The organism is Bowdeniella nasicola (genome assembly GCF_900107735.1).
In the GTDB taxonomy this organism is placed as follows: domain Bacteria; phylum Actinomycetota; class Actinomycetes; order Actinomycetales; family Actinomycetaceae; genus Bowdeniella; species Bowdeniella massiliensis.
On the sequence record NZ_FNQV01000002.1, the window covers coordinates 57,672 to 173,014 of the forward strand.

The window sequence follows — 115,343 nt, forward strand, 5'->3', positions numbered from 1 at the left end:
GGAATCGCCATCGGCGCGATCGCTTTGATCCTCGTGCTGATTATTGCTTTCCGCATCCACGCATTCGTCACATTGGTATTGGTCTCGCTCCTGACTGCGCTTGTTGCCGGAATCCCGGCGAGCGCCGTCGTGAAGGAAATGACGACTGGGTTTGGTGGCACGCTTGCTTCTGTTGCCCTCCTTGTGGCGTTAGGTGCCATGTTGGGGCGGCTCATTGAATCCTCGGGAGGCGCTCGGGTACTCGCTGAGGCAATGATCCGTACGTTTGGGGAGAAGCGAGCCCCCTTTGCGCTTGGTATCGCTTCTCTCATCATGGGCTTCCCGATCTTCTTTGATGCGGGTCTGATCGTCATGCTTCCGATCATCTTCGCGATCGCGCGACGGATGAATGAACCGGTCCTGCGCTACGGGTTCCCCGCGGCCGCCGCGTTCTCCGTGATGCACGTGTTCCTGCCCCCGCACCCGGGTCCGGTTGCGGCCTCGGAGTTCTTTAACGCCAACGTTGGCTACATCGTCATCGTCGGCCTGTTGATTGCCTTCCCACTGTGGTACGTCTCGGGTTACCTGTGGGGCCTTTACATCGGTAAGAAGTACCCCCTGCCGGTGCCGACACTGCTCGGTGAGCTCGACGAGGACCAGCCGAAGAATCCGCCGAGCGTTGGCACAATCATTGGGCTGCTGCTCGTTCCGCTGTTCTTGATCTTCCTCAACACCGGATTGTCCACCCTGGAGAAGACCGGCCACGTGGACGGCAGCCAGCTGTGGGTACAGGTCCTGAAGATGATCGGCGAAACCCCGATCGCGCTGCTCATCGCGCTACTGGTCGCGATGATCGTGCTGGGCTTCGCACGCGGCGAGGACAAGACGGCACTGGAAAAGCTGCTGGATTCGTCTCTCGGTCCGATCTGTTCGGTCGTTCTCATTACCGGTGCCGGTGGCATGTTCGGTGGCGTGCTGCGCGCCTCCGGCATCGGCGATGCGATGGCGGATTCCATGTCCGGCCTCGGATTGCCGCTGATCTTTGCGATCTACGTCGTTGCTGTCTTGTTGCGGCTCGCGCAGGGCTCGGCCACGGTCGCGCTCGTCACGACGGCGGGCCTGTTCGCCCCGGCGGTTGCGGCCGCAGCCGGCAACATGAACGAGATCCAGCTGGCGTGTTTGACCCTCGCTGCTGCGGCGGGTTCCGTCTTCTGCTCCCATGTCAACGACTCGGGCTTCTGGCTCGTCGGCCGACTTATGGGCATGGACGTCAAGACTACCCTGAAGACCTGGACCGTGCAGCAAGGCATCGAATCCGTTCTGGGATTCGTGCTCGTCTACGCGATCTACCTGGTCGCAGGAGCATTCTAGGAGTGAGCCATGGCTTCCTTTGACGTTTCCGAAAAGGACGCAGTCGTTCCGTTCATTGTGGCCCTGGACGTGGGCTCGTCAGGAACCCGCTGCTGTCTCTACGATGCGACCGGCACGCCGATTACCGGTCGGCGGCTCAAGGTTCCGCACGATTTCACGACCAAGTCAGACGGCGAAGTCTCGATCGATCCCGACCTTGTCGTAAGGGAAGTTGAAGAGCTTCTCGACACGGTTGTGGGCACTGATTTTGTTGGTCAGATTGGCGGCGTGGCGATCGATACTTTCGCCGCCAGCGTTCTCGGCGTCGATGAGGAGGATCGCGCGGTAACGACGTGCTTTACCTACGCCGACTCGCGCGGCGCGGAGTTCGTCGATCAGCTGCGCGGTGCGCTCGATGTCGACGCATCGCACGAACGGACCGGGGCCTTCCTGCACACCTCCTACGTTCCGGCGCGCCTTCGCTGGTGGCGAGATGCCACTGGGCAGGATCCGCGCCGAGTAGCGAAGTGGATGTCGCTGGGGGAGTACATCTATCTCCGGCTCCTTGGGAAAACCGTCGCAGGGACGGCGACCGCGTCGTGGACCGGAATGATCAACCGCCTCACCGGTCAGTGGGACGAATCGATGGTTCGCGCAGCTGGCATCGAGATCGAGCAGCTCAGCTCGATCGCCGATCCGGACGAACCATTAGTGGACGTCAACCCCGATACCGAGCGCTGGCCGGGGTTGCGCGATGTGGCGTGGTACCCCGTCATTGCCGATGGTCTCGCGTCCAATATTGGCCCGGTCCCACCCGGGGTCTCGGCCTGCGTCATGGGCGCCTCGACCTCGGGCGCGATGCGGGTGCTGTTGCCGAAACACCCGACCCAGGTTCCGGCTGGACTGTGGTGTTACCGGATTGATCGCAATCGCTCGCTGCTCGGTGGGGCAATTAACGACGCGGGCCGAGTACCGGCGTGGCTTGCGACGCTCCTGCAGCTGCCCGACCAAGAGGAAATCGATCGCTGGTGTCGCGCCGCTCCTGAGCCCGGCACCCCGCTCTTCCTGCCGTATCTGACGGGGGAGCGAGCAACCGGCTGGCGCGCGGACGCGCGTGGCGTGTTTGCTGGGCTTTTTGCTGGGCACACCGTGCGCGATATCTATCGCGGCAGCCTCGAGGGCCTCACCCAGGCCTATGGACGCGTTGCTCGCGAGCTCTTCGCGGTCGATCCCGCAATCGACCACGTCGTCGCAACTGGCGGCATGTCGCAAGGGCTGCCAGCGTGGCTGCACATGGTTGCCGATGCGTTTGGTAAGCCCGTCGTGCCTGCGACGTTCAAACGCTCGACACTTCGCGGCACTGCGCTCCTGGCGCTCGAGCATGCCGCTCCGGACGTGACTCCAGCAGAGCCACCCGTCGGTACCGCAATTCAACCCCGAGTGGAACATCGCGATTACTACCGGGCACAGGCGCTGGAATACGAACGGATCTATCGAGGAGTGATTGCGTAACGCGCGGCGAGGGCAGTTAGCCTGAAGCAAGGGAGAGGGGTAAGATCGGGGGACGGATTTTCACTTGCCCCTCCCGAGCGAAAGACGTCTTCCATGTCTCAAGCGACGCCACAGGCCTCAGCACGCCCGCTGCCTTCCAAAGCAGGAGTGTGGGTGTTCTGTGTTATCACCGCCCTCGCCGCAATCCTCGTCATCACCTCCGGACTGCTCTATCTCCAGGTCGTGAAAACCGACTTTGAACAGACCCGCTGGTTTACGCTGTGGGAATTTTTCAACGTCGACCTTGAATTTAACATCCCCACGTGGCTGGCATCGTCCATGTGGTTGGTGCTGGGAATTGTTGCGGCGGTTGTCGGAGTGGTGGCGCCGCGGCTGAAGTGGCTGTGGTTCATCTTTGCGGCGGTCGGCATCTACGCCTCCGCTGACGAGGCCGCGATGCTGCACGAACAGTTCTACCGGTTGGGTTCGATCCTCACGCCGTACCTGCCTTTCGACCCGTTCTACTACCGGTGGGTGATCGGCGGGATTGTCGTCGCAATCGGAGTGATTGCGGTGTTGCTGCCGCTCGTGTGGCGATTGCCGCTGCCCATCATGTTGATGCTCGTGGCGGCCGGAACGATCTTCCTCTTGGGTGCTGTCGTCATGGAGACCCTGGGTGGTCGAATGATCGAGTTTCATGGCAAGACGACGTGGCACACGATGCTGCTCATCCATATCGAAGAGTCCCTAGAGTTCCTAGGGGTCGCCCTTGCTATCTGGGCGGTCTTCGAGATGCTCATCGTCAAACGCACCGACGAAGGCCTCGCCATCGGGTTTCGCGGATATCGCTAGTGCCCCCGCCGGGGCTTGAACCCGGGACCGACGGATTATGAGTCCGCTGCTCTAACCGGCTGAGCTACAGGGGCCACGGACAACCTTACCGGCGCCGTGATGTTCTTAAAAACTACGCGCTGGTGATCACGAGCGCGACGTTGTGGCCGCCGAATCCGAACGCATTGTTGACGACCGCTCCCGCAGGAAGTTCGACTGGCTCGTTGCGCGTCACGTTGATCGGCAGATCCGGTTCGGGGTTGTCGAGGTTGATCGTTGGCGGGGCGACGCGGTGGTGGGCAGCCAGGACGGAGAACACCGCCTCCATGGCGCCGGCGCCACCCAGCAGGTGCCCAGTCATCGACTTCGTGCCGCTGACAATCGCATCCGGAGAGACCCGCGAGATTGCCGCAGCTTCGATGCCATCACCCAGGGGAGTCGAGGTCGCATGCGCATTGACATGCACAATGTCGCTGCCGCTGAGGTCGGCGTCAGCGAGGGCGAGGCGCATCGCGTGTTCTTGCCCGGCGCCCGTCGGGTCGGGCGGTGCGACGTCGAATGCGTCAGCACTCATCCCGGTTCCCGCGATGCTCGCATACACCTTCGCGCCGCGCGCTGCCGCATGCTCGGCAGATTCCAGGACAACGATGCCGGCACCTTCGCCCATGACGAAACCATCTCGGTCCACGTCGTAGGGACGAGACGCGGCCTGCGGATCGTCGTTTCGGGTGGAAAGTGCCATCATGCGGGCAAAGGCGGCGATCGGCATTGGATGGATGGCGGATTCGGTTCCGCCGGCGAGCACGATATCTGCGCGGCCATTACGAATCATCTCGACGCCCATCGCGATAGCCTCCGCGCCGGATGCACAGGCGGAGGTCGGAGCGTGTGCGCCAGCCTTGGCTCCAAGGCGCACGGAGATGATCGCGGCCGACGAGTTCGGCATGAGCATGGGCACGGTCATCGGCAGAACTCGCCGCGCGCCCTTGTCCTTCATCGTGTCCCAGGCATTGAGGGTTGTGTGGATGCCGCCAATGCCGGAGGCGACGGCGACACCAAATCGCTCGCCGTCGACCTCCGGGCTACCGGCATCTGCCCACGCCTCGTCGGCTGCCACAACGGCGAGTCGAGAAGACGGGTCCATCTTTCGAGCCTGGGGGCCAGGAAGCACCGTGGCTGGGTCGACGGCGGCGGTTCCGGCAAAACGCACGGGCAATTCGAACTGGTCAAGCCAGTCGGCCTCGAGGCTGCGGATTCCGGAGGTGCCTGCTAACAGAGCCTGCCAGGTTTCGGCGGTGGTGCCGGCTAGCGGGTTCGTCGTCCCAAGGCCGGTCACCACGACATCGCGTCGGGGTGTGGTCGTGTGGGCCATGATGCGTCCTATCCAGGTGGGGGTGCTTAGTTCTGGGCGCCTTCGATGAAGGACACCGCGTCGTTTACGGTCACGAGGTTTTGCAGTTCCTCGTCGGGAATGCGTACGTCGAACTTCTCTTCTGCGAAGGTGCAGATCGACATCATCGACAGCGAGTCGATGTCCAGGTCATCGGAGAAGGACTTGTCCAGCTGGACATCCTCCGTCGGAACACCCGTTTCTTCGTTGACGATTTCGGCGAGGCCAGCGAGGATCTCATCCTTGTTCAGTGCCATGGTTTCTCCTTGGTTTTTTCTAGATGGACCTGATGCCGTCAGGCGCGGTGCGGCAGGCGAATGACCTGCCCGGCGTAAACGAGCCCGGCTCCAAAACCAACCTGGAGGGCGAGCTCACCGCCACGTACTTCACTATCCCGGTACAGACGCTCGGTTGCCAGCGGGATTGAGGCCGCCGAGGTATTACCGGTATCGACGATGTCGCGCGCAATCACGACGTCGTCACGCAGACCAACGGACTTTGCCATTTGGTCGATGATTCGAATGTTTGCCTGGTGCGGAATGAAGACATCGATGTCCTCGGGAGCAAGACCCGCTGCCGTAACGATCTCCTTGGCCACTTCTGCCATCGAGAATGCGGCCCACTTAAAGACGGTGGGGCCTTCTTGCCGGAGAGTTGGCCACGACATATCCGAGCCATCACGGATGGTGAGCCACGAATGGGTCTGCCGAATGGCCTGGGCCTGGCCACCATCGGAGCCCCATACGGTGCGCGAGACGCCGGGGGAATCAGCGGGACCCAGGATAGCGGCACCCGCACCGTCACCGAGGATGAAGGAAATCGAGCGGTCGGTCGGATCGATGAAGTCCGAGAACTTCTCGGCGCCAATGACAAGGACGTGGGTGGCCTCGCCTGAGCGAATCAGGGAGTCGGCCATCGCGATTCCGTAGCAGTAGCCCGCGCAGGCCGCCGAGATATCGAAGGCAGCCGCAGGGGTCGCTCCAATGGCATCTGCAACGATCGCGGCGGCAGCCGGGGTCTGTTCGAAATGTGTCACAGTCGAGACGATGACGGTGTCGACATCGGAGCCCTGAAGGCCGGCTTTCGACAGCGCGTCCATCGCCGCAGCGGTTGCTAGGGAGACTGCCGTATCGGCTGCCGTCCCGTAGCGTCGCGTGACGATACCGGTGCGACGCCGAATCCATTCATCGGAGGAATCGATCGGCTCGACGATGTCATCATTTGGCACAATGCGTTCGCCGCGAACGGCTCCAAACGCGAGCACCTGCGAGCCGGCGCGGGTCTCAGCAATCGATAGTTGGCGGCTCATGCGTTGTCCTCCTGGCCTAAGAATCCGGGCAGATCGGCGACGTTGTCAGGCGCTAGGGCGAGCGTGGCGACCCCCTTGAGGTCACGGCGTGCTAGGCCCGCCAGCACACCCGCGGGAGCGAGTTCGATCGCGTGGGTGACGCCCTCGGAGATCAACTGCTCTTGGCACAGGTCCCAGCGCACCGGCGAGGTCATCTGCTGGACGATCCGCCACACGGCCTGGGAACCCGCGTGGAGTGCGGCGCCGTCATGGTTCGACAGGAGCGTGCAATTGGGATTGCTGACGACGAGATTCTCGACAGCATTGCGTACGGCCGGAACTGCGTCAGCCATGTAATGGGTGTGGAAGGCTCCAGCGACGGACAGGGGGATGAGTCGTGCACCACGCGGGAGGTTTTCACCAAGCGCGGTGATCGCTTCGGTGGAGCCGGCGGCGACGACCTGCGTTGAGCCATTGATGTTCGCGGGAGTGACGTCGTGGGCATCGAGAGCGGCCAGAACCTCGGGACGCTTGCCGCCGACAATGGCGGCCATCGTCGTCTCGTTCTCGGCGGCAGCCTGCGCCATCGCGCGGCCACGGATTGCTGCAAGTCGCACGGCATCGCCATCGGAGATGACGCCCGCGATGGCCAGCGCCGCGATCTCTCCAACGCTGTGGCCAGCCACAACCTGCGGGATCCGCGCCCCACGAGCCTGGGCGATCCGCCAGCTCAAAATAGACAGGGCGACAATCAGCGGCTGGGCGTTCTTTGTGTCGCGAAGGGTCTCGTCATCGGCATGCGAACCGAGCTCGACAAGGTCGAGGTCGGCAGCCTGCGACCATGCCTCGATGTGCGAGGCGGCGGTGAAATCCGACTCGTCGGCAAACTCTAGCCACTGGGTGAGCATGCCGGGTCGTTGCGAACCCTGGCCAGGACATAAAACTGCGAGCACTGCTCCACCTTCCCAGGTTTCGTTTCATCTGCCGCCTGTGTGGGCCACCAAGTCGACCCACCTCGTTTGTGGATGGTCTACAAAGCGGCAGTTCCTGGCAGCGTCCCGCCGCTCAGTCGGCCCACAGTGAGCGCAATCTGCAGAATCTGGCCCTCACGAGCCTCGGTCGGATCCCACCCGATGACCTGCGCAATGCGGCGCAGGCGATAGCGAACCGTGTTGGGGTGGACGTAGAGGTCACGCGCGGCCGCTTCCAGGGAGCGTCCCTGGCCGAGATATGAATCCAGGGTCTCAACGAGCACAGGGCCGGCGCTGACGAGCGGAATATAGATCTCGTCGATCAGTGTGTTGCGGGCGAGCTGATCGCCATCAAGGACTCGCTCCGGGAGCAGGTCGTCTGCCTGCATAATTCGAGCGGGCGCTGATAGTGCTCGAATCACTTGGTGAGCGGCGATGGCGGCACGTGCGGAGGTGCCAGCCTTGACGATGTCGTCGACGCTCGGGCCAATGATGATGGTGCCGTCACCGAAGTGGTGCTCGATGAGAGATGCAATCTTGCTTGGATTCTCATCCGCGCCGAGGACAGCAATGATCCGGTCACCCTGAATCCCGACGAGGGCATCCGAGGTCGCGCGCAGACACGCCTCCCGGAGTTCCGCCGTTGTCGATTCGGTGAGTTGATGCGGCGCCGGTCCGACGATGACGAACGTGCGGTTTCGGCCTTTCCACCCGACCGTAGCGACACGTGAGCGCATCACCGCCGGGGAAGTGCCGCGCACAATGGCATCGATCGCGGCAGCTTCCAACCGTGCATCCCATTGGCCCCTGGACTCAGCGGCGCGCGCATAGATACCGGCGGCAGAGAATGCCACTTCACGCGAATAGATGAGGGCAGCCTCGTACAGATCTCGCCGGTAATCCGGTGCGACGTGCTGCTGGCTGTGCTCCTCGACGACTTCGGCAATGAGTCGAACAACCTGCAAGGTGCGCTGCAGGGAGATCGTACGGGTGAGCTCTGGGGGAGCGACGCGGAAAATATCCTGTGGCCGCGCCGCATCGTCCTCGAGCTGCATCCAGGCCACGAATCGGTTGATGCCTTCATGAGCGACGAGTCCCAGCCACGACCTATCTTCACTCGACAGATCACGCCACCACTGCAGATCGCGTTCCATTCGCGCTACCGCCGTGAGCTTGAGTTCATCGGAGCCCTTGCGAAGCGCCGAAATGACGTGCTCGGGCAGATCCGTTGGCGCGCGAGAAGGAAGTGTCGTCATGGCGGGAAGCATACCGCCTCACGGGAACCTCAGGCAGACGTGCCATGCTCTGTGGCCCAGTGAATCCTACGGATTAACCTACTGGTGCGCTGATACCCTAGCGCGCGATAGTGTGAGAGCAGAACGCTGCTATGCCGGAGGAAGAAATGCACGACGAGGATGAAGCGATGGTTCACGAAGCCATCGAAACCAATCCCACACTCAAAGAGACGCTCGAATCTGATGTGCCAGTAGACGCTTCGAGCCCTGAGGACTCCGAACCGGCTGACCTTCCCGGCGCGGTCTCTCGCCCCGTTCAGGAAGCAGAAAACCCGCTTGAAGAGGGACTGCGCCAGGCGGAAGAGGCACTGCGCCAGCGGCTGCTCGATGATCCCAATGACCAGCAGGCCTTTGCCACCTTGGCGCGACTCGTCTCGGTGGGCGCGAGGTATGAGGAAATGCCCGATCCGTTGACGGCCGATGAACTTCCTGCCGACCAGCGCGAACGCATCAACACTGCCGTTTGGGCCCTTGCCGATGAATACGTCGGCAACTCGCGCGCGTGGTACCCGCTGATCCAGCTGGCTCGCCTCTCGCTGAATGAGGACCGAGAAAGCGCCATTCGGCGACTGAAGACCGCCTGCGAACGCGAGGACACCGGCGTAGCGCTCTTCGAATCGCTGCAAATGCTACGTCGCGCCAATCTGCCGGGCGAGGCAGTCCAGTTGGGTGTCGGAAACTGGGACCCGACCACGCACGTCACGGATGCCGGTCGCCAGCTGGTCCGCGCCGCCTGTGAGGCCGGTCGCCCTGCCGAGGCCGAACGGTTGCTGAAATCGCTGCGGGATGCCAGCGATGAGTCGGAGGACTTTACCGATCTCGATGTGGCGATTCAAGACGCCTACGCGGCGCGAGGTTAAGCGACTCATCACCGCCCTTGCTTGAGGGAGCCGAGTTCGTAATAACGAATGCTGAACTGGGGCGGTAACATCCTGCACATTCGTGCAAACAGGTAGACATCGGTCGAACACTCGTCGGTACTATGCAGCCCACTGCTGTGAGGTGTTAGCCTCGAAGTGGTTATCAAGGGAGATGCTGCATGAGTTCGTCTATGACATCGCACAAACGTGCGTTGCCTCGTCAGACTGATAGTTCGACAATCAAGGTCCGCGATGGACGAATCATGGTTGCGGCGCGCCCACAGACGGGACCGCAGTCATGGCTCCTGAAACTTGCCGCAGCGCTGACCGGAGCAATTCTTGCGGCCTTCGTGGCGATCCATATGGTCGGCAACATCAAAGCGTATTTTGGGCCCGCGCATTTCAATGACTATGCGCACTGGTTGCGCGTTGCGGGCGAGCCGCTACTGCCGGAGATGGGCTTGCTGTGGGCCTTTCGCGTGGTCCTGCTGATTTCGATCATCATCCATATCGCTGCGACACTAGCGCTGACGTTCCGTTCGAGGTCCGCTCGGGGACCACATCGCGCGCGCGGCCTCAGGGCTGAGTCATGGGTCTCGCGAACGATGCTTATCACCGGGATCGCACTGCTCGGTTTCATCATCATTCACATTCTGGATCTCACAACCGGGCACCTTAACGGTGCTTTCCAGGCGCCGACGCATACCAGTTCGTTTGCCTACGAAAACCTCATCGCGTCATTCTCCCGGCCACTGTTTTCGCTGCTCTATCTCATTGCGATGGGGGCGCTTGCCGTGCACCTTATTCACGGCCTGTGGCTGCTGGCGACCGACTTTGCTGTGACCGGTCCCCGGACGCGACGAGTGTGGAAGGTGATCGCATATGCGGCCGGAATCGTCATCGCGCTCGTCAATATTAGTGTGCCGATCGCGGTGCTGACGGGAGTGCTGTCATGAACGAGAAGACGGAATCATCACCCCTCGACATTGAGGTGGGAACGACCCTGTCAGCGCACAGTCCTGACGGGGATCCCGCAACTGCGTGGCAGCGGGCGAAGGACAGCTATCGGTTAGTCTCCGCGCTCAATCGCCGAAAGTTCTCGATCGTTGTCATCGGTACGGGGCTTGCCGGCGCGGGAGCCGCGGCAGCATTAGCCGATCTGGGATACCAGGTCACGGCAGTGACCTATCACGATGCGCCGCGGCGGGCGCACTCGGTTGCTGCTCAAGGCGGGATCAATGCCGCGCGAGGCCGCAAAGTCGACAATGACTCTCTTGGCCGCTTCGTCAAAGACACCGTTAAAGGTGGTGACTACCGCGGTCGCGAACGTGAGGTCTTTCGGCTAGCTGAAGAGTCGGCCCGAGTTATCGACCACATGAATGCGCTCGGGGCTCCTTTTGCCCGAGAATATGGCGGTTCGCTTGACACACGATCCTTTGGAGGCGTGCAGGTCTCACGGACGTACTACACCCGAGGGCAGACCGGTCAACAACTGCAAATAGCGGGTGCCGCAGCGCTCGGACAGCAGGTTGCTCGCGGTGCGCTCCGGTTACTTGTCCGTCACGAGATGGTAGATCTCATCGTGAAAGACGGTCGTGCCCAGGGAGTCATCGTTCGGAATCTTCTCACGGGTGAATTGCAGCCAATTACCGCCCACGCTGTCGTGCTGGCGACCGGCGGGTACGGCAATATTTATTACCATTCCACCCTGGCCAAGAACTCCAACGCCTCGGCGTCATGGCGCGCCCACCGCCGCGGCGCATACCTCGCGATGCCGTCATTCATCCAGTTCCATCCGACAGCCCTACCCATCTCGACGCACTGGCAATCGAAATCGATTCTCATGAGTGAATCGCTTCGAAACGATGGACGGATCTGGGTACCGAAAACTGCGGGCGATACCCGGGAGCCAAACGACATACCCGAAGATGAGCGCGACTATTACTTGGAGCGGAGATACCCCGCATTTGGGAACCTCACACCGCGAGATGTTGCCTCCCGTGCTGCGCGCGAACGAATTGATGCCGGCCATGGAGTGGGTCCGCTTAAGAACTCGGTCTACCTCGATTTCCGGGACGCACTGCAGCGTTACGGCAAGGAGACGATTAGCGCCCGATACGGGAACCTCTTCCACATGTATGAAGATGCCACCGGTGAAAACCCGTATGAGGTGCCGATGAGGATCGCTCCGGGAGCCCATTTCACCATGGGAGGACTCTGGGCCGACTACCAGCTCATGACTTCAATACCCGGACTGTTTGTCGCGGGTGAAGCCGGATCGAGCTATCACGGTGCCAACCGACTAGGTGCAAACTCCCTGCTGTCCGCCTGCGTGGATGGCTGGTTCACGATTCCATTTACCGTGCCGAACTACCTGGCCGACCACCTCGGGACGGAACCATTGCATGAGGATGACGAAGTCGTCCAGAAAACCCTGAACGACGCCTATGAACGCTTTGATCGTCTCCTCAATATCGGTGGGACCAAGCCCCCGCGGTCATTCCACCGAGCTTTGGGAGAGATCCTTTACCGCGGGTGCGGAGTGAGTCGAGACCGAGAGGGACTCACCGACGCAATCGCTCAGATTCGAACGCTGCGAGAGAACTTCTATCAGGACTTGAGGATCGCTGGATCAGCTAGCCGCATTAACCAGGAGCTCGAGTACGCCGGGCGGGTTGAAGACTACCTTCAACTTGCGGAAGTGATGTGTGTCGATGCGCTGGATCGAAAAGAGTCCTGCGGCGCCCATTTCCGCATGGAGTATCAGCATGACGATGGCGAAGCGAAGCGCGACGACGAAAACTGGGCTCTCATCTCGGCGTGGCAAACAGGGAATTGGGAGGGCACCGCGAGCTTCACTCGCCACGTGGAGCCGCTGGAATTTGCCGCCGTGCCACTGCAAGTGAGGGATTACCGATGAAACTCATCGTGAAAGTTTGGCGACAAGAGGGCCCCGAGGCCGCGGGTCAGTTCGAAAGCTACGAGGTCAATGACCTCGAACCGTCGATGTCGATCCTTGAGCTTCTCGACAAGATGAATGATGACATCGTCATGGCGGGAGGCGATCCTGTCGTGTTCGAATCGGACTGCCGTGAGGGGATTTGCGGAGCCTGCGGGATCACGATCGATCGCCGTGCCCATGGCCCCGTACCGCGGACCCCCGCCTGCCACCAACGCCTCGCATCGTTTGACGACGGCCAGACGATCACCCTGGAACCATTTCGCTCCGCTGCCTATCCCGTCATCGCCGATCTCATGGTTGAACGCGGCTACCTCACCGATGTTCTCAATGTCGGTGGCGCACCCAGTGTCGCTCCGGGAACTGCGCCAGACGCAGACAGCGACCGCATCACGCACGAAGATTCGGAACGCGCACTCGATTTTGCTGCGTGTATCGGGTGCGGTGCCTGCGTTGCCGCATGCCCCAACGGTTCCGCCAATCTTTACGTCGGCGCCAAACTTGCCCACCTGTCCCTACTACCGATTCCCGCGAGCGAGCGAGGACGCAGAGCTCGCGAGATGATCGCCGAAATGGATCAACATTTTGGCCCATGCTCCCTGCACGGGGAGTGTGCCGAAGTTTGCCCGGCGGATATTCCGCTTCTCGCGGTAAGTTACGTGAATCGCGAGCGGCTGCGTGCAGCAGTCCGGCAACACGATGATTAGAAGACACCTGTCAATGACGACACGAGAGAGTTCACCACACATGACCACACGGATCGAAGAAGATCTGCTCGGTACCCGCGAAGTTCCCAGCGACGCCTATTACGGGATCCACACCCTCAGGGCGATCGAGAACTTCCCTATCTCCGGACGCCTCGTCCAAAGCGTGCCAGAGTTCGTGCGCGCGATGGCACAGGTCAAGAAGGCCTCAGCGCTGGCAAACAAAGAGCTGGGCGCACTGCCCTATGACATCGCGGACGCGATCATCGCGGGCTGTGACCAGCTGCTTGAGCACGACCGCTGCCTCGACCAATTTCCCATCGACCTGTTCCAAGGTGGCGCTGGCACCAGCGTCAACATGAACACGAACGAAGTCATCGCCAACCTTGCCTTGGAACACCTCGGCTATGACAAAGGTCGTTACGACATCATCAACCCGAACGATCACGTCAACAAGTCGCAGTCGACGAACGATGCGTATCCAACCGGGCTGCGGCTCGCCATGTACGGCATGGTGCATGACCTCATGGGCCATATCCATGAGCTCGCCAACTCCTTCTTGGACAAATCGAAAGAGTTTGAGCGGGTGTTGAAGATGGGGCGCACCCAGCTCCAGGACGCTGTCCCTATGACCTTGGGGCAGGAGTTCAAGGGGTTTGCCACAAACCTGGAAGAAGAGCTCGTTACACTGGAGCGCTGCTCCAGCTACCTTCTCGGTGTCAACCTCGGAGCGACGGCGATCGGTACAGGGTTGAACACGCCCGATGGCTACGCGCACGTGGCAGCCGAGAAGCTATCGGAGGTTACGGGATTGCCGATCACCTCGGCGCCCGATCTTGTGGAGGCCACCAGCGATAACGGCGACTACGTCCTCGTCCATGCGTGCTTGAAGCGGCTAGCTCACAAGCTGTCGAAGATCTCTAACGACCTTCGCCTCCTGTCCTCCGGCCCTAGGGCGGGCCTAAACGAGATCAATCTCCCGGAGATGCAAGCCGGTTCCTCCATCATGCCGGCCAAGGTCAACCCGGTGATCCCGGAGGTCGTCAACCAGGTGTGCTTCAAGGTGATCGGCAACGACACGACGGTCACCATGGCGGCCGAGGCGGGCCAGCTCCAGCTCAACGTCATGGAACCCGCGATGGCAGAAGCGATGTTTGAGTCGCTTCGGCTCCTTTCCGCAGCGAGTGACACACTGCGGGAGCGCTGCGTCGACGGCATCACGGCCAATGAGGACAAGTGCCGTGCCTACGTCGAACAATCGATCGGTATCGTCACCTATCTCAACCCCATCATCGGACACCACAATGGTGACCGCGTTGGTCGAGAGTGCGCGAAGACCGGCAAGTCGGTGAAGGAGGTTGTCGTGGAGATGGGCCTGCTCACCGAGGAGCAAGTTGATGAGATTCTCACGACAGAGGCCTTCATGAAGCCGAAATACACCGGCAAGATCTACGCGCCTGACGAGCGCGGCTTGCCGACGACCTAACCACCACATCCGCGGTAGCGGGCCCCAGCCCCTGAGCAATGACGCTCAGCGGGCCGACCCGTCGCCGATTTCACCACTGACCACGTGAGGATTCACTGTCATGATTTGGGTACACCTACTCATTGTTTTGGCTGCCATTTTTCTGGGTGCCAGGTACGGCTCGATCGCGATCGGCGCTGCCGGTGGCCTGGGAGTCATCCTGCTTGGCGCCACGGGGGCGCCCGTTTCCCGAGAAGACATTCCCTTCGACGTCATCGGCATCATCATGTCGGTGATCGCCGCGATTGCCGCGATGCAAGCTGCCGGCGGCATGGACTGGCTCGTCGCGCTCACCGACCGCCTGTTGCGAAAGAAACCGAAGCGCATCACGCTGCTCGCGCCGATAGTCACCTATCTGTTGACGTTGTTCGCAGGAACGGGGCATACCGCATTTGCGGCGTTGCCCGTCATTACCGAGGTAGCGAAGGAGAACGACATTCGCCCCTCGCGGCCGTTATCGATTGCTGTCGTCGCCTCACAGATGGCCATTACCGCGAGCCCAATATCGGCGGCCGTCGTCTTCATGGCCTCGGTTGTCGAGCCATTGGGGGTGGGATACCTAACCCTGCTCGCCATCGCGATTCCGTCGACGTTCTTGGCTACGGTTGCCACAAGCTTTCTGGCGAATATGCTCGGCAAACCGTTGAGTTCGGATCCGGTCTACCTTGAGCGTAAGGAACAGGGTCTCATCGAGCTGCGGGGAGCACACGAGTACGAGGAACGCCCGGGGGCTAAGCGCTCGGTGCTCATCTTCCTCATCGCGATCATCGCTGTGGTGACCTATGCGGCGCTCATTTCGGAAAACCTCAACATCATTTCCGATCCGACGCTGCCTCGGACCGAGGCGATCATGTCGATCATGCTCGCAGCGGCGATGGCTATCACGGTCCTGTGCCGCATCGATCCGTCCGAGATCCTTGGAATGCAGACCTTCCGTTCCGGCATGTCAGCGTGCGTCTGTGTCCTTGGGGTGGCGTGGCTCGGAACGACGTTCGTCTCCACCCACATGGAGGCCATTACTGCCTTCGCCGGCTCGGCCCTAACGGCCTATCCCTGGTTGCTTGCCGTCGTGCTGTTCTTCGCAGCGGCGCTGCTCTACTCCCAGGCCGCGACCACCAAGGCGCTTATGCCAACGGCAATTGCACTCGGCGCGAGCCCGATCGCGGCGATCGCGGCCTTCCCTGCGGTCTCGGCGCTGTTCGTCCTACCGACGTATCCGACGTTGCTGGCTGCCGTCGAGATGGACGATACCGGCTCTACCCGCGTTGGACGCGCGATCTTCAATCACCCGTTCATGATTCCGGGCATCGTCAATATTGCCTTGGCCGTCGGACTCGGTTTCCTCTTCGGCTCGCTTATGCTCTGAGCGCGTGATCGGAAAGGATCTCAGCGGCTTCATCCACGGAATCCACTAGGAAGATGGAAGAGGCCGCTGGGCCTGACGATACGACGGCATACAGCAGCGGCCAGGCGGGCAGGACTCGGGTCCAGTAGTCACGGTCGATGAGGACCATCGGGGCTACGGCCTCGGGCGGCGAATAGTGGTTTTCGCACGCGTCCTGGAAGATCTCCTGGACAGTGCCGGCGTGGCCTGGCAGGAACGCGATTCCGGTGTCACAGATCTCGAGCAGGATTGACTCGCGCAGGGCATTGGTGAAGTACTTCGCGGTATGGGTAGCAAACAGGTTGGGCGGCTCATGGCCATAGAACCAGGTCGGAATGCCAAGACTTGGCGTGCCCTCATAGTCGCGAATGAGGTCGAACGCGACGCGCGCCCAGGCCGTGGCATCGGGCACGAAGCTTGGCACGCTCGCCAAGGACTCCAGCGCACTGTGCAGGCGGGTGCCGTCGGCGGTGAAGAATGCGCCGAGATTAACGGCCTCCATTGCGCCCGGACCGCCGCCGGTGGCGACAGTGAGGCCTTGCCGGGCGAGGACCTGGCCGAATCGGGCTGCTTTCGCGTACTGATCGGAGCCGCGCTGCAATGCATGGCCGCCCATGACCCCGGCGATATGGGGTGCAAAGACCCCGCGACTGCGGATATCGGCCAGGGCATCGGAGATACCGTGATCGTGCAGCGCTGTCGCGAGCGTGACTCGAACGTCTCCGCGGGTGTCTTGGCGCTTGGTCCACGCATAAACTTGCGCATCGAAAGTAGCCTCGTAGCCGCCCTCGTCTAGCCCGGCGTAGAGCTGTTGCGGGGTGTAGAGGCTCGCCCGGTACATGTTGAAAGGGATATCGCGGATCCGCGGGAAAACGAGGCCACCGCGAGCGCGCAGGGATTCTTCGTCCGCCTTAGTGAGTGCGCAGCCAAGGAAGAGCGCACCCGTCGGGTCAAGTGCGCGCAATTCTGCGGAGCGTTCGCGTAGATCGACTCCTTGGATGTGCCATCCCGACATTTTCTTGGCTCCTCGAGCAACGAGTTCATCGAACTTCTCGAGGATTTCGATATCGGTGGCGCGTGGCTGGCGGGAGTAGAGCGACTGGGACATGGTGGCCTTTCGATGCGGCAAGCGGCCTGCAGACCGTGAGGTCAGCAGGCCGCTGTGCGCTAGGGGCGCGCTTTACGCGTCGCCGCCAACGTTGCCGGATTCGCCGGCGTTGACGTTAAACAGGTCGTACTTCTCGATGGCCTGGCGGGCGGCATCACCGTCCACCTGACCGGACTTGCCCAGCGCCTGCAGGGCGCGCGCCACCATCGAGTGCGAGTCGATGAAGAAGTGACGACGTGCAGCGGCGCGGGTATCGGAGAAGCCGAAACCGTCGGCACCAAGGACGTAGTAGTCGCCCGGTACCCACGCACGAATCTGATCGGGCAGCATGTGGTCGTAATCGCTCGTGGCGATGAAGGGACCTTCACTGTCAGACAGCTTGGCGGTGACGTAGGGCGTCCAGGCGTCCTCCTCGGGGTGCAGGAAGTTGTGCTGCTCGGCTGCGATCGCGTCGCGGCGCAGCTCATTCCAGCTCGTGACGGACCATACAGCCGCGTCGACTCCCCAGTCCTCGGCGAGGATTTCCTTGGCATGCATCGCCCACGGCACACCAACGCCGGAAGCCAGCAGCTGGACCTTGGGGCCGTTGCCGGAATGGTCAGCGATGCGGTGGATGCCCTTGATGATGCCGTCGACGTCAACATCGTCCGGCTCGGCAGGCTGCTGGTACGGCTCGTTGTACACCGTGAGGTAGTACATGACGTTCGGGTCGCGATCGTCCTTGCCGTACATCCGCTGCAGACCGTCGCGCACAATGTGGCGGATCTCGTAGGCGTATGCCGGGTCGTAGTGGACCATGGCTTCGTTGGTCGCAGCGAGGATGGGGGAGTGCCCATCCATGTGCTGGGTGCCTTCACCGGCGAGGGTCGTCTTGCCGGCGGTCGCACCGATGATGAAGCCACGGGCAAGCTGGTCACCTGCCGCCCAGAACTGATCACCAGTGCGCTGGAAGCCGAACATCGAGTAGAAGATGTACACCGGGATGAGCGGTTCACCCTGCGTGGCATAGGAGGTTCCGACGACCTGGAACGCCGCGGCGGAACCGGCCTCGTTGATTCCAGTGTGCAGGATCTGGCCCTGCTCGGACTCCTTGTAGCTCAGCATGAGGTCGTGATCGACCGCGGTGTAGTTCTGTCCGTGAACGTTGAAAATCTTCGCTGTGGGGAAGATTGAATCCAGGCCGAACGTGCGTGCTTCGTCGGGGATGATCGGAACGATACGTCGTCCGATCTCCTTATCCTTCATGAGCTCCTTCAGGAGCCGGACAAATCCCATCGTCGTCGCCACATTCTGCTTGCCCGAGCCCTTGGCCAGGATCTCGAACGGCTTGTCACCCGGCAAGGTGAGCTCCGTAGACTTCGGGGCCTTGCGCTCCGGAATGAAGCCGCCGAGGGCGCGGCGCCGCTCCAGCATGTACTGCAGCGCCGGATCGTCATCCGATGGGCGGTAGTACGGGGGTGTGAAGGGGTTTTCCTCAATCTGCTCGTCAGTCACCGGGATGTTGAGAAGATCGCGCAGGGCCTTGAGGTCCTTAATCTTCATGTTCTTCATCTGGTGGGTGGCGTTACGACCGGCGAACGAGGGACCCAGACCGTAGCCCTTAATGGTGTGGGCGAGGATGACGGTCGGCTGGCCGGTGTGTTCAACGGCAGCCTTGTAGGCGGCGTAGACCTTCCGGTAGTCGTGGCCGCCACGCTTCAGCGCCCAAATCTGCTCATCGGTCCAGTTCGCGACCAGGGCCTTGGTCCGCGGGTCGCGGCCGAAGAAGTGCTCGCGCACATAAGCGCCGTCGTTGGCCTTGAAGGTCTGGTAATCGCCGTCGACTGTGTTGTTCATGAGGTGGACAAGCGCGCGATCCTTATCAGCGTTAAGCAGGGTGTCCCACTCGCGGCCCCAAATGACCTTGATGACGTTCCAGCCGGCGCCGCGGAAGAAGGATTCAAGTTCCTGGATGATCTTGCCGTTGCCACGCACCGGGCCATCGAGGCGCTGCAGGTTGCAGTTGACGACGAATGTGAGGTTGTCGAGCTGCTGTTGGCCGGCAAGCTGCAGCATGCCGCGCGATTCTGGCTCGTCCATTTCGCCGTCGCCAAGGAACGCCCACACGTGCTGTTCGCTCGTGTCCTTGATGCCTCGCTCGTGCATGTAGCGATTGACCCAGGCGTTGTAAATCGCCTGCGCGGGTCCAAGACCCATGGAGACCGTCGGGAATTCCCAGAAATCTTCCATCCGGCGCGGGTGCGGGTAACTTGGCAGGCCTCGCCCACCAGCTGGCCGGGAGTATTCCTGGCGGAACCCGTCCATGTCTGCTTCGGACAGTCGACCTTCGACAAAAGCACGTGCGTAATTGCCGGGAGCCGCGTGGCCCTGGAAGTAGACCTGGTCGCCGCCTCCGGGGTGGTTCTTGCCACGGAAGAAGTGGTTAAAGCCCACCTCATAAAGTGTCGCGATCGAGGCGTAGGTGGAGATATGGCCACCGACTCCAACGCCCTCGCGCTGTGCGCGGGTCACCATCACGGCGGCATTCCATCGTAGCCACCGGCGATAGGTGCGCTCCATGGCTTCATCGCCGGGGAAGTAGGGCTCTTCGTGAACACCAATGGTGTTGACGTAAGGGGTGTTGAGCGACGAGGGGATGGTGACGTTGCGCTCGCGAGCGCGCTTCAGCATCGATAGCAGAACATAGCGTGCGCGAGGACCACCCCGATCGTCGATGAGTGCGTCGAGCGAATCAAGCCATTCTTCGGTTTCTTCCGAATCGATGTCACCGATTTGGCTCAGTAGCCCGTTAATTAGCGGTTGGGACTCATCACGTAGCGGCACGGAGAACCTCGCTCTCGTCTTCGTTTGTCGTCGTTTCGCGCGTCTGCGCGCGTTGACCGGATGTCACTCCATTGTCCGACAGAACCGGGACTTTTGTCATGTTTGCTCGATCACCGTGGCGAACGCCACCGAGTCTCGCTACTGTAGGGGCATGCTCAACGCAACATCCGCGGCGAGCCTCGAAAATGATAGGAGTGCATCAGTGCCTACCAGCACTGAATCCGAGGCAGCGCGTAAGTTCGGATTCACCCACGGTCAAGTCATCCAGGAGTTTTACTACGACGAGGACGTCGATATGGCGCTCCGCGAATCGATAGAGGCTCTTACGGGCGAAGAACTCGCCGATGAAGAATTCTCAGACACTACCGATGCCGCCATGATTTGGTGGCGCTCGGAGGACGCCGACGAAGACGATCTCGTCGACCTCCTCATGGATGCATCGGCCAACCTCGATGATGGCGGCGATATTTGGGTCATGACCCCGAAGGCAGGCCGGTCCGGTCACGTCGCGGTGGCAGACGTTGAAGATGCCGCGACGACAGCTGGCATGCATGCGTCGGCAAGTGTCGACGCCGCTAAGGACTGGATCGCGATGCGATTAGTCGTGCGAGCCCCAGGCGTGTAAAGTTTCCCTTCGTAGCCGGCACGGTTGTGTCGGTCCGGGCCTGTAGCTCAGTTGGTTAGAGTAGCTGGTTTACACCCAGTTGGTCGGGGGTTCGAGTCCCTCCGGGCCCACTTTTCGGAACACAGTTCCATGTCTGCCTCGCGTCGCGTTTGTATCTTCGGTGAGTCTCGGTCTTGGATCGTGCTTGCCTTTTCCACGTGCTTGAAGTTCCCACGAGCCAAACCCACGACCATGTTCGTGGTGCCGCCGATGACCGAACTGAAACAGATGCAGCCTCTGCTTGTTTTCATTGGGGCCAATGTTTAGCCGTAACGTGAAGACGGTGAATACTTAGTCAAGTGGTCATCGTTACCGGCTACACGTGATCGTCCGATACGATGACCGCGACGAATTGACCGTCCACGGAAGGACCCTCGTGCATCGATTGATACGCGTGCTGTTCGCAGCCTTGTGCGCCTTGGCTCTGACGTCTGGCATCGCTGCTGGGGCGACAGCGCAGCCATTACGCACGTACGAGACGTCCGTAAGGGGCCTCCCAGCTGCCAATGGCAACCCCGGTGACGATGTCATTGATCACCTCGACGTCGAAATCCAGCTCAACAGTAGTGGTGATGCCAATATCCGGGAGACGTACCGGTGGGATTTCGGCCAGCGCCGGGGACTTGGGTTCTACCGAACCCTTGTCACGAAAATGGGTTACTCGCCAGATCCGGACAAGATCCGCGTCTATGAGGTCAGTGGCGAGCACGTGAGCTCAGCGTCGGGAGCGCCGGCTGGCGTCTGGCGTGAAAGCGAGTCTCGAGGTCTGCTGAAGCTCTCGATCGGAGCCCCCGATGGGTCCGACGATCGAGTTACCGGAATTCAAACCTACACTTTGACATACCAGGTCAAAGGAGCGATCAACGCGATCAAAGAAGGAGATAACGCGGGTCTGGAGGAGTTCTACTGGAACATCTTCGACAATCTTGACGTGCCGGCACGTTCGATCGACGTCACGGTGTCGGGTCCCGCGGAAGTCAAGGATATCTCCTGTTTTGTCGGTCCTTCAGGATCTGATACCCCCTGTAACTCCTACAATTCCTCGTTGAATCGGTCGACCTACAGTTTTTCTGACGTTCAGAAGCGCGATGCTGTAACCATCATGGCCGCATTCCCCTCCGGCACTTTTGCCTCAACGGCTCCAATCCTGGTCGACGCTCCACCTGATCGATCGCGGCAGTTTACGAGCATGTTGTCCATGATTGCTGGAGTGCTTGCCGCTGTCGTGGGTGTCGTCGTTGCGGGCAGCTTTGGGCTGCGGAGGATTCATCGCCGCCGAGAGCGCGATGAGGCGTGGATGGGAGTAACCCCCGGTGTCATCTCTCCAGGAGCGCCGGTTGGGCCTGCAGAGGAAACTCCAATCGCCGTTCGTTTCACACCGCCCGAGAATTTAACTCCAGCCGAAACTGTCGTTCTCATGAATAAAGCCCGGACCGATAAGAGTCTCGGTGTCATGTTGGTCGATCTCGCGATCAAGGGATACCTGTGGGTCTCTGAGGTTTCGTGGACTACCCTCTCAGGGAAGAAACCCAACGATTGGGCGCTCACGCTCACCGACCAGGTGCCGGAAGGACTCGCAAGCTACGAAAACCGAACGCTGTCAGCGCTGCGCGTATTCGCAAACCCTAGCGAGCACGGTCCGCAAGTCTATATATCCCGTCTGAAACGAAAGTTTCATACCTCAGCCGCAATGATTGACCACGATCTTATGAGAGAGGTCGAGCGCAAACAGCTGTTCAAGTCTCAACCGAAGAAGCGCTCAAAATCGTCAGCGGGAATGATTTTTTTCCTCATTGTTTTGGGTTTCTTCATGCTGAATATGCTCGGGACCGGCGTGTCAATCACCGCGGCTACGCAGAGGTTCAGCGTGATGTCGTGGCTGCCCTTCGCCGTGGTCTTGGTCATCTTCTGCTCGATCATGATCTCCGCCTTTGGTTCAGGGAAGAAGACAGCTCGTACGGCCTACGGCCACGCATTGTTCAAGCAAGCTGAAGGGTTCAAAGAATACCTCGAGACGGCAGAGGCCGACCAGATCATTCACGAATCGAAGCAGGCCGAGTTTTCCCGCTGGCTACCCTGGGCGATGGCTTTCGGAATCGAAGACCGCTGGGGCGTTGTCATGGACCAGATTGTCCAACGTAGCGGGAATACCGGGTACAGCAGCTGGTACCAAGGCCGAAACATCACGTCGTATACTGACTTCTCGAGTTCCGTCTCCCAGTTTGGATCATCGTCTTCGACGTCGATGGTTTCTCAGCCATCGTCGTCTGGATCATCGGGAGGATCAGGTGGATTCAGCGGTGGCGGATCCTCCGGTGGAGGCGGCGGTGGGGGTAGTGCCGGCGGGCGCTGACATTCGCATTGGACGCCAAAAGGTGTCTACGATGGCCAGGTTGCCTCCAGACAGGCGATCGTGGAAGGAAGACTCGTGTCTCGCTCAACCCGGACTATCAGCGCACTATTTGCCGCCGCAGCATTAGCTCTAAGCGCGTGTACATCGAGCGGTAACAATGCCGATGCAGGCGCCTCGACAGAAGAGGAATCCGCCAACGTCACGTATCTCGAAGTAGCAAAACCAGTTACTTTCAAAGGAGATGCTCAGGCGCAGTCGATTGCTGCATCCTCCGCGCTTTTCGGGTCATCGAGCCTCGCTGTCCTCGCCCCTGAAGGATCACCGAAGGAAACGATTCGCGCCGCATCTATTGGACGAGCCCTGGGTATTCCCACCCTTGCTGTCTCAACTGATACCGCAGGCGTTGTTGAGGAGCTCAAGCGACTCGGAGCCGAAGCGGTCATTGTCGCCGGTGACGTTAGCCTTCCCGATGATTCGGGGGTTGACCTTTATCGAGCTCCCGCGAATGCGGCAGACCTCACAGCTGCTACCGGAGTTGAGGTTAAGGGGAGTCCGCTGCCTGAATCCGATGATGCTCAGGCATTGCGCGAACTTCCGGAACGTACCATTTTCGAAACAACTGACACGACCTCGCCGGACGACACCGTCGAGGTACCCAAAAAGGGCTCACTAACCCTGCGAGCCGACAAAGTGCCCGGCGGCACCTTAGCTCTCGTGAGCAAGGATCCAGCGACAGTCGCTGCCGAGGCTACGGCTGCCGCCGCCGGAGTGAAGACGAGTCCGAGCGAAGGCGATTTCAGGGGTTCGGGAGAACTGATCAAACAGGTAAAGGAAGCGGGGTCAGTCATCGGTATTGGCGATGCCTTCCCTGACGCAGAGGACTTTGCGTGGGAGGTCGAGGTTGCTAAATCCGGTCAGGAATTACCCGGCGGCGGACAGCTCGTCTTCTCCGGAAAAAGGTACGTGGCACTCTACGGAACTCCTGTCACCCACAGTCTTGGTGTTCTTGGTGAACAAGACGGACCTGCCACCATTGATCGAGCGGCGAAATTGGCAGCCGAGTATCAGGAGCTCACGGAGGACAAGGTCATTCCCGCTCTGGAGATCATTGTGACGGTGGCGTCTGGAAAGGCCGGCGATGACGGCAACTATTCCAACGAATGGGCGATCGAGCACTTCACCCCGCTGATTGAAGCAGCTGGTGAGGCTGGCCAGTACGTGGTGATTGACTTCCAGCCTGGCCGAGCGGATTTTCTCTCCCAAGTTAAGCAGTACGAGGAGCTCCTGAAGTACCCGCACGTAGGGATCGCTCTGGACCCAGAGTGGCGGCTTGGCCCAAACGAGCGCCCGTTGACGCGTATCGGGCATGTGGAAATCGATGAAGTTAACCAGGTGATTGACTACCTCGCGCAGCACACCAAGGAGAACAAGTTGCCGCAGAAAATGGTGATTCTGCACCAGTTCCAAATCCAGATGCTGCGCGATCGGGCACAGGTCAACACCTCACACCCGGAGGTTGCAGTTCTCATTCATGCCGATGGTCAAGGCACTCAGCCGCAGAAGAACGACACATGGCAAGCGCTTTTGAAGGACGCGCCCGAGGGTGTGCATTGGGGCTGGAAGAACTTCATTGATGAAGACCACCCCATGCTCACCCCCGAGCAGACCTATCGAATCGAACCGCAGCCAGACTTCGTGAGCTACCAGTAGCGGTTACTTACCGATGAGGCCCTTTTCGGTCAGCCAGTCCTTAGCAATGGTGGCCGCAGATGCCTTTTCGTCACCTGAGCTGCGGCCATTCATCTCGATGAGGGCATCGGTCGTTAACTCCGCCGAGACCTTATTGATGACGGCCTTTATGTCGTCGGTCATCGCCTCGGTTCGCACAAACGGGATGACGTGCTGAGCAGCGATGAGGTTCTCGGGGTCGTCCAGCGTGACGAGGTTGTTGTCCTTGATTGCTGGCGTGGTCGAGTAGATATCGGCCACGATCACGTCGCCATCAAGTAGTGCCTTGACGGTTGCGGGGCCACCGCCGTCGTTGATCGGCACGAACTTGACACCGGTGATGCCGTAGACGCGTTCCAATCCCGGAATACCGTAGGAACGTTCAGCGAATTCCGGATTCGCAGCAAGTGAAATTCCCTCGACGTTCTTCAGGTCAGCGATCGAGGCGAGGGAGTGCTCTTCGGCCGTCGCCTGCGTGACGTTCAGTGAGTCCTTGTTCTCAGCGGGAGAAGCCTCCAGCACTTCGGTGCCGTCGGGCAGCGCGTCAGGAAGCGCCGCCATGATGCCCGCAGGATCGGTCTTGTCTGTCTCCGGATCAAAATATGCCAGGAGGTTTCCGGTGTAGTCGGGCACGAGATCGATCTCGCCGTTTTCCAATGCCGGTGCATAGACTTCGCGAGCACCGATCTGCATCGAACGCTTGACCTGCACGCCGGCATCTTCGAGTGCCTGGGCATACAGCTCGCCGATGATTTCGGATTCCGGGAACTGCGCCGAACCGACGGCGATGGAGCTTGCTGAACCGCCGTCGCCTGTCGGAGACGTCGTCTTCTTGGCATCGTCCGCATTGGGGTCGGAACAGCCGGCGAGGGCCAGGGCGCTGGCAAGTAGTGCGGGGAGAATGAGATTACGTCGCTTCATGGGAAACCTCCACGTCAATATCGGGACTAAGCGAACGAGATGGTTGCGGCGTACGCGCCGCAGGATTGGCGACACGCGCGGCGTATCGCTGAACGAGAGCAAAAAGCATGTCGATGAGGAAGGCAAGCGCCACCACGATGAGGGAGCCGCCCATCACTCGCGGCAGATCGCGCACAGCCAGACCATCGATGATGTAGCGGCCAAGTCCTCCGAGGGGCACAAACGCAGCGACGGTCGCCGTCGCGATGACCTGCAGCACCGCTGAGCGAAGACCGCCGACGATGATGGGGGAGGCGAGCGGAAGCTCGACGCGCGAGAGGATCTGCCACTCTGTCATACCCTGCGCGCGCGAGGCATCGATGACCGCACGCGGCACGGCTTCGATTCCCGAGTAGATTCCGGCCAAGAGAGGCGGGATACACAGAATAGCGAGCGCAAGGATCGGTGGGGTGAGCCCGATTCCCGTCAAGAGAACGAGGAAGGTCAAGAGACCAAGTGTTGGGATGGCGCGAAGGGCGCCCGTGAACGTCACGGCAAGGGTATGGAAGCGGCCTGTGTGGCCGATGTAGAGGCCGAGCGGTACTGCCACCAGCGCGGCAATCCCAACCGCGAGGGCGGTATACCCCAGGTGCTCGCCGAGGCGCACGGGAATTCCTGCTGGTCCGCTCCATGACTCGGGACGGGAGAACCACTCAATGGTGTCGGAAAGAATGCTCATGCGCGGGCACCCGCCTTCGCCGTCCATGGCAGCAGCAGGCGACCAGCGAGCACGATAAGCCGATCAAAGATGAAGGCGACCGCGATAATGAGCACGATCCCGATGATGATCTCGTCGATGAAAGAGCGTTGGAAGCCGTCAGTAAAGAGCGAGCCGAGGTTGGAGATCCCGATGAGTGCCGCAATGGACAACAGTGAGACGGTCGAGACGGCAACGACGCGCAGGGAGGCGAGCATGACCGGACCGGCAAGCGGGAGCGTGACGCGAAGTGCGCGCTGGGTGCTGGAGTAGCCGCAAGCCTCGGCAGCGTTCAGGACATCCGAGGGGACGGAGTCCAGGGCGTCCGCCACGGAGCGAACCATAATCGCAAAGGCGTAGATCGTGAGCGCAACGACGGCATTGATGGCGGAGAGGTAACCCTGGCCGAGGAGCGTGGGGAGGATGACGAACAGCGGCAGGGAGGGAATTGTGTACAGGAGCGAGCCGGCACCCAAGATGAGGCCTCGCACCGGCTTGACGGAATAGGCGAGCCAGCCGGCCGGCAGCGCGAGGAGAAAACCCAATGCGATGGGGATCGCCGACAGGTAGACGTGCCGCCAGGTCAGAAGGGCCAGGTAATCTGCGTTCGCGAGTGCCCAGTTCATGAGTCCAACACACCCGCGACGCGGCCGTCGGCGGTCACCACGATCTGCTCGCCGTCGCGCTCTTCAATGCGAAGGTGCCGCCGCTTGGTATCAAGGCCCACGAACTGCTCAACGAAGTTGTCGGCGGGATTGGCCAGGATCTCGGCGGGTGAGCCGATCTGGGCGACCTGGCCACCGGATTTCATGATGACGACGATGTCGGCCAGGGCAAAGGCTTCGTCGATATCGTGCGTGACGAAGACGACCGTCTTGTTCAATTCCCGGTGGAGCCTGCGAGTTTCGGCCTGGAGTTCGGCGCGGACGATCGGGTCAACGGCGCCAAAGGGCTCGTCCATGAGCAAGATATTGGGATCGGCCGCGAGGGCGCGGGCAACACCCACGCGCTGGGCCTGACCGCCGGACAGCTGGCTGGGGTAGCGCTCAAACATCGAGTGGGCGATGCCCACTACATCGAGAACCTCCCGCGCCCGTGCGTGCGCTTCCTTCTTAGGTTGACCGTTCAGGCGGAGCACGGTGGCAACATTGTCGATGACCTTGCGGTGGGGAAGAAGGCCCGACTGTTGCATGACGTAGCCGATGGAACGGCGCAGCTGGACCGCGGGCCGGTCGGCGACGTTTTCTCCGTCGATGAGGATGGCGCCCGACGTCGGATCGACCATGCGGTTGATACAGCGCAACAGCGTCGTCTTACCAGATCCGGAGGATCCGACGAGCGCCGTCAGTGAGCCGGAGGGGATGTGTAACGAGAAATCGCGTACCGCTTCGGTGCCGTCGGGATACCTCTTGGTGACAGCTTCGAAGTCGATCATGTCTCTTCCCGCCGGTAGCTTCCCTAATGCTCCATCGTCTCAACGAGCCACGAGCGCGGCAACCGGAGGCTTTAGTCCACGAGCTCCTTGGGAAGCCGGTGGACCGTGACGGCACCGATGGCGGTGAAAGGGTGGAGCGGATCAGGCGTCTTTGAGCCCGTGGGGCCGCCGAGTTCCGAGTGCACCAGGGCAGACATGACGACGTAGGCGTCCTCTCGGCTGTAACCGGCCTCAAGGAGGAAATCGAAGCAGTCTTCGTAACCACGTTTGATCGAGTCTTGGACGGGATCGCCGATACCGATAAAACACCATTCGGACTCGGTCTCCACACGCGGGGCCCGCAGGTTGGCACCCTTGACCAGGTCGATGCTGATCACCGCGGTGCCCTCGGCTTCGATGGCGACGAAGGATGATTCAGCACGCGCCATGACGGCGTGGATATCGCCGAGAGACAACAGTCCGCCCGGCACCTCGACGGGCAGGTAGACGATCGAGCCCGGGCTAGCGTCGGTCAAGTCCATGTTGCCGCCGGAGCCGAAGGAGGGCATCACCGTCGAGCCGGGCTCGCCCGCCGGTGCGGTGCCGATACAGCCGATCATGGGACGCAGCTCCGCGGTGATGGACTCAGTGAGCAGGGCAGCGTCGTTCGTGAGCGTGATTTTGCGGGAGAAGAGCTCATCTCCCATGCGTTCGGTCAGGGCGCCCGCGCCGGGCAGGTAGACGGACCAGCCGTGATCGCCCAGGACGATGTCGTGGATCGTGACCCGCAGCGCGTCGCCGGGTTCGGCGCCGTCAACGTAGATGGGGCCTGTCACTGGGTTGATCGGCGCGGTCACGGCCTCGAGGCTGCCACGCTCATGCAGCTGCACAAACAGTTCGCCGTCGGTTTGCATCGCGATCGTCTCGCCCGTTCCGGGCGTGATCGTGAGGACCGGAGCGATAGAGCGATCGAAACTCGTTTGGCCATGGGACTTATCGAGGACGTGGTCGTAGCGAGTCATGCCTTAAGGACTATCAGGACTGGGCTCGCGCCGGGCAGCGTTAGGCGCGAATCTCACTACGCGAACTGATCGATGAGGAGTTTGACGCTCAACGCGACCACGATTGCCAGGAGCGCCACGCGCACGAGTGCCGTGCCTTTGGACAGCACGAGCCGAGAGCCCAGCAACGAGCCTGCGATATTCGCGACCGCGAGCACGAGGCCAAGGGACCACCAGATGTGTCCGCCGAGCCCGAAGACCAGGAGCGCTCCCGCGTTGGTCGCCACGTTGACAACTTTGGCGGCTGCGGCTGAATGCAGGAAGGAGGTGCCAAGGATTGAGGTGAACGCGATGATGAGGAACATGCCCGTGCCGGGCCCAAAAACCCCGTCGTAGTATCCGATGACGGCAACAGCGATGAGGGCGACGATGTACCACTTCTGGGTGGCGCGTGGCATCGACCGGCCTTCTTTACCAAAGTTTGGCCGCAGCGCGACGTAGGTTCCGACGGCGAGTACCGCGACGATAATGACGGGACGCATGATGTCGGGATTGACGAGGGTCGCGGTTAGCGCGCCGAGCGCTGCTAGCCCAAAGGCCGTCACGGCTGCGGCCACCAGCGGACGCTTTGGGAGGGGGATCGAACGCAGGTAGGAAACAGCCGCGGCGATCGTGCCGGATAGCGCCGCTACCTTGTTCGTGCCGAGCGCCGTGGCGGGGGCGAGGCCCGGGACCGCGACGAGCATCGCAGGGATAAGGATAAGGCCGCCCCCGCCGATAACGGCGTCGATAAAGCCCGCGAGGAGGGAGGCCCCCAGCAGCAGCGTGAGGGTCATCGGGTCGGGCAGAGCCATGGGTGGGCATCCTGTTCTGGTGGCGCAGGTAGGCTTGGTGTGTGGCAACTTTATCGCTTGCAGACGTCCTGAACCTCATGGAGCGTGCGTTTCCCTCGGGCCTTGCAGAGCCGTGGGATTCTGTCGGCCTAATCTGCGGAGACCCAGCCCAGAGTGTGCGGCACGTGCATTTTGCGCTCGACCCCGTCGCCGCGACGGTTGATGAAGCCATTGTGTCCGGCGCCGACCTGCTCATCACCCACCACCCGCTCTATCTCAAAGGGACCTCCACGGTTGCCGCCAATACTCCCAAGGGTGCGCTCATCCACCGGCTCATTAGCTCGAATACCGCGCTGTTTAATGCGCACACGAACGCGGATTCGGCAGCCGAGGGCACGGCCGTCGTGCTGGCAGAGCTGCTGGAGTTGACGGAGATCAAGCCCGTCGATCCTGCGCAGGACGATCCGTCACTTGGCCTTGGCCGCTATGGCCGACTGCCAACCGCGATTACGGCGAATGAGCTCGGGCAGCGCCTTGCCGAGCTCTTGCCCGCCACGGCGCGCGGCGTCGCGATCGGAGGCGATCGCAGTGCACGAATCGAGACGATCGCGCTGTGCCCGGGTGCGGGTGACAGCTACCTCGATCGCGTACGCGACCTGGGCGTCGATGCCATGCTGACCTCCGACCTGAGGCACCATCCCGCCTCTGAGGCACTCGAACACGACGATGCCCCCATCCTGTTCGATGCCGCCCACTTCGCAACGGAATCGCCCTGGATGACGCGCGCTGCACAGGTCCTATCGCGCGCCGCCAGCGACGAACTCACCGTGAGCGTCTCGCAGCTCAACACCGACCCCTGGACCACGATCTATGTGAAGAAGGATGCGCCATGACGACCGCTCAGCCCGCTGACCAGCAACTCCTGATCGCCCTGCAGGAGCAGGACCGGCTTCTCGCCCGCCTCGCGGCAGAACGCCGCAAGCTGCCGATCCTTGCCAAGCTCGATGAGCTGCGGGAGGCGGAGGGCCAGCTGGGACGTGAACGTATTGCAGCGGAGACGGCGCTCGCGGACGCCCGGCGAGAGGTGTCCTTCGCCGAAGGCGAGGTCCAGATCGTGCGCACGCGCCGCGAACGTCAGCAAAAGGTCTTGGACTCCGGCGCGCTGGCACCGAAGGACTTGGGAAACCTCCAATCCGAACTCGCGAACCTTGCTGCCCGTCAAAGCGAGCTGGAAGACGCGGAGCTTGCCGCAATGGAGAACCTCGAGGCGCGCCAATCCCAGCTCGACGCCGTAGGCGAGCGCGCCACCACGATCGAAACCGAGATCGCGGCCGCGAGCGAGCAGGCGGAGCGCGAAGGCGGCGAGGTCGAAAGCCGCATCGCCAAGGCTGAGGCCGACCGCGAGACGATTGCCGAGAAGATCCCGGACGACGTCCTATCGCTCTACGACGAGGTGCGCGCTCGCACGGGTGGACTTGCCGTCGTTGAACTACACGGCCAGGTCACCTCGCCGGTGACGCTCGATTTCTCGCTCGCTGAGCTCGATGCGATCCGCTCCACCCCGGCGGATGAGGTCTACGTGTCGGACGAGCACGAGTACATCATTGTGCGGATGTCGTGAGCTGGGTTATCCACACCGACGGGGGTTCGCGCGGTAACCCGGGGCCCGCGGCGCTCGGCTTCGTCATCCTTCGTGATGGCGTCGAGCGCCTGGCCTACGGCGAGTTTCTTGGCACTGCCACGAATAACGTCGCGGAATATACCGCGGTGTTGCGAGCCCTGCAGCGCTTTTCTGAGCTGGCAGCGCCCGGCGACCGGGTCGAGGTTCGAGCCGATTCGAAACTCGTCGTCGAACAGCTCAGCGGACGCTGGAAGATCAAACACGCGGACATGCGAGACCTCGCACTGAAGGTCAAGCGTGCCTACGATCCAGACCTCGTGACCTATACCTGGGTCGCGCGCGAGCACAATGCGCGCGCCGATGAGATGGCGAATAAGTCGATGGATCAGCGCGGCACAGTGGAATCCGGAATCGAAGCTCACGAGGTGACTGAGCCCGCGGCGCCTCCCAACGGACGGGTGCGCGTGGTCGTCGTTGCTGCACCGATGACCGATCAGACTCTCACCATGGTCGATCGGTTAAAGATCGGGGCCGACGCGCGGTTCTTGCCCGTCCGAATCGCGCACCGCTCGGATGCCCCGAGCCAAGACGGCGCGATTCGACTCGCGCGTCACCTGCGCTCGCTCGGCGCCGAGGTCCAGATCGAGGAGAGCCGGGAGACACTCACCCAGGCCGCCCACAGCACCGGCACGGTCGTCCTCGTTGCCTCCGATGCGGGCGCAATCCTGCAGCCCTTGAGTGGTTCGCGGTTTTCCATCGCGCCCGCGCCCGGCTCGGTGAGCGTCATCGATTCCGATGACGGCGCACTCACCGTGCGCGCGCTCGGCGTCTTCCTCTAGTCACGAACCACCAGCGTCAGCGTTGCGGCATCCGCGCTGCGTGACTCGACTTCAACCCCGAAGCCCGTTCGCTTCGCAATCCGAGCAACGTCGGCAACGCTTGCCACCTTCGCTCGGGTCGTCGTGAGCTCGTGCGTCAACAGGCCGCGATAGTGCTTGGCCATGTGTGAGACGATGCTGCGCGCCCCATTGCGCTCGCGAACTGCCTGGACGCTCACGTGCGCGACGCCCGCCGGCACCTGCCACATGCGCTGGTAGAGGCCAGAGCGGCAATCGATCACAAGACCGTCGCGGCGAGCCGCCTCGTCCAGGGTGGCGCTGAGTCGCGGCTTCCAATACGAAGCGAGGACACCAAGCCCGGGCAGCTTTGATCCAGCGGGTAGTCGATAGGGAGCAATGACGTCCGTGGGGCGGACAACGCCGTACTTACCGGAAAAGATCCAGACGTCGCGATCGGGACGCGCAGCCCTGAGTTGGGCGGCATCAAACAGCACCCCGGTGTAGATCTCGTGCGCGAACCCCGCTCTGCCCGGTGAGATGTTCCAGGCTAGGTCCGCGCGCGATTTAGGTCCGACCTTCAGCGCCGCAGCGGCGGCGTCCGAGGAACCGAAAGCGGCCAGTGCGGCCGCGACCTGCGCACGCGGCTCATCGAGTTGAGGGAAACTGACGTGTGGCTCGGCAGCAATTTCGGGCTCAGACTTACCCTCAGAGGGTGGCAGGGTGATAATCACGCAGCCCAGCCTAGCGGTAGACTGAAGGTGGATGAGCTGGCTAGGTGACCGCGGCAGATGTCGAGGAACGTCCGGGCACCGCAGGGCAGAACGGTGGGTAACGCCCACCCGGGGCGACCCGCGGGAAAGTGCAACAGAAAGTAGACCGCCTGGCAACAGGTAAGGGTGAAAGGGTGGTGTAAGAGACCACCGGCGCTTTCGGTGACGGAGGCGGCCAGGTAAACCCCGTTCGGTGCAAGACCGCGCAGCAGGCGAGCGGCCCGCTCAACGCCTGCGGGTAGGTTGCTAGAGCCGCACGGCAACGTGCGGCCAAGATAGATGGTCACCACCGGTTCCTTTGGGAGCCGGCACAGAACCCGGCGTATCGGCCGGCTCATCCGCCCCGGGCTAGCATGGCCCTATGACGACGCCCGATGTCAATGCATCAGACCTCGCCGACCACCACCAGTGGGGGTTTTCTGGAACGTTCCGCTCCTATCAGCAGCGGATCCTTGATCGCTACGAGGATCTCGTAGCGGATCAGCGCATCCATATCGTTGCGGCTCCCGGCTCCGGAAAGACGATCCTCGGTCTCGAATTCATCTGCCGACTCGATGCCCCCGCCCTCGTGTTAGCACCCACGATCACTATCAGAGACCAGTGGATCGACCGGTTTGCCACCCACTTCCAAAACGCGGCCGACCCGCAGGCCGATCCCCGAGCTTGGTGCTCCACCTCGCTGCACCATCCCGCACACATCACGGTCATCACCTATCAAGCGCTGTTCTCGGCCTATACCCGCGCTCTCGATGAGGAAACCGGCGAGGACTTCGCCGACGTCGATGTTCTCGCCGCCGTCACCGAACGCGGCATCACGACGATCTGTATGGACGAGGCCCACCATCTGCGGGCCCAGTGGCATCGTGCGCTGACGGCCTTTATGGAATCGATGCGCGCCACGTGCCCGGAGCTCACGACGATCGCCCTGACAGCGACCCCGCCGTATGACTCGACGCCCGCCCAGTGGGAACGCTATGAAGAGCTGTGCGGACCGATCGACGAAGAGATCTTCGCCCCCGAACTCGTCGCAACCGGCGACCTATGCCCGCACCAGGACTATGTCTATGTCACCGAGCCGAACCGGCAGGAGCGCGCCGAGATCGCCCAATTGCGGGAGCGTGGAGTCGGCGTCATTGCCTCGCTCACCGCGTCGGGAAGCCTGCGTCAGATCGCGGCAGATCTCGTGCGGCTGACCGATACCCAGGTGCAAGAAGCGCTCGATGATGAGGATTCCTTCTACGCCTTGATCCGACTCCTGACGGCGACGGACCAGGAGGTGCCGCGCAGTATCCGGGCGCTGTTCACCCAGCGTCGACCAGAACTCGCAGACGAACTCGGGTTGCAGTTCATCCTCGATCACAGCGACATGTTCACCTCGAGCGCAGTGGACGAAATCCGCGGCGAGCTTGTGAGCGCTAACCTCCTCGACGGGAACAAGATTTCGGTGACGGGCGAACTCAAGGTCAATCGCCTTCTGACCCAGTCAGCCGGGAAGATCCGTGCCGTCAGCGATATCGCCGAAGAAGAAGTTAACGGGATGGGCGAGCGCCTCCGGATGGTCGTTCTCGCCGATCACGTGCGACGCGAATACCTGACGAGCCTCGGGCGGGAGGATTCCATCGTCCATATGGGGGTTATTCCGCTCTTTGAAGCCTTGCGTCGCCGCGTCGGGCACGCCGCCCGCATCGCGGCCCTCACCGGGTCGGTCATTGTCATTCCTCGCGCCGCTCTGAACGAGATCACGCAATACGCAGCAGAGCTTGGCGGCGAGGTCACCCAGGCCAAGGACGTCACCGATGACTACCTCCAGGTGGCGTTTTCTGGCGGCACTCGGGTCTCGGTGCCGGTGATGACGAAGGCATTTGAGGAGGGCTTGTTTACAGTCCTGGTCGGCACGGCTGCACTGCTGGGGGAGGGGTGGGATTCTCCGCGAGCCAACGCTCTCATCATGGCGAGTTCCGTGCGCGCCTTCATGCTGACGAATCAAATGCGCGGCCGGGTCATTCGAATTGACCCGCTGGATCCCGACAAGACTGCCAATATTTGGCACATCGCCACGTGTGATGTCGTAGAAGAAGGTCTCATCGCCGATCACCTTAACCGGCGCGCTGGCGAGGGAGCCCGAGTCCTTGCCTCCCACGATGTTCGCTCCTTGATGACACGCTTTGAAGCATTCGTCGCACCGCGAGCGGATATTCCTGTGATCGAAAACGGGTTTGAGCGGTGCTTCGATAAGCCTCCCGAGGAGGCCTACCACCGCATAGCAGACGCCAATGAGACCATGATGAACCGTGCCTATCGGCGCGATGAGATGCGTGCGCAGTGGGCGGCCGCCCTCGCCGACGGCAACTATCCCGACAGCCAACCGTTCGAAATGCAGCTCAAGGTGGAAACCGAGCAGGACGTGTCCGCTGGCGTCTTTCCCTACCTTGATGTCATTGTCTTCGCGGTGCTCGTCGTCCTGTTCTCCCTAGGGATTGGCGCGACCGAGGCGGGGACCCGGCTCGTTTCCGGCCCTCTTGCCCAAACGCTCGTGATCGCTGGCACGCTACTGGTCGGTGGTCTTGCCACCTGGATGCGGATGCGCTCAGTCGCTCAGATCACCGGTAGTGAGCGCCGCCTACGGGCTGAGGCCATTGCCGTTGCTCGAACCCTGAAGGAACTGGGGATCATCTCTTCGGAGACCTTGGCCGTCGAGGTCGACATGCCCGAGTATGACCCAACGAGACGGACGCGCCTACGCCTGTCAGGCGGCACCTTTTCCGACCGCCAGCAGTTCGCGACCGCCATGCGCCAACTGTGTGGGCCGATCACGAATGCCCGATATCTGATCACCCCGGCGCATCGGATCAAGATCCGGGGCATCTTCTTTGCCCAATCGGTACCAGACGCGATCGGACTGCGCAGGCAGAGTGTGGACATCTTCATCTCCGAGTTGGAAAAGATGAAGCTGCCGATGCAGGCGATTTACACCAGAAATCCCGAAGGCCGCGACTTCTTGCTCAAAGCCCGCCGGCGCAGCGGCTCCAATATCGCCGCTCGCATCACCCGCCAATCCCGGCGTTATGCGCGCCAGCTGTCAGCCGTCACGAAACTCTTCGGCGAGGGCGGCGGTTTCGAGGGCGGGGACTAACCCTCGTAGCCTTCGCTGGCGAGCGCAGCCGCGCCCACAATACCCGCCTGGTTGCGCAATGTGGCCGGAACAATCGGGCAGCGAACCGAAATGAGGGGCAGGAATTGGTCGTGGTCTTTGGAAACGCCGCCACCGACCACGATGAGGTCGGGGGAGAAGAGCATGTCGAGATGTGAGTAGTACTTCTGCAGCTTTTTCGCCCACTTCTTGAAGTTCCACTCGTTTCGCTCACGCACGCCCGCCGATGCCCGATGTTCAGCGACGTGCCCGTCGAGCTCGAGATGGCCAAGTTCGGTGTTCGGAATGAGCTGACCGTTATAGATGAAGGCCGAGCCGATCCCCGTACCGAGGGTGGTGACGATGACGAGACCCTCCTGGCCAACTGCCGCACCAAATTTCGCTTCGGCGTAGCCCGCAGCGTCCGCGTCATTAACCGCAACAACGGTGCGACCGAGGCGCTCGGAAAAGAGCTCGGGGACGTTGACACCCTTCCAGGACTGGTCGAGATTGGCAATGAAACCGACCGTGCCGTGCTTGATGGGCGCCGGAAAGGTGATTCCCACCGGGACGTCATCGGCCGGCTTGAAGTGTTTGATGAGCTCTTCGCAGGTATCAGCTACCGCGTCCGGGGTGGAGGGGTGCGGGGTCGGGATCCGGTAGCGGTCATCGGCAAAGCTGCCCGTGTCCAAGTCGACCGGCGCACCTTTGATTCCCGATCCACCGATGTCGATTCCGAATGCGTCGCTCATGTCTCTCCTTAAGGCAGCGTCAGGATATCTGCGCCGGTTGGCGTTACGGCGATCGTATGTTCGAACTGCGCGGTTCGCGAATGATCCTTCGTCACCACGGTCCATCCGTCATCCCACTGATATGACTCGGCCGTGCCCAAGGTGAGCATCGGTTCGATCGTAAAGACCATGCCGACCTCGATGACCGTGTCATACATGGGAGCCGCGTCGTAGTGCGGAATGATCAAGCCCGAGTGGAAGGCCTCACCGACTCCGTGGCCCGTGTACTCGCGCACCACACCGTAGCCAAAGCGCTTGGCATACTTTTCAATCACGCGGCCAATGACGTTGACTTCGCGACCGGGCTTGACGGCCTTGATGCCGCGCTCCATCGCGAGTTTGGTGCGTTCCACGAGCAGGCGCGCCTCCTCATCAACGTCGCCGACGAGAAACGTCATATTGGTATCACCGTGGACACCGTCGAGGTAAGCCGTGACGTCGACGTTGACGATATCGCCGTCAGCCAGGGCAGTGTCGTCAGGGATGCCATGACAGATGACCTCGTTGATGGAGGTGCACAGCGATTTAGGGAAGCCCTGGTAGTCCAGGCACGAGGGATAAGCCCCGTGGTCGAGTAAGTAGGCGTGACCGACCGCATCGATCTCATCGGTCGTGACGCCCGGCGCAATCATCTTCTCGATCTCCGCCAAAGCGCCGGCCGCGACCTTGCCAGCGGCACGGATCTTTTCGATTGTTTCAGCCGATTTAATCTCGCTAGCTGTCACGCGCTCCGGGCCGGTTCGGCCGACGTATTCCGGGCGCGCGATGTGTCCGGGAACGGTACGTTTGGGAGAGAGAGTGCCGGGGGTCAGTACTCCGCGAGGAGCGCGATCGATCGAGGTCATGCTTCGATCCTAAAGCCCCGGCTCCCCGCACGTGAAAAGGAGAAGGAGTAGGCATGGCTGCTGAGTATTACTACGTCATCGCAACCGGTGAGGTCGAAGAGGGCCGCCAGTCGGGCGCAAGCGGACGAATGGGGCCCTATCCCACGCGCGAGGCTGCCGAGCACGCGATGCAGATCGCCAAGGAACGCAACGAGAAGTGGGAAGAAGAAGACCGGGAGTGGAACGAGGAGGACTAGCCTCCTCTTCGCGCTTGTGAGCGTCAGACTTGACCGGCGGCATCATTCCAATGGTCCGCGGCGACGCTCTAGCGAAGTCGTGCGACCGCGGGGCTGGTGCGGTTCTATGGGCGCCCGTTCATGCCGGAGACGACACGAAGGGCTGACATATCATCGCGAGCTTTCGCTAAAACTCAAACGCCCCACTATTCCTGGTAGGAGTGTTCAGCAGCGGGGAAGGTCCCCTCGCACACCTCGTACTTGTAGGCCCGTGCAGCGTTGTAGAGCTCAGCGCCCACGTTGCCGAACTGCTTGGCAAAGCGCGGTGACCAGCTCGTCATGCCCGCCATGTCGGTCCAGACGAGGACCTGGCCATCGCAGTTGACGCCCGCTCCGATTCCGATGGTGGGAATATCGAGGACCTCGGTGATGCGTTCGGCAAGCGGGGCCGGAACCATTTCGAGCACGATCATGATGGCGCCGGCATCTTGCAAGGCGATAGCGTCCTCGACGAGAGTCTCGGCGGCATCGCCGCGACCTTGAACCCGCTTTCCACCAAGAACGTTTTCGGCCTGCGGCGTGAATCCGAGGTGCCCAACGACGGGGATCCCGGCGCGGGTGAGCAGCTCGACGTGGCCGGCGAGGTGGGCTCCGCCCTCGAACTTCACGGCGTGCGCGTTGGCTTCCTTCAGCATCCGTACGGCGGTCGCCAGGGCCTGCTCGGGAGAGGCCTCGTAAGAGCCGAATGGCAGATCGGCAATCACCAAAGCACGCTGGGTGGCGCGCGTGACGGCCCGCACTGCGGGGATCATCTCGTCGACCGTCACCGGGATGGTCGAGGGGTATCCCAGCATGTTGTCGCCAATGGAATCGCCCACGAGAATCGTGTCGATACCGGCCTCATCAAAAATGCGAGCGGTCACGGCGTCGTAGGCGGTCAGCATCGTGATGCGTTCGTGGCGTTCCTTCATCGCGCGCAGATGGTGGACTCGCACCCGGCCGGGCACCGGCACGCCCTTCTTGCCGTCTTTGGGTTGGCCCTGGCCAACGGCCAGACCGATCGGGGGAGTGGCGGGGGCGGGGCGGTGAATCGGGTCGGGGGTCACGAGGTGCTCCTCATCGCAAAGCGGTTGACGACCGGGTAGGTGCGGTCAACACCAAAGGTTACCGTGGAGACCTTGGGGCCGATAGCCATCTGGCCGCGCTTCCACTCGGCGCCCTTGATCAGGGAGATGACGCGTTCGATCGTCTCCAGTTCGAAGCCGTCAGCGACCAGGGCGTCGACGCTAGCGTCCTCATCGATCAGCGCCGAGACGATGGCGTCCAGGATGGGGTAATCGGGCAGTGAATCGGTATCTTGCTGGCCGGGGCGCAGCTCCGCCGACGGCGGCTTGGTGATCGAGTTTTCCGGAATCGGCTCCACCTCGCCACGTTCGGCGGCCGCCTGGTTCCGCCAGCGCGAGATCTCCCAGACAAGCGTCTTTGGGACGTCGCGCAGCGGGGCGAAACCTCCCACCGAATCGCCGTAGATCGTCGAGTAACCGACAGCCACTTCGGTGCGGTTACCCGTTGCGAGGACGAGTGCGCCCTCGGAGTTGGAAATCGCCATGAGGATCATGCCTCGGATACGGGCTTGCAGGTTTTCTTCCGCGACTCCGTCCAGGTCCATTTTTGCCTCAAAGGCGTCAAACATGGGCCCGATCGGCTGGACTCGGTAGTCGAGACCGAGGCGCTCGGCCGTGTCGTCGGCATCCGAGCGGGAGTGGTCTGTGGAGTAGCGCGAGGGCATGGAGACGCCGATGATGTTCTCCCCGCCGATGGCGTCGGCCGCGATCGCGGCAACGAGGGCGGAGTCGATGCCGCCCGAAAGCCCGAGGGCGACGGTAGAAAAACCGTTCTTGCCTACGTAGTCGCGCAGTCCCGTCGTTACGGCCGTATAGACGCGCTCGGGCAACTCGAGCGCCTCGTGACTCTCGCCGCGATTAACGACGTGGGCGTCTTCGAACAGCTCGACAATCAGGAGGCCCTCGGCGAAGTCTGCCGCGCGCGCGATGAGCGAGCCGGAGCGAGACAGGACACACGAGCCGCCGTCGTAGACAAGCGAGTCGTTACCGCCGACGAGATTGGCGTAGCACACGGGCACGTCGTTGATTCGCTGGTAGGTACCAAGCAAGGCCATACGGGTGCGTTCATGCTCGACATCGAAGACCCCGTTATCGACGACGATCGTGGCAATCGCGCCGGCTTCCGCGGCGCTCAGGTCGAAGCCCGGATCGATCTCCAACAACTCCGTTTGGCGCAGGGCGATCGTGCCGATCTCGGTGCCGAGGATGCCGTCGATTTCGTCGTAGGAGGCTAGCTCCATCACCTCGCCCTCGGTTAACTCCACCCACGAACCCGCGAGCGTGCCTGAGGAGGAGAGGGCGGGCTCGTGCAGGATGATCGAGATTTCGGGCAGTCGGGCCGCGAGCTGTTCGACCGCCGCGCCGAGCTGCTGGGAGAAATCAAAGCGCGAGAGGAGGTCACCCAGGTTGGGACCGGACAGGGTGCCGGTCGGGCAGACCAGGAATTGGGCCCCGGAGGACAGGGCCTGATTGGCAGCGTGGGCGATGGCGTCGGCGTTGGCCGAAAGATCGCCGGTGGTCGGATTGAGTTGCGCGAGCGCGATCCGGATGGAGTTCATAGTCCCAGCATGCCATCACCGGCTTCGGGCCGACTAGGCGTGAGAAACTAAGAGTCATCAGCATCTGAATCAATCGCGAGGAGCCCGACGTGGACCGGCAACAGGAATTCGTGCTGCGCAGCGTGCAGGACGAGGAGATCCGCTTCATCCAGCTGTGGTTCACCGATGTGCTCGGTGTCTTGAAATCCGTGACGATTGCACCGGCAGAACTGGAGAGCGCCTTCGCCGAGGGCGTCGGGTTCGACGGCTCGGCCGTCGAGGGCCTCGCGCGGGTTTTCGAGGCCGACATGATCGCGCGCCCCGATGCCCAGACCTTCCAGGTGCTTGCCGGGCCCGAGACCGGGCTAGCGCGAATGTTCTGCGACATTGTGACGCCCGACGGATCGCCGGCCCGCGGCGATTCCCGCCAGGTGCTGCGGCGGATGGTGGCGCGGGCGCTCGATGCCGGCCTGACGTTCTACACCCATCCCGAGGTCGAGTTCTATCTCTTTGACGAAGCCGCCTACCGCGAGGGCAGGCTCGTTCCCGTCGACCACGCCGGGTATTTCGAGCACACGATCACGCGGCTCGGCACCGACGTGCGGCGCGAAGTGGTCTCTCGCCTGGAGGCGATGGGGATCCTCGTGGAATACGCCCATCACGAAGGTGGCCCGGGCCAGCACGAGATAGACCTTCGCTACGCCGATGCGCTGACGACGGCCGATAACCTCATGACCTTCCAAACGATCGTGAAGGAGGTTGCGGCCGAAAATGGCGTGATCGCGACCTTCATGCCGAAACCGATGATCGATGCCCCGGGCTCGGGCATGCACACTCACCTCTCGCTCTTTGAGGCCGACCGCAATGCGTTTTTTGATCCGGCCGGCGAGTACCAGCTGTCGCTTACCGGGCGGCGCTTCATTGCCGGGTTGCTGCGGCATGCACCGGAGATCACCGCGCTGACCTGCCAGCACGTCAATTCATACAAGCGGCTCTGGGGCGGCGGCGAGGCCCCAAGCTACATCTGCTGGGGGCACAATAACCGCTCGGCGCTCGTGCGGGTGCCGCTCGCCAAACCCGATAAAGCGCAGTCGGCGCGCGTCGAATACCGGGCGCTAGACCCGTCGGCCAACCCCTATCTCGCTTTTGCGGCACTCCTTGCCGCGGGCCTGGCCGGAATCGAGGGCGAGTACGACCTCGAGGAAGGCGCCGAAGACGACGTGTGGCGGTTGTCGGATGCCGAGCGGCGCGCGCTCGGGATCGACGCGCTGCCCGCCTCGCTCCATCGCGCCGTCGAGCATCTCGAGGCCTCCGAGCTCATGGCCAGTACGTTGGGGGAGGACGCCTTCGACTTCGTCATCCGCAATAAACACCAGGAATGGCAGGACTACCGGGCGCAGATTACGCCCTTCGAGCTTGATCGTTTCCTGCCGGGTTCCTAGCCGTGAGTGAGCGCGCGCCCTACCTGGCGTCCTTTGCGGCGCGAGCCCGGCTCAGCGATCCCGCGCGCGCCGAGCGCCTCGCGGCCGCATTGGGCCGAGCACTGGGCCGAACCGATCGGGCCTTCGACGACGATCTCGCCGAGGACCTTGCCCACGCGGCAGATCCGGACGGTGCGCTCGTCGAGCTCGTCCAGCTGGCCGAGGCCCATCCGGAACAGCTCGGCGCACTGTGGCGGGAGCCGGGGCCGCGGGCCCTGCTCGCCGCCCTCCTTGGCGCCTCCCGGGCCATGAGCGCGATCACGCTGCGCCACCCGGACGTGCTTGCCACGCTCGCGGCCCCCTCGCTGACCGCGGCCGTCGACCTCGGCGAGCCGGGCAATGCCACCGAGCTTCGCGCGGCCTACTACCGGCGCCTGTTCGAGATCGCGGCGGCCGATATTGCCGCGGGAACGCCGGATGCGATGCCGGATGTGGCGCGCGCGATGAGTGAGCTCGTCACGGCTACGCTGCGCGCCGCGCTCGAGTTAGCGCGCGCGAAGCACCCGGAGGCCGATTGCGTTCCCGTCGCGATCATCGCCATGGGAAAGCTTGGCGGCGGCGAACTCAACTACATCTCCGACGTCGACCTCATCCCCATCACCGACACCGACGAGGCGGGCCTCGCCCTCGCGACAACGCTCGTGCGCCACACCTTCGAGATCTGCACGGCGCCCGACGGGCCCGAGCCGCCGCTGTGGCCGATAGATACTGCGTTGCGGCCCGAGGGCAAGGACGGGCCGCTGGTCAAAACCCTCGCCGCTCACCGCGCCTACTACACCCGGTGGGCGCACACCTGGGAGTTTCAGGCGCTGCTCAAAGCGCGCCCAATCGCCGGCGATCCCGAGCTCATGGAACGCTACGAGCGCGAGATTTGGCCGCTCGCCTTCGGCGCCGTCGAACGTGACGGCTTCGTCGCCGACACGCAAGCCATGCGGCGCCGCGTGCAGGCCTCGATCTCCCCGCGCGACAAGGACCGCCACATCAAGCTCGGCCCCGGGGGATTGCGCGATGTCGAGTTCACGGTCCAGCTGTTGCAACTCGTGCACGGGCGTACCGACGAGACGCTGCGAGTGCGCTCCACGATCGACGCGATCGCCGCACTCGCGGCCGGGGGCTACATCGGACGCGAGGCGGCCGCCGAACTCACCGCGTGCTACACCTTCGAGCGCACCCTAGAACACCGCATCCAACTCCACCGGCTGCGCCGCAGCCACACGCTGCCAACCGCGCCCGCCGACCAAGTGCGCCTCTCGCGCCTGCTCGGCGTCAGCGATATCGCCGAGCAGTGGGAGGCGGTTCGTCGCCGCGTGCGAACCCTGCACGAGGCGATCTTCTATCGCCCGCTGCTACCCGCGACGGCGCAGCTATCGGCCGATGACCTCTCGCTCAGCCCGGCCGCCGCGCGCGAGCGCCTCATCGGCATCGGCTACCGCGATCCGGCAGCCGCCCAACGCCACATCGAGGCGCTGACGAGCGGAATTTCGCGCCGCGCGGCAATCCAACGCCAACTCCTGCCCGTCCTGCTCTCGTGGTTTGCCGCCGGTCCCGATCCCGACGGCGGCCTGCTCGCCTTCCGCCGGCTGTCCGACGAGCTCGGGACCACCCACTGGTACCTCGGGTTGCTGCGCGATGAGTCCGACGTCGCCCTCACCCTCGCGCACCTGCTCAGCCGGTCACGCTATATCGGGGAGCACATCGTCGCCGTGCCGACCGCCGTCACCTGGCTCGCTGAGGCGGAGCGACGCGCCGCGCGCACGCGCGAGGAACTCGCCGCGGAAGCCGAGGCGATTTTTGCCCGGCACGAGGATGCGGCTACGCGCGCGCTGCTGCTGCGGCGCATGCGCCAGCGCGAACTGCTGCGCGCGGCGATGAGCGACGTCATCGAGGGGATTTCCACGACGCGCCAGGAGGCGATCACCGACGTCGCCGACGTCATCGTCGACTACGCGATGCGCGCCGCGCGCGACGATTTTGCTGGCGTGCACGGCCGGCAGGTGGGCGGAAGCCTCGCGATTATCGCCATGGGACGCATGGGCGGGCGCGAGATGAGCTACTCCTCCGACGCCGACACCGTCGTGATCTACGAGGACATGACCGCCGCCGATGCCACGTGGCTCGTGACCCGGTGGCGCTCGCTGCTTGCTGATCCCGCCGAAGCCCCGCCACTAGCCGTCGACCTGGCGCTGCGTCCCGAGGGCAAATCCGGGGCCCTCACCCGCAGCGCAGACTCCTACCTCGACTACCTAGCGGGGCGCTGTGAGGCGTGGGAACGTCACGCACTCATCCGCGCCCGCATCCTCGCCGCGCCGCCAGCTCTCGAAGAGCGCCTGCGTGCGGGCATCGATGCCGCACGCTACCGGGTAGGCGGCCCGAGCCCGGCCGATCTCCGCCAGATCCGACGCCTAAAAGCGCGGATGGAAACCGAACGCCTGCCGCGCGGTGTCGCCCCGGCGCGGCACGTCAAGCTCGGGCCGGGCGGCCTTGCCGATGTCGAATGGGCGATCCAGCTCATCCAGCTGCGCTATGGCGCCGACGAGCCGGCATTGCGCACCACGAGCACGAAGGCTGCGATCGCTGCCGCGAGCGAGCTCGGCTACCTCAGCACCGAGGAGGCCGAGCGCCTGCTGGCGGCCTGGCGGATGGCGAGCCACATCCGCGCCGGCGCCACCCTGGCGCTGCGGCGCAGCGGCGATGCGATCGACGTCATCCCCGCGGATGCCCACGAGCGCTCGCTGATCGGCGGCCTCGTCGGCCCCGAGGTCACCGAACGCGACGAGTTCGACGAGCAGTGGGCCCGCCGCGCCCGCCGCGCCCGCGCGGTCGCGGAGCCCGCCATGTACGGCGAGGGCTAGATCGAGAAGTACAGCTCGAACTCGTGCGGGTGCGGACGCTGGCGCAGCGGCTCAATCTCGTGGGTGCGCTTGTAATCGAGCCACGTGGCGATGAGGTCGTCGGTAAAGACATCGCCCTCGGTCAGGTAGTCGTGATCGCGCTCGAGTTCGATCAGCGCCTGGTCGAGCGTGTAGGGCAGCTGCGCGATCTGGCTGTGCTCCTCGGGCGCGAGCTCGTAGAGGTCCTTGTCGATGGGCTCGGCAGGCTCGATCCGATTGCGAATGCCGTCCAGGCCCGCCATGAGCTGGGCGGCGAAGGCGAGGTAGGGGTTCGCGCTCGGATCCGGCACCCGGTATTCCACGCGCTTGGCCTTCGGGGAGGTGCCCGTGATCGGAATGCGAATGCAAGCCGAACGGTTACGCGCAGAGTAGACGAGGTTGACCGGTGCCTCGAAGCCCGGCACGAGGCGGTGGTAGGAATTGGCCGACGGGTTGGTGAAGGCGAGCAGGCTCGGTGCGTGCTCGAGTAGGCCGCCGATGAACCACCGGGCCGTATCCGACAGGTTTGCGTAGCCCGATTCGTCGTAGAACAGCGGGGCGCCATCCTTCCACAGCGACAGGTGGCAGTGCATCCCGCTGCCGTTATCGCCGAAGATCGGTTTCGGCATGAACGTCGCCGTCTTGCCGGCCGCCCACGCCGCGTTTTTGATGACGTACTTGAACTTCATCATGTTGTCGCCCGCGGCGGTCAGCGTGTCGAAGGTGTAGTTGATTTCCTGCTGGCCGGCGGTGCCCACCTCGTGGTGGCTGCGCTCGACGTTGAGCCCGACGGCATACATCTGCCGCACCATTTCATCGCGCAGGTCGCAGAAGTGGTCGGAGGGCGAGACGGGGAAGTAACCACCCTTATACGGCGTCTTATAGCCGCGGTTGCCACCGTCTTCGACGCGACCGGTATTCCACGCCGCGGCCTCCGAATCGATGTGGTAGTACCCGCCGGCGGCAGACGTCGCGAAGCGAATATCGTCGAAGACATAAAACTCGGCTTCGGCCCCGACGTAGACGGTATCGGCGATACCGGTCGAGCGCAGGTACGCCTCGGATTTCGCCGCGACATTGCGCGGGTCGCGCGAATAGGGCTCATCGGTAAACGGGTCGACGATGAAGAAATTGACGACGAGCGTCTTCGCCGGGCGGAACGGGTCGATAAACGCGCTCGTCACGTCCGGCACGAGCTTCATGTCCGACTCGTGGATCGCCTGAAAGCCCCGGATCGATGAGCCATCAAACATGAGCCCCTCGGTAAAGAGGTCCTCGGTGAAGGCCTGCACCGGTATGTTGAAGTGCTGCATGATTCCCGGCAGGTCGCAAAAGCGAACGTCGATGAACTGCACGCCTTCGGTTTTTGTGAACTCGATGGCTTCGGCGGCGGTGGTAAACATGGCGGCCTTTCTGTTGGCGGAGCCGGGCACTACTGATCGTAGCGAGCAAGGGGGCAGGCAAGAAACAAGCGCGCATAATGTGGTCATGCGCGCTTGGGGTAGCTCTTATCGGCCTCGCATACCGCGACGGTCCGGGCGAGCCTTATACGGGTCGATGCCCTTGGGGATCGGCAGCTTCATCGCGCCGAGCGAGCTCAGACGCTTCACGACGGCAGCGACTTCCTGCTTGGTGAGCTTCTTGGGCAGCTTACGCATCGCGGATTCGAGCTTGCCAAGCTTGACCTGGCCCTCGCCGTTGCCGACATACAGCTTGTGAATATCGACGTTGGGCAGGATACGACGCAGCTTGCGTTCCTCATCGCCGACAATGCGCTTCGTGCGGCTGACAGGTCCCTCGATCACGAGGACGACGCCGGGGCGTCCGACGGCACGAAAGACCATGTCTTGCGTCCGCGGGTTCATCCCGACCGGCTCCTGCTCCATGTTCCAGCCCTTGATCTGCTGCATCACCGCAGCGGAGGCGCCGGGCTGGCCCTCGATCTGCATGTAGGACGCCCGCCGCGTGTACATCGACAGCAGGATCATCATGGCGAGCAGAGCGAGCAGCAGCCCCAAGAAGGGGATGTAGAGCCAGTGACCAGAGGCGATACCCCAGGCGAGCGCGCCACCAAAGATCACGACGAACAGGCCGATGAGTGCCCATTTCATCCACGGGAAGGACGCCTGAGTTACGCGGTAGGCGTCCGCGATGTTGTGATACCAGCGCCGCTTCGCGGGTGCAGTTGATTGGCTAGACATGATGTCTGTTAGCTTACCGGCTCTTTGGCGGCCCGCTCACGCATCCGCTGCGCGACGGCCGAAGCTTCTTGATGAGCCGTCACCGGCTGGGACAGGTGCGCGAGAGCATCCGGGATGTGACGGACATGCTTGGCCATCGCCTGACCCCACATGCGGCCCGCACGATAGGACGAGCGGACGAGCGGGCCAGCCATGATGCCGGCAAAGCCAAGCTCGTAGCCGAGCTCCGAAAGCTCGACGAACTCCTCGGGCTTCACCCAGCGCTCAATGGGGTGATGCAACCGCGATGGCCGCAGGTACTGCGTGATCGTCAGCAGGTCGCACTTGGCCTCGCGAAGGTCCCGCATGGCCTCTTCGATCTCCTCGCGCGTCTCGCCCATACCAAGGATGAGGTTCGACTTCGTGATGAGCCCGGCATCGGAAGCATCGGAGATGAGCTGCAGGGAGCGCTCGTAGCGGAAGGCCGGCCGGATGCGCTTAAAGATCCGTGGCACGGTTTCTAGGTTGTGGCCAAGGACCTGGGGAGAAGAAGAAAAGACCTCGGCGAGTGCGTCGGCCTGGCCGCGAAAATCGGGGATCAGCAGCTCGACGCCGGTGCCGGGGGATGCGGCGTGAATCTGCCGTGTCGTTTCGGCATAGAGCCAGGCAGCGCCATCGGGCAGGTCATCGCGGGCGACGCCCGTGACCGTGGCGTACTTCAAGCCCAGGTGCGTGACAGACTCGGCAACGCGGCGGGGCTCGTCACGATCATAGGTACCCGGGCGACCACTATCGATCTGGCAGAAATCGCAGCGTCGCGTGCACGTCTCGCCGCCGATGAGGAAGGTCGCCTCGCGATCCTCCCAGCACTCGAAGATATTGGGGCATCCGGCCTCTTCACACACGGTGTGCAGGGAAGCGCCGCGAACCAGGGACTTCACGTCCCGATACTGCTCACCCATGTAGGCCGTCGTCCGGATCCATTCGGGTTTCCGCTCGATCGGAACCTCGGCGTTTTTTGCTTCGACCCGCAGCAGGCGGCGGCCTTCGGGAGCGATCGTCATACGACTTCCTTAATCAGGGGATCAGCGGATAGGGGAGAAAGGCGGGCGGTGAGGTGGGTGGCCAACTGTGCGGCGACCTCAGGCAGCGAAGCGGGCGGGAATGAACCTGGGAGCTCGTGATTCATCGTCGTAACACCGGCATCGGAGATTCCGCATGGGACGATCGCGCGATAGGGCTCCAGGGAATTGGCGACGTTCAGGGCAATACCGTGCAACGTGACTCCGCGCGCAACGCGCACCCCGATGGCGCAAATCTTGCGCTCCGGTTCGTGCAGCCACACCCCGGATCGGCCCGCAACCCGGTCGCCCGTGATGCCCACATCTGCGAGCGTGTCGAGGACGGCCGCTTCCAGGGCCCGGACATAGGCGACGACATCCAGAGGAGTGGTGAGTCGGATGATGGGGTAGGCGACGATCTGCCCGGGACCGTGCCAGGTGATGCGGCCGCCCCGGTCGATGTCAATGACGTCGAGGGTGGGATCAACCCGATCCCATGGCGCGGTGCGCCGACCTGCCGTGTAGACGCTGTCGAGTTCGCACAGGACGAGTGCGGGCTCGCCGCGTCCGGCAACGAGGTCTGCATGGAGGTTTCGTTGGATCGTATCGACGTCACCGTAGCTTCGGCGCCCGGTGGTCAAGAGATCTACAACGCGCACGACCTCGATCCTAACTGACGCGATCGCTTGCGCCCAAAATGTCCGATTGTGGATAACTCTAGAAGGGCCTTGTTTCATGCCTAGCGTAGGCACATGGAGATCAGCGGATACCAGGTCCTGACCCAGCTGTCAGCCGGCGACGTCTTTGAAGGGCGAACGCCAGCGGGCACTGCCTGTGTTCTCGCGTTTGTTGCCGTTCCGAGCGCCGAAGAAGCCCGCGCATTTCAGCGTCGTCTGGGCAACCTTCGAACAATGCACCACGCTCACATCGTCACGGTGATCGATGTTGTCGTCGTCGATGATGAACGGGTCATGGTGGCCTACAAGGCTCTTAGCGGAACGACCCTCGCCACTATTCTTGCCGCTCGCGGCGAGTTATCGGGACCGGAGATCGCGCACATCTGGGATGGCGTTGGTTCTGCCGTGGCAGCGCTGCACGAGAGAGGAATCATTCACGGCGATGTGAGTAGTGAAAACGTCATGATCACCGCCGATGGACAAGCGATCCTCATCGACGTGTGCGCTCCAATGTCAACCGAAGTCGGTACCGAGGGCTTTGTTGCGCCGGAGCGAATGGCCGGTGGGCCCGCCTCAATCGCGGGGGATGTCTACTCCGTTGCTGCGCTCATACGCGCGTTGTCACCGGTCAACTGTCTCACTGCGCTGCTGAACGACGCGCTGCACCACGATCCGACAGCGCGCCCGAGCTGTCGAGACCTCGTGGCTCGCCACGTCGAGTTGGCACGCCCCGAGCCCGTGAGCATGCCAAGCGATGCCTCTCTCGCCGCGGCACGGATTCGACGCCGGTTGCCCGCAACCGAAATCAAGCCGCGATGTCGCGCGCGGGCCCGACGCTCGCGCAGCGTCGTCCCGAAAGTGACCGCGATCCTCGCAGCAGGGTGCGTCATCTTGGGTGGTTGGTTTGGCGGTCGGGCGCTCATGAGCGAGGCTGCCGAAGGAAGGATTTCGCATGTTGATGTGACTCTGGCGCCTGCGACCCAGCCCGCGCTGCCCACCAAGGTTGAGGTGGTCGATCCGATCAGCAGGCTCGAGGCTTTGCTCAAGCTGCGAGACGAGGCGTTGATGTCGGGCGATCAGCAATTGCTCGAGCGGGTCTATACACCCGAGGCACCAGCGTTCCTTACCGATCGACAGACCTTACGGGAATGGGCCAAGTCAAAGGTTCGTATTGCTGGTCTTGAGACCGACTTCCGCGAGGGCCTCGAGGTAAATAACGGGATTGAAGGGCTGGTCAGCGCTAGCGCGCACAGCCGCCTCGAGGACGGTAAGGCAGCGCAGGTGCCCGCGTCGGAGGCTGTGTGCATGCGATTCACGATCGAGGCGGACAGAATCTCACTGATCGAAGCGTGTGAACGCGCCGAATCATAGCAATCGGGCCCGGAACTCGAATGGAGTTCCGGGCCCGATGAAGCGGTCTGTTACAGGCCGACCTCGGCGGCAAAGTCGCCCTCTTCGAGGCGAGCCTTCACGGCCATGAGGTAGCGAGCTGCATCGGCGCCGTCGACCAGACGGTGGTCGTAGGACAGCGCGAGGTAGACCATCGAGCGGATACCGATCGACTCGTTACCGTCGGCGTCCTTGACAACCATCGGTCGCTTCACTATTGTTCCAACGCCGAGGATCGCGACCTCGGGCTGGTTGATGATCGGGGTGTCAAACAGCGCACCGCCAGAACCAGTGTTGGTGATCGTGAAGGTGCCGCCGGAGAGCTCATCCGGGGTGACCTTCGAGTCACGCGTACGGGCCGCCAGATCGTTAATGGACTTAGCGATCCCAGAAATCGTGAGATCGCCGGCGCCCTTGATCACGGGCACGAGCAAGCCGCGCTCGGTGTCCACGGCAATACCGATGTTCTCGGTGTCGCGGTATTCGACCTGGTCGTCCTTGATCGTGGCGTTGATCTTCGGGTGGGCCTTCAGCGCTTCGGTGGCGGCCTTAACGAAGAACGGCAGGAAGGTCAGCTTGGTGCCTTCGGTTGCCGCGAACTTGTCCTTGGCCGCGCCACGCAGCGCAGCAACGCGCGTGACATCGACCTCGACGACCGTCGTGAGCTGAGCGGAGGTCTGCAGCGACTCCACCATGCGGGTGGCAATGACCTTGCGCAGGCGCGACATCTTCTCCGTCGTGCCGCGCAGCGGGCTCGGCTCGACCGGAGCAGCCTTCTTCGCAGCCGGAGCTGCCTTAGCTGCGTCCGCAGCTTCAGCCTTGGCAGCTTCCGCCTTGCGAGCGGCTTCCAGGACGTCTTCCTTGCGGATACGGCCACCGACGCCGGTGCCAACGACCTGCGAGAGGTCGACATCCTTGTCCTTGGCGAGCTTGCGCACGATCGGGGTGACGTAGACCTGGTCGGACTTCACCGAGCGCGACGGAGCGGAGCGGACCTCGGCCGGATCATCATCATCCGAGGGCTCGGCCTTGGCGTCAGTGTCAGCCTTCGGCTGCTCCTCTGCCTTCTCCGCCTCGTCCTGATCCGGTGCTTCTTCGGCAGGCTTCTCGTCCTTGGGCTCGTCAGCCGTGGGTTCTTCGGCCGGCTCATCATCGGCATCGCCGGAATCCGAACCATCACCGATCAAACAGAGGTCAGCGCCAACATCGACGGTCTCGTCTTCCTGGACGAGGATCTTGTTCAGCGTTCCTGCAACGGGGGACGGAACTTCAGTGTCGACCTTGTCGGTCGATACCTCGAGCAGCGGCTCGTCGACCTCGACGCTGTCACCTTCGGCCTTCAACCAGCGCGTGACTGTGCCTTCGGTGACGGATTCACCGAGTGCCGGCATCTTGACAGCCTCGCCCCCCGAACCACCGCTGGACTTCTTAGGTTCGTCCTTCGGCTCTTCGTCCTTAGGCTCTTCCTTGGGTTCCTCGTCCTTGGGCTCTTCCTCAGGCTCGTCGTCTTTAGGCTCGTCCTTGGGTTCTTCGTCCTTGGATTCATCGGATGCTCCCGAGCCATCACCAATGCGGCACAACTCTGCACCGACATCGACAGTCTCGTCTTCCTCGACGAGGATCTCTTCTAGCGTTCCCGAAATAGGGGAGGGGACTTCGGTATCGACCTTGTCGGTCGAGACCTCGAGCAGTGGCTCGTCGACCTCGACCTTTTCGCCGACAGCCTTCAACCAGCGTGTGACGGTGCCTTCGGTGACGGATTCACCGAGTGCCGGCATCTTGACGGATTCAGACATGTTGAGTTGTCTCCTTAGTTCAAACGTTAGTTGTGGGCGTGCAGCGGCTTGCCGGCCAGGGCCAGGGCGGCTTCGCCCATGGCCTCGTCCTGCGTCGGGTGAGCGTGAATAAGGGCGGCGACATCCTCGGGGTAGGCCTCCCAGTTGACGATGAGCTGGCCTTCGCCAACGAGTTCGCCGACACGGGCGCCAATCATGTGGACACCAACAATCGGACCATCCTCAACACCAACGAGCTTGATGAAACCGGTGGTCTTCAGGATCTGGGACTTGCCATTACCTGCGAGGTTGTACTCGACGACCTTGACCTTGTCATCCCCGTAGAGTTCCTTGGCCTTCGCCTCGGTGATACCGACGGAGGCGACCTCGGGCTCGCAGTAGGTTACGCGCGGAATGCCGGACTCCTCGATGACCTGCGGCGACATGCCGGCAATCTCTTCGGCGACGAAAATCCCCTGCTGGAAGCCGCGGTGAGCGAGCTGCAGGCCGGGAACGATATCTCCGACGGCGTAGATGTTGCCGACGCCGGTGTGCAGGCGCTCGTTCGTGAGAACGAAGCCCCGGTCCATCGAGATGCCCTGCTCTTCGTAGCCGAGATCCTTGGTCACGGGGCCACGACCAATGGCGACCAGCAGCACGTCTGCCGTGATGGAGTCGCCGCTTTCGGTTTCGACGGTCACCGAGTTCTCGTCCTGCGTCGCCGACTTGAACATCGTGTTCGTCTTGAAGTTGATCTTGCGCTTGCGGAACGCGCGCTCCAGCGCCTTGGAGATTGAGGGATCCTCGTTCGGCACGAGGTTTGGAAGACCTTCAATGATCGTGACGTCGGCGCCGAAGGAGTTCCACACGGAGGCGAACTCGACACCGATAACGCCGCCGCCGAGGACGATCGCGGACTTCGGAACCTCGTCGAGGGTGAGGGCCTGCTCACTCGTCATGATGCGGCCGCCGATATCCAAGCCGGGGATCGTCTTGGAGTAGGAGCCAGTGGCGAGGATGACGTTCTTGCCCTTGAGCTTCTTGCCGTCGACTTCGACGGTGTCCTTATCAACGAGCTTGCCCCAGCCGTTGATCAGCTCAACCTTGCGGGATGCCACGAGGCCCTGCAAACCCTTGTACAGGCGAGCGACGACTCCATCCTTGTACTTGTTGACACCTGGCATATCGATGCCTTCGAGGCTCATGTTGACCCCAACCGAAGCGGCGTCCTTGGCGGTGTCCGCGACTTCGGCGGCGTGCAGCAGCGCCTTGGTGGGGATGCATCCGCGGTGCAGGCAGGTGCCACCGAGCTTGTCGCCTTCAATCAGGGCGACTTTCAGTCCGAGTTGAGCGCCACGCAGCGCGGCGGCGTAGCCACCGCTTCCTGCTCCTAGGATGACGATGTCGTACGTCGGCGTATCTGTCACGTGCTACTCCTCATGGATGGGGCCATGCGCCCCGTTGAATATCCTCGGGACCATTGTCCCACTAAGTAGCGCTCGAGCAACTACGGTCCCGCACCGTGGCCGCTATGAGGCGGGCCACCTTTGGTGCGGGACCGTTGTGATCGAGGGGATTTACTTCTCGAAGTTCTCCAACAGGTTGACCAGGGTGCGCACTGCGAAGCCGGTGCCACCCTTACCCGTGTAGCCGTAGGGCGCATGCTCGTGGAATGCCGGACCGGCAATATCCAGGTGAGCCCAGGGAGTGTCCTTCACGAAGTGCTTGAGGAAGAGGCCAGCGCTCAGCATCCCGCCCCAACGCCCGCCAATGTTCTGCAGGTCTGCGACGGGGGACTTCAGGCCATCGTTCAGTTCCTCCGGCAGCGGCATCGGCCAGAAGGCCTCGCCCGCAGCATCGGCAGCAGCAACAACATCGGAGCGCAGCTCGTCATCGCCCATGACGCCCGCGACCCGCTCGCCAAGAGCAACGACAGCGGCACCCGTCAGGGTCGCGACGTCGAGGACCGCGTCGGGCTCGTCCTGAACGGCGCGCGCTAGCGCATCAGCCATCACCAGGCGGCCTTCGGCATCGGTGTTGAGGACTTCCACCGTCGTGCCATCGAGCATGGTGATGATGTCGCCGGGACGCTGTGCGCCGCCGGACGGCATATTCTCCGCGAGTGCCAGCCAGCCGGTGACCTTGACCGGGAGCTTGAGCTCGGCGGCGGCGACGACGGCATTAAGGACCGCTGCGGCGCCTGCCATATCGCACTTCATCGTCTCCATGCCCTTGCCAGGTTTCAGAGACAAACCACCCGAGTCGAAGGTGATGCCCTTGCCGACGAGCGCCACGTGGCCGCTCGCCTTGGCCGGGGAGTAAGACAGCTGGACGAGGCGTGGCGGGCGAGTCGAGCCCATCCCGACCGCGAGAATGCCACCGTAGCCGCCAGCATCGAGCTTCTTTTCGTCGAGAATATCGACCTTAATCTTCAAGCCCTTAGCGGCCTGCGTAGCGTAGTCGGCGAAGGTCTCGGGGAAGAGATCGTTCGGAGCAATGTTGACCAAGTCGCGTGCTCGGTTAACTGCCGAGGACAGGATCGACGCGCGCTCAACGGCGGCCTTTACGTCCTTTTCGCCGGCCAGAGTAGTGGCGATCGTGACCTTTTCAACCGGGTCCTTATCGCACTTCTTATACTGCGCAAACGCGTAGGAACCCAGGAGAGCGCCCTCGGCAATCGCGCCAACTTCTTCGGCACCGGAGGCGGGCAGGGCAATGGCGACGTGGGAGTAGCCTGCAAGCGAGCGGATCGCGGAGCCCACTGCTCGGCGCAGGGCTTCCGGAGATGGATCCTCGCCAACACCGACGATTGCCACCGGGATGGAGAACTCATCGGAGACGACCTTCGTGACGCTGCCTTCCTTGCAGGACACGTCGAGGGTATCGATCAAAGCGGCCAGTGCCGCATCAGCTTTTTCGGAGACTTGAGAGCCGCAGAACGGGACGACTTTGTCATCGACCTTTGTTGCGCCCAAAAGGAGGATGTCGGACTTCAGAGCGGATAGTTTCTTGGCATGCAAATCAACTGTGTTCACACACCATAGGGTAGACGACGCAGAGTAAGCGGACACGGTAATCTGGCGGACGTGTATCTTGCCATCTGGTTGTCTGCCGCGCTGACGGGTGTCCTGGCGCTGTGGGCTGCCTACTTTGCCATCGTTGATCGGGCGGTCATTTTCAAGCAGCTGATTTTCGCTGCGGTCATCGAGGCGGTAGTCGTGGTGACGGCTATTATTGCGGGGATACACCAGGCTCGCGGCTACGTCGTTTCCGATGCAATAACTCTGTGGGGTTATCTGCTGACGTGCCTGATCCTGTTGCCCATTGCTGGCGCATGGGCATTCGTTGATCGCACGCGAACGTCGTCTATCGCGATGGTGATCGTATCCCTGTCGCAGGTCGTATGCCTGTGGCGGGTCTGGCAGATATGGGTGGCATGAGCACGGTAACGACATCGGCAACTGATACGCGTCGACCCGCCTACGGGCTTGGGCGCGTCTTGATTTTGATCTATGGCATCTTTGCCCTTGCCGCCACCGCTCGATCCGCTGTCCAGCTGATCCGCAACCCAAGCGAAGCGCCACTTGCCTATAGCCTGTCGGCACTCGCCGCCGTGATCTACATCCTGGCCACGGTATCGCTGGCGCATAACGGAAAGCGGATGCGACGCATCGCGTGGGGGGCCGTGATCTTCGAAGCTCTCGGCGTCATCACGATCGGAATCGTCTCCTTCCTCCACCCCGAGCTCTTTCCCCGCGCGACCGTGTGGTCACATTTTGGCGCCGGATACGGTTTCGTTCCGCTCGTCCTACCCTTCCTCGGCATCGCGTGGCTGTTTACGTCGAATCCCGCACGCCTTGCCCAGAACTAGAGTGAGCATCATGTACCGCACCCTCTTCGACCACGTCATCACCAAGTCGGATCCGGAAACAGCCCACGGCGCATCGCTCTCAGCGATCGCGCTAGCTGGCGGCAACGAGGTGGGCAGGCGGGGGCTTCGGGCGACATTTGGTCGCGAACCTTCTCGCCCCGTGCGAAACGAACGACTGCGAGTCTTCCCGCGGCCATTCCCCGGCCACCTCGGACTAGCGGCCGGAATGGATAAGAACGCCACCGCCGTACTCGGCTTGAAGGCGCTTGGTTTCGCGTTCGTTGAGATCGGAACCGTGACGCGACACGCCCAGCCCGGCAACGCGAAACCTCGCATGTGGCGGCATCTCGACGAACGCGCGCTTCGGAACAAGATGGGGTTCAACAATGAGGGAGCGGATGTTGTCGCCGCACGGATGCGGGACCTGAGGTCGAACGCTGCAGGGCGGTCCGCGATCGTTGGTATCAATCTGGGCAAGTCGAAGATCACGCAGGCTGAGCACGCCGCGGACGATTACGGGTACTCCGCACGTCTTCTGGCCCCATGGGCGGACTATCTGGTCATCAACGTGTCTTCGCCGAACACCCCGGGCCTGCGAGATCTTCAAGCCGTTGACTCTCTTCGCCCGATCATTGATGCGGTCCGCACGGCAGCTTCCCGCTCGGCTGCGCGCGATGTTCCATTGCTGGTCAAGATCGCGCCGGACCTAGCCGATTCCCAGATCGCCGAAGTGGCGCAGTTGGTGCGAGACGAAGGGATTACCGGAATGGTCGCGACGAACACGACCATTGCGCACTCCTACGGTGAGGGCGGCCTTTCGGGCCGACCGCTGAAGCAGCGAGCCCTTGAGGTGGTGCGCCTCGTGCGCAACGAGCTTGGGCTGCGGCCGGTCCTCATGGGGGCAGGAGGAATTGAAACCCCCGAGGATGGACGGGCGATGCTCAACGCAGGAGCCGACCTGCTACAGGCGTATTCCGGATTTGTTTACGGTGGTCCCGCATGGCCGGGAGCAATGAACCGCGCTCTCGCCACTAAATAAAAGCAGCCGCATCCCGGTTTAGCGACACCAAAGAGCGCGTCAGAAGGTATCCGATCCACACCGTCGCGAGGCTCAAGGACACCCAAGCTGCCCACGGCGCCACCGAGCTGAACACGATGATGACGGCATTGGCGAGCGCAGCGATGGGAAAGGTCGTTGCCCACCAGGTCAGGGTAAACGGCGAGGACCAGAGCCGATTCCTCGGCAATACGACAAGGGCGAGAAACAGCATCCCGGTAGCAAGCAGCGTGGCATCGACGAGCGGAGTTACCGAACGCATGACCGACAGTACGGGGGCATACCCCGAATTCACCGGACCATCGATGATCGCGTGCCAGCCGATCAGCGCCACGGGTGCAGGGGCAATGAGCACGGCTAACGTAGGAACGATCCGCGCAGGCAGGACCTCGTCGTGGACAAAAATCCGGCGAAGAACGATCGGTTGGAGCGAGAACCACAAGAGCAACCCGAGTCCCCACAGCGCCATCACCAAGCCCGTCGGTGCAATGCTCGCTCCAGCAAAGGACGCGACCATCGTTCCGACCACGGGGATGAACCATGCGGGGGATAGTGTCGTGAGGTTGATGTCGGTTCGAGCGAGCCACGCGCCAAAAACGTGGACCGAGATCGCAAGGTGGCCCACCATGGCCGGCCACCACACCCACGCAACCGACCCTCCAAGGAGCGGCAAGGCTGCAGCGCACAATACGAGCGTTCCCACGCTTAACGTGGCCAGAAAGACGACGGGAAATGGATCAGATAGTTCGCGTCGAACGGCCTGCGGGTAGCTAACCAATCGGGCGATCTGCACAGCCACGAGGCCAAGCCACACCACCGCTGCGATGCCAAGGAGGGCGGTCCCAATTCCCTGCGGGGCGCCCAGTCTTACGGAGGCCTGGAACCAGGCAGCCGCGAGACCGCCAAGGCCCATGACCGAAGCGAACACCGCAAACGGAGTCCGCGCTAGCAGCGGCGGTGGGGTGGTCATTTGTGATGACCGGGAAACTCACCACGGCGGTTCTGCGGCTTCGGCATGCGCCACGGACGGATCATGAAAGCGCGCGAGAACGCGTACATACCCGTGAAGCGCGGGATCTGATCGGCATCGAAGCGCGCCTTCAAATGGCGGCGCAGGATGAAGACCATCAAAAGACCATCGATGATGCCGCCGAAGACAATGACATACATGCCCAAGGTGACGTAGGTGGCGACCGCGGGCAGCCACGTCACAATCACCATGGCGATGATCATGAGGAATGCGACCGGCATGAAGAGCTCGCCGATATTCCACCGGGCATCGACATAGTCGCGCGCAAACCGACGGACCGGGCCCTTGTCCCGCACCGGCATGTAGCGTTCATCGCCCGTCAACATGCCTTCGCGTTGCCGAGCGTATGCCTCATTGCGCTGGCGGCGAGCGGCTTCCTTGGCCGCCTTGCGATCATCGACGACAAGCGGCCGACGGTTCTTTGCTTCGGCTTCGCGTCGCTTTGGCGTCGGACGGCCTTTGCCCGAGACGGGAGGTTCCGGCTCGGCGGGCAGCTCTGAGGTGGGCTTTTTACGGAAGATCACGCTTCGATGGTACGCGATTGGGCCGCGGCCAGGTACGCTCGTGTTCGTGATCACAGTAGCTGAATTGAAAGAACGCATCGATGAGGCCTTCGCCCAGGTGCGCACGGATTTGGAGAACCTGGTTCGTATTCCTTCGGTCTCGTCCGCAGCCTTCGATCAGGCGCATGTACGAGCCTCAGCGGAGTACACCGCGGAACTGCTCCGCGGGGTCGGCATGGACAGCGTCGAGATCCTGACGGCGCCGGATGCCAACGGCGCCGAAGGCCGGCCAGCCGTCGTGGCGCATAAGGCTGGCAAGGCCGATAAACCTCGCGTGCTCCTTTACGCCCACCACGATGTCCAGCCGCCAGGCGATGTCGCCGACTGGACGCAAGATGACCCGTTCGAGCCAGAGGTGCGCGGCGAGCGCATGTATGGTCGCGGCACCGGCGACGACAAGGCCGGGATTGTGGCCCACGTTGGGGCGCTTCGACTCCTCGGCGATGACCTTGGCGTTCCCGTCACCTGCTTTTTCGAAGGTGAGGAAGAAATTGGCTCGCCTTCGTTCCACAACTTCCTCACGACATACCGCGACAAGCTCGATGCCGACGTCATCATCGTGCTCGATTCGGCCAACTGGAAGGTCGGTACGCCTGCACTGACGACCAGCCTACGAGGCCTCGTCGACGTCACCGTCACCGTGAAGACGGGAGATTTCGCCGTTCACTCGGGCATGTTTGGGGGACCCTACCTCGACGCCGTGACCTGCATGTCGCGCCTGATCTCGACCTTGCACGACGACAACGGAGACGTCGCTGTCCCCGGGCTGCACATGGCGCCGGAATCTGACCTGGACTACCCCGAAGAGACGTGGCGAACTGATGCCGGAGTCGTCCCCGGCTACGAACTCGCTGGCACCGGTTCGATTCCCACACGCTTGTGGTCGAAGCCGGCGATTTCTGTCATCGGCATGGACGTGACGAGCGTGGACATGAAGTCCAACACCATCATCCCCTCGTGCACTGCGGCTCTGTCCATGCGTATCGCGCCGGGCCAGGACCCGCAGGCGGCCGCCGATGCACTGAAGGCCCACCTGGAAAGCAACGCGCCGTTTGGCGCGGATGTTGACGTGACAATCAACGAGCTCGGTCAGCCCTTCGATGCCGGTGATGACACTGAGATGATGCGCCTTGCTCGGTGGGCCATGACCCAAGCGTGGGATAACGAGGCCGTCAACATTGGTATGGGGGGCTCGATTCCCTTTATTTCGGTGCTCTCGGAGGTGTTCCCTAACGCTGACATCCTCATCACCGGGATCGAAGATCCCGACACCCGTGCACATGGCGCAGACGAGTCTGTCCACCTAGGTGAGCTTCGAGGCGCAACCCTGACGGGCGCTATCGTGCTCGCCGCCCTCGCGGGCGATATCGAGCCAGAGCTCTAACTCGTCGGTGATTCGCTCGGCGAAGGCGATTCGTCTTCGCCGGGCGTATCCGCTTCGCCCGGCGCTGGCGAGGTAGGAGAGGGAGCGGGGTTAGCCGGATCTGGTGCGACCGAGACGGCAATCTTGACTTCGCCCGATTTACTATCGACGGCGGTCACTTTCGCCGTGGCGATCAACGGCTCAGAGCCGCCCGAAATCGAGCACTGCGCTTCGGCGCCTACCTCCGCTTCAATACCTGCCGGGCACAGCACGGCCGGGGCATCGCCCAGCTCGGATTCCACACTCTGTGCGATCCGTTGCTGCAGTTCCTCAGCTGGAACCGGTTTGACGTTGGTCCCGGAGCAGCCGAGGGTGCCGAGCGCCAGCGACAGCACGGCAGCGGTGGTCAGTCTCGCCAGTTTCATGCCTCCATCGTGCACTATGATCAGCCCCATTGCCCAGCTACAGGAGAACTCCGTTGCGCGTATTGCTAGTTGCCGACGACCCTGAGGCACGTTCGGACTTCGTTGCGGGCTGGCATGATCGCCGCCCCGAAACCGACATGTCACACGTACCGGGAAGTGAACTGTCACCCGACCAACTACCCGCATTGTGGCGCGTTGGCTCGCAGCTTGACGTAGCGGGCGAAGATGCCCGTCAGGAGCCCTTGTCCTCAACGGCGCCATTGGTTCCCGACGTTATCGACCTGCTGACCGCTGCCGAGTCCCATGACGTGACTGTCGTGGCGGGTCTGACGGTCATGCATGACGGCGGACAGGGCGTCTTCACGGCACTGGATCTTAACGAGCGGGAGGCCCTGAAGCGGGTTGCTCCCCGGATGACGATCGGCGCGGTAGACCACGCGCCGCTGCTGGGTCTACACTCCCGCTCGGCCCAACTCGCAACCACCGGAGCGGTGAGCCACGACGATGCACAGCGCCATGACGCCGCGATCGGGCAGTTCGTCGCGGAGGTATCCCGCGAGTTTGGATCCTCCCCCCGAATCGCTCGGCTGGAAGGTAGTGGGACAGCCGGGGGAGTTGCCTTCCTACTGGCGGCTGCCGGAGCACGGTTGGTGACCTTTCCAACCGCGATCGCCGAGCATTACGGCTGGTCGGATCTCGTTCAGGACGCGGACCTCACCATTGTGCTGACTGATGAGTCAGACCCGACCGCGTTATTGAGCGGCTGGGCGGCAACCCTCGGCGGCTACAGCATGGAATCCGGCACACCATTGGCTCTCGTCGGCAACGTCACGGGACTTCCGCGGCGCCACCTCGCCAGTATTGGCGTATCCGATTATTACGTCCGGGCGGAGCGCAGCTACCGCGAAGTGGGCCGTGCACTTGCTGCTACCTGGATACGCGCGTGAGCCGTTTTGCCGAACGCGGAACGCATTAGCACCCAAGGACAAATCGACGTAGGCTGCTTTCAGACAATCCGAGGAGGTCGCTATGACAGACACCATCAATGAACTTCCCACGCATGAAGTTAACCTCACGACGGAGGCAGCCCAGAAGGTTTCCTCCCTTCTGGAGCAGGAAGGACGCGACGACCTTCGATTGCGCGTGGCCGTCCAGCCTGGCGGCTGTTCCGGCCTGATCTACCAGCTGTACTTTGATGAGCGTCTGCTCGACGGCGACGCCGTACGCGACTTCGATGGCGTCGAGGTCGTCGTTGACAAGATGAGCGTGCCGTACCTGGCTGGCGCCACCATCGATTTCGCCGACTCCATCGAAAAGCAGGGCTTTACGATCGACAACCCGAATGCCGCAGGCTCGTGCGCATGCGGAGAGTCCTTCAACTAGCTTTGAGCTCACGCCCGGGCGCGCACCAAGCCGCGACCCGGGCATCGTGCTGTCTACGACCCACTAACTGAAAGTCAGAATGAAACGCTTCGCGCTTGCAGCTACCGCTGCCGCTGCCCTTGTCCTTTCCGCTTGCTCTGGTAACTCCACCGCCACGGACCCCGAGACTTCTGCGCCGTCGACGACCGCGCCCCAATCCGACGTCGCTGTCAAGGTTGTCGATTCCCCAATTTTTGAAGTCAAGGGCGATGCGGGCAGCGCCCCGGAACTCACCTTTAACGGTGATGCGCCTGCCGAGCTGCAGCGCTACACGCTCGATGCCAAGCCGGATGGCGCCGAAGTCGGTCCCGACGACGTCGTCTATGCCCACTATCACGGCCAGGTGTGGAACGGGGAGAAGTTTGACTCTTCCTATGACCGCGGCGCGCCCATTGCGTTCTCCCTCAATGGCGTGATCCCGGGCTGGAAGCACGGCCTGACGGGTGCTCGCGTCGGCGAGCGTGTCGAGCTGTCAATCCCGTCTGAATACGGCTACCCGAATGGCACTCCCGACGGCGGGATTAAAGCGGGCGACACCATCGTCTTCGTCGTAGAAATTCTCGACTCCGTCGCACCCGACACGCCGGCACCTGCAGCCGGGGAACAGGTATCGGATCCGGCCGAACTTGGCCTCACCGTAGAAGACGCCGATGGGCAGCTGAAGTCCGTGACGGTCGAGAAGAGTACGACCGAACCAACCGAACCCAAGCTCGTGAAGCTGACCGAAGGCACCGGCGAGGGGACCGTCGCCGAAAACTCGCAAATGATCGTGCGGGTGGTCGGCGGTACGTTTAATGGCGAGCCGACGCCAGGAGGCGCTCAGATCATTACCGCGGATGCGGCAGCAATGCCTGACACGGTTGGCGCAGCCCCCGGCGCGCGTTTCGCTCTCCTAAGCCCCGCCTCGGGTCAGGGACCCGCCCAGGCCGCGGTGTTTGACATTATCAAGGTGCTTTCGGCGAAATAATTCGCCCATATCGGGCAGAGCGCTGAGACGTGTTCCACACAATGACACAAATGGGGAACACGTTCTGACAGCGAGTCGAATCACCAGGTAGTCTGTGGCTAAGGACGAAAGTCCCACGAAGAGTTTCATGCGGAGGAGTGACCGTGCGAATGAAGTCCCGCACCGAGAGGAGCACACGCTGGCGCGTTCTTGCGTTAGGTGTCGTCCTCTCTCTCAGCCTGGCAGGCTGTTCGGCCGACCAACTGTCAACGGGATTTCTCCCGTCCAAGCCGGGGCTGACCGATAAGACAGCCTCGATCATCAGCCTGTGGAACGGCGCCTGGATCGCAGGTCTCGCAGTTGGTGTGCTCGTTTGGGGCTTGATCATCTGGTGCGTCATTGTTTACCGCAAGCGCAAGGATGACAACACTCTGCCGGTCCAGTTGCAGTACCACGTGCCGCTGGAAATCATGTACACGGTCATCCCGATCTTCATGATGGGTGTGCTGTTCTACCACACGGTCAAGACGACCGATGAACTGTGGGACACCTCCGGTGAGGTGGACAATCACATTTCCGTTTACGGCAAACAGTGGTCGTGGGACTTCAACTACCTCGATGATGATGTCTACTACGCGGGCGAACGCATCGCTTTGACAGGCAAGGAAGGCGACTTCGACCGCCTGCCGACCCTGTACCTGCCGGTGAACGAGACCATTGAATTCCAGCTGCACGCGCGCGATGTTCAGCACTCGTTCTGGATCCCCGCCTTCTTGACCAAGCTGGACATGATCCCCGGCGAGCAGCGCGTCTTCCACGTCACTCCGCAGGAGACGGGCACGTTCGTTGGCAAGTGTGCCGAGCTATGCGGTGAGTTCCACTCGGAAATGCTCTTCCAGGTCAAGGTCGTTGAGCGTGGCGAGTACGACGCAGAAATGCAAAAACTGCGCGATGCCGGAAATGTCGGCGAGCGCGGCGCCGAGTTTGACCGTACCTACAAGCCGGGAGGATCCTACTAATGGCTACCGGAACGACCCAGCACGTAGATCAGGTGCCCGGTCTGCGGCCACAGCGTCAAAAGCTCGGGCAGACAATCGTCAGCTGGATTACCTCCACGGACCACAAGACCATCGGCTACATGTACATGTGGACCTCGATGTTCTTCTTCGTCTTGGCGGGCATCATGGCCATGGTGATCCGCACCGAGCTCTTTGAGCCGGGCATGCTGCTGGAATCGAAGGCACAGTTCAACCAGCTGTTCACCATGCACGGAACGATCATGCTGTTCCTGTTCGCTACGCCGATGTTCACGGCCTTTGGCAACGTGCTGGTCCCGCTCCAAATCGGAGCCCCTGACGTCGCCTTCCCGCGCATGAACATGTTCGCTTTCTGGCTCTTCCTTTTCGGCGGCCTCCTGGCGTGCGCCGGCCTCATCATGCCGGGCGGCGCTGCAGACTTTGGCTGGACCGGCTACGTCCCGCTATCGACCCGCCCATACGCACCCAGCTTGGGTGCCGACCTATGGGTCCTCGGCCTTGCCATGACCGGCTTCGGCACGATTTTTGGTTCCGTGAACTTCATTGCCACGATCATCACGATGCGTGCACCCGGCATGACAATGTTCCGGATGCCGATCTTCACCTGGAACATCCTCATCACTTCCGTGTTGGTCCTGATGGCCTTCCCGGTTCTCGCATCCGCGTATTTCGGCCTAGCTTCCGATCGCATCCTCGGATCCCAGATCTACAACCCTGAATCCGGCGGCGTGATCTTGTGGCAGCACCTGTTCTGGTTCTTCGGCCACCCGGAGGTCTACGTTCTCGCGCTTCCGTTCTTCGGAATCATCTCCGAGATCATTCCCGTCTTCTCGCGTAAGCCGATCTTCGGTTACAAGACTTTGGTTTTTGCTACCGTCGCGATTGCGGCACTGTCTGTGACAGTCTGGGCGCACCACATGTACACCACGGGCGCCGTCATGCTGAGCTTCTTCGCTTTGATGACGATGCTGATCTCGGTGCCCACCGGCGTGAAGTTCTTTAACTGGATTGGCACAATGTGGCGGGGGAAGATCACCTTCGAAACGCCGATGCTGTACGCCCTGGGCTTCCTCGTCACCTTCGTCTTCGGTGGCCTGACGGGAATTATCTTGTCCAGCCCGGCGATGGATTCTCACGTCCACGACTCCTACTTCGTCGTCGCGCACTTCCACTACGTGATCTTCGGAACCGTGGTGTTCGCGGTCTTTGGTGGCTTCTACTTCTGGTGGCCCAAGATGACCGGACGCATGCTCGATGAGCGCCTTGGAAAGATCCAGTTCTGGCTACTCTTCCCGGGCTTCCACCTCACCTTCCTCGTCCAGCACTGGCTGGGAGTCGAGGGCATGCTGCGCCGTACTGCTGACTACATGGTTGAAGACGGATTCACCTTCTTGAACCAGATCTCGACTGTTGGCGCATTCATTACCGCGCTGTCGATGCTGCCCTTCATCTGGAACGTGTGGAAGACCCAGCGCGGTCCGCGCACGGTCTTCGTTAACGATCCGTGGGGCTTTGGTGGCTCGCTCGAATGGGCCACCGAGTGTCCGGTGCCGCGTCATAACTTCCACGCGCTGCCCCGGATTCGTTCCGAGCGTCCGGCCTTCGACCTGCATCATCCTGAGGTGGCAGCGCTCGACCGAGTCGATCCGGAGCAGATCCGCATGCCGGCCGCTATCTCGAGCGAGGAGAGCAAGTAATGGAACAGAACAAGGTACTGCTTTCAGAGCAACTCGCGAAGCCGGACGGCTACTCGAACGAGGCCAAGCCGCTGCGCGTTGAGATGCTGATGTTCTTCCTGGGCATCTTCTTCTTCGGGCCGGTCGCCATTGGCTACATGATCGTGGCGAACATGGAACCTGTCGGTACGACGGCCTTCCTGCTCCTCGCAGGCATGTGTGTCCTCGTAGGCGGGTATTTGTGGATTCTCGGCCGCCGAATCGATAAGCGCCCGGAGGATGACCCCTACGGCGAAATCGCGGAGCGTGAGGGCCAGCTCGGCGAGTTCTCACCTCACTCCTGGTGGCCGCTGGTTCTTGGCATCGCTACGACCCTGGTGTTCGCTGGTCTTGCGATCGGTCGCTGGGTAGTGGTGATCGGCGTTGCCGTCGCGATTATCGGTCTGGTCGGCCAGCTCTTCGAATTCTCCCGCGGGATCCACGCGCACTAAGGAAGACGCACCTTCCTTCACGTACTCGGGCCGCCTCCTATGCAACCTAGGAGGCGGCCCGGCTATATATGCGTCCGCGCAAGGCGCTGGGACAGTGCGTGTCGGCCCAGAAGGGCCTTGGTCGGGGGAAGTGTCCACAAGCCCCTCAGGGGTCGGCAGAGGCGCCCACACACAGTTCAGGGCGGCGAGGCCGGAGCCTAACCGCCCTGAGAGCGCGTGAACGCTTAGAGGCTAGACGAGGAGCCCGGAGTAGTTCTCCTTGGCGCGTGCGAGGCGCTCGGCGACGTCTTCCCAGTTCACGATGTTCCAGAACGCCTTGACGTAGTCGGCCTTGACGTTGAGGTAGTCGAGGTAGAAGGCGTGCTCCCACATGTCCAACATGAGCAGCGGCACCACACCAACCGGAATGTTGCCCTGCTGGTCGAAGAGCTGGAAGATCACGAGCTTGCCTGAGATCGTGTCGTAGGCAAGGATCGCCCAGCCGGAGCCCTGAATGCCGGTAGCTGCAGCAGCAAAGTGTGCCTTGAAGGCATCAAAGCTGCCGAAGTTCTCCTTGATCGCGTCAGCGATCTCGCCCTCCGGCTCGCCACCTCCGTTGGGGGAGAGGTTCTTCCAGAAGACCGAGTGGTTCGAGTGTCCGCCGAGGTTGAACGCGAGGTTTTTCTCGTGCAGGTTCACCGCTGCCAGGTCATCCTTTTCGCGGGCTTCCGCCAACTTCTCCAGAGCAGTGTTCGCGCCATCCACATAGGCCTTGTGATGCTTGGAGTGGTGCAGCTCCATGATCTTCGCCGAGATGTGAGGCTCGAGAGCAGAGTAGTCGTAGGGGAGGTCGGGCAGAGTGTAAACAGCCATGAATTCTCCTGTTCATCGTTCTCCGCCGCCGGTTGCGACGGAGACGTTCACGCTTCTAATCTATGGCCTAAAGTCCTATGTCGCGACTCTTTCCGCCAACAGCGAGCGGCCGGTTTCCCCTTTAATTTGGGGAAACCGGCCGCTATCAGCTGTGTCGGTTAACTACGGTTTGAGTCAACCTTGCTCTTGGCCTCAAGAGCGCGATACACCGCTTCTTGATCCTTCGGATCCAACGTCGCGACGGAGGTCGATGCCAGGTGGGCATGCTCCTCATGCGCGGCGGCAAGTTCCTGCGGGGAGACCGGACGCACCCGATCTTCGTAGAAGAAGCGAGACAGGCGCTGCTTGATGCGATCGGCCTTGTATCCCTTTCGCTCGATGCCGTTGGCGTCGACCTCGGGCTCGATTTCAATCGGTGCACGGTCCTCGAAGGAGACCAGCGTCCAGCGCTCATAGGGGTTCAGCGGACGGTGGACTTCCATCATCGCGCCGTTTTCCAGCTGGACCACACGTCCGGTCTCATGCCCATGCAGGACAAGCTCCCGGTCGCGGCGCTGCAGGGCCAGGCAGATCCGCTTTGTCAGGTAGAACGCGAGCCACGGAAGGAGGAAGAACCCAAAGCGTAGGACCCACGTAATGAGGTTGAGGTCGAGCCCCAAGTGGGTGGCCACGAGGTCGTTCGATCCTGCGATCACGAGAACGAGGAACGCCGTAATTATCGAGACGCCAATCGCGGTGCGTACCGGAGCGTTGCGCGGACGATCAAGGATATGGTGCTCGCCCGTGTCCTTGGTGGCGGCCTTCTCAATGAACGGCCAAGCGCCCAACAGTGTGAAGAGCACGCCTGGAATGACGACGCCGGGCACCAAGATGTTCAGTGAGAGCGTGTAGCCGCCAATGACGTATTCGGTCTGTCCAGGCATCAGGCGCAATGCACCCTCGAGGAACAGCATGTACCAGTCAGGCTGGGCGCCGGCTGAAACCGGAGAGGGATCGTACGGGCCGTAGTTCCACACATTGTTGATGGAAAGGAAAGCTCCCATCAGAGCGATGACACCAAAGACGATGAAGAAGAAGCCGCCGGCCTTCGCTGCATAGACCGGCAGGACCGGGTAGCCCACAACATTCTTGTTCGTCTTTCCGGGCCCGGGGTACTGGGTGTGCTTGTGCACGACGACCATCATGAGGTGAATCGAGACCAGCGCCAGGATAAGGCCGGGAACCAACAGGATGTGCGCGGTGAACAGCCGCGGAATGATCACAGTGCCCGGGAACTCGCCGCCGAAGAGACCGTAGGAGACGTAGGAACCGAGAATCGGAATCGACTTGGCGACACCGTCCGCGATTCGCAGACCGTTTCCGGAAAGGACGTCATCCGGCAGGGAGTAACCCGTGAAGCCGGCGAGCAAACCTAGGATCAGGAGCGTGAAGCCGACGACCCAGTTCAGTTCGCGGGGACGACGGAAGGCGCCCGTAAAGAAGACGCGGAACATGTGGGCCGTGATGGCCGCCATGAACAGCAGGGCAGCCCAGTGGTGCATCTGGCGCATCAAGAGGCCACCACGAACCTCGAACGAGAGCTCAAGTGTGGACTTGAATGCCTCCGACATCTCCACGCCCTGCATCGAGGTCGGGAGCTGGTCGGTGGGGTAGTGCACCTCGGCCATTGACGGCACGAAGAAGATCGCCAAGAAGACGCCGGTCAGGACCAGCACGATGAAGCTGTATAGAGCGACTTCACCCAGTAGAAACGACCAGTGGTCGGGGAAGACCTTACGTGCAAACTCCCGAACTGCCTTAGCCGCGCCGGTACGCGAATCGAGGAAGTCACCAGCTTTAGCCGGACCCGACATGGTGCGGGGCTTCTTCTGCGCCGCAGAATTCGTTGATGTCGTCACTTCAGGCGCTCCCAGTAGCTCGGGCCAATAGGTTCGTGGAAGTCACTGGTCGCGATGAGGTACCCCTCATCGTCGACGGTGATCGGAAGCTGCGGCAGCGGTCGCTTGGCCGGACCGAAGACCACCTTGGCGCCGTCCGTCATGTCGAAGGTCGACTGGTGGCAGGGGCACAGCAGGTGTTTAGTCTGCTGTTCGTATAGCGCCACCGGACAACCCACGTGGGTGCAGATCTTGGAGTAGGCAACGATGCCGTCGTAGGACCAGTCCTTGCGGTCCTCGGCCTCGATGAGTTCGTTGGGATCGATACGCACCAGCAGAACGACGGCCTTCGCCTTTTCTTCCATGAAGTGCTCTTCGCCTGGAAGCTTGCCGAGCTCGTGCGGAATGACGTGGAAGACAGATCCGATCGTGACGTCGCTCGCCTTGATGGGCTCGTCCTCGGGATCACGCGCGAGACGACGTCCCTGCGCTCCATCGGGACGGTTTGCCCAGGCAGTATGACGGAACTTGGAGATGTTCCAATCAGAGGAGAGGTTGCCGATCAGCGGAACCGCGAACGGCAGCGGAGCCAGCAGCAACGCGGAGGCGAGCGCGCCCTTGAGAACCGGGCGGCGCTGGATTCGGGAATCAGCGACGCCGTCGGTGAGCTTTCGAACGGCTTCTTCGCGAGTGAGCTCATCCGACGTGATCGGGTGACGTTCCTCGACGATTTCGGAATCGACCATGAGGGCCTTGGCCCAGTGGACAGCGGCAAGACCAATGCACAGCATCGCGATGCCGAGGCCGGCGCCGATCGACAGCGTCGAGAACCGGACGGCCTGAGCGCCGCCGGCAGTATCGAAGGCGAAGTAACCCGCTACGCCACCAACGGCGGCGATGATCGAGATGACCAGCAGGGCTACGACCTGGCGCTCGGCTCGTTTTGCAGAGCGCTCGTCCGTATCAGACAGCCGCTCCTTGTGCGGGGGCAGGCCGGGGTTCTCGAAGCGCTGGGGGTGTTCGTCGCGTTCAGCAACATCGTTGCTAGCGGCGTGTGAGGGGAAGTCAGGCTGGTGAGTGCTCACGAAGATTTCGCTCCAATCCAAACGGACAGGCCAATGAGGGAACCGAGACCGATTACCCAAACCCACAGGCCTTCGGAAACCGGGCCGAGCGAGCCGAGTGACAGGCCGCCCGGTGAGGGGTCGCGCTGCTCCACGAGGTAGGCGATGATATCGCGCTTGCCCTCGGGCGTTACGGACGCTTCGTTGAAGACCGGCATCGACTGCGGGCCGGTCAGCATGGCCTCGTAGATCTCACGGGGAGTGACTTCGTACAGGGGAGGAGCGACTTTGCCTCTCGACAGTGCACCGCCGGCGCCGACAGCGTTGTGGCACATCGCGCAGTTGGTCCTAAACAGCTGCATGCCCTTGGCAGCGTTGCCCTTGGCAGGGTCGACCTGATCATCGGTCGGAATGTGTGGGCCCGGGCCAAGCGAGCCGACAAAGGCCGACATCGCGGCAATTTCTTCCGACGTGAACGTCGGGGTCTTCACCGGAGCCTGGGGAGCGTTGGCGGCCATCGGCATCCGGCCCGTGGACAGCTGGAAGTCGGCCGAGGCGGCACCGACACCGATGAGCGAGGGGCCGATATCCGTGCCCTGACCCTGGTTGCCGTGGCAGGTCGAACAGTTGGACTGGAACAGGGCTTCGCCCTGCTTGACTTCACCCGCAGAACCGGTTTCGGCGTCAGCGGCCGGCGAGAGTGCTGCATACACCCAGCCGGTCAGAAACAGCGAGAGTAACAAGAGGATGAGGGGAGCCCGCTTGCTCCGCCGTCCTGCTGCAAGAGCCTTCACGATATAGGTCCTTGTCGGGTAGTAGGGGCGGTCACTTAAGAATGTAGATAATGCCGAACAGCACGACCCACACGACGTCGACGAAGTGCCAGTAGTAGGAACAGACGATAGCCGTCGTGGCCTCGTGCTGGGTGAAGCGGCGCGCCACAAACATGCGGCCGAGCAAGAACAAGAATGCGATGAGGCCGCCGACAACGTGCAGGCCGTGGAAGCCCGTCGTGATGTAGAAGACCGAGGCATAGGGGTTTGCTCCGATATGGAGGCCCTCGTGAACCAGCTCGGCGTACTCAAAGACCTGGCCGCCAATAAAGATGGCGCCCATGATGAAGGTCAGCGTGAACCACTCGATCGCGCCCCAGCGGCGGACATCCCACAGCGCTCCAGACCGGACCTTCTTAAACTTCTCCGCTGCGTGCACACCGAGCTGACACGTCACGGAGGACAGGACCAGGATCGACGTATTTGCGAGCGCGAACGGGAAGTTCAGCAGATCAGTATTTTGCGGCCAGATCTCGCTTGAGGCAGATCGGTGCGAAAAATACATCGCGAACAGGCCAGCGAAGAACATGAGTTCGCTGGACAGCCAAACGATGGTGCCGACCGCTAGGGTGTTCGGTCGGTTCACCTCGACACGGGGTTTGCTCATGGCGACTGATGATGACGACACGCTGTCATTATGTCCCATATCGGGTGCATTCCACACATTTTGTGCCGGAGTGTGGGCCCTTGGGCCCAATTATCGTGGCAAACTCGCCGCCAATTTCTGTGTGTGACGTTGATCGCGAGGGCGTGGCGTCGAGACGGATTTACCGCCTGGGCGCAAAACACGATTAGCATGGGGGTAGTCACACGTAGGAGGAAAACTCATGGACCAGCCCAGCGTTGAGCACGTGGATGTTCTGCTCTATAGCGATGATGTCACCACGCGCGCTGAGGTCATCCGGGCCGTCGGTCGTCGGGCCGCTCGCGACTTGCCGTTGATCCGTTGGGACGAAACCGCGACCGCCGCTGCGGTGCGCGAAAAGGTCGCGGCCCATGACTACGACTTCTTGGTGCTGGACGGCGAGGCCGCCAAGGTCGGCGGAATGGCGCTCAGCAAGGAGCTGAAGCAGGAGATCTTTAACTGCCCGCCGATCATGCTGCTCATCGCGCGTCCGCAGGACACGTGGCTTGCCCACTGGTCCGAAGCCGATGACGTCTTGCCCTTCCCGCTCAACCCGCGGCAGGTGCAGGAGAAGATCGCTGCGATGCAGCGCCGCCAATGACAAGCCACGAGTTCTTCTGGCCCGACCTTCTCGCGAGCCTCGTTGCCGGGGAGGACCTCAGCTACGAACAGACGTGCTGGGCCATGGGTCAGATCATGGCCGACCAGGTTGAACCGGCGACGCTCGGTGCCTTCCTCGTCGGCCTTGCCACCAAGGGCGAATCGGTTCCCGAACTCAAGGGCCTGGCCGACACGATGTTGGCGCACGCCACCCCGATCGACCTTCCTGCGGGGGCGATCGACATCGTCGGTACCGGTGGTGACCGCGCTAAGACCGTGAACATTTCGACAATGGCGTCGATCGTCATCGCCGGGAGCGGACTGCCCGTGGCAAAGCACGGCAACCGCGCCTCCTCCTCTGCGTCCGGATCAGCGGATGTGCTCGAAGCGCTCGGGGTCGACCTGGGGCTCGAGTTGGAGCGGGCGGCGCAGGGCTATCGCGAGGTAGGGATCTGCTTCCTCTTCGCCAACCTGTTCCATCCCTCGATGCGATTTGCGGCGCCAACGCGGCGCGAGCTTGGCATCGGTACGGCGTTCAATGTGCTCGGGCCGCTGACGAACCCGGCGCGGCCGCGGGCCTGCGCGATCGGGGTGGCAAGCGCGCGACACGCCCCGCTCGTTGCGGGAGTGCTCGCCGAGCGCGGCACCTCGGCGATGGTCTTCCGCGGCGCCAATGGCCTGGACGAATTAACGTCAACCGCGGTGAATCAGGTCTGGCGGGTCGTCGACGGAGCCGTCCACTACGAGGAGTTTGACGCTCGGCAGCTGGGACTGCCGGCCGCCGAGATTGCCGACCTGCGCGGTGCAGACGCGCAGTTCAACGCCGACGTCGCGCGCCGCGTGCTTTCCGGTGAGATCGATATCATCGCGCAGACCGTCGCGCTCAATGCCGCGGCGGCCATGGTGGCGGCCAGCGGTCAGCATGGCGAGCTGGGCGCCGATCTAGCGGCGCAATACGAACGCGCACTCGACACGCTGCGTAGCGGCGCAGCGCTCGCGACGTTGAACGCGTGGGTGGCCTTTTCCGGCCGCTAGTCGCCCAGGCCCAGGGAGAAAGCCTCTTCCAGGTCTTCCTTGGAGTAGGCCTGGAACGCAATGTAGGTACGCGTGTTGATCACGCCATCGATCTTGGAGAGCCGGTCGGCAACGACGCCGGCTAGATCCTCATGCGCCGCGACCCGAGCGATCGCGATGAGATCGATATCGCCCGTCACCGAAAACACCTCGCTGATGCCCTCGAGCTCGACGGCGTCTTTTGCGACCTCGGGGATTCGGTGGGCAACGGCGTCGATAAGAATGATGGCGGTGATCATGGCTGCTCCTTCGCGCTGGGGGCGGATAGCTCCCATTCTTCCTCATCTAGTGCTCTGGCGGCGCCATCGACGTCGCCCGGCAGCGAGGACAGCGCCACATCCGGGCGCAGCGCCGAGGTGAGCGGGTAGGCGAGAGGGACGGCGGTTAGCGGGAACTCGCCGAGCCTGGCGCCGTCGCTGGCACAAAAATCGGCGAGCAGGGCCGTCTCCTCGATCGATGCGCGTTCAGCGAGGTAGGTCGGTGGGGCGACGTCGTCTGCCATCGCGCGCGTAGCGGAGAGGTAAGGCGCGACGGCGGCGCCACGCGGCAGCATGACGGTGCCCGCGAGGCGGCCATAGCGAGCGATCATGAGCTCCCAACGACCGCCTCCCGCTGGCCGTGCGGCGACGAGCTCGGGGCACAGCAGGAAAGGACGCAGGCTATCGAAGCGCCGCGCCCCGTAGCGAGCGGCCGCATAACGATCACGCTCCACGGCCGCCTCCTCGAATCGTTCCGCGGCGACGAGCGCCTCGATCCGAGCCAGGCTCGCGGCGCGCAGGCCGCGAAGGTCACCGGCCAGGCACGTGCGAGCAAGCTCTACCGATTCGAGGTAGCTGGCCGCGGCCGCGGGATCGACGCAGGGCGCCGCGCAGGTGCCGAGCTCCTTGGCCAAGCAGGCGTGGGCGTTCGCGGCCGGAGCAGTGGGCAGCCGCGGCGTGCACGAGCGCAGCGAGGTGGCGCGCTGCAACGCCTCGACGGCTTTGCGCGCCATCGCGGTGGACGGGAAGGGGCCCCAGACCTCGGTCGCGTCGACGGGCACCTTGGCGGTGATGAGGGCGCGCGGATACGCCTCGGAGGTCAGGACGACGAAGCGTGCGGCGGCCGGGCGCTTGGAGCGGACGTTATAGGGCGGGTCGTGCGCGGCGATGAGGCGCAGTTCGCGCACGCGGGATTCCAACACCCCCGAGCACGGCTCGGCACGTACCCGGGTGGCGAGGTCGACCATCTCGCCGATCCGTTTGCGGGTCTCGGCCGAGGTGAAATAGCTGCGCACGCGGCGTCGAATATTCGTGGCAGTGCCGACGTATAGCACTTCGCCGCCGGGCCCCTCGAAGCGATAAACCCCGGGCGTCGTGGGCAAATCGTCGGCGAGGTGAGTCTTGCGGCGTCGACGCTGGGGGACCGGCGCGGTAATGGAGGCGAGGTCCTCGGCGTGGGTGATGCCGAGCGGGCCCACGCGTTCGAGCAGCGAGTGCAGGACGTCGACGGTGGCGCGGGCGTCATCGAGCGCCCGGTGAGTGGGGGAGGTGCGCGCCCCGAACAGGGCGGCCAACGTGGCGAGTTTGTGGTTGCGGGCTTCGGTTTTTGTCACGACGCGACGCGCGAGCCACAGGGTGTCCACGACCATGGGTCGCGGCCACCGGTAGTCAAGCTGGGAGGCAGCGGCCTTCAGGAAGGAGACATCGAATCCGGCGTTGTGAGCGACGAGCACGTGGCCGCGGTCAAAGCCAGCAAACTCCATGAATGCGGCAAAGCACGCCTCGATGCTGGGAGCCGATGCCACCATCGCGTTGGTGATCCCCGTCAGCGAGACGATGTTCGGCGGGATCGGCTCGTCCGGACGCACGAGCGTTTGGAAGTGTCCTAATTCCTGGCCGCCGCGCACCTTGACGGCTCCGATCTCGGTGATCGCCGAGCCCGAGGACCGCGCGCCGGTCGTCTCCAGGTCGACGACGACAAAGGTGACCTCCGAGAGCGGGGTGCCAAGGTCATCGAAGCTCAGCTGGACTGCCTCGCTGCCCCCGCTATCAAGCACGATGCGTCGACCGGGTACGGCGGGGTGAGCAGGCAGCATGGTGCCTACCCTAAGCCCCGCCTGGGACGTGGGGGCTAGCCGCCGTTCGAATCGCGCGCCTTCTTGGCGTCGGCATATAGGGCGTCAATGTCGGCAGCGTAGCGCTCGGCGACGATGTGGCGTTTGACCTTCAGCGAGGGTGTGAGCGCGCCGTTGTCGATCGTGAAGTCGTCATCGAGGATCCGCATCTCGCGGATGGACTCCGCACGCGAGACGCCGCTGTTTGCGCGCGCGATCGCGCCCTGCAGTCGCTCCAGGACGAGCGGATGCTGCTTCGCCTCCGCGATATCCATCGGCTCCAGGCCCTTGTTCTTCAGCCAGATCGGCAGCATGTCCCGGTCGAGCGTGACGAGGACGCCGATGAAGGGGCGGTCATCGCCGACGACCATGCACTGGGAGACGAGTGGGTGGACGCGCAGGCGGTCCTCCAGCATGGACGGGGCGACGTTCTTGCCACCGGCCGTCACGATGATCTCCTTCTTCCGGCCGGTGATTGTCACGAAGCCGTCCTCGTCCATGTCCCCGAGATCGCCCGTCGCAAACCAGTCGTCGCGGAAGGCCTCCCGGGTGGCCTCCTCGTTGTTGTGATAGCCCGAAAAGACGCCGACGCCCCGGCACATGATTTCGCCATCGTCGTCGATGCCGATCGTGGTGCCCGGCAGCGCGTAGCCGACGGTGCCGATCTTCGTGGCGCCGGGCCGGTTGACCGTGAGCGGGGCGGTCGTCTCGGTCAGGCCGTAGCCCTCCAGCACGGTCAGGCCGATCCCGCGGTAGAAGTGCCCGAGTCGTGCGCCAAGGGGTGCGCCGCCGGAGATCGCGTAGGTGAGGTTGCCGCCGAGCGCCGCGCGCAACTTGGAGAGCACGAGCTTGTCTGCCAGGCGGTGCTGCGCCTTGAGCGCAGAGCTCGGGCCGGAGGCATCCAGGGCGCGGGAGTAGGCGATCGCGACGCGAACGGCCCAGATAAAGATGCGTCGTTTCAGCCCGCCGCCCTGTTTCTGCTCCGCGCCCGTGTAGACCTTTTCCCAGATGCGCGGCACAGACATGAGGAAGGTCGGCTTGAAGGTGGCGATGTCCGTCACGGCCTGGGAAGTGTCGGGTGTGTGCCCGAGAGGCACGCCCTGAATGATGCACAACACCGACAGGATGCGGGCAAAGACGTGGGCCATAGGAAGGAAGAGCAGGGTTCGCACGCCCTCGCCTTCGACGACCTCTTGAAGGTCGATCAGGGTGCCCTCGCACAGGACGACGAAGTTGCCCTGGGTCAACACGGCGCCCTTCGGCCGGCCGGTCGTGCCCGAGGTGTAAATGATGGTCGCGACGTCATCGAGCGAGCGCTGAGCGTATTCGGCGTTGATTGCCTCAAGCTCGGATTCGGTGGGCGCGCCCGCGGCAAGGTCCCCGTCCTCAATGACGAGGACGGCCTCGGCCAGGTGTCCGGAATCGATCGTTCGGGCGGCGGCGATGACATCGGCGAGATCGGAGGTTTCGGCGACCGCGAGGCTCGCGCCGGAGTCGGCGAGGATCCACTGGGTCTGTTCCGGCGAGCTCGTTTCGTACACGGGCACGACGGTGGCGCCCAGGTACCACGTCGCCAGGTCGATGAGCGACCACTCCAGGCGCGTACGCGACATCATCGCGACCTTATCGCCCCGCCGAATTCCGCGTCGGTACAGCAGCGCGGCCAGGGCGCGGACCTGCTCGAGCACTTTGCTGGCCGTCAGCGGTTGCCAGGTCTGCCCCGTGCGGGTTTCAAACACCACCATCTCTGGTCGCTCGGAGGCGTGGCGGACGAGATAACTCACGATCGTCATGTCGTCCTCGACGGTAACGGGCAGGGGAACGGAGAATTCCTTCTTCATGAGGGGTCTTCCAGTAAGTGGTCGAGGGCAGTTTGCTGATCGTAACTGTCCGCTGGCGGGGAATGCGCCTTAACGTCGGGGTTGTTCGTAGAATCGTGACTAGACACAAAACGAGTTTCCAAAACGAAAGGAAATCACCATGACGACGGTGGGCGTGGATATTGGCGGAACCAAGATTGCCGCGGGAGTGGTCGACGAAGGTGGCGAGCTGCTCGAATCCACGCAGTGGCCCACCGACCCGAAGTCCCCGGAGGTTATCGAGGACGGCATCGTCTCGGCAGTGCAGAACTTTGCCCGCACCCACGAGATTGAGGCCGTGGGCGTGGCGGCCTGCGGCTTTGTCGACGCCGACCGCTCCACCGTCCGGTTCGCGGGTAACGTCGCCTGGCGCGATCACCCGCTCGGCGAGATCCTGGCCGATCGGCTCGACCTTCCCGTCGTCGTGGAAAACGACGCTAATGCCGCTGGCTGGGCGGAGTTCCAGTTCGGGGTAGGCAAAGACGTCTCCAACATGGTGATGATGACGATCGGCACCGGGCTCGGCGGTGCCATCATCATGAACGAACGCCTGGTGCGCGGTGCCTTTGGCGGCGCGGGCGAGATCGGCCACATGGTCGCCGTGCCCTTTGGACACTATTGCGGGTGCGGCCACGAAGGCTGCTTGGAGATGTATGCCTCCGGCACGGCGCTGACTCGCTCGGCGCGCAGCCGCGAGATCGCCGAGCCCTCCTTCATGTCGACGATTCGCGAGTATGCCGGCGATCGGAGCAAGCTCCAGGGCCAGGACGTTACCCGGGCTGCTGCCGACGGGGATGAGGCAGCGCTGAAGCTCGTGCGCGATCTCGGGTACTGGATTGGTCGGGGAGCGGCATCCCTGTCGGCAGTGCTCGACCCGGAGCTCATCGCCATCGGCGGCGGTGTCTCACGGGCCGGGGAAGTCCTCCTGCAGCCGGCGCGGCGATCGTTTAAGGAAAACCTGTTCGCGATGGAAAACCGCCCGCTCGCCCCGATCGTCGTATCGAAGTTTGAAAACGACGGCGGGATGATCGGTGCCGGAGACCTGGCCCGACGAGACTAGTTAGACCCTTGGTTCGCGGTTGCCCCGCTCATGCGGGAGCTGGCGCAGCAGGGTGATGATCGCCCAGGCTGCGCCAATGAAGGCCGCGAATCCCCAGTACCAGGGCCAACCCTGAAAACCGACGAGCACGATCAGCCCAATGGCGATAATCAGCACCATCCATGGCACTTTGACGTGCATGGGGGTGGGCGGCAAGTCCGGGTCGGGCGGTACGAAGGCGTCGTCGTCCTCGTTGTCTTCCACCTGATAGTCACGGGGATTGCCAAGGTTCGTCAGGGGACCGATCTCGCGGGTAAGGTTGTCCCAAGCTCGTTGTTCATCGTCCGATAACGAATGATCGTCCCCCGGAAGAGATGCGCGTCCTGCCATACCTAGACTCTAGGATGGAAACCAGGTACGTGAAAGGCTGGATAGTGTTTTACCAATTCATGAAAGCCACGGTTGGTTCCGCCATGCGGGTGTTTTATCAACCGTGGGTTCGTGGGGCCAACCATATCCCGGAGACCGGTCCGGCTATTCTTGCCTCCAATCACCTGGCGGTCATCGACTCCTTTTTTCTGCCCCTCATGATCCGCCGTGAGGTCGTCTTCCTCGGGAAGTCGGACTACTTCACCGGCAAGGGCGTCAAGGGAAAAGCGGTTGCTGCCTTCATGCGCGGCGTCGGCACAATTCCCGTTGACCGTGGGGGAGGCCGCGCCTCCGAGGCGGCACTGCGTACCGGGTTGAAGCGCCTGAACGAAGGCGGATTGTTCGGGATCTATCCCGAAGGAACGCGCAGCCCTGACGGCCGGCTCTACCGTGGCAAGACTGGTGTCGCGCGCCTGGCTCTGGAGTCTGGAGCTCCCGTGATTCCCGTCGCGATGATCGGGACGAACATCGCCCAGCCGATCGGCAAACGGATCCCCAAGCTCGTGCGCATCGGCGTCGTCATCGGCGAACCCCTGGATTTCTCGCGTTATCGAGGCTTAGAAAACGACCGCTTCATTCTGCGCTCGGTGACCGATGAGATCATGTACGCCCTCATGCAGCTCTCGGGCCAGGAATACGTCGACATGTACGCCGCGACGGTGAAGTCGAAGATCGCTAAGGGCATGAGCATCGAGGAGGCGACCACGCCATCGATGACGCCCCCTGCGGCCCCCGGCGGCCGCCCCACCCCAGTTTTGGAAGTGCCAGAGCCAAGCGATGAAGAAGTCGAAGAGGGCAAGCGCGTCGCGGGCGAGGCCCTGAAATGGCCGCTGCCCGGCAGCGAGAAGTCGGCGCGGACCGATGAGGATGAGAAGGAACCGCCGAGCGCGGACTAGGACTTTCGCTGCGGTAGCGAGGTCGCATCGGACTAAACTGGGGGAAGGACTTACCCCTAGGGAAGGAAATCGATGACCGTCCGTCGCGTCGCTCTACTCACCGCTGGTGGATTCGCCCCGTGCCTTTCATCTGCTGTCGGTGGCCTTATCGAGCGCTACACCGAACTCGCCCCCGATGTCGAGATCATCGCCTACCAGTACGGCTACCACGGCCTGCTCACCGGCACCTACCTCACGATCGATGACGAGGCCCGTAAGCACGCCGGTCGATTGCACGCCTTCGGTGGCTCGCCCATCGGCAACTCCCGTGTCAAGCTCACCAACGCCGAGGACCTCGTCAAGCGTGGGCTGGTCAAGGAAGGGGAGAACCCCCTGGAGGTCGCCGCTGAGCAGCTGCGCAAGGACGGCGTCGACGTCCTGCATACCATCGGTGGGGATGACACCAACACCACCGCGGCGGATCTGGCCGCCTACCTGGAGGACAACGGCTACCACATGATCGTGGTGGGCCTGCCGAAGACGATCGATAACGACGTCATCCCGATCCGGCAGTCGCTTGGCGCCTGGACCGCGGCCGAACAGGCCTCCCGCTTCGCCCAGAACATCATCGGCGAACACCGCTCCAACCCGCGCATGCTCATCGTGCACGAGGTCATGGGACGCCACTGTGGCTGGCTGACCGCCGCCGCAGCCAAGGAGTACCGCGAGTGGCTGCCGACCCAGAAGTGGGCGCCGGCCCTCGGCCTGACCCAGGAACGCTGGGACGTTCACGCGGTCTTCCTGCCGGAAATGCACGTCGATCTCGACGCCGAGGCTGATCGTCTGCGCGGCGTCATGGATGAGCTTGGCAACGTCAACATCTTCCTGTCCGAAGGTGCGGGCGTGCCCGAAATCGTCGCCGAGCTCGAGGCCAAGGGCGAAGAGGTTCAGCGCGACCCCTTCGGTCACGTCAAGCTCGACACCATCAACCCCGGCCAGTGGTTCGCGAAGCAATTCGCGGAGAAGATCGGGGCCGAGAAGGTCATGGTCCAAAAGTCGGGCTACTTCTCCCGCTCGGCCGCGGCCAACACCGAGGACCTCCGCCTCATCAAGTCGATGACCGACCTCGCTGTCCAGTGCGCGTTCGACGACGTCTCCGGCGTCATCGGCCACGATGAGGAGCAGGGCGACGTGCTGCGCGCGATCGAGTTCCCGCGGATCGCCGGTGGCAAGGCCTTCGATATCACGCAGCCGTGGTTCACCGAGATGATGGCCGATATCGGCCAGAGCGTCGAGGCCGCAGAGCCTAGCGAGCACTAACCTCGCGCGAGACCCCAGTGGGCCCGGCAATTGCCGGGCCCACTGGCGTTAGACGATCTTGAGTGTGATCGTTGAGCCCTTGGGGACCATCGTGCCCCCGGACGGGTTTTGGGAATGCACGGTTCCAAAGACGCCGCCGAGGAGCTTTTCGATTCGAACCTCGAAACCGGCATCCTTCAAAATCTGCGTGGCCTCGTCGACCTGCTTAGCAAAGACACTGGGAACTTCGATGAGTTCCGGCCCCTTGGAGACCACGAGCGAGACCTGGTCAAGCCTGTGGCCCGCGCTACCGGGCTCGGGCGACATGGAGATCACGTGGCCCTTGGGCACATCGTCAGAGAACTGCTCTGACGTCGTGATGCTCAACGCGAGGTTTTTTAGCGTTCCGGAGGCATCGTCGAGGCTGGCGCCTCGCACGTCGGGGAACGTGATGGGAGCGGGCCCATCGGAGATAACGAGCGTGACGGCCTCGTTGTGTGGGATGACGGCGCCAGCTTCGTGGCTCGCCGAGATCACTCGACCGGCAGAGACCGTATCGGAATGCTCCCGGGTATGCTGGCCAGCCGTGACATCTGCGCCCTTGAGTGCCGTTTGGGCCGCATCCTCGGATTCGCCGACCAGCGTCGGAACCGTGACCGTTCGGATTCCCTTGGATACGAGGACCGTGACCGTCGAGCCCTTGCGCGCCGAGCCTGAGGCCGGGTCGGTGGAAATTACGAGCCCGGAGGCGACGGTGTCGTGATAGTCGCGCTCAACGTGCACCGCGAGTTCCGAATCGCGGATCTTATCGACGGCGACGGCTTCGGCAAGGCCGGCAACCTCCGGGACGGGTCGGGTGCCGCCCGGTCCGAGTGTGAACCACCAGCCCGCGAACGCTCCCGAAGCCAGCAACACGAACGCTAAAAGGAAGAAGGGCCAACGTCGCCGGCCGGTGCGGCGGGCAGGGCGCGGCTTGTCGGTGACGGCGCCAACCGGCACCGCAACCTTGGATGGTGCTGGGCGTTCAAAGACGGCCGTGCGGTGCCTCTCGATTGCTTGGGTGTCGCTCGGGTGTGCCGCCGAAGTTTCGTTGTCAGCACTTGGAGCAACCTCGTGGCGACGCGCGAGCAGGTCTGCGGGGATATCGTCCTTAATGCGGCGAAGGTGTCGCACCGCCGTCGCTGCATCGGGCTCCCGGTCGGCGATGTCGCGCGCGCATAGGGCTGCGAGGAATTCATCGACCTCGCTCGGAATCCACGGCAGCGTATCGGACAGGGCCGGCACCGATTCGTTCACGTGCTTATAGGCCACCTGGATGGGACGCTCGCCCGTGAACGGGGGCTGGCCGGTGAGCATCTCGTAGAGCAGGATGCCAACGGCGTAGACATCGGCGGCGGGGGAGGAAGCGCCATCGACGACGACCTCCGGGGCAAGATAGGCGACCGTGCCAAGGACGGTCGAGGTGCCCGACATCGATGCCTCGGAGACCGCGCGCGCGAGGCCGAAGTCCGCGACCTTGATGCCGCCTGATGAGGGCATGAGGACGTTTTCGGGCTTGATATCGCGATGGATGAGGCCGCCACGGTGAGCGGCATCGAGCGCCGACAAGATCTGCTCGGTGATGTCGAGCGCCTCGCCCAGGCTCAGCGTTCCCGCCTCCATCAGGCGGTGGCGAAGATTGCCGCCGTCGACGTATTCCATCGTGAGGTAAAAGGAATCGCCCGTCTGCCCCTGGTCATGCACCGCGACGATTCCGGGGTGGGACAGCCGCGCCGCGGCGCGGGCCTCGCGACGGAAGAGCCGGACAAACTCCTCCGATTCGGCGAGATAGGGGTGCATGATCTTCAGGGCAACATCGCGCTCCAGGCGCTGGTCGTGGGCGACATACACCTGTGACATCCCGCCACGCGCAATTCTGCGCACGATGCGGTAGCGGTGATCGATGATCACCGCATCGGATTCAGGTTGCGGACGCTCCACATCTCGCATGGTAAAGCAGGAGCCCTACCACGCGGCGCAGCGCCACGCACCGCGGGGTGCATGGCGCTGCTGACGCTAGTGGTTTAGCGGAATTTTGCCTGGTGGCCCTTAATGCGCTGGACGTAGACCTTGGTATCGGCGAACATCCCGTTGCGTTTGACCGAGCCGAGACCCTGGTAGTAACCCGCGATGGCGTGATCGACGCTGGGGGCGCTGCGCAGCAGCTGGCGGATGATCGCAACCCCGGCCGTGGCATTGTCGTGCGGGTCGATGAGGTTGAGCTTGCGCCCGACGAGCTGCGAGGCCCACTGTCCCGAGGAGGGAATTACCTGCATCGTGCCGATCGCGTTGGCGGGGGAGACCGAGCGGTGGTTGAAGCTCGACTCCTGGAAGGCGACCGCGAGGGCGAGCGAGGGGTCGACGCCCATTTCGATGGCCTTGGACCGCACGATCTGCTGCATCTGCGCCCGCGAAGGAACGTCGATGGAATTCAGCAGCGCCTTGTTCTGGTTCGCGGCGTTAACGACGGCTTCCGGATAGGTCCGGCCAAGGAAGGTGTCGGGGACGAGCCGGTCCTTGGAAGGAGCTGACGGAGTGGTTGCCGCCGGGGTGCTCGCGTTTCCGGCGACCTTCAAGACCTGGCCGACGAAAATCCGGCTCGGGTTGGTGATCCCGTTGAGGCTGGCAAGAGCGGAGACCGACGTCGAGTACTTACGTGCAATTCCCGACAGCGTCTCGCCCGCGGCGACCTTGTGGGTCGCGGTCTTGACCTCGGGCGCAGGTGCGGGCTTGGCCGGCGCGCTCGGGGTCGCAGCGGAGCCAGCAACCTTCAGGACCTGCCCCACGTAGATCCGGTCGGGATTGGCAAGCGAGTTCAGCGAGGCCAGCGTTGACGTCGTCGTCGAGTACTTGCGGGCAATCGCAGACAGGGTCTCGCCGGAGGCGACCTTGTGGGTAGCGGTTGCGACCGGCGCGGCAGGTGCGGGGACAGCCGGAGCGCTCGTCGCGGGAGCCGGGACTTTCAGGACCTGGCCGGGATGAATGATCGTGGAGGTGCTCAAACCGTTGTGGGAGACCAGTGCGTGCATGTCGACGTTGAACTTGCGCGCGATGGACCAGAACGAATCGCCGCGCTGTACCTGGTAGGTCACCTCGACCTTCGGCGCGATTTTAGCGGCGGGCACGAGCGGCGAGGGCTTATGAGCGAGGGAACCGGTGGCCTGAGAAACACCAATGGCTTGCGCGGAGGTGGGAGTGGCGCCGAGGGCAGGGGCGATCAGCCCGACAATTGCTGCACTGGCGGCCGCTGCGCGGGTCGAGCGGAGGGTCATCGTGATCCTTAATGCATGGTGGGAACGGTTCTTCCCGAGGCTCGGTGACTGATGTGGCGAACGAGCCAAACGAGAAAAATGTTGCTGATGGGACTATATCGCGCGGCGTGTCGTTCTACCAAACAAATGGCGAAGATCGCTATACTTTTCCGCTCCGCCAAGTGGGGCTGTGATCAGGAGCCTTTAGGATGGACGATGTGAATGAAGGACAGACGAGCGCCACGGGACATCTCTTTACGCGCGCCGAGTTGGCAGCGAAATTAGGCGTCGAGGAGCACCGCGTACGAAACCTCGTGCGAGCCCACGATCTCATCGAGCTCACGACCCCCGACGGCAAGCGAATTCCGGAATACGCCATGCTGCAAGGAGAGGCCGGGCTGGAGGTTAATCCGGCCCTTCGAGGCACTGTGCTTGCCCTGCTCGACAACGGCCTGACGGTGGCCGAGGCATCCGAATGGCTTGCGAGCGAGAACGGGGAGTTGACGTCGTCTCCGCTTGCCGCGTTGCACGCGGGCCATATCCATGGCGTGCGGCGCGCGATTCTCTCGACCGCGCTGTAGCAATTAGGCGTCGCGATGCGCGAGATTGCGCGCGTGTTGCATGAGCTCCTGCGCAGGAGCATCGGGTAGTCCGGCCTTGTCGATTGCGTCGAGCGCCAGTGAGAGCCGCTCGTCGATGAGAACCTCGTGTCGGCTGCGGGCCCCCGTCTCGATCACAATGCTGCGTAGCGTCTCAACGACGCCACTCGGCATGGCGCGGTCGCCCAAGTGCTGCTCGATAAGACGGCGCTGATCGCTGTCGGCGAGTTGGCGAGTGATGGCAAGCAGCGGGGTCCGTTTTCCTTCCCGCAGATCATCGCCAGCTGGCTTACCCGTGGCCTCGGGATTGCCGAACACGCCAAGATCATCGTCGCGCAGCTGGAAAGCCTCGCCTAGCGGCAGCCCGACGGCTTTCAGACACTTGATGAGTGCATCATTTCCGCCACCAAGGGCTGCTCCGAGGGTTAGGGGGTGTTCCACGGAATAGCGAGCAGACTTGTGCCGCACGACCTTCAGCGCTGCCGCCAGTGCCTCGTCGGAGGAGACCGATCGGAGCGGAAGCGTCGAATTCAGGGTGTCGAGGTACTGCCCGATCGCGACCTCGCTGGTCATCTCATCCCAAAGCCTGCGGCAACGCTCCTGAACGCGCTGCTCGTGTCCTTCGAATGCGCGAGCCGCAGCTTGGTCAGCAAGGACTATGAGCAGATCACCGAGGAGGATCGCGGCGTTCTTGCCGAAAACCCTCGGCGTCTCCAACGCATCTGCGGGGGCGAGAGCCGAGAATTTCACGTGAGTTGATGGCTGGGATCTGCGCGTATCGGAGTCGTCAATGATGTCGTCATGAACCAGCGCCGCCGCTTGGAACAGCTCAAGGGCCGCACCGAGTTCAACCACGCTGTCAGTAATCTCTGAACCTGAACCAGCTGCTCGATAACCCGTCGCCATGAGGAGCGCTCGCATTCGCTTGCCGCCCGAGGTCAACGCAAACGCGGGAGCTAGAAACTCAGAAACATCGGGGGACATTGGACCAAACTCATCCTCGGTCTGAGCAAGGATTTCATGGACGCGAACGGCGACATGCTCGCGGAAGGAATCGGGGAAGGCCATGTCGTCAAGGATACGGTGATTGCCGCGACTATACACAGGCGCGATTTATGACTTGGGCAAAGCGGATCTGTTCCGTGGTTCCACGTCTAAGTCCTTGACGTCGCCTGAAGTAGAGCCATGGAAACTACACAGTTCACGGCTCTGTCCTCGGCCGATAAACGAGACCTCCTCATTTCTGCGTCATCGACGCTTCCCTACGCCCTCGGCTATTTTCCCGAGGACTCATTCATCGTCATCGGACTGAACTGCTCCCACGGCACCGACGTCCTTATCGGACCGGTCGCGCGTCTCGACCTGGACGACATCGCGCAGATGTGGCCGCGCGAGCTGGCCGATACCCTGCAACCGATCATGCGCTTTCCGCTCGCTGCGTGCCTCGTCGTGGTTACGACAGAGCACATCGCCCGCCTTAGCGACGCAATCGACGTGGCCTGTGCGGAAATTGACCGGAAACTTGCAGTCATCGGGACAGTTGTCATCGACGACACGGATGTTGTGGTGAACGATGACGAAGGGGGCCATTCCTCCATCTCACGCACGATGTGGGAGTCCACTCCCGAAGTCATGCGCATGGTGGTGGAGGGGAGAACGACGCAGGATTCGCTGGACTCCTTCGCGCTGCCTGAGCCTTCAGCGGCCGCGGTGTCGGATGGACCCGAAGCAGGCGAGTTTGAGCCAAGCCAGTTACGGACATTCTGGAGCGCTATTGAGCAGGGCGTTGCTAGCCGCGAGATGCACGTTGCCCTCGCCTGCGCGATGCTCGACCGGGTCACACGCGATACCGTGATCGCCTCCCTGATCGAACGGGGGGATTCGGTTCCGAGCTTTGTTGGTTATAGCAAAGAGCGAATCAATGAGGCGTGTATCGCTGGACCACCTCGATCGACAAAGGACTTCCACCACGCCTATGGGGTCTTCGCTCGCCTGGCACACCACGTGCGCGGTCCCCTCCACGCCGCCATGTGCGGCATCGCCGGATACCTGTCCTGGTACGCCGGCGATGGAGTGCGGGCGCGGATTCTCACCGACCAGTGCCTAGCCACCGACGCCAATTACAGTCTCGCGCTCCTGGTGCGCGCCGCACTGTCTGTGGGGATGCCGCCGCCATGGAAGGTCGGGGAGCAGGAAGCTTTTCGGGCAGCATCGTGACTCACCCTGTGGCGCGGGTGACGGCCGACACAAAGCCTTGGTACCGTTGGTTCACAACCACATACCGGGCCGCTAGGAATCGAGTCGGGAGAGTCGGAAATCCGACGCCGTAGGAGCAAGCACCCCCGCACACTCTCAGGCACCAGCACCGTCACGATCAGGCCAATCTGGAAAGAAGGCACATGCCTCGCCGATGGTGTAAGCCGGCTCGTCCGGTGAATCTCTCAGGCACAGCGACAGAGGGGGAGAAATCCAAGGACGGAGATGCCCATGAGCCCTGATTTGAACCTGCTCACCACGCCGCTGCTATCGGCGCACGAGGACGCGGGCGCGCTCTTGATTGACTTTGCCGGATGGAATATGCCGGTGCGCTATACCTCTGATCGTCAGGAACACGAAGCTGTACGAACTGCCGTCGGCATGTTCGATCTGTCGCATATGGCGCAGATCTTCATCTCTGGCGCACAGGCCGCCCAGGGCTTGAACCGCTGCTTTATTTCGCCAATGGACAAGATGAGCGTTGGCCGAGCAAAGTACTCGATGCTGACGAATGACGAAGGCGGAATCCTCGACGACCTCATCGTCTACCGACTAGCTGACGATGAGTATCTTGTCGTCGCCAATGCCTCCAACCGTGAGGTCGTGGTCCGTGAAGTGACGAAGCGATGCTCGGAGGTTGATCCTGACATCGAGGTCGACGACCGTACTCGCGACCGCGCCATCATCGCTGTGCAGGGGCCGCATGCCGTCGAGGTCATGAAGGCCGCCGGATTCGCAGACGCTGTTGATATTCGCTACTACTCCATTACTCGTGCCGAGTTTGAGGGAGAAGAGGTCCTTGTCGCGCGCACGGGTTACACCGGCGAGGATGGCTTCGAGGTCTACCTTGCCGCGGACAAAGCGCGACGGCTGTGGGATGTCTTCCTTGAGGTGGGTGCGGACGCAGGCATCACACGCTGTGGCCTTGCCTGCCGCGACACCCTCCGGCTGGAAGCCGGTATGCCGCTGTACGGAAATGAGCTCTCGGCCGAGCTTTCGCCAGCTGATGTTGGCATGGGGCGGATGGTCAAATTCGACCACGAATTTGTCGGCAGCCAGGCCCTTTCCAAGCGCGAAGCTCGCTACGCGCTGATTGGACTTCGCGGGGAAGGCCGCAGGGCAGCCCGCGCCGGATCCACGGTCTTGCATGACGGCAAGGAGGTCGGTGTGGTGACCTCTGGCGTGCTGTCACCCACGCTCGGATACCCCATCGCGCTCGCGCGAGTGACCCTTCCGGCGCCAGACGTCGGCACCCAACTGGATATCGACGTTCGCGGTAAGACCCAGCCGATGACCGTCGTCGATACCCCCTTCTACTCCCGCCCCAAATAGCCACAAAACTTAGGAGAATCATGGCTTTCCCCACCGATCGTAAGTACAGCTCTGACCACGAGTGGATTGCCGAAGACGGCACGGTAGGCATCACCGATTTCGCGGCCGATGCCCTCGGCGACGTTGTGTACGTCGATCTGCCTGAGGTCGGCTCCGAAGTCACTGCAGGGGAAACCTGCGGTGAGATCGAATCCACGAAGTCTGTTTCAGACCTCATCTCCCCGGTGACCGGCACCGTCGAAGAAGTCAACGACGATGTCGTTGATGCGCCTGAGACGGTGAACTCGGATCCATTTGGGGCTGGTTGGCTGTTCAAGGTGAACGTCGAAGAAGAAGGCGAACTGCTGGATGCAGCCGGGTACGAAGAGCTGACGGCAGGTGGCGGTCAGTGACCAGCTTCGCCACGCGTCACATTGGACCGACAGGGGAGGAGCAAGTCGATCTCTTAGCTGCTCTGGGCTATGGAGATCTGGAGGAGCTCATCAACGCCGCGGTTCCAAGCAACATCCTGTACGAGGACTTCTCCGATGGGATCCCCGACGCTGATTCTCCGGCAGGAGTGATCGCTCGGCTGCAGCGGTATGCGGACAAGAACATTGTTAACACCTCGCTGATTGGGCAGGGCTACTACAACACCCGCACACCAGCGGTGATCCAACGCAACGTGCTAGAAAATCCGGCGTGGTACACGGCTTACACGCCCTACCAGCCGGAGATCTCGCAAGGTCGATTGGAAGCGCTCCTGAACTTCCAAACCGTCGTCGCCGAACTCACGGGAACCGACGTCGCTGGAGCGTCGATGCTGGATGAAGGGACCGCAGTTGCTGAGGCCATTGCGCTCGCCCGCCGAGCTTCGCGCAAGGGAAGCAAGGTCCTGATCGATTCGGACCTGTTTGCGACGACGCTCGATGTAGTCAAGACGCGAACCGACGCGGCCGACGTTGAGGTGGAAATCTCTGATCTTGAACCTGGCACTGACCTGTATGACGTCTTCGCCGTTGTCATTCAGTACCCGGGAGCCTCGGGTCGAGTCCGGCCTGCGGAAGATGTGCGTGCGCTTACTGAAGCTGCGCACGGTGCCGGCGCTTTGGTCATCATCGTGCAAGACCTTCTCGCTGCGACAGTGCTGCCCTCAGCAGGTTCGCTGGGAGCCGACATTGCGGCAGGTACCACTCAGCGCTTTGGCGTGCCCATGGGCTTTGGTGGTCCGCACGCGGGCTACCTTTCCGTGCGCGAAAAGCTGCAACGACAGCTGCCCGGACGACTCGTTGGCGTCTCAAAGGACGCCGATGGTACCCCCGCGTTCCGTCTCGCTCTGCAAACGCGAGAACAGCACATCCGCCGCGAAAAGGCGACGAGCAACATTTGCACGGCGCAGGTTCTCCTCGCCGTTATGGCATCGATGTATGCCGTGTGGCACGGTCCTCGTGGCCTGCAGGCGATGGCAGAGGAAGTTCACGCGAAGGCGATCTCCCTGGCACGCGGTCTCGCCGATGTCGGAATCACGATCGTTCACGACGCTTTCTTTGACACGATCGAACTCGACCTGAAGGACCAGGCTGACGCAGCGCTCGAAGCCCTGTATGAAGCCGGGGTCTTGGCTTATCAGGAGGATGACCGACTCCGGTTGTCTACTGATGAGATGACAAGCGATGAGACGATCGACCTCATCGTCAAGACACTGGCCGAGTTCGGGGCCGAGGGCGAGGCGAAGGCGCCTGACTACACGCTTGGTGTGGAGAAGATCCGCGAGATCGACTACATGTCACATCCGGTCTTCAACTCCCATCACACCGAAACGCAGCTCATGCGTTATCTTCGTCGGCTATCCGACAAGGACTACGCTCTCGACCGGGGGATGATCCCGCTCGGTTCGTGCACGATGAAGCTCAATTCCGCGGTTGAGATGGCGGCAATTACGTGGCCGAAGTTCGCGGGACTGCATCCGCTGTGCCCGGAATCTGACAGCGTCGGATACCGCGAGATGATCGATGAGCTCACCGGGTGGCTAAACGCCATCACCGGGTATGACTGCGGGAGCCTGCAGCCTAACTCGGGAGCTCAAGGTGAATTCGCGGGGCTGCTGGCAATTCGCGCCTACCACGATTCTCGCGGTGACACCGACCGCCGAATCTGCCTCATCCCATCCAGCGCCCACGGGACGAACGCTGCTTCGGCGGCACTCGCCGGCATGCAGGTCGTCGTTGTGGCGTGCGATGACGATGGCAACGTCGATGTCGAGGACCTCAAGGCAAAGTGCGAAAAGCACGCCGAGCGGCTCGGCGCGATCATGATTACCTACCCATCGACCCACGGGGTCTATGAGGCAGCAGTCGAAGAGATTTGCGCAATCGTGCATGAGCACGGCGGCCAGGTCTACATCGATGGCGCGAACCTCAATGCGTTGGTGGCGGTTGCGCGTCCCGGAAAGTTTGGGGGAGATGTTTCGCACCTGAACCTGCACAAGACGTTCGCGATCCCGCACGGCGGTGGCGGCCCCGGAGTAGGGCCGGTGCATGCTCGCGAGCATCTACGTCCGTTCCTGCCAGGGCATCGTGCCCTGCCAGATCGCAAAGAGGGGGCAGTGTCGTCGGCGCCTTACGGTTCCGCCTCGATCCTTCCCATCCCGTGGGCATACCTAGCCCTTCTGGGAGCCGATGGATTGCGTCAGGTAACGGCAACGGCAGTGGCTTCGGCCAATTACATCGCCAAGCGACTCGATCCGTACTTCCCCGTGCTGTACAAGGGCCAAAACGATCTCGTCGCTCACGAGTGCATCTTGGACCTGCGACCGCTGAAGAAGGAAACCGGTATCACGGTTGACGATGTCGCTAAGCGGCTCATGGACTACGGCTTCCACGCCCCGACGATGTCCTTTCCCGTGGCAGGAACACTCATGGTCGAACCGACAGAGTCGGAAGACAAGGGCGAGATCGATCGCTTCTGCGAAGCGATGATCCTGATCCACGAGGAGGCCATGCGGGTCAAGAGTGGCGAATGGCCAGCGGACGACAATCCGCTCGTCAACGCGCCGCACACTGCCCATTGCGCACTCGTCGGTGAATGGACTCACCCGTATTCGCGAGAAGTCGCGGTGTATGCGGGCGCGTACTCGGTATCGAACCGTGGCGAGGATGCGGTTGCACTGGCATCCGCGATTGCCAGCAAGTACTGGCCACCCGTCCGCCGCATCGATGGTGCATGGGGAGACCGGAACCTCACCTGTTCGTGTCCGCCTATTGAGGCGTACGAGCAAGACTAGGTCCCCGCCAGCGACGCGGCCATCTCGCACAGGTGATGGCCGCGTCGCTGCTTTCGCGAGCAGCGATAAATGCCGAAATCATGCGGGGAATGAGCCCTTGACAAGGCGGCTCTTAGTGCCTAAGGTCTATAATTGTAAGCGGCGGCACGGAAAGTGCCGTCGCGTTTTTAATTCTCTGTATGGAAAGGCCCCTAGTGTCCTCCACTTCCTCAGCATCGGATACCAAGACCACCACAGCGAAGAAGAGTTCAACCTCAGCTGCCGCCAAGAAGACCTCAGCGAAGGCGCCAGCGAAGAAGACTACCGCCAAGTCAGCGACGAAAACCGCGGCGAAGAAGGCTCCCGCGACGAAGACCGCGACTGCTAAGGCGCCTGCAAAGGATGCGGAAACGACCGCGAAGGCCCCAGCTAAGAAGGCCCCGGCGAAGAAGGCCCCGGCCAAGACCGCCGAAGCTGCTCCCAAGACCGCTGCAAAGAAGGCCCCCGCGAAGAAGGCTCCCGCCAAGACTGCCACAGCGAAAAAAACTGAGTCAGCAGCCTCGAAGGCCACTGCCAAGAAGGCTCCGGCGAAGAAGGCTCCCGCGAAGACCACCGAGACTGCCTCGAAGACGGCTGCAAAAAAGGCACCGGCCAAGAAGGCGCCCGCCAAGACCACTGAGACGGCTTCCAAGACGGCTGCTAAGAAGGCTCCAGCGAAAAAGGCGCCGGCGAAGAAATCGACAGCAAAGACGACCGCTGCCGAGGAAGCCAAGGCGAAGGACCCGAAGGCTACCCTCAAGGACACTGATCTTGACGAGGTAACCACGGACGACTCTGCGTTGACCCCCGATGAGGAGATCGACGAAGAAGAGATCGATCTGACTGACTCCGCCGAATCGGCTGAATCAGCGGACTCTGCTGATTCGGCAGAGGACGAGGAAGAAGCGGAAGAAGAGAGCGAAGAAGAGGCTCCGGCCGAGAAGTCCACGAGGACCAAGAAGGAAGACCGTGGCTTCGTTGTTTCCGATCGAGACGATGATGGTCCGGCTCAGCAGGTCGTTACTGCCGGCGCTACCGCCGACCCAGTCAAGGATTATCTCAAGCAGATCGGCAAGGTCGCGCTGCTGAACGCTGAGCAGGAAGTCGATCTTGCAAAGCGCATTGAAGCTGGCTTGTTTGCCGAAGACAAGCTGGAAAAAGAAGGCGACGCGATTGATCGGAAGTTCAAGCGTGAACTGATGTGGATCGCTGCTGACGGCAAGGATGCAAAGAACCACCTTCTCGAAGCAAACCTTCGACTCGTGGTTTCGCTTGCCAAACGCTACACCGGACGCGGAATGCTCTTCCTTGACCTCATCCAGGAAGGCAACCTCGGTCTCATCCGTGCAGTTGAGAAATTCGACTACACGAAGGGCTACAAGTTCTCCACCTATGCGACCTGGTGGATTCGGCAGGCCATTACCCGCGCCATGGCGGACCAGGCTCGCACGATCCGCATTCCCGTTCACATGGTTGAGGTCATCAACAAGCTCGCCCGTGTCCAGCGCCAGATGCTCCAGGATCTTGGGCGCGAACCTACGCCAGAAGAGCTTGCTCAGGAACTCGATATGACTCCCGAGAAGGTCGTCGAGGTTCAAAAGTATGGCCGCGAACCCATCTCGCTGCACACCCCGCTCGGCGAAGACGGTGACAGCGAGTTCGGTGACCTCATCGAGGACTCCGAGGCGATCGTGCCGGCGGACGCCGTCTCCTTCCTGATGCTCCAAGAACAGCTCCATGCAGTGCTCGATACGCTTTCGGAGCGTGAGGCCGGAGTGATCTCGATGCGCTTTGGACTCAACGATGGCCAGCCGAAGACGTTGGACGAGATTGGCAAGGTCTACGGTGTGACGCGTGAGCGGATCCGTCAGATCGAATCCAAGACGATGTCCAAACTTCGCCATCCGTCCCGCAGCCAAGTGCTGCGTGACTACTTGGACTAGGCACCAAAAAACTCGGGGCGAGCTTACGGCTCGCCCCGAGTTTTTTGCTTCGTAGGATTAGGGCGTTTCGGACAGCTTCGCCGTCTCGTCTCGCAGTACCACGCCGCGACCGCTCAGACTCTCCGAGTACAGCCGTGCGTGGTGACCACAAAAGTACAGCTCGCCCGTATCAAGGCCGTAGTGCACGTAAGCTTGCGCACCACAGGCGTCGCAACGGTCGGAAGCCGAAAGTGGTTCCAACTCTTTCGTGGGTGCAGTGGTCGTTTCCATGTCTCCATGCAATCACTGTTTGCCCGGAAGCGAGACTCTCATCCACAGATCTTCGCAATGGGCTGAACGAGGTACGTGAGACATGCCTGATTATCTAGCCGATAGCGCGCCATTGCCGGTTATGTCAGCGCTCTGAATTACGATGACCGATGTGTCCCAACGCTCCAGCTATACAGCCCGCCACCTCCAAGTCCTCGAAGGCCTGGAGGCAGTTCGCAAACGCCCCGGCATGTACATCGGCTCCACCGATTCTCGCGGGCTCATGCACTGCGTCTGGGAGATCATCGATAACGGCGTGGATGAGGCGATCGGGGGCTATGCCTCGACGATTGAAATCATCTTGCGTGATGACGATTCCGTCGAAGTTCGAGACGATGGCCGCGGAATCCCGGTTGATGAGGTCGCTGGCCTAGGGCTTTCCGGTGTAGAGGTCGTCTACACCAAGCTTCACGCCGGCGGTAAATTCGGCGGCGGATCCTACGCGGCATCCGGCGGTCTGCATGGCGTCGGCGCGAGCGTGGTCAATGCGCTCTCGGCGCGAGTCGATGTCGAAGTTGATCGTGGTGGCAAAACGCACGCGATGAGTTTCCGGCGAGGTGAACCAGGCGAATTCGTCGACAAGGGAGAGCCGAACCCGGAAGCAACCTTCACCCCGTTTACCTCCTCATCGAGGCTGCGCAGCTTTGGGCGAATCGCCAAAAAGAAAACCGGTACCCGTGTTCGGTTCTGGCCTGACCGCCAAATCTTCCCCGAGACTGAGCACTTCAACCTCACCACGATCACGGAGCGCGCGCGCCAGACGTCGTTCCTGGTCCCAGGGCTGACCCTCATCGTTGAAGATCGCAGGGGCGAAGAGCCTGTCCGAGAGGAATTCCGCCACGATGGCGGAGTCGTGGACTTTGTCGACTATCTGTCACACGATGCCGCGGTGACCCATACCTGGCGACTGCGAGAGACCCGCAAGTTCACGGAAACGGTGCAACAGCTTGATAAGAATGGTCGTCTCAAGCCCGAGGACGTCGAACGCAACTGCACGGTCGACATCGCGCTGCGGTGGGGAAGTGGCTTCGATACGCTCGTCCGCTCATTCGTCAACATCATCGCCACCCCCAAGGGCGGCACCCACATCCAGGGCTTCGAACAGGGACTAACCCGCACGATCCGCAAAGCAATCGACGCCAACGCGCGGCGACTGAAGTACACGGCAAAGGATCCGAAGATCGAAAAGGATGACATCCTCGCGGGTCTGACGGCTGTCGTCACGGTTTCCCTTGAGGAACCGCAATTCGAGGGCCAAACCAAGGAGGTCCTGGGCACTCCGCAGGTACGCGCCATCGTCGCCGGTGTCGTCGATGAGCAATTGGGTGCGCTCCTTGCCTCAAATAAGCGCGACGCCAAGCTGCAATCCACGCAGCTGATGGAAAAGATCATTGGCGAAATGCGTGCTCGGGTATCGGCCCGGATGCACAAGGAGATTTCTCGTCGCAAGAACGCCCTTGAGTCGAGTGCCCTGCCAGCAAAGCTCGCGGACTGCCGAACCAAGAGCGTTGAGGACTCCGAGCTGTTCATCGTTGAGGGCGATTCGGCCCTCGGTACCGCCAAGCTAGCGCGCTCCTCGGAATTCCAAGCGCTCCTGCCAATCCGAGGCAAGATCTTGAATGTCCAGAAGGCGAGCCCAGCAGACATCCTGAAGAACGCAGAATGCTCGGCGATCATCCAGGTGATAGGTGCCGGATCGGGGCGCACATTCGACCTCGATGCGGCCCGCTACGGCAAGATCATCATCATGACCGACGCCGATGTCGACGGCGCGCATATCCGTACCCTGTTACTCACGCTCTTCTTCCGCTACATGCGACCGCTTGTGGAAGCCGGTCGCGTGTATGCCGCGGTGCCGCCGCTGTTCCGGCTCGACATCAATGCCAAGGGCCGGCGCAAGCGCGAAGTGAAATACATCTACTCCGATGCAGAGCTCCATCGCACGCTGGCGCAACTTGAGAAGCAAGGACGGACCTACAAGGAGCCGATCCAGCGGTACAAAGGTCTGGGCGAAATGGACGCCGACCAGCTGTCAGAAACGACGATGGATCCGGCCCACCGGACCCTGCGGCGAATCTCGATGGCAGACGAGGACGCGCTGCTCACTGCCGAGCGGATCTTTGAGCTCCTCATGGGGTCGGATGTCGCCCCGCGCAAGGAGTTCATTGTGGCGGGTGCGGATCAGGTTTCGCAGGAGCAGATCGACGCATAGCGATATGCTGAGGCACATTACCGTTAGTTGTTGAAGGGAGGATGGCGCGTGGGCGATTACGGCCACAACCCGAAACTGAGCCGCTCGCATCACTATCACGAACCCCCAGACCGGGCCACATTCGGGTTGCGCAGCAAGTTTCAGCAGCTGACAGAGGCGCGGCGCGCCAAGCGCAGTCCCGCCAGCAGTTCGGTACCTGACCTCCAGGGCGTCGGAAACCTCCTGTGGCGCCCGCTTCGAGCCGATGACCATTCTCGGTTGATGCAGCTCGTCTCCGATGTTGAGGACGTCGAAAACCCGCCATTTCGCACCACGAGCGGTGAGCTCAGCGAACTGTTCGCGCCCGGTTATACGACCAACTCCGTCGGCGGATTCCACGGCAATGATCTCCTCGCGTACGGCTTTGTTCGGATTCCCGACTTTGATGCGCCCTTTGAAGTAGCGACACTGTCGGGCACCATCCATCCCAATGCGCGCGACGCCGAGATCGCCACCAAGCTGCTGTCCTGGCAAGTGGCGGCCGCACGGAGCCTTGTCAGCGAACGCGCTCGGGGCGTGCCGGCATACGTCCAAATCCACGTCGACGAATCCGAGTCTGGTTCGCACGAACTCCTCAGCGGCCACGGTTTCGTCGCTCACGGCGTGGTGACCCAGATGCGACGGCAGCTGGACGATGACCTGCCGAAGATCGAGGTCCCCTCGCACGTACGTATCGAGCCCTGGACCGAAGAGCTTCACGATGCTGTCAAGCAGGTTCACGACCTCGCCTTTGAGCAGGCGGGCGAAGACATGGCCGTGAGCCAGAAGGAATGGACACGAGCGCGCGAACGGTTCGTGCCGGAATGGTCCTACGTCGCGGTTGACCGCTCCACCGACCGGGCACGAATCGCCGGGTACGTGCTCGCAGCAAAGTGGGAAGAGGACTGGACCGCCCTCGGCTGGTCCGAAGGCTACATCGAAGCGATCGGGGTCCTGGAGGAGTGGCGCAGCCAGGGCGTAGCAAAATCGCTGCTCGTGAAATCGATGAAGGCGATGCGTCGCGACGGCATGGAATACGCTGGGCTCGACGCGGATAACCAGAACCCGACGGGCGCCCAGCAGGTCTTTGCGACGCTCGGTTTTGAGCCGACGCACACGACGACGCAGTACGTCGTCGAGCTTTAGCCGATTCCTGCGATCGCGCCCGCCGCGGGCGTGCCTGAACCGTCGCGCCGTTCGTCGAGCTCCGGCAATTCGAGCGCCTGGCCCGCACTGCCGACTGCGCGAGGATCCAGCCCAACCCACGCACGCACCAGTCCGTCGTGACCGCTGCGGATGCGATGGGCGCGAACGCCCATGGTGGCCCGTCCCTTGCCGGGATAGCGATCCAGCGGGGTCACCTTGACGAACTGGTCGGCCATCGGATGTTCAAAACTACCCGCGACGGTGACGACGCTCGCGGCCGCGATCTCCGCATCGGAGACGACCGCGAGGGCGATGACGTGAGCACCCTCGGCGAGCTTGATGCCCGCCATGCCGCCGGCGCCGCGGCCCTGGGGACGAACGGCATCGGCAGCAAAATGCAGGAGCTGGGCGTCGCTCGTAACCAGGATGAGGCGATCATCCTCGGCATAGGTGCGTCCCGTGCCGATAACGCGATCGCCGTCGGCAAGGCCGACAATGTCAAAGGCGTCCGCGTTCTTCGGGAAGTCCTTAGTCGTGAAGCGTTTGATCTTGCCGTCTCGGGTGGCAAGGACGTTGATCGCGGAATCGTCGGCGACGTCGATAAGCCCCACGATCGTCTCACCCGTCGGGATGCTGACGAGCTCGCCGGCCGGCACACCGCCCGCGAGCGAGGGAGCGGAGCCGGTGACCGCGAGGGCGGGAATATCGAGGACGCTGATGCGCTGGACCTGGCCCGAGGACAAGACAACGCCGACTTCCCCGTGCGAGCGGGCGCGAACTGTTGCCACTAGGGCATCGTGGGCGCCGCGCGCTCCCGAGCGAGAGACGGCGGGGGCGTCGTCTTCCAGCGGCAGCTGGTTCTCGGTGGCGGCGAGGCCCGCATCGGGGGCGTCGAGGCGGGCAAGCAAGCCCGTCGTTGACAGCATGATCGTGGCCGGCACATCGGGCACCTGCAGGGGCACGGCCGGGTCGGCGGCGGTGCGTGGCGTGCCGGCCGATTCCAGTAGGACGGTGCGGCGCGGCGTGCCATGCTCGATTGCGATGCGAGCGAGCTCGTCGGAGACCACCTCACGCAGCCGCTGATCGGAGGCGAGGATTTCTTCCAGCTCCGCGATCTCGCGCGCGAGCTCCTCGGCTTGTCCTTGCAGCTCAATGCGCGAGAACTTTGTGAGGCGGCGCAGGCGCAGCTCGAGGATGTACTCGGCCTGCGGTTGGGATAGGTCAAAGACCATCATGAGGCGCGAGCGCGCTTCATCGGCCGTTTCCGAGGAGCGAATGACCTGGATGACCTCGTCGATATCAGCGATCGCGATGAGTAGGCCCTCGATGAGGTGGAGGCGCTCTTGGCGCTGGTTGAGCCGGTATTGCGAGCGGCGGCGTACGACGTCGATGCGGTGATCGACGTAGACCCGCAGGAGCTCTTTCAGGCCCAGTGTTTGGGGCCGGCCGTCAACGAGCGCCACGTTGTTCATGCCGAAGGATTCTTCCAGCGGGGTCGCGCGATAGAGCTTTTCGAGCACGGCCTCGGGGTTGAAGGCATTCTTGACCTCGATGACGAGTCGAAGTCCGTGGTGCCGGTCGGTCAGGTCGGTGACCGCGGAAATGCCGGTGACGCGCTTTTTGTCGACGGCGTCCTTGATCCGCTCAATGACGCGCTCGGGGCCGACGAGGTAGGGCAACTCGGTGACGACGATCCCCTTCTTGCGGGGCGTGACGTTCTCGATCCGCGCGGTCGCGCGCGTGCGGAAGGAACCGCGACCGGTGGCATAGGCCTCGCGGATTCCGTCCAGGCCGACGATCTTGCCGCCGCCGGGCAGGTCCGGGCCCGGCACGAAGTTCATGAGGTCATCCAAACTCGCGTCCGGATGATCGATCAGGTGGCGCGCGGCCGCGATGACCTCGCCCAGGTTGTGGGGGGCCATATTCGTCGCCATGCCGACGGCGATGCCGGATGCGCCATTGACCAAGAGGTTCGGGATAGCCGCGGGTAGCACGGCGGGCTGGGTGTATTGGTTGTCGTAGTTGGGGACGAAGTCGACCGTGTCCTCGCCAAGCGAATCGGTCATGGCGAGTGCCGCGGCGGCGAGTCGAGCCTCCGTATAGCGCGGCGCGGCCGGACCGTCGTCGAGGGAACCGAAGTTGCCGTGGCCATCGACGAGCGGCAGCCGCAGCGAGAAGTCCTGCGCCATCCGCACGAGCGCGTCGTAGATCGCGGTATCAGAGTGGGGGTGGAGCTTACCCATGACCTCGCCGACGACGCGCGAGGACTTGACGTGGCCCTTATCGGGACGGAGCCCCAGCTGGTCCATTTGATAAAGAATGCGGCGTTGGACCGGTTTAAGGCCGTCGCGGGCATCGGGCAGGGCGCGCGCGTAGATGACGGAGTAGGCGTATTCGAGGAAGGAGGACTCCATCTCTGCTGAGACGTCGATATCCACGATCTGCTGCGCGCTGGTGGGCTCCTTGGAGCGGTTAGCCATGTCATGATTATCCGTGATTTCGCGCCAAACTCAGGGGTGCAACACGGCAAAGCGGTCAATTGGAGGCGTTAGTCTGGGCACATGGAGGCAACACACCCCTATCCGGCCCAGTGGGAAGCAGATGTGGTGCTGCGCGATGGCGCGACGATGCACATCCGCCCCGTCCGGCCCGAGGATGACGCCGCGTTTCGCGCACTGCACGCCGGACAGTCGGAGTCCTCGATCTACTACCGGTTCTTCGCACCGCGCTCGCACCTGTCCGATAAGGACGTCGGGGATTTCCTGAACGTCGACCAGCATCGCGATGTCTCCCTCGCGCTGTTCGAAGGCAGCGGGAACGAGGCGGTCATGACGGGGATCGGGGGCTTTAATACAACGCGCGACGGCGTGGCGGAAGTAGCGTTCTACGTCGCCGACTCCCAGCACGGCAGGGGATTGGGCTCGGTCCTATTCGATCACCTGGCGGCGGCGGCCCGGGAGCTGGGGATCCACGAGTTTGAAGCCTTCGTCATGCCCCAAAACCGCAAGATGATTAATGTCTTTAAGGATGCGGGTTACCGCCTGCACACCTCGCTCGACGATGGCGTCATCGAGATTCGGATCGATTTGCGCTCCACGACAGAAGCGTGGCGCGTCATGACGCAACGCGAACAGCACTCCGAGGCGCTGGCGATGCAAGCGCTCATGGCGCCGGGTGCTTACGTGCTGCTCGATGATGAACGCGCGGTCCTCGCGCCGCTCGCGGCCCGACTCTTAGAATCCGGCGCGGACCTCGTGCGGGCGAGCGAGGCAGAACTGTCGGGCCGGCTTGCCCTTATCTCGACCCCCACGCCACAGCTGGCTGATGTCCTCGATGAGCTCGGCGAGCGGGGCGTGCGAGCGGCGATCGTCTACTCGGGACACCACACCGTCGACGCGGAAACATCGCTGCGAATCCTGCGCGCCGCCAGGGGAGCGGGCATGCGCCTTCTTGGACCGGCGTCCCACGGCATCGTCACGATCGACGGCACGGACCTGACTATCGAGGCGGGGGTGCCAACGGGCGGCAACGTCGACCTGTTCGTCCAGAGCGCGGAGGCAGCCGTTCAGCTGCTGACGGGCATTCGGACCTCCGGGCTCGCACTGCGCACGATGGTTGCTGCCGGGCACCGCCTCGATATTTCCGGCAATGACACGATGCAGTACTGGGCTGCGAACCCGAGCGAGGGCCCGGCGCTCATCTGCCTCGATACGGTCGGAAACGCGCGGAAGTTCGCGCGCATCGCGCGCCACCTTGCCACCGGGCGCCCCGTCTTCGCGCTCATCACCGCGGGCGTGGGCTCCGATACGCTGCCCGGCCATCTCGTCTCGACCTCGAGCGAGGGCCCGCGCGTGCTGCACCACATCCTGCGGCAATCCGGCGTCGTCGCGAGCCGCTCACCGCGCGAGATCCTCGACCTGACGCGGGTCGCGGCGCAGCAGGGAGTGCCGGCAGGCACCCGGCTCGGAATGATCACCTCCTCCGACGCGCTGGCGACCGCGCTCACCGCCGCCGCGCGCCGACACGAGCTTCAGGTGGCGGCTCGGCTCGATATCGATTTGGAAGCCCTCGAGCCCTTTGCAGCCCAGGCCGAAGCCCTGCAGCGGGAGTGCGATGCCGTCATCGTCGCGCTGACCGCCGTCAACGAAACGCAGACGCGGGCCCTTGCCGATGCGCGCGATGAGCTGCTCGGCATCGAACGCCTCGTGCCGTGGGTCGCGGTCGTCGGCGGGACCAGGGAAGATCGGATTCCGACGCCGACCGGGCCGCTGCCGCACTTTAGCGACACGGAAACGGCGCTGTCGGTGCTTGCGCGGTTATCGCACGCCGAACAACGCCGCAGCGAGCTGGTAGACGCGCAACTCGTCGCCTTTGAGGATCTCAAGCTATCCGAGGCGCACGCGCTCGTAGAAGCCGCGGCCGGCGAACGGGACGCGGCGCTGAGCGAGGAGCAGAGCTCGGAACTCCTGGCCTGCTATGGCATCGACCTGCTGCCAGCTATAGAAGCGAGGACCGAGGAGGAATCGCTCGCGGCCGCGGAGAAACTCGGGTACCCCGTCGTCTTGAAATCCGGGCGCAGTGCGCTGCGGCATCGCGCAGACCTCGGGGGCGTGGCGCTCGATCTTGGCGATCCCGAAGCGGTGCGAGCTGCGGCTAGGCGTTTCCTAGCGCGCGGCGAAGAGCGCTGGGACGTGCAGTCGATGGCGCCCGCCGGCGCGGCGTGCGTCGTCTCCGCCTGGGAAGACTCGCTGTATGGCCCCGTCATCTCCTTCGCGCTCGCCGGCGACGCGGAAGAGATCCTGCAGGACATCTCCTACCGCATCGCGCCGTTAACCGAGGCCGATTCACGCCAGATCATCGAGGAGGTCGCGGCCGCGGTGCGGCTGAAGGGCTACCGGGGATTGCCTCCGCTCGATATCGACGCCCTGGCAGAGCTCATTGCGCGCGTGTCATTGCTCAAGGATGACCTGGCGGATGTCGCGCGGATCCGGCTCCACCCGGTCATCGTGGGGGAGACGGGCGTGCACGTCGCGGGCGCATCCGTGACGGTTCGAGCCGCCCACCGCAGCGATGACGCCCGGCGCGCGCTGCGCAGCCCGACGGCGTGAAAATCGGCGGTCAGTGCCACAATGGGAGGCATGACGACTTCCACGTGCACGATGAGTGACGTCATCGCCGAACTCAATCAGGCCGCATTCCACCCCGCCGCCATGGCGAGCTATCTCGAGGAGTGCCTGTTTGAGGAAGACATTTTAGGGTTCTTCGCCGGCGCTCAAACCACCTTCGATCGCGGCACCATTGCGCGCTATGCCAACCTCTTTGTCGTCACGCCCTCCCGACTCATTCACGTCTACGCCTCGGACCTGCCGTTTCCGGAATCGAGCGAAGAGGTCCACATTCAGGTCCAGACGGTCCCGCTAACGAAGCTGCTCAGCGTGGACGCCGTCTATGGCCACTCGGCCGAGGGCGGCCCCGCAGCGGATCTGGTCCTCGCGATTGGGTGGGGTGGCGCCTCGCGCATCGTGATCGACTTCGGCTCGTGCGATGATCCCGATTGCGCTGGCAGCCACGGCAGTGGTGGCGCCGCCCAGGAGGACATCGTGATCCGAGTCAGCGCGGAAGGCGATGGCGCCAAACGATTAACGGCTGCCCTTGATTTTGCGCGCGCCCTGCGGCGCGCCCAGTTTGCCGCGATCTCATGATCCTTCTGCGCGACGTCCTCGCCGCGGCGGCGCACACTGTCGGCTATGTCAGCAGTGACCCCGAGGACACCTGGGAGCAGGCCGCCAGCGCCGTCGGACTGCCTGCGGCTTCCCGCTATATCGTCGTGCTCATCGACGGCATGGGCCTGACCCAGCTTGAGGCGCGCCGCGGGCACATTCCGTTCTTGCGGCGTCGGAACCTGCAGTCGGCGCGTACGACGGTTCCGTCCACAACCGCCTGCGCGATTTCGAGTATCGCGACGGGCTACGATCCCGGCCGCACCGGCATGATTGGCTTCACCGCGCGAGATCCGGAAAGTGGCTCGCGTATCCAGTTGCTGTCGTTCGCTGATTCGCCCGTCACGCCCGAGGTGTGGCAGGCCGAGCCCACGATCGCGCAGCGCGCGGACCATCACGGCACGATGTGCTCCATCGGCCCGGAAAAGTTTCGGGACTCCGGACTCACCCTGGCAGCGTGGCGCGGTATGCGGGAGGTCTACGCGGAGACTTTCGAGGAGCGAGTACAGGCGGCACTCGCCCAGCTCAACCGGGGTGCGCGTCTCGTCTATCTGTACTGGGCGGACCTCGACCATGCCGGACACGTTCACGGGTGGGAATCAGAGGAATGGACCGCTCAGCTCGAACACGTCGATGCGCAGCTGTCCTCGCTCGCGAGCGCGCTCCCGCGCGATTCGGGCCTGGCCATCACGGCCGATCACGGAATGGTCGATATCTCGCAGCGACGAGATATTGCTGCGAGTCCGCACGCCACTCAGTGCGTGACTGCGGGCGAAGAACGCATGCTGCAGGTCTTCGTCGACGAGCCGGACCGCGTCGGTGAGATTGCGCAGCACACAGCGACCTGGCTCGGCGATTGCGCGCGAGTGTGGTCACGCGATGACATGCTGGCAGCGCTCGGCGGCGTCAGCGCGCGGGTCGCACCCAGGGTTGGCGACTTCGCCATCGTCGCCGAGGGGACTTGGGGGATTAGCGATTCACGCTGGATGAGCGAGAATCAGATGCGCCTCGTCGGCGCCCATGGCGCCACGAGCGAGGCAGAAATGACCGTCCCGCTCGCTGTCGAACTCAGCTAGCTATCGGACTTTCCGCCGAAGACGATCTCATCCCACGACGGCACCGAGCGGCGACCGGATTTCTTGGACTTTTTCGGCTTTTCGGGCCGCTCGACCTCGATATCGAGCTCGTTCTCGCCGGGTGGCTCTGGCTCCCGATCAGGAAACGATAGGACAACCGCATCGTTGGCTTCCTCGGGGCGGGAGGGGTGAGCCGCGGGGATATCGTCGCCCCCGCCAAAGAAGAGGTCCGAGGTCTCATCGCTCGCGCCAAAGGGGGAGGGCTCTGGACGACGGCCGCGGTTCTTCGCCAGATGATCCAGCAGCGATTCAGTATTCTGCTCGCTGCTCTCCTCGCCCTCATCCGGGCTGTCGGCGGAATCAACCAATGGATCAAAGGAACGGACGTGACGGCGTGCTCGAGGTGAGGCCGAGTCCGTTTCTGACAGCCACCGAGCTTCGTCCTCCATGGCTTTGACGGACCGTGCTGCGATATCGAGACGCCAACGGGCGACCCGTTCTTTTCCGCCAGCAGTGAAGCTCACCGTGACATTCCAAGGTTCCGTGGACTCGCGGAATGCGTGCCACCGCAACGAGTCTGTATCGACGCCGCGTTCAGCGAGCCGGTCCACGACGATCTCGCCGAGGGTCGGCGCGCCGAGCTCATGGCCGACTGTGCATTCGCGGGCCTGTTGAATCGCCCAGTCCCGTTCGGCGACGATAGGACCTTCGTAGCGACGGACGTGTTCTTCACTCACGTTGCCATTGGCGGCGACTTCTTCCACGCTCGCTCCCGCGCGCAACATCGCCTGAATATCGCGGGGGCGCAGGCTCGGCGTGCCGCTGGCAGGTGTGGATTGCACGACGGGGCTGGGCCGCCGCAGGGCGTGGCGAAGCTCCGGCGTGATGGGAAGGTGATACGTCTTCCCATTGTCGTCGGAAAGGACAATGTGGGTGCCATCGGACTGGAGTGACACAAAGTTCAGCTTGGTCATCAAACCTCCCGCTCTTACGCCTGAACACTACCTGGTCGGAAGCGATCGGAGCACTCGGCGCGCCGTTCCGCTTCGCTAAGGAGAGCCAAGCGCCTAGGGTGATGGACCCCTCACGTCAGGATCTCGCTCCAGCGCGCGCATCGCGTTCGAATTTATGGTAAGAATCCCTGGTACGCACCTTTCAGTGCGTGAGAAGCAGCCACCCTAGTGATAAGCGGAGCGTGACGCCCGATGGCCACCGATTACGACGCCCCACGCAAGAACGACGACGACATGAATGAGTCGTCGCTAGAAGAACTCAAGGCGCGGCGCGGTGAATCACAATCCTCGTCGGTAGACGAAGACGAAACCGAAGCCGCGGAAGGGTTTGAACTTCCCGGCGCGGATTTGTCGAACGAGGAACTCTCGGTTCGCGTCCTGCCCCCGCAGGCGGATGAGTTTACCTGCATGCAGTGTTTCCTCGTCCACCACATTTCTCAGCTGGCCTCCGATGAGGGCGGCGTGATGATTTGCGCGGAGTGTGCCGGTTAGTGAACCGCCGATTCGTGAAGGACCTGCACCAAACGGTGCGGGTCCTTCACGCATAACAGCCAGTATGGCGTGGGATCCCGCGGATCATCGATGCCGACCTTCACGGCGGAGCTGGCCCACGGGCGGTGGACGACCCAGGCTCGAGTATCGGCCGCCGGTCCCATCGCTTCTCGTAGCGCCGGGGCATCGAGTTCTTCGGCGGTGGTAAGAAAATGCAGCGGAATGTGCGCTCCGCCGGCTTTCAGCTCCCCATCTTCCACCACGGTGACCGGCGCAGAGCCAATGAGTAGCCCGACAACGACGAGACCTCCGATCACGGCCACAATCCACGCCAGCGTCGTCGAGACGGGAACGAAGATGAGCCCAAAGGATGCCCCGAGCAGACCTAGGACGATCATCATGAGGGGCGGGGGCGTTAACCGGGAGGAATAGCGCGTCGCAGTCACCTTCTTACTGTGACACATTGGGACCGTCCAACAAACCGCGATACCGTTAGGCCCGTGAACGAGTTGAGTATTGCCGTGCGGAAGTTAGATCCAAACGCCCAGTTACCGGTGCGCGCGCATCACGATGATGCGGGCGCGGATCTGATCAGCAATGAGGACTGCGTCATCGCCCCCGGCGGGCGGGCCCTCGTGGGAACCGGGATCGCCATCGAGATTCCCCACGGTTATGCAGGTTTCGTTCACCCGCGCTCCGGACTCGCGGCGCGCGAAGGCCTGACCGTCTTAAATGCGCCCGGAACGATCGATGCCGGATATCGTGGCGAAGTCAAGGTTATCTTGCATAACACCGATCCGGATTCGAGTGTCACCATTAACGTCGGCGATCGAATCGCCCAGCTCGTCATTCAGCAGGTGAGTCTGCCGCGATTTGAGGACGCGGAATCACTGAGTTCCTCGGCGCGGGAGGCCGGCGGGTTCGGATCGACGGGGCGCAATCGAAAGGGTGAAAACTGATGGCATGGTTTGGTCGTAAGAAGTCGAAGATCGATAAGGCCCGTGAATCCGTCGCGGAGGAGACGCCCAGCGAAGACGATGCGCTGCCGACGGGTCCGTTCGATATCGAGCAGGTCGATGACCTTGAGGGTTACCTCGATCTTGGCGTCCTCAAGATTCCGATCCAGCCTGAGATGAACATCCGTATTGAGCTCGATTCAGCAACCCGGGCGCCGTTGGCGGTCTCAGTTGGACTCGGCGATTCGGTAATGCAGCTGCAGGCCTATGCGGCCCCGAAGTCGGCCGGAATCTGGAAAGACCTACGGGCCGAACGAGTCGAAAGTGCCGAGGCGCAAAACGGTGAGGCGATCGAACAGCACGGGCCCTTCGGTTCTGAAGTCGTCATGAAACTCCCGGTCCAAACACCGGCAGGAAGCGGAATTCGTCCACTTCGATGCGTGGGCATCGACGGTCCGCGATGGTTCCTGCAGGCCCTGTTCATCGGCCCCGCAGCTACCGACATGAAGGCGGCCGTGCCGCTGGAAGAAGCGCTGCGCGGCGTGGTGGTCGACCGTGGTGACGAACCGCTGCCACCCAAACGCATCATCGCGCTGACGATCCCCGGCCAAGCCCAAGCAGAGCCCAGTACGCCATCGTTTAATATGCCCTCCCGAGGGCCCGAGATCACGGAGATCCGATAACGCCATGGCGACCTCGACGCAGCACGGATTACCGATTGCTGAAGTCCACCCGCGCATGCGTGCCCGGGTGGCAGGCCGGGTCAGCGCCGTGACGTATCGGCCGGAGTCGCGCAACCCGCAACTACGCGCCCGGCTGACCGACTCCTCCGGCAGCCTCGATCTGGTCTTTCATGGACGTCGTGAGATCGCTGGCATCACGCCGGGACGTCATCTCATCGCGACGGGCACCGTGTACGAAGAAAATGGGGACATCGTGATTTTTGATCCCGAGTATCGTCTGCTGCCATCGGGGAGCCTCGACCTGTGAGCGAATCTGAGTCCCCGAAGCGCGGGATGAAACAGATCAGTGCCGACGAGTTCGACCTGTCGGCCGCGATCGGTGGCGTACGCGGAGTCATCGAATCCGTTGCTCCCGTCATCGTTTTCCTTGCGATCTACCTGTCCACCCACGAACTGTGGTGGGCAGCCGGGCTCGCGCTTGCCGTCGCGGCCGCGCTACTTGTTGCGCGGCTCATCGCCCGCACCGCCGTGAACCAGGCCCTTGGCGGGTTCCTTGGTGTCGCGCTGTGTGTGCTGTGGGCGGGATATTCCGGCAGCGCCGAAGGTTACTTCGCGCCTGGGCTCGTCATCAACGCGGCCTACGGCTCCATCGTCTTGCTATCGGCACTGTTCAGGTATCCCATCATCGGATTCATCGACGGTCTTGCGCGGGGCGAAAGGAACTGGCGCACGAGCCCGAAGATGGGACGCTACTACCTGCTGACCGTCATGTGGGCGGCGCTGTTTGTGCTCCGCCTGGCCGTACAGTGGCCGCTGTATGCCTCAGGTAATGTCGCGGCGCTGGGAACGGCACGACTAGTCATGGGGATCCCGCTGTTCGCGACCGCAATCTTTGTTAGCTGGCTGGTTCTTCGGGATCGTAATCCTCATGACGAGGCGCAAGCAGATCCTGCAACGCCTGAAGATCATCAGCACCGTCCTCAGTGACAATCAGCAGCACCTCATCGCCACTTTCCAACGTGTCATCCGGGGTCGGTGCGATCGGCTGATTCGCGCGAATGATGGTTGCCAATTGCGTCGATGAGGGCAATGCGAGGTCCGCGATGCGGGTTCCAAGGACGGGGGAGTCCACCGGCAAGGTGATCTCGTACATCGAGGCTCCAGAGGAGTGGAAGGTAAACAGCAGCACGAGGTTTCCGACCGAGACTGCTTCTTCCACGAGCGCCGTCATGATGCGAGGCGTCGAAACCTGAACATCGACACCCCAGGCCTCGTCAAACATCCATTCGTTCTTTGGATTATTGACGCGAGCCACCACGCGCGGCACCCCAAACTCTGTCTTAGCCAACAGTGAGACGACCAGGTTGACCTTGTCATCACCGGTCGCGGCGACGACGACGTCGGCGTCATCGGTGCTCGCCTGCTGCAAGGCAATCGGTTCGCACGCATCGGCAAGCAGCCAGTCCGCATCGGCCACGGACGCGATTCGCATCGCGGCGGGGTTCTTGTCAATGAGGGTGACCTCGTGGCCGTGGGTGAGCAGTTCCCTGGCGATCGAGCGCCCAACTGAGCCGGCTCCGGCAATCAGGATTTTCATGAATGCTGTCCTAAGGGCCCCTTGGTGATGCGGCGTTCGATCACCGAGACATCCTTCTTGGCAGCCACAAAGTGGATGAGGTCCTGTTCCTGAATGACGGTGCGGTCATCCGGGATCATGCCCTTGCCGAGGCGCGTAATGAACGCGACCCGGGTCTCGGTATCGTCAATGAGCTCGGTGAGCGGGCGCCCAATCCAGGCGGCAGGCGCTGGCAGTGCCGTCAGGGCAATCCGGCCCGAGGCATCGAGGAACTCGGTTGAGCCGCCCATCGGCAGCATCCGGCGCACGATCTGGTCCGCCGTCCACAACACGGTCGCGACCGTCGTGATGCCAAGGCGCTGGAACACCTCGGCGCGCCGTGGGTCATAGATGCGGGCGACGACGTGTTCGACCCCAAACACCTCGCGCGCGACGCGCGCAGCGATGATGTTGGAGTTGTCGCCTGATGAGACGGCGGCAAAGGCGTAGGCGTCTTCGATGCCGGCCTGGGTGAGGGAATCGCGATCGAATCCGACTCCGGTCACGCGACGGCCGGAAAACTCGGGATCGAGCCGCCGAAACGCGTCCGGATTGGCATCGATCACCGCGACAGAATGGCCCGCGCTATCCAAGTGCGAGGCAAGCATGGCGCCCACGCGCCCACATCCCATAATTACGAAGTGCACAATGACTCACGCTACTCTCTTCGCCGTGCGTTACCAATGTGGGCGCAATCGGATCTAGCATGAAAAGCGTGTCCGCACATCCTGGCGCCTTCAAGCGTTTTCTTCTTGGCAAGCCCGTCGCCTCCGACCGGCTCGGCCATACGCTGCTGCCCAAGCGCCTGGCGCTTCCCGTCTTCGCCTCCGATGCCCTGAGCTCGGTCGCCTATGCCCCGGACGAAATCTTCCTCACCCTCTCCATTGCGGGCGTCGCCGCGCTCACGATCTCGCCGTGGGTGGGCCTCGCGGTCGTCATCGTCATGCTCGTCGTCGTCACGGCCTACCGACAAAACGTCCACGCCTATCCCTCCGGGGGTGGGGATTATGAGGTTGCCACAACGAACCTCGGGCGCAACGCTGGCCTGACCGTGGCATCCGCGCTTCTCGTCGATTACGTCCTCACCGTCGCGGTCTCCATCTCATCGGGTGCCCAATACCTCATCACCGTGCTGCCAGGCATGTACGGCTATCAGGTCCCCATTGCCGTGGGAGCCGTCGTCATCCTGGCGCTCATCAATCTGCGTGGTTCGCGCGAGTCGGGCCGGGCACTATCGGCCCCGGTGTATCTGTACATGTTCGCCATTGGCCTGCTCGCGGTTGTTGGCGCGTTCCAATACTTCACGGGATCGCTGCAGCCCGCGCCAAGCGCGCGTTTCGACCTCATCGCCCAATCGGACCTGGATGCCGGGTTAACGGGGCTAGCTGGCGGCTTCCTCGTGCTGCGGGCCTTTTCATCGGGCTGCGCAGCCCTGACCGGCGTCGAGGCGATCAGCAATGGTGTCCCGGTCTTCCGCAAACCCAAATCCCATAACGCCGCGATTACGCTTGGTCTCTTGGGCCTCATCGGCTCGGTCATGTTGATGTCCGTGGTGCTGCTCGGGCGCGCGACTAACCTCAAGTTCGCCTACGCCCCGGCTACCCAGCTGCTGGACAATGGGGCTCCTGTGGGGCCGAGCTATCACCAGGCTCCCGTCATCGGGCAGCTCGCCGAGACGATCTTCGCGGGCGCTTTCCCGCTCTTCCTCCTCGTCACGATCACGACGGGCTTCATCCTGGTGCTCGCCGCGAATACGGCGTTCAACGGTTTTCCCGTCTTGGGTTCGATTCTTGGCCGCGACGGTTTCTTGCCGCACCAGTTACACAAGCGCGGGGACCGGTTAGCGTTTTCTAACGGCATCTTGGCCCTCGCGGTCGCGGCCATCGTGTTGATCGTGATTTTCGATGCTGAGGTAACCCGGCTCATCCAGCTCTACATCGTCGGAGTATTCATCTCCTTCACGACCTCCCAGTTCGGCATGTACCGCCATTTCACGCGCGAGCTTGGGCTGTCGACCTCCGCCTCGGAGCGCCGCCGCATCCGCCGCTCACGCATCATTGCGGCCGTGGGGTGTGCGCTCACCGGGCTCGTCCTCGTCGTCGCGCTGGTGACGAAATTCCTGCACGGAGCGTGGATCACGCTCGTGCTGATCGCGCTCGTGTTCTTCCTTATGCACCGGATCCGGCGCCACTATGATCGGGTCGGCCGCCAGCTGGCCGTGACCGATCTGTCGGCCTCCCGAGCACTGCCGTCACGGGTTCACGCGTTGATCCTCGTCTCCAGCCTCAACCGCCCCGCGTTGCAGGCCATTTCCTATGCCCGGGCCACCCGTCCCTCGACACTGTCGGCGGTCCACGTCAATGTCGATCCGGAGGCAAGCGAGCAACTGCGCGCCGACTGGCGGGAAGCCGAAATCCCGATCGATCTCACCATTTTGGATTCGCCTTACCGCGAGATATCCCGGCCAATCGTCGAGTATGTGCGCTCCATCCGGAAGCAATCGCCGCGCGATCTCGTGGTGGTCTTCGTGCCCGAGTTCGTGGTTCGAACGTGGCCGGAACATATTTTGCACAATCAAACCGCGCTGCGGCTGAAGTCGAGGCTGCTCTTTACGCCCGGGGTCGTGATGTCCTCGGTTCCCTTCCAGCTCGCCGACGTACAAGAAAGTGGCCATGGAACCGATCGTTGAGATTACGGGCGTAGCCCACGGCGGCACCTGCGTTGGACGCTTGCCCAGCGGCAAAGTCGTATTCGTCCGGCACACCGCCCCGGGCGAAACCGTGCGAGTCCAGATCACCGAGGAGCTCGCGACTCGAGCCTTTGGCGATGCTATTGACGTCGTCGTCGCGAGTCCCCATCGCCGCGCGCATATCTGGCCCGAGGCCGCCCGCCACAATATTGGGGGAGTGGAGCTCGGTCATCTAAGTCCTCTGGGGCAGCGTGAATTCAAAGAGGCGGTCCTCGACCACACGCTACGTCGCATCGGGGGCGCTGACATCGCCGAGGCTGCCAACGACGTGCGCGAACCCATTCGGGTGGCATCACCGGGCTCACGCGGTACCCGCACGCGGTTTCGCACGATCCTTAACGATGAGGGACGGCCTGCGATGCGGCGCTACCATTCCAACGACCTCGTCGCGATTGACCGAATGCCGCTGGCCGTAGCCCCCATCGCCGACCTCAGTGAGGTCACCGGGCCCGCCGGAGCTCAGCTGCGGCATGTGGCGACTTCGACTGGCGAGGTGCACGTCGTGGAGGCAGGCGCCGATGTTCGTATCACCGAGCAGGTGAGCGTTGCCGGCAGTACGTACAGCTACCAGCTGTCCACCGATCGATTCTGGCAGGCGCATGAGGCCGCACCCCAGCTCCTGGCGGAGCAGGTGCGCTCGGGGCTGTTGGGTCCGGGCGACCCCGAGGGGATCTCCGTCCTTGAGCTCTTTAGTGGGGTGGGGCTGTTTTCTGCTCCGATCCACGACGTTATCGGCCGCCGCGGCCGGCTTATCACCGTGGAGGGCAGCGAAGCGGCCGCGGGGGATGCGCGTGCGAACGTCCATTCCAGTGTCGAAGTTCGCCACGGCCGCATCGATAGAAGGTCCGTAAGAGCACTCCTTGCTGAGCACAGCTTTGACGCGATCGTCGTCGACCCGCCACGAACCGGCCTGGGCAAGGATGTCGCATCGCTGCTCGCCGATTCCGGTGCGGTGGCGGTCATCCTCATCGCATGTGATCCGGCCGCATTCGCGCGAGACCTCGCGGTCTTTGTTCGCAAGGGCTACGACGTGCAGTGGATCGTCCCGTTCGACCTGTTTGAGCACACTCACCACCTCGAAACCACCGCGCTGCTCACGCTGCCCTGAGCAATGAGTTGTGAGGTCCTTGCGGCCTCAATCCACGGGTGAGCGGTCGCGCGGGGTGCTAGAACGGAGGTGGAGTGTCGAGTGGACGACATGCCGTCGATAAAGTATCTTGATATCGAGAGAGTTTGTCGGCAGGTGGTTATCTGCCCGGCTAACGAAGGACTGCAAAGGAGAACCAGGTGGATTCATTCAACTCCCGCGCCACGCTCGATGTTGATGGCAAAGAATACGAGATCTACCGGTTGGACGCCGTTGACGGCGCTGACAAGCTGCCCTACAGCTTGAAGATTCTGACCGAGAACCTACTGCGCACCGAAGATGGTGCGAACGTCACCGCCGATCACATCAAGGCACTTGCGAACTGGAACCCGGACGATGAGCCGGAGACCGAAATCCAGTTCACTCCCGCTCGCGTTGTCATGCAGGACTTCACCGGCGTGCCCTGCGTCGTCGACCTTGCCACGATGCGCGAAGCCGTCGCAGATCTTGGTGGCAGCCCCGACAAGATCAACCCGCTGGCACCGGCCGAGCTCGTCATCGACCACTCCGTGGTCATCGACGTCTTTGGCCGCGCCGACGCCTTTGAGCGCAACGTCGAACTCGAGTATGGCCGTAACGAGGAGCGCTACCAGTTCCTGCGCTGGGGCCAGGGCGCCTTTGACGACTTCAAGGTCGTGCCTCCGGGCACGGGCATCGTCCACCAGGTCAACATCGAGTACCTGGCGCGCGGCGTCATGATCCGCGAGGTTGACGGCGTCGAGCGAGCCTACCCGGACACCTGTGTGGGTACCGACTCGCACACGACGATGGTTAATGGCCTTGGCGTCTTGGGCTGGGGCGTTGGCGGTATTGAGGCGGAGGCCGCAATGCTCGGGCAGCCGGTTTCCATGCTCATTCCGCGCGTCGTTGGCTTCAAGCTGACCGGCGAAATCCCCACGGGTGCGACCGCCACCGACGTTGTCCTCACCATCACCCAGATGCTGCGCGAGCACGGCGTCGTCGGCAAGTTCGTCGAGTTCTATGGCGAGGGTGTCTCCGCCGTTCCGCTGGCTAACCGCGCCACGATCGGCAACATGAGCCCCGAGTTCGGCTCGACCGCTGCGATCTTCCCGATCGATGACGTCACCGTCGACTACTACCGCCTCACGGGCCGTTCCGAAGAGCAGTGCAAGCTGATCGAGGCCTACGCCAAGGAGCAGGGCCTGTGGCACGACCCGTCGCGCGAGGCCGCCTACTCCGAATACCTCGAGCTCGACCTGTCGACCGTCGTTCCGTCGATCGCCGGCCCGAAGCGTCCGCAGGACCGTATTGAGCTGTCGGAGGCCAAGGAAGCCTTCGCCGCAGCGCTGCCGAACTACGTCTCTGAAGAGGAACAGGAGGCCTCCGGCCTCGACGAGGCCGTGGAGGAGACCTTCCCCGCCTCGGATCCGATCGCGCCGGTCTACGGCGAGGATTCGGGAGAGGCGATCGTCGATACCCCGACCGCAAGCCGTCGTCCGCACAAGCGCGTGAAGGTCACGATGGAAGACGGCACGGAAACCGAGCTGGATCACGGCGCGGTCGTCATTTCGTCGATTACCTCCTGCACCAACACCTCCAACCCGTCGGTCATGCTCGCCGCCGCGCTCCTCGCGCGCAATGCCGTCGAGCGGGGCCTGAGCGTCAAGCCGTGGGTGAAGACCTCGATGGCGCCCGGTTCCAAGGTCGTGACCCACTACTACGAGAAGGCCGGGCTGTGGCCCGCGCTGGAAGCCCTTGGCTACCACCTCGTGGGCTACGGTTGCACAACCTGTATCGGTAACTCTGGCCCGCTGCCGGAAGAGATCTCCGCGGTCATCAACGATAACGACCTGGCCGTCGTTTCGGTGCTCTCGGGTAACCGCAACTTCGAGGGCCGGATCAACCCCGACGTGAAGATGAACTACCTCGCGTCCCCGCCGCTCGTCATCGCCTACGGCCTGGCCGGCACCATGGACTTCGACTTCGAAGCCGAGCCGCTGGGAACCGACAAGGACGGTAACGAGGTCTTCCTCAAGGACATCTGGCCTTCGCCGGATGAGGTCCAGCAGGTCATGGACTCCTCGATCACGCAGGAGATGTTCGAATCGGACTACGCGGATGTGTTCGCGGGCGATGAGCGCTGGCGTGCGCTGCAGACCCCCGAGGGTGACATCTTCGAGTGGGACGAGGAATCGACCTACGTGCGCAAGCCCCCGTACTTCGAGGGCATGAGCATGGAGCTCACCCCCGTCGAGGACATCACCGGCGCGCGCGTGCTCGCCAAGCTCGGTGACTCCGTCACGACCGACCACATCTCACCGGCCGGAGCGATCAAGTTCGATTCTCCCGCAGGCGAGTACCTGAAGTCCCACGGCGTGAGCCGTCGCGACTTCAACTCCTACGGCTCGCGTCGCGGTAACCACGAGGTCATGATCCGCGGTACGTTCGCCAACATTCGGCTGCGCAACCAGCTGCTTGACGGTGTCGAAGGCGGTTACACCAAGAACTTCCTCACCGGTGAGCAGGACTCGATCTTCGACGCCTCTCAGGCCTACCAGGAAGCGGGCATCCCGCTCGTTATCCTCGGCGGCACCGAGTACGGTTCCGGATCCTCGCGTGACTGGGCGGCCAAGGGAACCGCGCTGCTCGGAGTGAAGGCCGTCATCACCGAGTCCTTCGAGCGCATCCACCGCTCCAACCTCATCGGTATGGGCGTCCTGCCGCTGCAATTCCCCGACGGGGAAAACGCCGACTCGCTCGGCCTTGACGGCACGGAAACCTTCGACATCTCCGGAATCACGGAGTTGAACGAGGGCACGACCCCCAAGACCGTGAAGGTCACGGCGCGCAAGGACGACGGCTCGGCCATCGAGTTTGACGCCCGAGTGCGCATCGATACCCCCGGAGAGCGGGAGTACTTCCGCAACGGAGGCATCCTGCAGTACGTGCTGCGCTCGCTCGCGAAGTAACCACACGACGCCAAGATCGGTCCGGGCCCTTGAGGGCTCGGACCGATTGCGTTGTGCCCTAGGCAGGCTCGGCGACGGGGTGCATGATGGGAGCCTCACGTGTGCCGCCGGGTTCGGTTGCCACCGTCGAGTTCCACCTGGCCGACACGCCCTATCTGGCGCTGAACGGCGGCCCTGAAGCGGTCCTAATCAGCGTAGGGGCCGGCCAGCGCGCGATCGATAATCTCGGTCACCGTCGGCGCGGCAAAGGTGAAGCCGGCCTGC

Annotated in this window: 101 protein-coding genes, 2 tRNA genes, 1 other RNA gene and 1 riboswitch (2 of these 105 cut by a window edge); of the genes, 56 read left to right on the plus strand and 48 right to left on the minus strand. The window is 62.6% G+C overall.

All coding sequences use genetic code 11. The features are described from left to right. From BLU67_RS01500 to BLU67_RS01510, 3 genes are all read left to right on the plus strand, one after another. Nucleotides 1–1,350, plus strand: partial view of a GntP family permease gene (locus tag BLU67_RS01500; RefSeq protein ID WP_261976992.1) — the 3' portion only. It extends 6 nt beyond the left edge of the window; the window shows 1,350 of its 1,356 coding nt (coding positions 7–1,356); the start codon falls outside the window, past its left edge; it ends in the stop codon at nt 1,348–1,350. Nucleotides 1,351–1,359: 9 nt separating this feature from the next. Beyond that, a complete protein-coding gene (locus tag BLU67_RS01505) occupies nt 1,360–2,841 on the plus strand; it encodes a gluconokinase (protein WP_092561318.1) in 1,482 nt (493 codons plus the stop codon). A gap of 153 nt (nt 2,842–2,994) precedes the next feature. Then, nucleotides 2,995–3,672 (plus strand): hypothetical protein, encoded by a 678-nt coding sequence (locus tag BLU67_RS01510; RefSeq protein ID WP_092561320.1) that lies wholly within the window; start codon nt 2,995–2,997, stop codon nt 3,670–3,672. On the opposite strand, the gene BLU67_RS01515 is transcribed toward BLU67_RS01510, so the two are convergent. The 6 genes from BLU67_RS01515 to BLU67_RS01540 all read right to left on the minus strand — a co-directional run bounded on the left by BLU67_RS01515 (nt 3,673) and on the right by BLU67_RS01540 (nt 8,556). Next, nucleotides 3,673–3,746: transfer RNA gene (locus tag BLU67_RS01515), tRNA-Ile, on the minus strand. A gap of 38 nt (nt 3,747–3,784) precedes the next feature. Then, nucleotides 3,785–5,023: a beta-ketoacyl-[acyl-carrier-protein] synthase family protein gene (locus BLU67_RS01520; protein ID WP_092561322.1), complete on the minus strand. Its 1,239-nt coding sequence runs from the start codon at nt 5,021–5,023 to the stop codon at nt 3,785–3,787. A gap of 26 nt (nt 5,024–5,049) precedes the next feature. Beyond that, nucleotides 5,050–5,298 (minus strand): acyl carrier protein, encoded by a 249-nt coding sequence (locus tag BLU67_RS01525; protein ID WP_073717535.1) that lies wholly within the window; start codon nt 5,296–5,298, stop codon nt 5,050–5,052. Between the two features lie 38 nt (nt 5,299–5,336). Further along, nucleotides 5,337–6,350, minus strand: coding sequence for a beta-ketoacyl-ACP synthase III (locus BLU67_RS01530; RefSeq protein ID WP_092561324.1), 1,014 nt, complete (start codon nt 6,348–6,350; stop codon nt 5,337–5,339). Next, nucleotides 6,347–7,282 (minus strand): ACP S-malonyltransferase, encoded by a 936-nt coding sequence (locus tag BLU67_RS01535; RefSeq protein ID WP_092561326.1) that lies wholly within the window; start codon nt 7,280–7,282, stop codon nt 6,347–6,349. Before BLU67_RS01535 ends, BLU67_RS01530 begins: the two co-directional genes overlap by 4 nt. 77 nt (nt 7,283–7,359) lie before the next feature. Continuing rightward, nucleotides 7,360–8,556, minus strand: coding sequence for a PucR family transcriptional regulator (locus BLU67_RS01540; RefSeq protein ID WP_222842320.1), 1,197 nt, complete (start codon nt 8,554–8,556; stop codon nt 7,360–7,362). 131 nt (nt 8,557–8,687) lie between these two features. Here BLU67_RS01540 and BLU67_RS01545 point away from each other — a divergent pair, with 131 nt between their 5' ends. The 6 genes from BLU67_RS01545 (at nt 8,688) to BLU67_RS01570 (ending at nt 16,009) form a co-directional block, all read left to right on the plus strand. Next, nucleotides 8,688–9,455: a hypothetical protein gene (locus tag BLU67_RS01545; protein WP_092561330.1), complete on the plus strand. Its 768-nt coding sequence runs from the start codon at nt 8,688–8,690 to the stop codon at nt 9,453–9,455. Between the two features lie 263 nt (nt 9,456–9,718). Next, complete coding sequence (locus BLU67_RS01550) at nt 9,719–10,411, plus strand: succinate dehydrogenase cytochrome b subunit (RefSeq protein WP_176780651.1); 693 nt, start codon at nt 9,719–9,721, stop codon at nt 10,409–10,411. Further along, a complete protein-coding gene (locus tag BLU67_RS01555; RefSeq protein ID WP_092561334.1) occupies nt 10,408–12,375 on the plus strand; it encodes a fumarate reductase/succinate dehydrogenase flavoprotein subunit in 1,968 nt (655 codons plus the stop codon). The genes BLU67_RS01550 and BLU67_RS01555 overlap by 4 nt, the downstream gene beginning before the upstream one ends. Then, nucleotides 12,372–13,121 (plus strand): succinate dehydrogenase/fumarate reductase iron-sulfur subunit, encoded by a 750-nt coding sequence (locus BLU67_RS01560; RefSeq protein ID WP_092561336.1) that lies wholly within the window; start codon nt 12,372–12,374, stop codon nt 13,119–13,121. The genes BLU67_RS01555 and BLU67_RS01560 overlap by 4 nt, the downstream gene beginning before the upstream one ends. Before the next feature lie 40 nt (nt 13,122–13,161). Further along, a complete protein-coding gene (aspA, locus tag BLU67_RS01565) occupies nt 13,162–14,604 on the plus strand; it encodes an aspartate ammonia-lyase (protein WP_092561338.1) in 1,443 nt (480 codons plus the stop codon). A gap of 100 nt (nt 14,605–14,704) precedes the next feature. Beyond that, nucleotides 14,705–16,009 (plus strand): anaerobic C4-dicarboxylate transporter, encoded by a 1,305-nt coding sequence (locus BLU67_RS01570; protein ID WP_092561340.1) that lies wholly within the window; start codon nt 14,705–14,707, stop codon nt 16,007–16,009. Here the strand turns inward: BLU67_RS01570 and BLU67_RS01575 are convergent. Together BLU67_RS01575 and aceE are read right to left on the minus strand one after the other, a co-directional pair. Continuing rightward, the gene (locus BLU67_RS01575; RefSeq protein WP_092561342.1) at nt 15,999–17,135 is read right to left on the minus strand and encodes an LOG family protein; all 1,137 of its coding nucleotides are present in this window, start codon (nt 17,133–17,135) and stop codon (nt 15,999–16,001) included. The genes BLU67_RS01570 and BLU67_RS01575 overlap by 11 nt on opposite strands. 72 nt (nt 17,136–17,207) lie before the next feature. Further along, nucleotides 17,208–19,958, minus strand: a complete 2,751-nt coding sequence (gene aceE, locus BLU67_RS01580) for a pyruvate dehydrogenase (acetyl-transferring), homodimeric type (RefSeq protein ID WP_092561344.1) — start codon at nt 19,956–19,958, stop codon at nt 17,208–17,210. Between the two features lie 202 nt (nt 19,959–20,160). Here aceE and BLU67_RS01585 point away from each other — a divergent pair, with 202 nt between their 5' ends. The 4 genes from BLU67_RS01585 (at nt 20,161) to BLU67_RS01600 (ending at nt 24,685) form a co-directional block, all read left to right on the plus strand. Further along, on the plus strand, nt 20,161–20,583 hold the full coding sequence (locus BLU67_RS01585) for a DUF3052 domain-containing protein (RefSeq protein ID WP_250506232.1): 423 nt from the start codon (nt 20,161–20,163) through the stop codon (nt 20,581–20,583). A 36-nt stretch (nt 20,584–20,619) separates the two neighbouring features. Continuing rightward, nucleotides 20,620–20,693: transfer RNA gene (locus BLU67_RS01590), tRNA-Val, on the plus strand. A gap of 251 nt (nt 20,694–20,944) precedes the next feature. Continuing rightward, nucleotides 20,945–22,975 carry a DUF2207 domain-containing protein gene (locus BLU67_RS01595; protein ID WP_092561348.1) on the plus strand — a complete coding sequence of 677 codons (2,031 nt, stop codon included), beginning with the start codon at nt 20,945–20,947 and terminating at the stop codon, nt 22,973–22,975. A gap of 75 nt (nt 22,976–23,050) precedes the next feature. Then, nucleotides 23,051–24,685 (plus strand): hypothetical protein, encoded by a 1,635-nt coding sequence (locus tag BLU67_RS01600; protein ID WP_143027304.1) that lies wholly within the window; start codon nt 23,051–23,053, stop codon nt 24,683–24,685. Nucleotides 24,686–24,688: 3 nt separating this feature from the next. Here the strand turns inward: BLU67_RS01600 and BLU67_RS01605 are convergent, their stop codons facing one another. From BLU67_RS01605 to BLU67_RS01630, 6 genes are all read right to left on the minus strand, one after another. Continuing rightward, nucleotides 24,689–25,624 (minus strand): ABC transporter substrate-binding protein, encoded by a 936-nt coding sequence (locus BLU67_RS01605; RefSeq protein WP_092561352.1) that lies wholly within the window; start codon nt 25,622–25,624, stop codon nt 24,689–24,691. Continuing rightward, nucleotides 25,611–26,342: an ABC transporter permease gene (locus BLU67_RS01610; RefSeq protein WP_092561593.1), complete on the minus strand. Its 732-nt coding sequence runs from the start codon at nt 26,340–26,342 to the stop codon at nt 25,611–25,613. Before BLU67_RS01610 ends, BLU67_RS01605 begins: the two co-directional genes overlap by 14 nt. Next, nucleotides 26,339–26,986 carry an ABC transporter permease gene (locus BLU67_RS01615; RefSeq protein WP_092561354.1) on the minus strand — a complete coding sequence of 216 codons (648 nt, stop codon included), beginning with the start codon at nt 26,984–26,986 and terminating at the stop codon, nt 26,339–26,341. The genes BLU67_RS01610 and BLU67_RS01615 overlap by 4 nt, the downstream gene beginning before the upstream one ends. Beyond that, nucleotides 26,983–27,795 carry an ABC transporter ATP-binding protein gene (locus BLU67_RS01620; RefSeq protein ID WP_092561356.1) on the minus strand — a complete coding sequence of 271 codons (813 nt, stop codon included), beginning with the start codon at nt 27,793–27,795 and terminating at the stop codon, nt 26,983–26,985. Before BLU67_RS01620 ends, BLU67_RS01615 begins: the two co-directional genes overlap by 4 nt. Nucleotides 27,796–27,866: 71 nt before the next feature. Further along, nucleotides 27,867–28,796 (minus strand): acetamidase/formamidase family protein, encoded by a 930-nt coding sequence (locus tag BLU67_RS01625; RefSeq protein ID WP_092561359.1) that lies wholly within the window; start codon nt 28,794–28,796, stop codon nt 27,867–27,869. A gap of 56 nt (nt 28,797–28,852) precedes the next feature. Further along, nucleotides 28,853–29,629, minus strand: a complete 777-nt coding sequence (locus BLU67_RS01630; RefSeq protein WP_092561361.1) for a TSUP family transporter — start codon at nt 29,627–29,629, stop codon at nt 28,853–28,855. A gap of 41 nt (nt 29,630–29,670) precedes the next feature. Here BLU67_RS01630 and BLU67_RS01635 point away from each other — a divergent pair, with 41 nt between their 5' ends. Genes BLU67_RS01635 through BLU67_RS01645 form a run of 3 tightly spaced genes read left to right on the plus strand, consistent with a single transcriptional unit; the run spans nt 29,671 to nt 32,068 of the window. Next, nucleotides 29,671–30,501: a Nif3-like dinuclear metal center hexameric protein gene (locus BLU67_RS01635; RefSeq protein ID WP_092561363.1), complete on the plus strand. Its 831-nt coding sequence runs from the start codon at nt 29,671–29,673 to the stop codon at nt 30,499–30,501. Further along, entirely contained in the window at nt 30,498–31,229 is a 732-nt protein-coding gene (locus BLU67_RS01640; RefSeq protein WP_092561365.1) for a zinc ribbon domain-containing protein, read from the plus strand. The genes BLU67_RS01635 and BLU67_RS01640 overlap by 4 nt, the downstream gene beginning before the upstream one ends. Further along, complete coding sequence (locus tag BLU67_RS01645) at nt 31,226–32,068, plus strand: ribonuclease HI family protein (RefSeq protein WP_092561367.1); 843 nt, start codon at nt 31,226–31,228, stop codon at nt 32,066–32,068. Before BLU67_RS01640 ends, BLU67_RS01645 begins: the two co-directional genes overlap by 4 nt. On the opposite strand, the gene BLU67_RS01650 is transcribed toward BLU67_RS01645, so the two are convergent. Next, the gene (locus BLU67_RS01650) at nt 32,065–32,799 is read right to left on the minus strand and encodes a YaaA family protein (RefSeq protein ID WP_176780652.1); all 735 of its coding nucleotides are present in this window, start codon (nt 32,797–32,799) and stop codon (nt 32,065–32,067) included. The genes BLU67_RS01645 and BLU67_RS01650 overlap by 4 nt on opposite strands. A 32-nt stretch (nt 32,800–32,831) precedes the next feature. Between BLU67_RS01650 and rnpB the strand changes: the two genes are divergently transcribed. After that, nucleotides 32,832–33,179: RNase P RNA component class A (rnpB, locus tag BLU67_RS01655), an RNA gene on the plus strand. 20 nt (nt 33,180–33,199) lie between these two features. Then, nucleotides 33,200–35,971 (plus strand): DEAD/DEAH box helicase family protein, encoded by a 2,772-nt coding sequence (locus BLU67_RS01660; RefSeq protein WP_092561369.1) that lies wholly within the window; start codon nt 33,200–33,202, stop codon nt 35,969–35,971. On the opposite strand, the gene ppgK is transcribed toward BLU67_RS01660, so the two are convergent. Continuing rightward, nucleotides 35,968–36,720, minus strand: a complete 753-nt coding sequence (gene ppgK, locus BLU67_RS01665) for a polyphosphate--glucose phosphotransferase (RefSeq protein ID WP_092561371.1) — start codon at nt 36,718–36,720, stop codon at nt 35,968–35,970. The genes BLU67_RS01660 and ppgK overlap by 4 nt on opposite strands. 8 nt (nt 36,721–36,728) lie before the next feature. Beyond that, on the minus strand, nt 36,729–37,604 hold the full coding sequence (gene map / locus BLU67_RS01670) for a type I methionyl aminopeptidase (RefSeq protein ID WP_092561373.1): 876 nt from the start codon (nt 37,602–37,604) through the stop codon (nt 36,729–36,731). Between the two features lie 53 nt (nt 37,605–37,657). On the opposite strand from map, the gene BLU67_RS01675 reads away from it, so the two are divergent. Next, nucleotides 37,658–37,840 (plus strand): hypothetical protein, encoded by a 183-nt coding sequence (locus BLU67_RS01675; RefSeq protein ID WP_092561375.1) that lies wholly within the window; start codon nt 37,658–37,660, stop codon nt 37,838–37,840. A gap of 185 nt (nt 37,841–38,025) precedes the next feature. Here BLU67_RS01675 and panB read toward each other — a convergent pair whose 3' ends face one another. Beyond that, entirely contained in the window at nt 38,026–38,874 is an 849-nt protein-coding gene (gene panB / locus BLU67_RS01680) for a 3-methyl-2-oxobutanoate hydroxymethyltransferase (protein WP_315971772.1), read from the minus strand. A gap of 47 nt (nt 38,875–38,921) precedes the next feature. Then, a complete protein-coding gene (nadE, locus tag BLU67_RS01685) occupies nt 38,922–40,502 on the minus strand; it encodes an NAD(+) synthase (RefSeq protein ID WP_092561377.1) in 1,581 nt (526 codons plus the stop codon). 89 nt (nt 40,503–40,591) lie between these two features. On the opposite strand from nadE, the gene BLU67_RS01690 reads away from it, so the two are divergent. Together BLU67_RS01690 and BLU67_RS01695 are read left to right on the plus strand one after the other, a co-directional pair. Then, the gene (locus tag BLU67_RS01690) at nt 40,592–41,923 is read left to right on the plus strand and encodes a glutamine synthetase family protein (protein ID WP_092561379.1); all 1,332 of its coding nucleotides are present in this window, start codon (nt 40,592–40,594) and stop codon (nt 41,921–41,923) included. Nucleotides 41,924–41,925: 2 nt separating this feature from the next. Continuing rightward, nucleotides 41,926–44,814, plus strand: a complete 2,889-nt coding sequence (locus BLU67_RS01695; protein WP_092561381.1) for a bifunctional [glutamine synthetase] adenylyltransferase/[glutamine synthetase]-adenylyl-L-tyrosine phosphorylase — start codon at nt 41,926–41,928, stop codon at nt 44,812–44,814. On the opposite strand, the gene glnA is transcribed toward BLU67_RS01695, so the two are convergent. From glnA to lipB, 4 genes are all read right to left on the minus strand, one after another. Then, nucleotides 44,811–46,235, minus strand: coding sequence for a type I glutamate--ammonia ligase (gene glnA / locus BLU67_RS01700; RefSeq protein ID WP_092561599.1), 1,425 nt, complete (start codon nt 46,233–46,235; stop codon nt 44,811–44,813). The genes BLU67_RS01695 and glnA overlap by 4 nt on opposite strands. Before the next feature lie 105 nt (nt 46,236–46,340). Further along, nucleotides 46,341–47,033, minus strand: a complete 693-nt coding sequence (locus tag BLU67_RS01705) for a DUF4191 domain-containing protein (RefSeq protein WP_092561383.1) — start codon at nt 47,031–47,033, stop codon at nt 46,341–46,343. An 8-nt stretch (nt 47,034–47,041) separates the two neighbouring features. Beyond that, a complete protein-coding gene (lipA, locus tag BLU67_RS01710; protein ID WP_092561385.1) occupies nt 47,042–48,076 on the minus strand; it encodes a lipoyl synthase in 1,035 nt (344 codons plus the stop codon). Next, on the minus strand, nt 48,073–48,732 hold the full coding sequence (gene lipB / locus BLU67_RS01715) for a lipoyl(octanoyl) transferase LipB (RefSeq protein ID WP_261976993.1): 660 nt from the start codon (nt 48,730–48,732) through the stop codon (nt 48,073–48,075). Before lipB ends, lipA begins: the two co-directional genes overlap by 4 nt. Before the next feature lie 93 nt (nt 48,733–48,825). On the opposite strand from lipB, the gene BLU67_RS01720 reads away from it, so the two are divergent. Next, nucleotides 48,826–50,121 carry a protein kinase domain-containing protein gene (locus tag BLU67_RS01720; protein ID WP_092561389.1) on the plus strand — a complete coding sequence of 432 codons (1,296 nt, stop codon included), beginning with the start codon at nt 48,826–48,828 and terminating at the stop codon, nt 50,119–50,121. A 50-nt stretch (nt 50,122–50,171) separates the two neighbouring features. Here the strand turns inward: BLU67_RS01720 and sucB are convergent, their stop codons facing one another. The 3 genes from sucB to BLU67_RS01735 all read right to left on the minus strand — a co-directional run bounded on the left by sucB (nt 50,172) and on the right by BLU67_RS01735 (nt 54,949). Then, complete coding sequence (sucB, locus tag BLU67_RS01725) at nt 50,172–51,935, minus strand: 2-oxoglutarate dehydrogenase, E2 component, dihydrolipoamide succinyltransferase (protein WP_092561390.1); 1,764 nt, start codon at nt 51,933–51,935, stop codon at nt 50,172–50,174. Between the two features lie 26 nt (nt 51,936–51,961). Then, complete coding sequence (gene lpdA, locus BLU67_RS01730; protein ID WP_092561392.1) at nt 51,962–53,341, minus strand: dihydrolipoyl dehydrogenase; 1,380 nt, start codon at nt 53,339–53,341, stop codon at nt 51,962–51,964. Nucleotides 53,342–53,491: 150 nt separating this feature from the next. Beyond that, complete coding sequence (locus tag BLU67_RS01735; protein WP_222842321.1) at nt 53,492–54,949, minus strand: leucyl aminopeptidase; 1,458 nt, start codon at nt 54,947–54,949, stop codon at nt 53,492–53,494. A gap of 51 nt (nt 54,950–55,000) precedes the next feature. On the opposite strand from BLU67_RS01735, the gene BLU67_RS12350 reads away from it, so the two are divergent. Genes BLU67_RS12350 through BLU67_RS01745 form a run of 3 tightly spaced genes read left to right on the plus strand, consistent with a single transcriptional unit; the run spans nt 55,001 to nt 56,824 of the window. Further along, on the plus strand, nt 55,001–55,354 hold the full coding sequence (locus BLU67_RS12350; RefSeq protein WP_222842322.1) for a hypothetical protein: 354 nt from the start codon (nt 55,001–55,003) through the stop codon (nt 55,352–55,354). Continuing rightward, nucleotides 55,351–55,785, plus strand: coding sequence for a hypothetical protein (locus BLU67_RS01740; RefSeq protein ID WP_092561396.1), 435 nt, complete (start codon nt 55,351–55,353; stop codon nt 55,783–55,785). Before BLU67_RS12350 ends, BLU67_RS01740 begins: the two co-directional genes overlap by 4 nt. 7 nt (nt 55,786–55,792) lie before the next feature. After that, entirely contained in the window at nt 55,793–56,824 is a 1,032-nt protein-coding gene (locus BLU67_RS01745) for a quinone-dependent dihydroorotate dehydrogenase (protein ID WP_092561601.1), read from the plus strand. Here the strand turns inward: BLU67_RS01745 and BLU67_RS01750 are convergent. Both BLU67_RS01750 and BLU67_RS01755 read right to left on the minus strand, forming a co-directional pair. Then, the gene (locus BLU67_RS01750) at nt 56,817–57,812 is read right to left on the minus strand and encodes an SLAC1 family transporter (protein ID WP_092561398.1); all 996 of its coding nucleotides are present in this window, start codon (nt 57,810–57,812) and stop codon (nt 56,817–56,819) included. The two genes, BLU67_RS01745 and BLU67_RS01750, sit on opposite strands and share 8 nt — an antisense overlap. Beyond that, a complete protein-coding gene (locus tag BLU67_RS01755) occupies nt 57,809–58,396 on the minus strand; it encodes a DUF3043 domain-containing protein (protein ID WP_222842323.1) in 588 nt (195 codons plus the stop codon). The genes BLU67_RS01750 and BLU67_RS01755 overlap by 4 nt, the downstream gene beginning before the upstream one ends. A gap of 46 nt (nt 58,397–58,442) precedes the next feature. On the opposite strand from BLU67_RS01755, the gene BLU67_RS01760 reads away from it, so the two are divergent. Beyond that, nucleotides 58,443–59,819, plus strand: coding sequence for a dipeptidase (locus BLU67_RS01760; RefSeq protein WP_092561402.1), 1,377 nt, complete (start codon nt 58,443–58,445; stop codon nt 59,817–59,819). On the opposite strand, the gene BLU67_RS12210 is transcribed toward BLU67_RS01760, so the two are convergent. Further along, complete coding sequence (locus tag BLU67_RS12210) at nt 59,816–60,223, minus strand: DUF4333 domain-containing protein (protein ID WP_176780653.1); 408 nt, start codon at nt 60,221–60,223, stop codon at nt 59,816–59,818. The two genes, BLU67_RS01760 and BLU67_RS12210, sit on opposite strands and share 4 nt — an antisense overlap. Before the next feature lie 53 nt (nt 60,224–60,276). Here BLU67_RS12210 and BLU67_RS01770 point away from each other — a divergent pair, with 53 nt between their 5' ends. The 6 genes from BLU67_RS01770 to BLU67_RS01795 all read left to right on the plus strand — a co-directional run bounded on the left by BLU67_RS01770 (nt 60,277) and on the right by BLU67_RS01795 (nt 65,795). After that, nucleotides 60,277–61,170, plus strand: a complete 894-nt coding sequence (locus tag BLU67_RS01770; protein ID WP_176780654.1) for a glycerate kinase — start codon at nt 60,277–60,279, stop codon at nt 61,168–61,170. An 82-nt stretch (nt 61,171–61,252) separates the two neighbouring features. Continuing rightward, nucleotides 61,253–61,606, plus strand: coding sequence for an iron-sulfur cluster insertion protein ErpA (erpA, locus tag BLU67_RS01775; RefSeq protein WP_092561408.1), 354 nt, complete (start codon nt 61,253–61,255; stop codon nt 61,604–61,606). A 79-nt stretch (nt 61,607–61,685) separates the two neighbouring features. Further along, the gene (locus BLU67_RS01780) at nt 61,686–62,612 is read left to right on the plus strand and encodes an FKBP-type peptidyl-prolyl cis-trans isomerase (protein WP_092561410.1); all 927 of its coding nucleotides are present in this window, start codon (nt 61,686–61,688) and stop codon (nt 62,610–62,612) included. 149 nt (nt 62,613–62,761) lie between these two features. Continuing rightward, complete coding sequence (gene coxB / locus BLU67_RS01785; protein WP_092561412.1) at nt 62,762–63,610, plus strand: aa3-type cytochrome oxidase subunit II; 849 nt, start codon at nt 62,762–62,764, stop codon at nt 63,608–63,610. After that, complete coding sequence (gene ctaD / locus BLU67_RS01790; RefSeq protein ID WP_092561414.1) at nt 63,610–65,325, plus strand: aa3-type cytochrome oxidase subunit I; 1,716 nt, start codon at nt 63,610–63,612, stop codon at nt 65,323–65,325. The genes coxB and ctaD overlap by 1 nt, the downstream gene beginning before the upstream one ends. Continuing rightward, a complete protein-coding gene (locus BLU67_RS01795) occupies nt 65,325–65,795 on the plus strand; it encodes a cytochrome c oxidase subunit 4 (protein ID WP_222842325.1) in 471 nt (156 codons plus the stop codon). The genes ctaD and BLU67_RS01795 overlap by 1 nt, the downstream gene beginning before the upstream one ends. Nucleotides 65,796–66,026: 231 nt before the next feature. On the opposite strand, the gene BLU67_RS01800 is transcribed toward BLU67_RS01795, so the two are convergent. The 5 genes from BLU67_RS01800 to BLU67_RS01820 all read right to left on the minus strand — a co-directional run bounded on the left by BLU67_RS01800 (nt 66,027) and on the right by BLU67_RS01820 (nt 71,028). Beyond that, nucleotides 66,027–66,647, minus strand: a complete 621-nt coding sequence (locus BLU67_RS01800; protein ID WP_092561416.1) for a superoxide dismutase — start codon at nt 66,645–66,647, stop codon at nt 66,027–66,029. Between the two features lie 158 nt (nt 66,648–66,805). Next, nucleotides 66,806–68,545 carry a cytochrome bc1 complex cytochrome b subunit gene (locus tag BLU67_RS01805; protein WP_222842326.1) on the minus strand — a complete coding sequence of 580 codons (1,740 nt, stop codon included), beginning with the start codon at nt 68,543–68,545 and terminating at the stop codon, nt 66,806–66,808. Continuing rightward, a complete protein-coding gene (locus tag BLU67_RS01810) occupies nt 68,542–69,609 on the minus strand; it encodes a cytochrome bc1 complex Rieske iron-sulfur subunit (protein WP_176780655.1) in 1,068 nt (355 codons plus the stop codon). The genes BLU67_RS01805 and BLU67_RS01810 overlap by 4 nt, the downstream gene beginning before the upstream one ends. After that, nucleotides 69,606–70,382, minus strand: coding sequence for a cytochrome bc1 complex diheme cytochrome c subunit (locus BLU67_RS01815; protein ID WP_092561419.1), 777 nt, complete (start codon nt 70,380–70,382; stop codon nt 69,606–69,608). Before BLU67_RS01815 ends, BLU67_RS01810 begins: the two co-directional genes overlap by 4 nt. A gap of 31 nt (nt 70,383–70,413) precedes the next feature. After that, the gene (locus tag BLU67_RS01820) at nt 70,414–71,028 is read right to left on the minus strand and encodes an aa3-type cytochrome oxidase subunit III (RefSeq protein ID WP_222842327.1); all 615 of its coding nucleotides are present in this window, start codon (nt 71,026–71,028) and stop codon (nt 70,414–70,416) included. 220 nt (nt 71,029–71,248) lie between these two features. On the opposite strand from BLU67_RS01820, the gene BLU67_RS01825 reads away from it, so the two are divergent. Next, nucleotides 71,249–71,647, plus strand: a complete 399-nt coding sequence (locus BLU67_RS01825) for a response regulator (protein ID WP_092561423.1) — start codon at nt 71,249–71,251, stop codon at nt 71,645–71,647. Further along, complete coding sequence (trpD, locus tag BLU67_RS01830; RefSeq protein WP_092561425.1) at nt 71,644–72,681, plus strand: anthranilate phosphoribosyltransferase; 1,038 nt, start codon at nt 71,644–71,646, stop codon at nt 72,679–72,681. Before BLU67_RS01825 ends, trpD begins: the two co-directional genes overlap by 4 nt. On the opposite strand, the gene BLU67_RS01835 is transcribed toward trpD, so the two are convergent. The 3 genes from BLU67_RS01835 to BLU67_RS01845 are packed head-to-tail and all read right to left on the minus strand — an operon-like array spanning nt 72,678 to nt 76,653. Beyond that, nucleotides 72,678–72,959, minus strand: a complete 282-nt coding sequence (locus BLU67_RS01835) for an Lrp/AsnC family transcriptional regulator (RefSeq protein ID WP_092561427.1) — start codon at nt 72,957–72,959, stop codon at nt 72,678–72,680. The two genes, trpD and BLU67_RS01835, sit on opposite strands and share 4 nt — an antisense overlap. After that, entirely contained in the window at nt 72,956–74,794 is a 1,839-nt protein-coding gene (locus BLU67_RS01840) for a DEDD exonuclease domain-containing protein (RefSeq protein ID WP_092561429.1), read from the minus strand. The genes BLU67_RS01835 and BLU67_RS01840 overlap by 4 nt, the downstream gene beginning before the upstream one ends. 35 nt (nt 74,795–74,829) lie before the next feature. Beyond that, nucleotides 74,830–76,653 (minus strand): AMP-dependent synthetase/ligase, encoded by a 1,824-nt coding sequence (locus BLU67_RS01845; protein WP_092561431.1) that lies wholly within the window; start codon nt 76,651–76,653, stop codon nt 74,830–74,832. A gap of 139 nt (nt 76,654–76,792) precedes the next feature. On the opposite strand from BLU67_RS01845, the gene BLU67_RS01850 reads away from it, so the two are divergent. Then, the gene (locus BLU67_RS01850) at nt 76,793–77,731 is read left to right on the plus strand and encodes an ROK family glucokinase (RefSeq protein WP_092561433.1); all 939 of its coding nucleotides are present in this window, start codon (nt 76,793–76,795) and stop codon (nt 77,729–77,731) included. Here BLU67_RS01850 and BLU67_RS01855 read toward each other — a convergent pair whose 3' ends face one another. Beyond that, complete coding sequence (locus tag BLU67_RS01855) at nt 77,732–78,100, minus strand: hypothetical protein (RefSeq protein WP_143027306.1); 369 nt, start codon at nt 78,098–78,100, stop codon at nt 77,732–77,734. Nucleotides 78,101–78,159: 59 nt separating this feature from the next. Here BLU67_RS01855 and BLU67_RS01860 point away from each other — a divergent pair, with 59 nt between their 5' ends. Continuing rightward, nucleotides 78,160–79,035, plus strand: coding sequence for a lysophospholipid acyltransferase family protein (locus BLU67_RS01860; protein WP_092561607.1), 876 nt, complete (start codon nt 78,160–78,162; stop codon nt 79,033–79,035). Between the two features lie 72 nt (nt 79,036–79,107). After that, complete coding sequence (locus tag BLU67_RS01865) at nt 79,108–80,334, plus strand: pyrophosphate--fructose-6-phosphate 1-phosphotransferase (RefSeq protein WP_092561437.1); 1,227 nt, start codon at nt 79,108–79,110, stop codon at nt 80,332–80,334. 48 nt (nt 80,335–80,382) lie between these two features. Here the strand turns inward: BLU67_RS01865 and pknB are convergent, their stop codons facing one another. Then, a complete protein-coding gene (gene pknB, locus BLU67_RS01870) occupies nt 80,383–82,293 on the minus strand; it encodes a Stk1 family PASTA domain-containing Ser/Thr kinase (protein ID WP_176780656.1) in 1,911 nt (636 codons plus the stop codon). Nucleotides 82,294–82,376: 83 nt separating this feature from the next. Then, nucleotides 82,377–83,624, minus strand: coding sequence for a LysM peptidoglycan-binding domain-containing protein (locus BLU67_RS01875; protein WP_222842329.1), 1,248 nt, complete (start codon nt 83,622–83,624; stop codon nt 82,377–82,379). Nucleotides 83,625–83,812: 188 nt separating this feature from the next. Between BLU67_RS01875 and BLU67_RS01880 the strand changes: the two genes are divergently transcribed. Continuing rightward, entirely contained in the window at nt 83,813–84,184 is a 372-nt protein-coding gene (locus BLU67_RS01880; protein WP_092561441.1) for an Rv2175c family DNA-binding protein, read from the plus strand. Between the two features lie 3 nt (nt 84,185–84,187). Here the strand turns inward: BLU67_RS01880 and BLU67_RS01885 are convergent, their stop codons facing one another. Further along, nucleotides 84,188–85,270 carry a polyprenyl synthetase family protein gene (locus BLU67_RS01885; RefSeq protein WP_092561443.1) on the minus strand — a complete coding sequence of 361 codons (1,083 nt, stop codon included), beginning with the start codon at nt 85,268–85,270 and terminating at the stop codon, nt 84,188–84,190. Nucleotides 85,271–85,387: 117 nt separating this feature from the next. Here BLU67_RS01885 and BLU67_RS01890 point away from each other — a divergent pair, with 117 nt between their 5' ends. From BLU67_RS01890 to BLU67_RS01910, 5 genes are all read left to right on the plus strand, one after another. Then, the gene (locus BLU67_RS01890) at nt 85,388–86,419 is read left to right on the plus strand and encodes a DUF4192 family protein (protein WP_092561445.1); all 1,032 of its coding nucleotides are present in this window, start codon (nt 85,388–85,390) and stop codon (nt 86,417–86,419) included. A 157-nt stretch (nt 86,420–86,576) separates the two neighbouring features. Beyond that, nucleotides 86,577–86,669: riboswitch (glycine riboswitch) on the plus strand. Between the two features lie 20 nt (nt 86,670–86,689). Further along, nucleotides 86,690–87,790 (plus strand): glycine cleavage system aminomethyltransferase GcvT, encoded by a 1,101-nt coding sequence (gene gcvT, locus BLU67_RS01895; protein ID WP_092561611.1) that lies wholly within the window; start codon nt 86,690–86,692, stop codon nt 87,788–87,790. Nucleotides 87,791–87,810: 20 nt separating this feature from the next. After that, nucleotides 87,811–88,182: a glycine cleavage system protein GcvH gene (gene gcvH, locus BLU67_RS01900; protein WP_092561447.1), complete on the plus strand. Its 372-nt coding sequence runs from the start codon at nt 87,811–87,813 to the stop codon at nt 88,180–88,182. Continuing rightward, nucleotides 88,179–91,052, plus strand: a complete 2,874-nt coding sequence (gcvP, locus tag BLU67_RS01905; RefSeq protein WP_092561449.1) for an aminomethyl-transferring glycine dehydrogenase — start codon at nt 88,179–88,181, stop codon at nt 91,050–91,052. Before gcvH ends, gcvP begins: the two co-directional genes overlap by 4 nt. Before the next feature lie 179 nt (nt 91,053–91,231). Beyond that, the gene (locus BLU67_RS01910) at nt 91,232–93,013 is read left to right on the plus strand and encodes an RNA polymerase sigma factor (RefSeq protein WP_092561451.1); all 1,782 of its coding nucleotides are present in this window, start codon (nt 91,232–91,234) and stop codon (nt 93,011–93,013) included. Between the two features lie 57 nt (nt 93,014–93,070). On the opposite strand, the gene BLU67_RS01915 is transcribed toward BLU67_RS01910, so the two are convergent. Then, nucleotides 93,071–93,283, minus strand: coding sequence for a DUF7455 domain-containing protein (locus BLU67_RS01915; RefSeq protein WP_092561453.1), 213 nt, complete (start codon nt 93,281–93,283; stop codon nt 93,071–93,073). A 142-nt stretch (nt 93,284–93,425) separates the two neighbouring features. Between BLU67_RS01915 and BLU67_RS01920 the strand changes: the two genes are divergently transcribed. Further along, nucleotides 93,426–95,534: a DNA gyrase/topoisomerase IV subunit B gene (locus tag BLU67_RS01920; protein WP_092561455.1), complete on the plus strand. Its 2,109-nt coding sequence runs from the start codon at nt 93,426–93,428 to the stop codon at nt 95,532–95,534. Between the two features lie 126 nt (nt 95,535–95,660). Further along, the gene (locus BLU67_RS01925) at nt 95,661–96,698 is read left to right on the plus strand and encodes a GNAT family N-acetyltransferase (RefSeq protein ID WP_143027307.1); all 1,038 of its coding nucleotides are present in this window, start codon (nt 95,661–95,663) and stop codon (nt 96,696–96,698) included. Here BLU67_RS01925 and BLU67_RS01930 read toward each other — a convergent pair. Beyond that, nucleotides 96,695–99,178, minus strand: a complete 2,484-nt coding sequence (locus BLU67_RS01930; protein WP_092561459.1) for a DNA gyrase/topoisomerase IV subunit A — start codon at nt 99,176–99,178, stop codon at nt 96,695–96,697. The two genes, BLU67_RS01925 and BLU67_RS01930, sit on opposite strands and share 4 nt — an antisense overlap. An 81-nt stretch (nt 99,179–99,259) precedes the next feature. Between BLU67_RS01930 and BLU67_RS01935 the strand changes: the two genes are divergently transcribed. Genes BLU67_RS01935 through BLU67_RS01945 form a run of 3 tightly spaced genes read left to right on the plus strand, consistent with a single transcriptional unit; the run spans nt 99,260 to nt 103,494 of the window. Then, nucleotides 99,260–101,806 carry a GNAT family N-acetyltransferase gene (locus BLU67_RS01935; protein WP_092561461.1) on the plus strand — a complete coding sequence of 849 codons (2,547 nt, stop codon included), beginning with the start codon at nt 99,260–99,262 and terminating at the stop codon, nt 101,804–101,806. 30 nt (nt 101,807–101,836) lie between these two features. After that, nucleotides 101,837–102,400: a DUF5998 family protein gene (locus BLU67_RS01940; RefSeq protein ID WP_092561463.1), complete on the plus strand. Its 564-nt coding sequence runs from the start codon at nt 101,837–101,839 to the stop codon at nt 102,398–102,400. After that, the gene (locus BLU67_RS01945; protein WP_092561465.1) at nt 102,397–103,494 is read left to right on the plus strand and encodes an alkaline phosphatase family protein; all 1,098 of its coding nucleotides are present in this window, start codon (nt 102,397–102,399) and stop codon (nt 103,492–103,494) included. Before BLU67_RS01940 ends, BLU67_RS01945 begins: the two co-directional genes overlap by 4 nt. On the opposite strand, the gene sepH is transcribed toward BLU67_RS01945, so the two are convergent. Next, on the minus strand, nt 103,491–104,468 hold the full coding sequence (gene sepH, locus BLU67_RS01950; RefSeq protein ID WP_092561467.1) for a septation protein SepH: 978 nt from the start codon (nt 104,466–104,468) through the stop codon (nt 103,491–103,493). The genes BLU67_RS01945 and sepH overlap by 4 nt on opposite strands. A gap of 231 nt (nt 104,469–104,699) precedes the next feature. Between sepH and BLU67_RS01955 the strand changes: the two genes are divergently transcribed. Continuing rightward, nucleotides 104,700–104,999, plus strand: a complete 300-nt coding sequence (locus tag BLU67_RS01955; protein WP_092561469.1) for a DUF4193 domain-containing protein — start codon at nt 104,700–104,702, stop codon at nt 104,997–104,999. On the opposite strand, the gene BLU67_RS01960 is transcribed toward BLU67_RS01955, so the two are convergent. Continuing rightward, nucleotides 104,996–105,445 carry a DUF3093 domain-containing protein gene (locus BLU67_RS01960; protein ID WP_176780657.1) on the minus strand — a complete coding sequence of 150 codons (450 nt, stop codon included), beginning with the start codon at nt 105,443–105,445 and terminating at the stop codon, nt 104,996–104,998. The genes BLU67_RS01955 and BLU67_RS01960 overlap by 4 nt on opposite strands. Before the next feature lie 54 nt (nt 105,446–105,499). Here BLU67_RS01960 and dut point away from each other — a divergent pair, with 54 nt between their 5' ends. From dut to BLU67_RS01980, 4 genes are read left to right on the plus strand one after another with little or no spacing between them, the layout of a single operon-like run. Then, entirely contained in the window at nt 105,500–105,958 is a 459-nt protein-coding gene (gene dut, locus BLU67_RS01965) for a dUTP diphosphatase (RefSeq protein ID WP_261976994.1), read from the plus strand. Next, the gene (locus tag BLU67_RS01970) at nt 105,958–106,638 is read left to right on the plus strand and encodes a DUF3710 domain-containing protein (protein ID WP_092561473.1); all 681 of its coding nucleotides are present in this window, start codon (nt 105,958–105,960) and stop codon (nt 106,636–106,638) included. The genes dut and BLU67_RS01970 overlap by 1 nt, the downstream gene beginning before the upstream one ends. Nucleotides 106,639–106,642: 4 nt before the next feature. Then, nucleotides 106,643–106,945: an OB-fold nucleic acid binding domain-containing protein gene (locus BLU67_RS01975; RefSeq protein ID WP_092561475.1), complete on the plus strand. Its 303-nt coding sequence runs from the start codon at nt 106,643–106,645 to the stop codon at nt 106,943–106,945. Then, entirely contained in the window at nt 106,942–107,625 is a 684-nt protein-coding gene (locus tag BLU67_RS01980) for a DUF3159 domain-containing protein (protein WP_143027308.1), read from the plus strand. The genes BLU67_RS01975 and BLU67_RS01980 overlap by 4 nt, the downstream gene beginning before the upstream one ends. On the opposite strand, the gene BLU67_RS01985 is transcribed toward BLU67_RS01980, so the two are convergent. Together BLU67_RS01985 and BLU67_RS01990 are read right to left on the minus strand one after the other, a co-directional pair. Then, nucleotides 107,534–108,235 (minus strand): potassium channel family protein, encoded by a 702-nt coding sequence (locus tag BLU67_RS01985; protein ID WP_092561479.1) that lies wholly within the window; start codon nt 108,233–108,235, stop codon nt 107,534–107,536. The genes BLU67_RS01980 and BLU67_RS01985 overlap by 92 nt on opposite strands. Continuing rightward, a complete protein-coding gene (locus BLU67_RS01990) occupies nt 108,232–108,900 on the minus strand; it encodes a potassium channel family protein (RefSeq protein ID WP_092561481.1) in 669 nt (222 codons plus the stop codon). The genes BLU67_RS01985 and BLU67_RS01990 overlap by 4 nt, the downstream gene beginning before the upstream one ends. Before the next feature lie 68 nt (nt 108,901–108,968). Here BLU67_RS01990 and BLU67_RS01995 point away from each other — a divergent pair, with 68 nt between their 5' ends. From BLU67_RS01995 to BLU67_RS02005, 3 genes are all read left to right on the plus strand, one after another. After that, nucleotides 108,969–110,942 (plus strand): APC family permease, encoded by a 1,974-nt coding sequence (locus tag BLU67_RS01995; RefSeq protein ID WP_261976995.1) that lies wholly within the window; start codon nt 108,969–108,971, stop codon nt 110,940–110,942. Beyond that, nucleotides 110,926–112,110 (plus strand): class I SAM-dependent RNA methyltransferase, encoded by a 1,185-nt coding sequence (locus BLU67_RS02000; protein ID WP_092561485.1) that lies wholly within the window; start codon nt 110,926–110,928, stop codon nt 112,108–112,110. Before BLU67_RS01995 ends, BLU67_RS02000 begins: the two co-directional genes overlap by 17 nt. Nucleotides 112,111–112,289: 179 nt before the next feature. Continuing rightward, the gene (locus BLU67_RS02005) at nt 112,290–115,079 is read left to right on the plus strand and encodes an aconitate hydratase (protein WP_092561487.1); all 2,790 of its coding nucleotides are present in this window, start codon (nt 112,290–112,292) and stop codon (nt 115,077–115,079) included. A 185-nt stretch (nt 115,080–115,264) separates the two neighbouring features. On the opposite strand, the gene BLU67_RS02010 is transcribed toward BLU67_RS02005, so the two are convergent. Further along, nucleotides 115,265–115,343: the end of a TIGR01777 family oxidoreductase gene (locus BLU67_RS02010; protein ID WP_092561489.1), read on the minus strand. It continues 836 nt past the right edge of the window; the window shows 79 of its 915 coding nt (coding positions 837–915); its start codon lies beyond the right edge, outside the window; its stop codon occupies nt 115,265–115,267.

Excerpts from the sequence above, each read along its gene's own strand:
- BLU67_RS01945 (WP_092561465.1), top strand. The coding sequence starts at position 102,397 with ATGATCCTTCTGCGCGACGTCCTCGCCGCGGCGGCGCACACTGTCGGC.
- ppgK (WP_092561371.1), bottom strand. The coding sequence starts at position 36,720 with ATGAGCGACGCATTCGGAATCGACATCGGTGGATCGGGAATCAAAGGT.
- glnA (WP_092561599.1), bottom strand. The coding sequence starts at position 46,235 with ATGTTTACCACCGCCGCCGAAGCCATCGAGTTCACAAAAACCGAAGGC.
- BLU67_RS12210 (WP_176780653.1), bottom strand. The coding sequence starts at position 60,223 with ATGAAACTGGCGAGACTGACCACCGCTGCCGTGCTGTCGCTGGCGCTC.
- BLU67_RS01885 (WP_092561443.1), bottom strand. The coding sequence starts at position 85,270 with ATGGCCTTCCCCGATTCCTTCCGCGAGCATGTCGCCGTTCGCGTCCAT.
- BLU67_RS01640 (WP_092561365.1), top strand. The coding sequence starts at position 30,498 with ATGACGACCGCTCAGCCCGCTGACCAGCAACTCCTGATCGCCCTGCAG.
- BLU67_RS01505 (WP_092561318.1), top strand. The coding sequence starts at position 1,360 with ATGGCTTCCTTTGACGTTTCCGAAAAGGACGCAGTCGTTCCGTTCATT.
- BLU67_RS01875 (WP_222842329.1), bottom strand. The coding sequence starts at position 83,624 with ATGACCCTCCGCTCGACCCGCGCAGCGGCCGCCAGTGCAGCAATTGTC.
- BLU67_RS01720 (WP_092561389.1), top strand. The coding sequence starts at position 48,826 with ATGGAGATCAGCGGATACCAGGTCCTGACCCAGCTGTCAGCCGGCGAC.
- BLU67_RS01930 (WP_092561459.1), bottom strand. The coding sequence starts at position 99,178 with ATGGCTAACCGCTCCAAGGAGCCCACCAGCGCGCAGCAGATCGTGGAT.
- BLU67_RS01550 (WP_176780651.1), top strand. The coding sequence starts at position 9,719 with ATGGTTGCGGCGCGCCCACAGACGGGACCGCAGTCATGGCTCCTGAAA.
- erpA (WP_092561408.1), top strand. The coding sequence starts at position 61,253 with ATGACAGACACCATCAATGAACTTCCCACGCATGAAGTTAACCTCACG.
- BLU67_RS01525 (WP_073717535.1), bottom strand. The coding sequence starts at position 5,298 with ATGGCACTGAACAAGGATGAGATCCTCGCTGGCCTCGCCGAAATCGTC.
- BLU67_RS01880 (WP_092561441.1), top strand. The coding sequence starts at position 83,813 with ATGGACGATGTGAATGAAGGACAGACGAGCGCCACGGGACATCTCTTT.
- BLU67_RS01780 (WP_092561410.1), top strand. The coding sequence starts at position 61,686 with ATGAAACGCTTCGCGCTTGCAGCTACCGCTGCCGCTGCCCTTGTCCTT.
- coxB (WP_092561412.1), top strand. The coding sequence starts at position 62,762 with ATGAAGTCCCGCACCGAGAGGAGCACACGCTGGCGCGTTCTTGCGTTA.
- BLU67_RS01890 (WP_092561445.1), top strand. The coding sequence starts at position 85,388 with ATGGAAACTACACAGTTCACGGCTCTGTCCTCGGCCGATAAACGAGAC.
- BLU67_RS01575 (WP_092561342.1), bottom strand. The coding sequence starts at position 17,135 with ATGTCCCAGTCGCTCTACTCCCGCCAGCCACGCGCCACCGATATCGAA.
- BLU67_RS01820 (WP_222842327.1), bottom strand. The coding sequence starts at position 71,028 with ATGAGCAAACCCCGTGTCGAGGTGAACCGACCGAACACCCTAGCGGTC.
- gcvH (WP_092561447.1), top strand. The coding sequence starts at position 87,811 with ATGGCTTTCCCCACCGATCGTAAGTACAGCTCTGACCACGAGTGGATT.
- BLU67_RS01610 (WP_092561593.1), bottom strand. The coding sequence starts at position 26,342 with ATGAGCATTCTTTCCGACACCATTGAGTGGTTCTCCCGTCCCGAGTCA.
- gcvT (WP_092561611.1), top strand. The coding sequence starts at position 86,690 with ATGAGCCCTGATTTGAACCTGCTCACCACGCCGCTGCTATCGGCGCAC.
- BLU67_RS01800 (WP_092561416.1), bottom strand. The coding sequence starts at position 66,647 with ATGGCTGTTTACACTCTGCCCGACCTCCCCTACGACTACTCTGCTCTC.
- BLU67_RS01520 (WP_092561322.1), bottom strand. The coding sequence starts at position 5,023 with ATGGCCCACACGACCACACCCCGACGCGATGTCGTGGTGACCGGCCTT.
- sepH (WP_092561467.1), bottom strand. The coding sequence starts at position 104,468 with ATGACCAAGCTGAACTTTGTGTCACTCCAGTCCGATGGCACCCACATT.
- BLU67_RS01560 (WP_092561336.1), top strand. The coding sequence starts at position 12,372 with ATGAAACTCATCGTGAAAGTTTGGCGACAAGAGGGCCCCGAGGCCGCG.
- BLU67_RS01660 (WP_092561369.1), top strand. The coding sequence starts at position 33,200 with ATGACGACGCCCGATGTCAATGCATCAGACCTCGCCGACCACCACCAG.
- BLU67_RS01840 (WP_092561429.1), bottom strand. The coding sequence starts at position 74,794 with ATGCTGCCTGCTCACCCCGCCGTACCCGGTCGACGCATCGTGCTTGAT.
- BLU67_RS01705 (WP_092561383.1), bottom strand. The coding sequence starts at position 47,033 with ATGTCTAGCCAATCAACTGCACCCGCGAAGCGGCGCTGGTATCACAAC.
- trpD (WP_092561425.1), top strand. The coding sequence starts at position 71,644 with ATGACAAGCCACGAGTTCTTCTGGCCCGACCTTCTCGCGAGCCTCGTT.
- BLU67_RS01850 (WP_092561433.1), top strand. The coding sequence starts at position 76,793 with ATGACGACGGTGGGCGTGGATATTGGCGGAACCAAGATTGCCGCGGGA.
- BLU67_RS01530 (WP_092561324.1), bottom strand. The coding sequence starts at position 6,350 with ATGAGCCGCCAACTATCGATTGCTGAGACCCGCGCCGGCTCGCAGGTG.
- nadE (WP_092561377.1), bottom strand. The coding sequence starts at position 40,502 with ATGAACTCCATCCGGATCGCGCTCGCGCAACTCAATCCGACCACCGGC.
- BLU67_RS01675 (WP_092561375.1), top strand. The coding sequence starts at position 37,658 with ATGGCTGCTGAGTATTACTACGTCATCGCAACCGGTGAGGTCGAAGAG.
- BLU67_RS01855 (WP_143027306.1), bottom strand. The coding sequence starts at position 78,100 with ATGGCAGGACGCGCATCTCTTCCGGGGGACGATCATTCGTTATCGGAC.
- BLU67_RS01555 (WP_092561334.1), top strand. The coding sequence starts at position 10,408 with ATGAACGAGAAGACGGAATCATCACCCCTCGACATTGAGGTGGGAACG.
- BLU67_RS01955 (WP_092561469.1), top strand. The coding sequence starts at position 104,700 with ATGGCCACCGATTACGACGCCCCACGCAAGAACGACGACGACATGAAT.
- map (WP_092561373.1), bottom strand. The coding sequence starts at position 37,604 with ATGACCTCGATCGATCGCGCTCCTCGCGGAGTACTGACCCCCGGCACT.
- BLU67_RS01985 (WP_092561479.1), bottom strand. The coding sequence starts at position 108,235 with ATGAAAATCCTGATTGCCGGAGCCGGCTCAGTTGGGCGCTCGATCGCC.
- BLU67_RS01835 (WP_092561427.1), bottom strand. The coding sequence starts at position 72,959 with ATGATCACCGCCATCATTCTTATCGACGCCGTTGCCCACCGAATCCCC.
- BLU67_RS01540 (WP_222842320.1), bottom strand. The coding sequence starts at position 8,556 with ATGACGACACTTCCTTCTCGCGCGCCAACGGATCTGCCCGAGCACGTC.
- BLU67_RS01795 (WP_222842325.1), top strand. The coding sequence starts at position 65,325 with ATGGAACAGAACAAGGTACTGCTTTCAGAGCAACTCGCGAAGCCGGAC.
- BLU67_RS01570 (WP_092561340.1), top strand. The coding sequence starts at position 14,705 with ATGATTTGGGTACACCTACTCATTGTTTTGGCTGCCATTTTTCTGGGT.
- BLU67_RS01970 (WP_092561473.1), top strand. The coding sequence starts at position 105,958 with ATGGCATGGTTTGGTCGTAAGAAGTCGAAGATCGATAAGGCCCGTGAA.
- BLU67_RS01740 (WP_092561396.1), top strand. The coding sequence starts at position 55,351 with ATGAGCACGGTAACGACATCGGCAACTGATACGCGTCGACCCGCCTAC.
- BLU67_RS01935 (WP_092561461.1), top strand. The coding sequence starts at position 99,260 with ATGGAGGCAACACACCCCTATCCGGCCCAGTGGGAAGCAGATGTGGTG.
- ctaD (WP_092561414.1), top strand. The coding sequence starts at position 63,610 with ATGGCTACCGGAACGACCCAGCACGTAGATCAGGTGCCCGGTCTGCGG.
- BLU67_RS01750 (WP_092561398.1), bottom strand. The coding sequence starts at position 57,812 with ATGACCACCCCACCGCCGCTGCTAGCGCGGACTCCGTTTGCGGTGTTC.
- BLU67_RS01920 (WP_092561455.1), top strand. The coding sequence starts at position 93,426 with ATGACCGATGTGTCCCAACGCTCCAGCTATACAGCCCGCCACCTCCAA.
- BLU67_RS01605 (WP_092561352.1), bottom strand. The coding sequence starts at position 25,624 with ATGAAGCGACGTAATCTCATTCTCCCCGCACTACTTGCCAGCGCCCTG.
- BLU67_RS01860 (WP_092561607.1), top strand. The coding sequence starts at position 78,160 with ATGAAAGCCACGGTTGGTTCCGCCATGCGGGTGTTTTATCAACCGTGG.
- BLU67_RS01865 (WP_092561437.1), top strand. The coding sequence starts at position 79,108 with ATGACCGTCCGTCGCGTCGCTCTACTCACCGCTGGTGGATTCGCCCCG.
- lipA (WP_092561385.1), bottom strand. The coding sequence starts at position 48,076 with ATGACGATCGCTCCCGAAGGCCGCCGCCTGCTGCGGGTCGAAGCAAAA.
- BLU67_RS01845 (WP_092561431.1), bottom strand. The coding sequence starts at position 76,653 with ATGAAGAAGGAATTCTCCGTTCCCCTGCCCGTTACCGTCGAGGACGAC.
- BLU67_RS01975 (WP_092561475.1), top strand. The coding sequence starts at position 106,643 with ATGGCGACCTCGACGCAGCACGGATTACCGATTGCTGAAGTCCACCCG.
- BLU67_RS01620 (WP_092561356.1), bottom strand. The coding sequence starts at position 27,795 with ATGATCGACTTCGAAGCTGTCACCAAGAGGTATCCCGACGGCACCGAA.
- BLU67_RS01625 (WP_092561359.1), bottom strand. The coding sequence starts at position 28,796 with ATGACTCGCTACGACCACGTCCTCGATAAGTCCCATGGCCAAACGAGT.
- BLU67_RS01915 (WP_092561453.1), bottom strand. The coding sequence starts at position 93,283 with ATGGAAACGACCACTGCACCCACGAAAGAGTTGGAACCACTTTCGGCT.
- BLU67_RS01910 (WP_092561451.1), top strand. The coding sequence starts at position 91,232 with ATGGAAAGGCCCCTAGTGTCCTCCACTTCCTCAGCATCGGATACCAAG.
- BLU67_RS01615 (WP_092561354.1), bottom strand. The coding sequence starts at position 26,986 with ATGAACTGGGCACTCGCGAACGCAGATTACCTGGCCCTTCTGACCTGG.
- BLU67_RS02000 (WP_092561485.1), top strand. The coding sequence starts at position 110,926 with ATGGAACCGATCGTTGAGATTACGGGCGTAGCCCACGGCGGCACCTGC.
- BLU67_RS01940 (WP_092561463.1), top strand. The coding sequence starts at position 101,837 with ATGACGACTTCCACGTGCACGATGAGTGACGTCATCGCCGAACTCAAT.
- aspA (WP_092561338.1), top strand. The coding sequence starts at position 13,162 with ATGACCACACGGATCGAAGAAGATCTGCTCGGTACCCGCGAAGTTCCC.
- BLU67_RS01630 (WP_092561361.1), bottom strand. The coding sequence starts at position 29,629 with ATGGCTCTGCCCGACCCGATGACCCTCACGCTGCTGCTGGGGGCCTCC.
- BLU67_RS01825 (WP_092561423.1), top strand. The coding sequence starts at position 71,249 with ATGGACCAGCCCAGCGTTGAGCACGTGGATGTTCTGCTCTATAGCGAT.
- BLU67_RS01545 (WP_092561330.1), top strand. The coding sequence starts at position 8,688 with ATGCCGGAGGAAGAAATGCACGACGAGGATGAAGCGATGGTTCACGAA.
- sucB (WP_092561390.1), bottom strand. The coding sequence starts at position 51,935 with ATGTCTGAATCCGTCAAGATGCCGGCACTCGGTGAATCCGTCACCGAA.